The sequence below is a fragment of the Rhizobium sp. BK529 genome (assembly GCF_014194105.1).
Classification (GTDB): domain Bacteria; phylum Pseudomonadota; class Alphaproteobacteria; order Rhizobiales; family Rhizobiaceae; genus Rhizobium.
In genome coordinates, this window is the sequence record NZ_JACIAU010000001.1 from 2,346,725 (window position 1) to 2,457,972 (window position 111,248).

Annotated in this window: 113 protein-coding genes and 1 pseudogene (2 of these 114 running past the window's edge); 57 read left to right on the plus strand and 57 right to left on the minus strand. The window is 60.7% G+C overall.

The genetic code is table 11. The features are described 5' to 3' along the window. A protein-coding gene (locus tag FHX08_RS11925; RefSeq protein ID WP_132652102.1) for a polysaccharide deacetylase family protein crosses the window boundary here: on the minus strand, positions 1-90 show its start. 690 nt of this gene lie to the left of the window's left edge; the window shows 90 of its 780 coding nt (coding positions 1-90); the start codon lies at positions 88-90; its stop codon lies off the left edge, out of view. 175 nt (positions 91-265) lie between these two features. Next, positions 266-658 (minus strand): DUF930 domain-containing protein, encoded by a 393-nt coding sequence (locus FHX08_RS11930; RefSeq protein WP_132652103.1) that lies wholly within the window; start codon positions 656-658, stop codon positions 266-268. Between the two features lie 231 nt (positions 659-889). Here FHX08_RS11930 and FHX08_RS11935 point away from each other — a divergent pair, with 231 nt between their 5' ends. Next, a complete protein-coding gene (locus FHX08_RS11935) occupies positions 890-2,998 on the plus strand; it encodes a S9 family peptidase (protein WP_184327204.1) in 2,109 nt (702 codons plus the stop codon). 51 nt (positions 2,999-3,049) lie between these two features. Further along, a complete protein-coding gene (locus FHX08_RS11940) occupies positions 3,050-3,571 on the plus strand; it encodes a DUF1697 domain-containing protein (RefSeq protein ID WP_132652105.1) in 522 nt (173 codons plus the stop codon). Here FHX08_RS11940 and FHX08_RS11945 read toward each other — a convergent pair. From FHX08_RS11945 to FHX08_RS11955, 3 genes and pseudogenes are all read right to left on the minus strand, one after another. Next, on the minus strand, positions 3,568-4,473 hold the full coding sequence (locus FHX08_RS11945; protein WP_132652106.1) for an SDR family oxidoreductase: 906 nt from the start codon (positions 4,471-4,473) through the stop codon (positions 3,568-3,570). The genes FHX08_RS11940 and FHX08_RS11945 overlap by 4 nt on opposite strands. 83 nt (positions 4,474-4,556) lie before the next feature. Then, positions 4,557-4,896, minus strand: a pseudogene (locus FHX08_RS31940) (TetR/AcrR family transcriptional regulator); the annotation flags it as partial. Between the two features lie 134 nt (positions 4,897-5,030). Next, positions 5,031-6,485 (minus strand): MDR family MFS transporter, encoded by a 1,455-nt coding sequence (locus FHX08_RS11955; RefSeq protein WP_132652107.1) that lies wholly within the window; start codon positions 6,483-6,485, stop codon positions 5,031-5,033. Positions 6,486-6,743: 258 nt separating this feature from the next. Here FHX08_RS11955 and FHX08_RS11960 point away from each other — a divergent pair, with 258 nt between their 5' ends. From FHX08_RS11960 to FHX08_RS11970, 3 genes are all read left to right on the plus strand, one after another. Then, positions 6,744-8,246 carry a protein adenylyltransferase SelO gene (locus FHX08_RS11960; protein WP_132652108.1) on the plus strand — a complete coding sequence of 501 codons (1,503 nt, stop codon included), beginning with the start codon at positions 6,744-6,746 and terminating at the stop codon, positions 8,244-8,246. A gap of 43 nt (positions 8,247-8,289) precedes the next feature. Next, positions 8,290-8,838, plus strand: coding sequence for a glutathione peroxidase (locus FHX08_RS11965; protein ID WP_132652109.1), 549 nt, complete (start codon positions 8,290-8,292; stop codon positions 8,836-8,838). Between the two features lie 120 nt (positions 8,839-8,958). Beyond that, positions 8,959-11,298: a glucose/quinate/shikimate family membrane-bound PQQ-dependent dehydrogenase gene (locus tag FHX08_RS11970; protein ID WP_132652110.1), complete on the plus strand. Its 2,340-nt coding sequence runs from the start codon at positions 8,959-8,961 to the stop codon at positions 11,296-11,298. Positions 11,299-11,349: 51 nt separating this feature from the next. On the opposite strand, the gene FHX08_RS11975 is transcribed toward FHX08_RS11970, so the two are convergent. After that, positions 11,350-12,033 (minus strand): type 1 glutamine amidotransferase domain-containing protein, encoded by a 684-nt coding sequence (locus tag FHX08_RS11975; protein ID WP_132652111.1) that lies wholly within the window; start codon positions 12,031-12,033, stop codon positions 11,350-11,352. Between the two features lie 127 nt (positions 12,034-12,160). Here FHX08_RS11975 and FHX08_RS11980 point away from each other — a divergent pair, with 127 nt between their 5' ends. Both FHX08_RS11980 and FHX08_RS11985 read left to right on the plus strand, forming a co-directional pair. Next, positions 12,161-13,045: a LysR family transcriptional regulator gene (locus FHX08_RS11980; RefSeq protein ID WP_245508237.1), complete on the plus strand. Its 885-nt coding sequence runs from the start codon at positions 12,161-12,163 to the stop codon at positions 13,043-13,045. Between the two features lie 102 nt (positions 13,046-13,147). After that, positions 13,148-13,657: a hypothetical protein gene (locus FHX08_RS11985; RefSeq protein WP_132652113.1), complete on the plus strand. Its 510-nt coding sequence runs from the start codon at positions 13,148-13,150 to the stop codon at positions 13,655-13,657. Between the two features lie 58 nt (positions 13,658-13,715). Here FHX08_RS11985 and bla read toward each other — a convergent pair whose 3' ends face one another. From bla to dmeR, 3 genes are all read right to left on the minus strand, one after another. Next, positions 13,716-14,600 carry a class A beta-lactamase gene (gene bla, locus FHX08_RS11990; protein WP_132652114.1) on the minus strand — a complete coding sequence of 295 codons (885 nt, stop codon included), beginning with the start codon at positions 14,598-14,600 and terminating at the stop codon, positions 13,716-13,718. 70 nt (positions 14,601-14,670) lie between these two features. Further along, on the minus strand, positions 14,671-15,648 hold the full coding sequence (dmeF, locus tag FHX08_RS11995) for a CDF family Co(II)/Ni(II) efflux transporter DmeF (protein WP_132652115.1): 978 nt from the start codon (positions 15,646-15,648) through the stop codon (positions 14,671-14,673). Between the two features lie 23 nt (positions 15,649-15,671). Then, positions 15,672-15,944 carry a Ni(II)/Co(II)-sensing transcriptional repressor DmeR gene (gene dmeR / locus FHX08_RS12000; RefSeq protein ID WP_132652116.1) on the minus strand — a complete coding sequence of 91 codons (273 nt, stop codon included), beginning with the start codon at positions 15,942-15,944 and terminating at the stop codon, positions 15,672-15,674. Between the two features lie 85 nt (positions 15,945-16,029). Between dmeR and FHX08_RS12005 the strand changes: the two genes are divergently transcribed. The 3 genes from FHX08_RS12005 to FHX08_RS12015 all read left to right on the plus strand — a co-directional run bounded on the left by FHX08_RS12005 (position 16,030) and on the right by FHX08_RS12015 (position 17,452). After that, entirely contained in the window at positions 16,030-16,236 is a 207-nt protein-coding gene (locus FHX08_RS12005) for a hypothetical protein (protein WP_132652117.1), read from the plus strand. 102 nt (positions 16,237-16,338) lie between these two features. Next, a complete protein-coding gene (locus tag FHX08_RS12010; RefSeq protein ID WP_132652118.1) occupies positions 16,339-16,833 on the plus strand; it encodes a GNAT family N-acetyltransferase in 495 nt (164 codons plus the stop codon). Between the two features lie 40 nt (positions 16,834-16,873). Continuing rightward, entirely contained in the window at positions 16,874-17,452 is a 579-nt protein-coding gene (locus FHX08_RS12015) for a type 1 glutamine amidotransferase family protein (RefSeq protein ID WP_184327205.1), read from the plus strand. Here the strand turns inward: FHX08_RS12015 and FHX08_RS12020 are convergent. The 4 genes from FHX08_RS12020 to FHX08_RS12035 all read right to left on the minus strand — a co-directional run bounded on the left by FHX08_RS12020 (position 17,434) and on the right by FHX08_RS12035 (position 20,044). Continuing rightward, positions 17,434-17,739 (minus strand): hypothetical protein, encoded by a 306-nt coding sequence (locus FHX08_RS12020; RefSeq protein ID WP_184327206.1) that lies wholly within the window; start codon positions 17,737-17,739, stop codon positions 17,434-17,436. The two genes, FHX08_RS12015 and FHX08_RS12020, sit on opposite strands and share 19 nt — an antisense overlap. A 34-nt stretch (positions 17,740-17,773) precedes the next feature. Beyond that, positions 17,774-18,688 (minus strand): cytochrome c, encoded by a 915-nt coding sequence (locus FHX08_RS12025; RefSeq protein WP_132652120.1) that lies wholly within the window; start codon positions 18,686-18,688, stop codon positions 17,774-17,776. Between the two features lie 140 nt (positions 18,689-18,828). Beyond that, on the minus strand, positions 18,829-19,272 hold the full coding sequence (locus FHX08_RS12030) for a c-type cytochrome (protein WP_132652121.1): 444 nt from the start codon (positions 19,270-19,272) through the stop codon (positions 18,829-18,831). A 136-nt stretch (positions 19,273-19,408) separates the two neighbouring features. Then, positions 19,409-20,044, minus strand: a complete 636-nt coding sequence (locus FHX08_RS12035) for a LysE family translocator (RefSeq protein ID WP_132652122.1) — start codon at positions 20,042-20,044, stop codon at positions 19,409-19,411. A 128-nt stretch (positions 20,045-20,172) separates the two neighbouring features. Between FHX08_RS12035 and FHX08_RS12040 the strand changes: the two genes are divergently transcribed. Then, positions 20,173-20,874 (plus strand): YafY family protein, encoded by a 702-nt coding sequence (locus FHX08_RS12040; RefSeq protein ID WP_132652123.1) that lies wholly within the window; start codon positions 20,173-20,175, stop codon positions 20,872-20,874. Between the two features lie 75 nt (positions 20,875-20,949). Here FHX08_RS12040 and FHX08_RS12045 read toward each other — a convergent pair whose 3' ends face one another. After that, a complete protein-coding gene (locus FHX08_RS12045; protein ID WP_132652124.1) occupies positions 20,950-21,720 on the minus strand; it encodes an SDR family NAD(P)-dependent oxidoreductase in 771 nt (256 codons plus the stop codon). A gap of 169 nt (positions 21,721-21,889) precedes the next feature. Here FHX08_RS12045 and FHX08_RS12050 point away from each other — a divergent pair, with 169 nt between their 5' ends. Continuing rightward, on the plus strand, positions 21,890-22,804 hold the full coding sequence (locus tag FHX08_RS12050) for an AraC family transcriptional regulator (RefSeq protein ID WP_132652125.1): 915 nt from the start codon (positions 21,890-21,892) through the stop codon (positions 22,802-22,804). On the opposite strand, the gene FHX08_RS12055 is transcribed toward FHX08_RS12050, so the two are convergent. The 5 genes from FHX08_RS12055 to FHX08_RS12075 form a co-directional block, all read right to left on the minus strand. Further along, complete coding sequence (locus FHX08_RS12055) at positions 22,801-23,646, minus strand: metallophosphoesterase (protein WP_132652126.1); 846 nt, start codon at positions 23,644-23,646, stop codon at positions 22,801-22,803. The genes FHX08_RS12050 and FHX08_RS12055 overlap by 4 nt on opposite strands. A 64-nt stretch (positions 23,647-23,710) precedes the next feature. After that, positions 23,711-23,932: a hypothetical protein gene (locus tag FHX08_RS12060; protein ID WP_132652127.1), complete on the minus strand. Its 222-nt coding sequence runs from the start codon at positions 23,930-23,932 to the stop codon at positions 23,711-23,713. A gap of 38 nt (positions 23,933-23,970) precedes the next feature. After that, positions 23,971-24,381, minus strand: coding sequence for an SRPBCC domain-containing protein (locus FHX08_RS12065; RefSeq protein ID WP_132652128.1), 411 nt, complete (start codon positions 24,379-24,381; stop codon positions 23,971-23,973). After that, entirely contained in the window at positions 24,378-24,701 is a 324-nt protein-coding gene (locus tag FHX08_RS12070) for a helix-turn-helix transcriptional regulator (protein ID WP_132652129.1), read from the minus strand. The genes FHX08_RS12065 and FHX08_RS12070 overlap by 4 nt, the downstream gene beginning before the upstream one ends. Before the next feature lie 150 nt (positions 24,702-24,851). After that, positions 24,852-25,454 carry a superoxide dismutase gene (locus FHX08_RS12075; RefSeq protein ID WP_132652130.1) on the minus strand — a complete coding sequence of 201 codons (603 nt, stop codon included), beginning with the start codon at positions 25,452-25,454 and terminating at the stop codon, positions 24,852-24,854. Positions 25,455-25,524: 70 nt separating this feature from the next. On the opposite strand from FHX08_RS12075, the gene FHX08_RS12080 reads away from it, so the two are divergent. The 4 genes from FHX08_RS12080 (at position 25,525) to FHX08_RS12095 (ending at position 29,080) form a co-directional block, all read left to right on the plus strand. After that, positions 25,525-25,671: a hypothetical protein gene (locus tag FHX08_RS12080; protein ID WP_165911856.1), complete on the plus strand. Its 147-nt coding sequence runs from the start codon at positions 25,525-25,527 to the stop codon at positions 25,669-25,671. Positions 25,672-25,959: 288 nt separating this feature from the next. Further along, positions 25,960-27,501 (plus strand): hypothetical protein, encoded by a 1,542-nt coding sequence (locus FHX08_RS12085; protein WP_312862133.1) that lies wholly within the window; start codon positions 25,960-25,962, stop codon positions 27,499-27,501. 134 nt (positions 27,502-27,635) lie between these two features. Further along, positions 27,636-28,286, plus strand: coding sequence for a class I SAM-dependent methyltransferase (locus tag FHX08_RS12090; RefSeq protein WP_132652132.1), 651 nt, complete (start codon positions 27,636-27,638; stop codon positions 28,284-28,286). A 62-nt stretch (positions 28,287-28,348) separates the two neighbouring features. After that, positions 28,349-29,080, plus strand: coding sequence for a sulfite exporter TauE/SafE family protein (locus FHX08_RS12095; RefSeq protein WP_132652133.1), 732 nt, complete (start codon positions 28,349-28,351; stop codon positions 29,078-29,080). Between the two features lie 95 nt (positions 29,081-29,175). Here the strand turns inward: FHX08_RS12095 and FHX08_RS12100 are convergent, their stop codons facing one another. Then, entirely contained in the window at positions 29,176-29,523 is a 348-nt protein-coding gene (locus FHX08_RS12100; protein WP_132652134.1) for a nuclear transport factor 2 family protein, read from the minus strand. 185 nt (positions 29,524-29,708) lie between these two features. Here FHX08_RS12100 and FHX08_RS12105 point away from each other — a divergent pair, with 185 nt between their 5' ends. Then, the gene (locus tag FHX08_RS12105; protein WP_132652135.1) at positions 29,709-30,938 is read left to right on the plus strand and encodes a multidrug efflux MFS transporter; all 1,230 of its coding nucleotides are present in this window, start codon (positions 29,709-29,711) and stop codon (positions 30,936-30,938) included. Between the two features lie 3 nt (positions 30,939-30,941). Here the strand turns inward: FHX08_RS12105 and FHX08_RS12110 are convergent, their stop codons facing one another. Then, a complete protein-coding gene (locus FHX08_RS12110; protein WP_132652136.1) occupies positions 30,942-31,550 on the minus strand; it encodes a TetR/AcrR family transcriptional regulator in 609 nt (202 codons plus the stop codon). A 111-nt stretch (positions 31,551-31,661) separates the two neighbouring features. On the opposite strand from FHX08_RS12110, the gene FHX08_RS12115 reads away from it, so the two are divergent. Both FHX08_RS12115 and FHX08_RS12120 read left to right on the plus strand, forming a co-directional pair. Continuing rightward, entirely contained in the window at positions 31,662-32,345 is a 684-nt protein-coding gene (locus FHX08_RS12115; protein ID WP_132652137.1) for a glutathione binding-like protein, read from the plus strand. Positions 32,346-32,482: 137 nt separating this feature from the next. After that, a complete protein-coding gene (locus FHX08_RS12120) occupies positions 32,483-33,454 on the plus strand; it encodes an NADP-dependent oxidoreductase (protein ID WP_245508238.1) in 972 nt (323 codons plus the stop codon). Between the two features lie 50 nt (positions 33,455-33,504). Here the strand turns inward: FHX08_RS12120 and FHX08_RS12125 are convergent, their stop codons facing one another. Then, a complete protein-coding gene (locus tag FHX08_RS12125; RefSeq protein ID WP_132652138.1) occupies positions 33,505-34,407 on the minus strand; it encodes a LysR family transcriptional regulator in 903 nt (300 codons plus the stop codon). A 137-nt stretch (positions 34,408-34,544) separates the two neighbouring features. Between FHX08_RS12125 and FHX08_RS12130 the strand changes: the two genes are divergently transcribed. The 3 genes from FHX08_RS12130 (at position 34,545) to FHX08_RS12140 (ending at position 38,686) form a co-directional block, all read left to right on the plus strand. After that, positions 34,545-35,759 carry an HlyD family secretion protein gene (locus FHX08_RS12130; protein ID WP_132652139.1) on the plus strand — a complete coding sequence of 405 codons (1,215 nt, stop codon included), beginning with the start codon at positions 34,545-34,547 and terminating at the stop codon, positions 35,757-35,759. 77 nt (positions 35,760-35,836) lie between these two features. Then, on the plus strand, positions 35,837-37,459 hold the full coding sequence (locus FHX08_RS12135) for an MDR family MFS transporter (protein WP_132652140.1): 1,623 nt from the start codon (positions 35,837-35,839) through the stop codon (positions 37,457-37,459). Positions 37,460-37,489: 30 nt separating this feature from the next. After that, a complete protein-coding gene (locus tag FHX08_RS12140) occupies positions 37,490-38,686 on the plus strand; it encodes an adenylate/guanylate cyclase domain-containing protein (protein WP_132652141.1) in 1,197 nt (398 codons plus the stop codon). A 120-nt stretch (positions 38,687-38,806) separates the two neighbouring features. Here the strand turns inward: FHX08_RS12140 and FHX08_RS12145 are convergent, their stop codons facing one another. Further along, positions 38,807-39,694, minus strand: a complete 888-nt coding sequence (locus FHX08_RS12145; protein ID WP_132652142.1) for a branched-chain amino acid aminotransferase — start codon at positions 39,692-39,694, stop codon at positions 38,807-38,809. A gap of 252 nt (positions 39,695-39,946) precedes the next feature. Here FHX08_RS12145 and FHX08_RS12150 point away from each other — a divergent pair, with 252 nt between their 5' ends. Both FHX08_RS12150 and FHX08_RS12155 read left to right on the plus strand, forming a co-directional pair. Continuing rightward, a complete protein-coding gene (locus FHX08_RS12150) occupies positions 39,947-40,987 on the plus strand; it encodes a zinc-dependent alcohol dehydrogenase family protein (RefSeq protein WP_132652143.1) in 1,041 nt (346 codons plus the stop codon). 106 nt (positions 40,988-41,093) lie between these two features. Further along, entirely contained in the window at positions 41,094-42,017 is a 924-nt protein-coding gene (locus tag FHX08_RS12155; protein ID WP_184327207.1) for an adenylate/guanylate cyclase domain-containing protein, read from the plus strand. A gap of 3 nt (positions 42,018-42,020) precedes the next feature. On the opposite strand, the gene tetR is transcribed toward FHX08_RS12155, so the two are convergent. After that, positions 42,021-42,656 (minus strand): tetracycline resistance transcriptional repressor TetR, encoded by a 636-nt coding sequence (tetR, locus tag FHX08_RS12160; protein WP_245508239.1) that lies wholly within the window; start codon positions 42,654-42,656, stop codon positions 42,021-42,023. A 53-nt stretch (positions 42,657-42,709) separates the two neighbouring features. Here tetR and tet point away from each other — a divergent pair, with 53 nt between their 5' ends. Further along, positions 42,710-43,888, plus strand: a complete 1,179-nt coding sequence (gene tet / locus FHX08_RS12165) for a Tet(A)/Tet(B)/Tet(C) family tetracycline efflux MFS transporter (RefSeq protein WP_184327208.1) — start codon at positions 42,710-42,712, stop codon at positions 43,886-43,888. Positions 43,889-43,940: 52 nt separating this feature from the next. Here the strand turns inward: tet and FHX08_RS12170 are convergent, their stop codons facing one another. Further along, positions 43,941-44,759 carry a sugar phosphate isomerase/epimerase gene (locus FHX08_RS12170; RefSeq protein WP_132652146.1) on the minus strand — a complete coding sequence of 273 codons (819 nt, stop codon included), beginning with the start codon at positions 44,757-44,759 and terminating at the stop codon, positions 43,941-43,943. Between the two features lie 272 nt (positions 44,760-45,031). Here FHX08_RS12170 and FHX08_RS12175 point away from each other — a divergent pair, with 272 nt between their 5' ends. The 5 genes from FHX08_RS12175 to zwf all read left to right on the plus strand — a co-directional run bounded on the left by FHX08_RS12175 (position 45,032) and on the right by zwf (position 51,995). Then, complete coding sequence (locus FHX08_RS12175) at positions 45,032-45,496, plus strand: cupin domain-containing protein (RefSeq protein ID WP_132652147.1); 465 nt, start codon at positions 45,032-45,034, stop codon at positions 45,494-45,496. A gap of 646 nt (positions 45,497-46,142) precedes the next feature. Continuing rightward, positions 46,143-48,491, plus strand: a complete 2,349-nt coding sequence (locus tag FHX08_RS12180) for a PBP1A family penicillin-binding protein (RefSeq protein ID WP_132652149.1) — start codon at positions 46,143-46,145, stop codon at positions 48,489-48,491. Between the two features lie 97 nt (positions 48,492-48,588). Further along, positions 48,589-49,359, plus strand: a complete 771-nt coding sequence (gene tam, locus FHX08_RS12185; protein ID WP_132653198.1) for a trans-aconitate 2-methyltransferase — start codon at positions 48,589-48,591, stop codon at positions 49,357-49,359. Between the two features lie 213 nt (positions 49,360-49,572). Further along, a complete protein-coding gene (locus tag FHX08_RS12190) occupies positions 49,573-50,298 on the plus strand; it encodes a hypothetical protein (protein ID WP_132652150.1) in 726 nt (241 codons plus the stop codon). Positions 50,299-50,486: 188 nt separating this feature from the next. Then, the gene (gene zwf, locus FHX08_RS12195) at positions 50,487-51,995 is read left to right on the plus strand and encodes a glucose-6-phosphate dehydrogenase (RefSeq protein WP_132652151.1); all 1,509 of its coding nucleotides are present in this window, start codon (positions 50,487-50,489) and stop codon (positions 51,993-51,995) included. Between the two features lie 33 nt (positions 51,996-52,028). Here the strand turns inward: zwf and FHX08_RS12200 are convergent, their stop codons facing one another. Together FHX08_RS12200 and FHX08_RS12205 are read right to left on the minus strand one after the other, a co-directional pair. Further along, positions 52,029-52,319 carry a hypothetical protein gene (locus tag FHX08_RS12200; protein WP_132652152.1) on the minus strand — a complete coding sequence of 97 codons (291 nt, stop codon included), beginning with the start codon at positions 52,317-52,319 and terminating at the stop codon, positions 52,029-52,031. A 307-nt stretch (positions 52,320-52,626) separates the two neighbouring features. Further along, entirely contained in the window at positions 52,627-53,022 is a 396-nt protein-coding gene (locus tag FHX08_RS12205) for a hypothetical protein (protein ID WP_132652153.1), read from the minus strand. A gap of 221 nt (positions 53,023-53,243) precedes the next feature. Between FHX08_RS12205 and FHX08_RS12210 the strand changes: the two genes are divergently transcribed. After that, positions 53,244-54,791: a helicase HerA-like C-terminal domain-containing protein gene (locus FHX08_RS12210; protein WP_132652154.1), complete on the plus strand. Its 1,548-nt coding sequence runs from the start codon at positions 53,244-53,246 to the stop codon at positions 54,789-54,791. A gap of 100 nt (positions 54,792-54,891) precedes the next feature. On the opposite strand, the gene FHX08_RS12215 is transcribed toward FHX08_RS12210, so the two are convergent. Both FHX08_RS12215 and FHX08_RS12220 read right to left on the minus strand, forming a co-directional pair. After that, the gene (locus tag FHX08_RS12215; RefSeq protein WP_132652155.1) at positions 54,892-55,194 is read right to left on the minus strand and encodes an alkylphosphonate utilization protein; all 303 of its coding nucleotides are present in this window, start codon (positions 55,192-55,194) and stop codon (positions 54,892-54,894) included. 123 nt (positions 55,195-55,317) lie between these two features. Beyond that, a complete protein-coding gene (locus FHX08_RS12220; RefSeq protein ID WP_132652156.1) occupies positions 55,318-55,821 on the minus strand; it encodes a GNAT family N-acetyltransferase in 504 nt (167 codons plus the stop codon). A 409-nt stretch (positions 55,822-56,230) separates the two neighbouring features. Between FHX08_RS12220 and FHX08_RS12225 the strand changes: the two genes are divergently transcribed. Next, positions 56,231-57,754 carry an ABC-F family ATP-binding cassette domain-containing protein gene (locus FHX08_RS12225; RefSeq protein WP_132652157.1) on the plus strand — a complete coding sequence of 508 codons (1,524 nt, stop codon included), beginning with the start codon at positions 56,231-56,233 and terminating at the stop codon, positions 57,752-57,754. A gap of 205 nt (positions 57,755-57,959) precedes the next feature. Here the strand turns inward: FHX08_RS12225 and FHX08_RS12230 are convergent, their stop codons facing one another. From FHX08_RS12230 to FHX08_RS12240, 3 genes are all read right to left on the minus strand, one after another. Further along, entirely contained in the window at positions 57,960-58,736 is a 777-nt protein-coding gene (locus FHX08_RS12230; RefSeq protein ID WP_132652158.1) for a VOC family protein, read from the minus strand. A gap of 115 nt (positions 58,737-58,851) precedes the next feature. Continuing rightward, entirely contained in the window at positions 58,852-59,316 is a 465-nt protein-coding gene (locus FHX08_RS12235; RefSeq protein WP_132652159.1) for a DUF1579 domain-containing protein, read from the minus strand. Between the two features lie 89 nt (positions 59,317-59,405). Further along, positions 59,406-60,146 (minus strand): DUF899 domain-containing protein, encoded by a 741-nt coding sequence (locus FHX08_RS12240; RefSeq protein ID WP_132652160.1) that lies wholly within the window; start codon positions 60,144-60,146, stop codon positions 59,406-59,408. A gap of 89 nt (positions 60,147-60,235) precedes the next feature. On the opposite strand from FHX08_RS12240, the gene FHX08_RS12245 reads away from it, so the two are divergent. From FHX08_RS12245 to FHX08_RS12255, 3 genes are all read left to right on the plus strand, one after another. Next, positions 60,236-60,682 (plus strand): MarR family winged helix-turn-helix transcriptional regulator, encoded by a 447-nt coding sequence (locus tag FHX08_RS12245; RefSeq protein WP_132652161.1) that lies wholly within the window; start codon positions 60,236-60,238, stop codon positions 60,680-60,682. 112 nt (positions 60,683-60,794) lie between these two features. Further along, positions 60,795-61,202 carry a MerR family transcriptional regulator gene (locus FHX08_RS12250; protein ID WP_132652162.1) on the plus strand — a complete coding sequence of 136 codons (408 nt, stop codon included), beginning with the start codon at positions 60,795-60,797 and terminating at the stop codon, positions 61,200-61,202. Further along, complete coding sequence (locus tag FHX08_RS12255) at positions 61,171-62,166, plus strand: aldo/keto reductase (RefSeq protein ID WP_165911871.1); 996 nt, start codon at positions 61,171-61,173, stop codon at positions 62,164-62,166. Before FHX08_RS12250 ends, FHX08_RS12255 begins: the two co-directional genes overlap by 32 nt. A 65-nt stretch (positions 62,167-62,231) precedes the next feature. Here the strand turns inward: FHX08_RS12255 and FHX08_RS12260 are convergent, their stop codons facing one another. Next, positions 62,232-63,776, minus strand: a complete 1,545-nt coding sequence (locus FHX08_RS12260) for an acid phosphatase (RefSeq protein ID WP_184327209.1) — start codon at positions 63,774-63,776, stop codon at positions 62,232-62,234. Positions 63,777-63,985: 209 nt separating this feature from the next. On the opposite strand from FHX08_RS12260, the gene FHX08_RS12265 reads away from it, so the two are divergent. Then, positions 63,986-65,284: a cytochrome-c peroxidase gene (locus FHX08_RS12265; RefSeq protein ID WP_132652165.1), complete on the plus strand. Its 1,299-nt coding sequence runs from the start codon at positions 63,986-63,988 to the stop codon at positions 65,282-65,284. A gap of 59 nt (positions 65,285-65,343) precedes the next feature. Here FHX08_RS12265 and FHX08_RS12270 read toward each other — a convergent pair whose 3' ends face one another. Then, the gene (locus FHX08_RS12270) at positions 65,344-65,766 is read right to left on the minus strand and encodes an organic hydroperoxide resistance protein (RefSeq protein WP_132652167.1); all 423 of its coding nucleotides are present in this window, start codon (positions 65,764-65,766) and stop codon (positions 65,344-65,346) included. A 137-nt stretch (positions 65,767-65,903) separates the two neighbouring features. Between FHX08_RS12270 and FHX08_RS12275 the strand changes: the two genes are divergently transcribed. Continuing rightward, a complete protein-coding gene (locus tag FHX08_RS12275) occupies positions 65,904-66,371 on the plus strand; it encodes a MarR family winged helix-turn-helix transcriptional regulator (RefSeq protein ID WP_132652168.1) in 468 nt (155 codons plus the stop codon). A gap of 66 nt (positions 66,372-66,437) precedes the next feature. Here FHX08_RS12275 and FHX08_RS12280 read toward each other — a convergent pair whose 3' ends face one another. Then, positions 66,438-67,838: an MFS transporter gene (locus FHX08_RS12280; protein ID WP_132652170.1), complete on the minus strand. Its 1,401-nt coding sequence runs from the start codon at positions 67,836-67,838 to the stop codon at positions 66,438-66,440. Between the two features lie 120 nt (positions 67,839-67,958). Between FHX08_RS12280 and FHX08_RS12285 the strand changes: the two genes are divergently transcribed. After that, a complete protein-coding gene (locus tag FHX08_RS12285; protein WP_132652172.1) occupies positions 67,959-68,921 on the plus strand; it encodes a LysR family transcriptional regulator in 963 nt (320 codons plus the stop codon). A gap of 233 nt (positions 68,922-69,154) precedes the next feature. Here the strand turns inward: FHX08_RS12285 and FHX08_RS12290 are convergent, their stop codons facing one another. The 5 genes from FHX08_RS12290 to FHX08_RS12310 form a co-directional block, all read right to left on the minus strand. Next, positions 69,155-69,880: a L,D-transpeptidase gene (locus tag FHX08_RS12290; RefSeq protein WP_132653199.1), complete on the minus strand. Its 726-nt coding sequence runs from the start codon at positions 69,878-69,880 to the stop codon at positions 69,155-69,157. 277 nt (positions 69,881-70,157) lie between these two features. Next, the gene (locus FHX08_RS12295; protein WP_132652174.1) at positions 70,158-70,970 is read right to left on the minus strand and encodes a L,D-transpeptidase; all 813 of its coding nucleotides are present in this window, start codon (positions 70,968-70,970) and stop codon (positions 70,158-70,160) included. Between the two features lie 142 nt (positions 70,971-71,112). Then, positions 71,113-72,036 (minus strand): S9 family peptidase, encoded by a 924-nt coding sequence (locus tag FHX08_RS12300; RefSeq protein WP_132652175.1) that lies wholly within the window; start codon positions 72,034-72,036, stop codon positions 71,113-71,115. A 114-nt stretch (positions 72,037-72,150) separates the two neighbouring features. Continuing rightward, complete coding sequence (locus tag FHX08_RS12305) at positions 72,151-73,776, minus strand: cisplatin damage response ATP-dependent DNA ligase (RefSeq protein WP_132652177.1); 1,626 nt, start codon at positions 73,774-73,776, stop codon at positions 72,151-72,153. A 379-nt stretch (positions 73,777-74,155) separates the two neighbouring features. Beyond that, positions 74,156-75,166 carry a ligase-associated DNA damage response exonuclease gene (locus FHX08_RS12310; RefSeq protein ID WP_132652179.1) on the minus strand — a complete coding sequence of 337 codons (1,011 nt, stop codon included), beginning with the start codon at positions 75,164-75,166 and terminating at the stop codon, positions 74,156-74,158. 151 nt (positions 75,167-75,317) lie between these two features. On the opposite strand from FHX08_RS12310, the gene FHX08_RS12315 reads away from it, so the two are divergent. After that, on the plus strand, positions 75,318-75,914 hold the full coding sequence (locus tag FHX08_RS12315; RefSeq protein WP_132652181.1) for a DUF922 domain-containing Zn-dependent protease: 597 nt from the start codon (positions 75,318-75,320) through the stop codon (positions 75,912-75,914). Positions 75,915-75,919: 5 nt separating this feature from the next. On the opposite strand, the gene FHX08_RS12320 is transcribed toward FHX08_RS12315, so the two are convergent. Further along, the gene (locus FHX08_RS12320; RefSeq protein ID WP_132652183.1) at positions 75,920-76,486 is read right to left on the minus strand and encodes a dienelactone hydrolase family protein; all 567 of its coding nucleotides are present in this window, start codon (positions 76,484-76,486) and stop codon (positions 75,920-75,922) included. Positions 76,487-76,625: 139 nt separating this feature from the next. Between FHX08_RS12320 and FHX08_RS12325 the strand changes: the two genes are divergently transcribed. Beyond that, complete coding sequence (locus tag FHX08_RS12325; protein WP_132653200.1) at positions 76,626-77,597, plus strand: glycerophosphodiester phosphodiesterase family protein; 972 nt, start codon at positions 76,626-76,628, stop codon at positions 77,595-77,597. Here FHX08_RS12325 and FHX08_RS12330 read toward each other — a convergent pair whose 3' ends face one another. After that, complete coding sequence (locus tag FHX08_RS12330) at positions 77,598-79,895, minus strand: putative bifunctional diguanylate cyclase/phosphodiesterase (RefSeq protein ID WP_132652184.1); 2,298 nt, start codon at positions 79,893-79,895, stop codon at positions 77,598-77,600. 221 nt (positions 79,896-80,116) lie between these two features. Here FHX08_RS12330 and FHX08_RS12335 point away from each other — a divergent pair, with 221 nt between their 5' ends. Both FHX08_RS12335 and FHX08_RS12340 read left to right on the plus strand, forming a co-directional pair. Continuing rightward, on the plus strand, positions 80,117-81,499 hold the full coding sequence (locus FHX08_RS12335) for a TIGR03808 family TAT-translocated repetitive protein (protein ID WP_132652186.1): 1,383 nt from the start codon (positions 80,117-80,119) through the stop codon (positions 81,497-81,499). Positions 81,500-81,594: 95 nt separating this feature from the next. Further along, positions 81,595-82,260 (plus strand): glutathione S-transferase family protein, encoded by a 666-nt coding sequence (locus FHX08_RS12340; protein WP_132652188.1) that lies wholly within the window; start codon positions 81,595-81,597, stop codon positions 82,258-82,260. A 5-nt stretch (positions 82,261-82,265) separates the two neighbouring features. Here FHX08_RS12340 and FHX08_RS12345 read toward each other — a convergent pair whose 3' ends face one another. Beyond that, on the minus strand, positions 82,266-83,162 hold the full coding sequence (locus FHX08_RS12345) for a LysR substrate-binding domain-containing protein (RefSeq protein WP_132652189.1): 897 nt from the start codon (positions 83,160-83,162) through the stop codon (positions 82,266-82,268). Positions 83,163-83,329: 167 nt separating this feature from the next. On the opposite strand from FHX08_RS12345, the gene FHX08_RS12350 reads away from it, so the two are divergent. After that, positions 83,330-83,533 (plus strand): hypothetical protein, encoded by a 204-nt coding sequence (locus FHX08_RS12350; protein ID WP_132652191.1) that lies wholly within the window; start codon positions 83,330-83,332, stop codon positions 83,531-83,533. Positions 83,534-83,609: 76 nt separating this feature from the next. On the opposite strand, the gene FHX08_RS12355 is transcribed toward FHX08_RS12350, so the two are convergent. Both FHX08_RS12355 and FHX08_RS12360 read right to left on the minus strand, forming a co-directional pair. Further along, positions 83,610-84,230, minus strand: a complete 621-nt coding sequence (locus FHX08_RS12355; protein WP_184327210.1) for a DUF4142 domain-containing protein — start codon at positions 84,228-84,230, stop codon at positions 83,610-83,612. 9 nt (positions 84,231-84,239) lie between these two features. Then, positions 84,240-85,628 (minus strand): cytochrome B6, encoded by a 1,389-nt coding sequence (locus tag FHX08_RS12360; RefSeq protein WP_132653201.1) that lies wholly within the window; start codon positions 85,626-85,628, stop codon positions 84,240-84,242. A 244-nt stretch (positions 85,629-85,872) separates the two neighbouring features. Here FHX08_RS12360 and FHX08_RS12365 point away from each other — a divergent pair, with 244 nt between their 5' ends. After that, complete coding sequence (locus FHX08_RS12365) at positions 85,873-86,226, plus strand: MmcQ/YjbR family DNA-binding protein (RefSeq protein ID WP_132652194.1); 354 nt, start codon at positions 85,873-85,875, stop codon at positions 86,224-86,226. Here FHX08_RS12365 and FHX08_RS12370 read toward each other — a convergent pair. Further along, a complete protein-coding gene (locus FHX08_RS12370; protein WP_132652196.1) occupies positions 86,223-86,843 on the minus strand; it encodes a glutathione S-transferase family protein in 621 nt (206 codons plus the stop codon). The genes FHX08_RS12365 and FHX08_RS12370 overlap by 4 nt on opposite strands. 89 nt (positions 86,844-86,932) lie before the next feature. Beyond that, entirely contained in the window at positions 86,933-87,289 is a 357-nt protein-coding gene (locus tag FHX08_RS12375; protein WP_132652197.1) for a DUF4406 domain-containing protein, read from the minus strand. A 124-nt stretch (positions 87,290-87,413) separates the two neighbouring features. Between FHX08_RS12375 and FHX08_RS12380 the strand changes: the two genes are divergently transcribed. Further along, a complete protein-coding gene (locus FHX08_RS12380; protein ID WP_132652199.1) occupies positions 87,414-88,169 on the plus strand; it encodes a DeoR/GlpR family DNA-binding transcription regulator in 756 nt (251 codons plus the stop codon). Between the two features lie 75 nt (positions 88,170-88,244). On the opposite strand, the gene FHX08_RS12385 is transcribed toward FHX08_RS12380, so the two are convergent. Beyond that, on the minus strand, positions 88,245-89,249 hold the full coding sequence (locus tag FHX08_RS12385; protein WP_132652200.1) for an asparaginase: 1,005 nt from the start codon (positions 89,247-89,249) through the stop codon (positions 88,245-88,247). 197 nt (positions 89,250-89,446) lie between these two features. Here FHX08_RS12385 and FHX08_RS12390 point away from each other — a divergent pair, with 197 nt between their 5' ends. Next, positions 89,447-90,658 (plus strand): MFS transporter, encoded by a 1,212-nt coding sequence (locus tag FHX08_RS12390; RefSeq protein WP_132652202.1) that lies wholly within the window; start codon positions 89,447-89,449, stop codon positions 90,656-90,658. Positions 90,659-90,709: 51 nt separating this feature from the next. Here FHX08_RS12390 and FHX08_RS12395 read toward each other — a convergent pair whose 3' ends face one another. Beyond that, on the minus strand, positions 90,710-91,333 hold the full coding sequence (locus FHX08_RS12395) for a helix-turn-helix transcriptional regulator (RefSeq protein WP_132652204.1): 624 nt from the start codon (positions 91,331-91,333) through the stop codon (positions 90,710-90,712). Between the two features lie 101 nt (positions 91,334-91,434). Here FHX08_RS12395 and FHX08_RS12400 point away from each other — a divergent pair, with 101 nt between their 5' ends. Then, the gene (locus tag FHX08_RS12400) at positions 91,435-92,859 is read left to right on the plus strand and encodes an MFS transporter (protein WP_132652206.1); all 1,425 of its coding nucleotides are present in this window, start codon (positions 91,435-91,437) and stop codon (positions 92,857-92,859) included. On the opposite strand, the gene FHX08_RS12405 is transcribed toward FHX08_RS12400, so the two are convergent. From FHX08_RS12405 to FHX08_RS12420, 4 genes are all read right to left on the minus strand, one after another. Then, on the minus strand, positions 92,840-93,838 hold the full coding sequence (locus tag FHX08_RS12405; RefSeq protein ID WP_184327211.1) for an NAD(P)H-quinone oxidoreductase: 999 nt from the start codon (positions 93,836-93,838) through the stop codon (positions 92,840-92,842). The genes FHX08_RS12400 and FHX08_RS12405 overlap by 20 nt on opposite strands. A gap of 78 nt (positions 93,839-93,916) precedes the next feature. Beyond that, positions 93,917-95,722, minus strand: coding sequence for a GGDEF domain-containing protein (locus FHX08_RS12410; RefSeq protein ID WP_210288195.1), 1,806 nt, complete (start codon positions 95,720-95,722; stop codon positions 93,917-93,919). A gap of 152 nt (positions 95,723-95,874) precedes the next feature. Beyond that, complete coding sequence (locus FHX08_RS12415) at positions 95,875-96,117, minus strand: type II toxin-antitoxin system ParD family antitoxin (RefSeq protein WP_132652210.1); 243 nt, start codon at positions 96,115-96,117, stop codon at positions 95,875-95,877. Positions 96,118-96,318: 201 nt separating this feature from the next. Further along, positions 96,319-96,870, minus strand: a complete 552-nt coding sequence (locus tag FHX08_RS12420) for an HdeD family acid-resistance protein (RefSeq protein WP_132652212.1) — start codon at positions 96,868-96,870, stop codon at positions 96,319-96,321. A 138-nt stretch (positions 96,871-97,008) separates the two neighbouring features. Here FHX08_RS12420 and betI point away from each other — a divergent pair, with 138 nt between their 5' ends. The 5 genes from betI (at position 97,009) to FHX08_RS12445 (ending at position 102,469) form a co-directional block, all read left to right on the plus strand. After that, positions 97,009-97,596, plus strand: a complete 588-nt coding sequence (gene betI, locus FHX08_RS12425) for a transcriptional regulator BetI (protein WP_132652213.1) — start codon at positions 97,009-97,011, stop codon at positions 97,594-97,596. 32 nt (positions 97,597-97,628) lie between these two features. Further along, positions 97,629-99,092: a betaine-aldehyde dehydrogenase gene (gene betB / locus FHX08_RS12430; RefSeq protein ID WP_132652215.1), complete on the plus strand. Its 1,464-nt coding sequence runs from the start codon at positions 97,629-97,631 to the stop codon at positions 99,090-99,092. Positions 99,093-99,143: 51 nt separating this feature from the next. Beyond that, complete coding sequence (gene betA / locus FHX08_RS12435) at positions 99,144-100,796, plus strand: choline dehydrogenase (protein WP_132652217.1); 1,653 nt, start codon at positions 99,144-99,146, stop codon at positions 100,794-100,796. Positions 100,797-100,915: 119 nt separating this feature from the next. After that, positions 100,916-101,794 carry a sigma-70 family RNA polymerase sigma factor gene (locus FHX08_RS12440; protein ID WP_132652219.1) on the plus strand — a complete coding sequence of 293 codons (879 nt, stop codon included), beginning with the start codon at positions 100,916-100,918 and terminating at the stop codon, positions 101,792-101,794. Between the two features lie 93 nt (positions 101,795-101,887). Continuing rightward, positions 101,888-102,469 (plus strand): flavodoxin family protein, encoded by a 582-nt coding sequence (locus FHX08_RS12445; RefSeq protein WP_132652220.1) that lies wholly within the window; start codon positions 101,888-101,890, stop codon positions 102,467-102,469. Between the two features lie 18 nt (positions 102,470-102,487). Here the strand turns inward: FHX08_RS12445 and FHX08_RS12450 are convergent, their stop codons facing one another. The 3 genes from FHX08_RS12450 to FHX08_RS12460 all read right to left on the minus strand — a co-directional run bounded on the left by FHX08_RS12450 (position 102,488) and on the right by FHX08_RS12460 (position 103,900). Further along, entirely contained in the window at positions 102,488-102,955 is a 468-nt protein-coding gene (locus FHX08_RS12450) for a DUF6644 family protein (RefSeq protein WP_132652222.1), read from the minus strand. A 9-nt stretch (positions 102,956-102,964) separates the two neighbouring features. Beyond that, a complete protein-coding gene (locus FHX08_RS12455) occupies positions 102,965-103,351 on the minus strand; it encodes a DUF6152 family protein (RefSeq protein WP_132652223.1) in 387 nt (128 codons plus the stop codon). Positions 103,352-103,453: 102 nt separating this feature from the next. Then, positions 103,454-103,900: an RrF2 family transcriptional regulator gene (locus FHX08_RS12460; protein ID WP_132652225.1), complete on the minus strand. Its 447-nt coding sequence runs from the start codon at positions 103,898-103,900 to the stop codon at positions 103,454-103,456. A 419-nt stretch (positions 103,901-104,319) separates the two neighbouring features. On the opposite strand from FHX08_RS12460, the gene FHX08_RS12465 reads away from it, so the two are divergent. The 4 genes from FHX08_RS12465 (at position 104,320) to FHX08_RS12480 (ending at position 109,517) form a co-directional block, all read left to right on the plus strand. Continuing rightward, a complete protein-coding gene (locus tag FHX08_RS12465; RefSeq protein ID WP_132652227.1) occupies positions 104,320-105,063 on the plus strand; it encodes a phosphoadenylyl-sulfate reductase in 744 nt (247 codons plus the stop codon). Positions 105,064-105,080: 17 nt separating this feature from the next. Further along, a complete protein-coding gene (gene cysD, locus FHX08_RS12470; protein WP_132652228.1) occupies positions 105,081-106,034 on the plus strand; it encodes a sulfate adenylyltransferase subunit CysD in 954 nt (317 codons plus the stop codon). Between the two features lies 1 nt (position 106,035). Next, positions 106,036-107,520, plus strand: coding sequence for a sulfate adenylyltransferase subunit CysN (gene cysN / locus FHX08_RS12475; RefSeq protein WP_132652230.1), 1,485 nt, complete (start codon positions 106,036-106,038; stop codon positions 107,518-107,520). 494 nt (positions 107,521-108,014) lie between these two features. Continuing rightward, entirely contained in the window at positions 108,015-109,517 is a 1,503-nt protein-coding gene (locus tag FHX08_RS12480; protein ID WP_132652232.1) for a DegQ family serine endoprotease, read from the plus strand. 50 nt (positions 109,518-109,567) lie between these two features. On the opposite strand, the gene FHX08_RS12485 is transcribed toward FHX08_RS12480, so the two are convergent. Then, a complete protein-coding gene (locus FHX08_RS12485; protein ID WP_132652234.1) occupies positions 109,568-110,974 on the minus strand; it encodes a PLP-dependent aminotransferase family protein in 1,407 nt (468 codons plus the stop codon). 101 nt (positions 110,975-111,075) lie between these two features. Between FHX08_RS12485 and FHX08_RS12490 the strand changes: the two genes are divergently transcribed. Then, a protein-coding gene (locus FHX08_RS12490) for a GNAT family N-acetyltransferase (protein WP_132652235.1) crosses the window boundary here: on the plus strand, positions 111,076-111,248 show its 5' end (the start). It continues 493 nt past the right edge of the window; only the first 173 of its 666 coding nucleotides appear in the window; it begins with the start codon at positions 111,076-111,078; its stop codon lies beyond the right edge, outside the window.

Below are 111,248 nucleotides of genomic sequence, written 5' to 3' on the forward strand. Positions count from 1 at the left end.
GGAATGGGCGGGCACAGCGGGCGGAACTTCCGTAGCAGATGCCGGCGATGTGGCAAGCAGCAGCGCAGAGCCAAGAAGAAGACGGTTCATGAAGAATCAGATTCGTTTGATATTTTAGGTAATGTTAAAGCAAAGAAATAAAGCGGGCCATGTGGCCTGATGCCGCCGGGCGAAAGGCAGATCGCGTCTCAATCTGCCCGCATTCGTGTGCCTGCATTGCTGTGACTGCCAAAGAAATACGAAAGACCTAGAGCACGCCGAAGTCTCAATCGTAGAGGTAATATTTCGTCCATTTATCCTTCGGTACCTTGTCACCGATCTTGTACTTCAGGTCGCGCACATTGATGTGTTGCGGACCGGTGATGCAGGTATAGGAAAGATGGTACCAGTCGCCCTGGCTGCGGAAGACGGCGCCTGGAGCTTCGAGGCGGTCGTCGCTCGGGATCGGGTCCTTGAAGGTGTAAGCGATCACCTTGTCAGGCCGGAAGCCGGTGCCGTCCTTGTTGATCCGGCTCATGGCTTCCGTATCGCAGCTCTGTTCGAGGCGGGTGGCGGGATCAAGCTTTTCCAGTTGCTTCTTGATGGCAGGGTCCACAGCGTAGGAGGACGTGGCGGCAAGGCCCATGATAGACATAAACAGGACCAGACGTTTCGGCATTACGGAGAAACCTTTACTGTTATGCATTCTTCATATTGCCGCCGACAGCTTGCCGGGGCCCGATGCGAGTGTAATTTTCGCGCAGTGCTAGCGGACATTCTTAAACAATGTGGTGACATCAAGGCAACGCGCAGGCCATTTTGTCCCAAGACGGTTCATCCGCTGGTGCTTGATCATAGCCCGTAGCACCTCTATCTCTTGCCCACCGATACCGCCTTTACGGAGCTTTCCTTGACCGCCTTCAAGAACCTGCCCGCCCCGCCCGCCGCCGAAAAGAGACCCGTCTCCGACACGCGTCACGGGATCACGCGCACCGACGACTATGCTTGGCTGCGGGCCGACAACTGGCAGGCCATGTTCAAGGATCCATCGATCCTCGACCCCGCGATCCGCGCCCATCTGGAAGCCGAAAACGGCTACATGAATGCGGCGATGGAGGACACCAAGCCGCTGCAGAAGACCCTGTTTGCCGAGATGCGCGGGCGCATCAAGGAAGACGACAGTTCCGTGCCGACGAAGGACGGCGCTTACGCCTATGGCACGTCTTACGTGACCGGTGGCGAGCAGCCGCGCTATTTCCGCATCCCGCGCGACGGCGACATGAAGGACGAGACGATCCGCACCATCCTGCTCGACGGCGACAAGGAAGCCGCCGGCAAGGCCTATTTCCGCCTCGCCGGCCTCGACCATTGCACCGACCACAGCCGCGGCATCTGGGGCTATGACGACAAGGGTTCGGAATTTTTCACACTGCGTGTGCGCGATCTTGCGACCGGCGAGGATCTGCCCGATCTCATCGAGAATACCGGCGGCGGCGGGGTCTGGGCTCCCGACGGCAAGAGCTTTTTCTATTCAGCGCTCGACGAGAACCATCGTCCGTCGAAAATTTTCCACCATGTCATCGGCACGCTGCAGAGCGAAGACCGGCTGGTCTACGAGGAAGAGGATGCCGGCTTCTTCATGGGCGTCGGCGGTTCGCTGCTCGACGATTTCATTTATATCGACATCCATGACCACGAGACCAGCGAATACCGGCTGCTGTCGACCAAGGATCTGATGGCAGAGCCGAAGCTGGTCGCCGTACGCGAGGAAGGCATCGAATATTCGCTGACGGAGGGCGGCGATGTCTTCTACATCCTCACCAATGACGGCGGCGCCAAGGATTTCAAGATCATGGAAGCGCCGGTTGACAGACCGGGCAAGGAAAACTGGCGTGAAGTCGTGCCGCACAAGCCGGGCACGCTCATCATCAGCCACATGGCCTATGCCCGCCATCTGCTGTGGCTGGAGCGCAAGGACGGCCTGCCGCAGATCATGATCCGCGACCGGCGCACCGGCGAGGAACATGCGATCGCTTTTGACGAGGAGGCCTATTCACTCGGCCTCTCGGGTGCGGCGGAATATGATACCGACGTCATCCGCTTCTCCTATTCGTCGATGACGACGCCTTCGCAGCTCTACGACTACAACATGGTCACCCGCGAGCGCACGCTCCTGAAGACGCAGGAAGTGCCTTCCGGCCATAATCCCGACGACTATGTCACACGCCGCGTCTTCGCACCCGCCTGGGATGGCGAGAAGGTGCCGGTCACCCTGCTCTATCGCAAGGACACGCCACTCGACGGTTCCGCCCCCTGCCTGCTTTATGGCTATGGCGCCTATGGCATCACCATTCCGGCTGGCTTCAATACCAACTGCCTGTCGCTCGCCGATCGCGGCTTCGTCTATGCCATCGCTCATATCCGCGGCGGCAAGGATAAGGGCTTTGCCTGGTACGAAGACGGCAAGATGGACAAGAAGACCAACACCTTCAAGGACTTCATCGCTGCTGCTGACTATCTGAATCAGGAGAAGTTCACGTCTTACGCTGGTATCATCGCCGAGGGCGGATCGGCCGGCGGCATGCTGATGGGCGCCGTTGCCAACATGGCGCCGGAGAAATTCGCCGGCATCATCGCCGCCGTTCCCTTCGTCGATGTGCTGAATACGATGCTCGACGATACGCTGCCGCTCACTCCTCCGGAATGGCCGGAATGGGGCAATCCGATCGAGAGCCGCGAAGAATACGAGCAGATCGCCGCCTATTCGCCCTATGACAATGTCGGCGCGAAATCCTATCCGCCGATCCTGGCCCTCGGCGGCCTGACGGACCCGCGCGTCACCTATTGGGAGCCGGCCAAGTGGGTCGCGAAGCTGCGTGAGAAGACGACGGGCAGCGCCCCGATCCTGCTCAAGACCAATATGGACGCTGGCCATGGCGGCGCTTCCGGACGCTTCCAGCGGCTGGAAGAGATTGCGTTCGAATATGCGTTTGCAATCAAGGTAGCTGGCAAGATGTAACGGTCGGATGTGGCGTGCCCTGCGCACGCCACGCAATCAAGGGAGGCAGAAATGTCCGTCTATATCGCGCTGCTACGAGCAGTGAATGTCGGCGGCACCGGCTCCCTGCCGATGACCGAACTGAAGACAATCTGCGAAGAGCTCAGCTTTGCCGATGTGAAGACCTACATCCAGAGCGGCAATGTGCTGTTCCGCTCGGATGAGGCCGAAAAAGCAGTCGAGGAGAAGCTCGACGAGGCCCTCGGGAAAAAGCTGGGAAAACGGCCCGGCGTTATGGTGCGCAGTCGTAGAGAACTCGATGCCATCATCGCCGATGCGCCTTTCCCCGAAGCCAAGCCGAATTTCCTGCTCGTCTATTTCCTGCCGCAAGCGGCACCCAAAGATGCTTTGGAAAAGATGGTGGCGCCCGATCGCGAGGAAGCAAAGCTCGCTGGCCGCGAAATCTATGTGCATTATCCCAACGGTTCCGGCCGATCGAAGCTGAAGCTGCCGGCGCTAAAAACCGGCACCTCCCGCAACCTCAACACCGTGCGCAAGCTGGCCGACATGGCAGCTCAGATGGAAGGCCGCTAGGGCTGTCCGCTGCCGCCTGCCGCACCATAGATCTGACCGTTTGCATAGCTCGCGTCGGCAGCGGCAAGCTGCACGTAGATTGAGGCGAGCTCGGCCGGCTGACCGGGCCGTCCGAGTGGCGTATTGCCGCCGAACTTGACCAGCTTTTCCTGCGTCTGACCGCCACTGACCTGCAGCGGTGTCCAGATTGGGCCGGGCGCGACGCCGTTCACGCGGATACCTTTCGGCCCCAGCTGCTTGGCCATGGATTTGGTGAAATTCATCATCGCCGCCTTGGTCATGGCGTAGTCGACCAAATTGGGTGAAGGGTCGTAGGCCTGTTCCGACGTCGTCTGGATGATCGCCGATCCCTCGCGCAAGTGAGGCAACGCCGCCTTCGTCAACCAGAACATTGCATAGATATTGGTTTTCATCGTTGCATCGAAATCCTCGCTGGAGATATCGGCAAGCGACTGACGCTGCTGCTGTCGTCCGGCATTATTGACGAGAATATCGAGTCCGCCGAGCTGGCGCACAGTTTCGGCGACGATCTTGCGGCAGTATTCTTCATCCCTGAGATCGCCGGGAAGTCCGACTCCAATACGCCCTTCTTTTTTGATCAGCTCGATCACCTCGCGGGCATCGGGCTCCTCATCCGGAAGATAGCTGATCGCGACATCGGCCCCTTCGCGGGCATAGGCGATTGCTGCGGCGCGACCCATGCCGGAATCGCCGCCGGTGATCAGTGCCTTGCGGCCCTTGAGGCGGCCGCTGCCCCGATAACTCGTCTCGCCATGGTCCGGCTTCGGCTCCATGTCGCGGGCAAGCCCCGGAAAGGGCTGGGTCTGCGACGGAAAGGGCGGCTTTGGAAATTTGCCACGGGGATCATGGAAGGTCTTATCGTCGCTGATTGGGCTGGCCATTGCCTGCTCTCCCTTCGGTTTGCGCTGCGGGGCATAACCGCGCAGGCACCTATCGGTTCCCTGCGGGGAGAAAACGAGCGCACCTACAGCCGATCGCTGTCGCCGGCTGTTCCATAGAGCTGCTCGCGCCTCACGGCAACGAGGGGAGGTTCGGTCGCGGGCAGGAACAATATCTTCACGAAGGTGCGCAGCATGAGTACCTGTTCGGCAAGCGTATTTGCCGCCTTCCAGCACCGAGGAAACCAGATCGGCAAGCTGGTCGACATCGACGGGTTCGCGCGGCGTGTAAACCTCCATGACCTCGCGGAACATGCGGCCAAAGCGGCGGCGCCAGGCAAGCACGGCGTTTCGATTGGTTTCCTGTATTTCCCGGTCGAAGAGGCGTTCGTAATAACAGACAGTGGCCACTGGCGTTGCAGGATATCGATCTTGACGCCATCGAGGGCATCGACAGCCGCAGGGCCAACGGGCCTCAGGCGGACCAGCGCGAGAGGCATCACCTGTCGCGACGCAAGCGATTGCGAGAGCTTGTCGGCCTCTGAAGAGAGGAAGGCGCCTCAGCTTCTGGCTGCGGCGCCTTTCGCCTGTTTGCTCCTGTAACCGCTGATCTCCTCGCCGGCGGTCGGCGAGAAGCGCAGGTTCCAGAACGTGGCACAGATCGAGATCAGCGTGACGACGATGAAGGCCGCGGAGAAATCGCCTAGCTCAGGCGTTTCGACACCGCTGAAGGCCATGGAACCGTGCAGCGCCAGCGCACCAATGCAGATGCCGAGCGAAAGCATGAGCTGCTGGAAAGTCGTGTAGAAGCTCGTCGCCGAACTCATGCGATCCTGACCGATCTCGTCATAGGCGATGGTATTATAAGCGGTGAACTGGAACGACATGAAGAAGGCGCTCAGCACCAGCGCGATGAAGATCAGCGGCATCGGCCAGTCCGGCCGGAAGGCGGCGCAGAGACCGTAGCCGATCGTGCCGAGAATGCCGTTGATGATCAGGCTTCGACGAAAACCGACGCGGCGGAAGACGGCCTTTGCCAGCGGCTTCATGAACAGCGCGCCGAGCGCGGTTGAAATGACGATCTGGCCGGCTGCGGCAGCCGAAAGCCCGAAGCCGATCTGGAAGAGCAGCGGCAGCAGGAAAGGCTGCGCGCCCTGGGTGATGCGGGTCAGCGAACCGGCAATGACAGACGTGCCGAAGCTTGGCACCTTCATCAGCGAGAAATCCATTATCGGCGCCGGATGCTTGCGGGCATGGCGCAGATAGGCGATGCCGAAAAGCAGGCCAGTGGCGATAAGGAGGATCGATAACGACGCCTCCCCTTCATGGCTCGACAATTCGAAACCGAAGAGCAGCGAGCCGAGCGAGATGCCCGAGAGAATGAAGCCGATCGTATCGAAGGGACCAGCGGCCTTGCCCTTCACCTCGTCGATATAGATTGACACGAAGATCATGCCGATGATGCCGATCGGCACGTTGATGTAGAAGATCCAGCGCCAGTCGAGATAGGTGACGATGAAGCCGCCGAGCGGCGGGCCGACGATCGGGCCGATCAGCGCCGGCACAAGGAGCCAGGACATGGCGCTCACCATATCTTTGCGGTCGACGCTGCGCATCAACACGAGCCGGCCGACGGGCATCATCATGGCGCCACCGATACCTTGCAGCAGGCGGGCGAGAACCAGGAACGGCAGGGTCGGAGCGAGAGCACAGAGGATGGAGCCGATAACGAAGACAGCGATTGCCGAGCGGAAGACGGTGCGGGAACCGAAACTGTCGGCCATGCGGCCGCTGGCCGGAATGAAGATCGCCAGACTGAGCAGGTAAGAGGTCAGTGCGATCGACATCGCCGGGGCACCGACACCGAAATCGCGCGCCATTGTCGGCAGCGCGGTCGCCAGCACGGTTGCATCGACGTTTTCCATGAGCATGGCACTCGCGACAATCATCGCGATCACCCGGAAATTGGGTGCTGCGCGCCGGACCATCGGCGCATGATAAATCTGATCCGACATCGTCAGGGATCACTCGCAGTGGCACGGCGGAGCACACGGGGCGACAGGGCCGCGGGGGATGACATGGCAATGATGCCAAGGGGAGATGATTGGCTATACGCCTGCAATCATGGCAGCGCTATGTCTTTTATGGCAAATCTGCTTTGACGAGAGGTAAAGACAGATCACCATTCCTTGCACTTCTTTGCCCTTCGTGAAGGAACGATTTGAGATCAGAATCGGCTTGCGTGGCCCCACCCCCAGCCCTACCTATTAGCCATGACCTCCGCGCTCCAAAAAAACCGGCCGGATACGGCCTTCGGCTTCGACAACAGCTATGCCCGGCTGCCGCAGCGTTTCTTTGCCATGCAGGCGCCGACGCAGGTGGCGGAGCCGCGGCTCATCAAGCTCAATGAGCCGCTGGCCAGAGAATTGGGGCTTGATGTCGACATCCTGAAACGCGATGGCCCGGCGATCTTTTCCGGCAATCTTGTCCCCGAGGGGGCCGAACCGCTGGCGATGGCCTATGCCGGCCACCAGTTCGGGCAGTTCGTGCCGCTGCTCGGCGACGGGCGGGCGATCCTGCTTGGGGAGGTCATCGACCGTAAAGGAGAGCGCCGCGACATCCAGCTCAAGGGCGCGGGGCAGACGCCTTTTTCGCGCCGCGGTGACGGGCGGGCAGCGCTCGGTCCGGTCCTGCGGGAATATATCATCAGCGAGGCGATGTTTGCGCTCGGCATTCCGGCGACACGGGCGCTTGCTGCCGTTCTGACAGGCGAAGGCGTCAGGCGCGAGGATATCCTGCCCGGCGCGGTCTTCACGCGCGTGGCGGCAAGCCATATCCGTGTCGGCACCTTCCAGTATCTCGGCGCGACCGGAGACGAGGACGGCATCAAAACGCTCGCCGATCATGTCATCGAACGCCATTATCCCGAGCTCAAGGCCGCGGAAAATCCCTATCTCTCCCTCTATGAGGCGGCCTGCGACCGGCAGGCGTCGCTGATTGCCCGCTGGCTGCAGGTCGGCTTCATCCACGGGGTGATGAACACCGACAATATGACAATCTCAGGCGAGACGATCGATTTCGGTCCCTGCGCGTTCATGGATGCCTACGATCCGATGACGGTCTTCTCGTCGATCGACCAGCGCGGGCGCTATGCCTATGCCAACCAGCCGGGCATCGGGCAATGGAACCTTGCGCGGCTTGGCGAAGCGTTGTTGCCGCTGATCGACGCCGACAGTGACAAGGCGATCGAGCATGCCAACGCCATCATCAAGGCCTATGGCGAACGCTTTCACGCCTATTGGCTGCAGGGCATGCGCGGCAAGATCGGCCTTGTTTCCGCCGAGGACGGCGATCTGGAGCTGATCCAGGCGCTGCTGGCCTTGATGCAGGCACAGGGCGCGGATTTCACGCTGACCTTCCGGCGGCTTTCCACGCTTGCCGATGATCGGGAGGCGGAAAGTGTTTTCGCCTCGAACTTCCGCGAACCGGCGGCTACCGCCGAGTGGCTCGGCCAATGGCGCGAGCGGATCTCGCGTGATCCGCAGACATCCACGGAGCGAGCTGCGGCGATGAAGCGGGTCAATCCGGCCTTCATTCCGCGCAATCATCGTGTCGAGCAGGCGATCGAAGCGGGGGTTGAGGACGGCGATTTCTCGCTGTTCGAAGCGCTGCTGACCGTTCTTTCGAACCCTTATGAGGAGCAGCCGGCGTTCGCGGCCTATATGGACCCGCCAAAGCCCGAAGAGCGGGTGCTCCAGACTTTCTGCGGGACCTGATTTCAACCAATTCCCTATCAAACCGGCCATACTACTGGAGATAATGATGACCGACCTCCTCGATATTCCCGTCAAGACCGTTCAGGGGCGCGAGACGACGCTCGGTGAATATCGTGGCCAGGTGCTGCTCATTGTCAACGTCGCCTCCAAATGCGGGCTGACAGTGCAATATGAAGGGCTCGAAAAGCTTTATGCCGACAAGCGCGAACGCGGCTTCGTCGTCGCCGGTTTCCCGGCCAACGACTTCAAGGGCCAGGAGCCGGGCACGGATGCAGAAATCCTGGATTTCTGCACCAGCACCTTCGGCGTCGATTTCCCGATGTTCTCGAAGATCTCGGTCAAGGGGCCGGACAAGCACCCGCTCTACAAGACCTTGACGAGTTCGGGCGTGGAAACGACCGGCGAAGGGCCGATGCGCGAGCGGCTGAAGGGCGCCGGCTTTGCCGGCGACGACAGCGAAATACTCTGGAATTTTGAGAAATTCCTCGTCGGGCGTAACGGCAAGATCGTTGCCCGTTTCGCCCCCGACGTGACGGCGGATGACAACCGCCTGCTCTCGGCGATCGACCGCGAGCTTGCAAAAACGAACTAGTGCGGCAGTTCAACCGCCGCCAAATGTGGCGGTTGAAAGGCAGGCCTCCCGCTCTATCTGCCTGATCGGCGTATGTTTTTAGCCACCCTCCGATCCGGCTAACCAGCGGGAGACTGCCTTATGGCAATCGTCATTACTTCCATTCTCTTCATCATCTTCGGCCTGGCGCTAGGCACTGGCGGGCTTTGGCTCGTCACACTCGGCGGCAGCGTTTTCTATCTCTTTGCGGGACTGATGTTCCTGTTGACGGCAGGCCTGCTGCTCATGCGCAAGGCGGCAGCGCTCTGGGTCTATGCAGCGCTCGTGGTCGTGGCGCTTGCCTGGGCGATCTGGGAGGTGAGGTTCGACTGGTGGCAACTCGGCCCGCGCGGCGGCGTCATCATCCTCTTCGGGCTCTGGCTGCTGACACCATGGATCCGTCGGCCGCTCGGTTTCCGCAGCCCGACAGGCGCGTATTACGGCGCCAACCCCTGGCCTCTCGCCATTCCGGTCATCGCCGCCATCATCGTCGCCGTCTATTCGATGACGACGGATCCGCACGACCTCGCCGGCGATCTGCCGACGCAGGCAGCCACTGCAACGCCTGTCTTCGGCGGCAATGTGCCTGACGGCGAATGGCACCAATATGGCCGCACGCCCTACGGTCAGCGTTATTCGCCGCTCGATCAGATCACTGTGCAGAATGTTTCCAGCCTGAAAGAGGCCTGGCGTTATCAGACTGGCGACGTGAAGCGCCCTGACGACGTCAGCGAAACGACGTATCAGGTGACGCCGCTGAAAGTGGGCAACACACTTTATCTCTGCACGCCGCACAATTGGGCGATCGCGCTCGATGCCAAGACAGGGCAGCAGAAATGGAAATATGACGCCAATTCCGGCATGAACCCGGACCGGCAGCACCAGACCTGCCGCGGCGTCACCTATTACAGCGATGCGGCGACCGCTGCCGGCCAACCCTGCAAGGAGCGCGTCTATCTGCCGACCTCGGATGCGCGGCTGATCGCGCTCGATGCCACCAACGGGCAGGTCTGCACCAGCTTTGCCAATCAGGGCGTGCTGCAGTTGCAGACCGGCATGCAGTATAATCCAGCCGGTTATTATTACTCAACCTCGCCGCCGGTCGCTGTCGCCGGAAAGCTCATCATCGGCGGCGCGGTAAACGACAACTATTCCACGCAGGAACAATCGGGCGTCATCCGCGCCTACGACATCAACAGCGGTGCGTTGCTGTGGAACTGGGATTCCGGCAATCCGGACCAGACAACGCCGCTGCCGGAGGGCCAGCATTACACGACGAATTCGCCAAACAGCTGGTCGGTCTTCAGCGTCGATGAACAGCTCGGCATGGTCTATATCCCGCTCGGCAACCAGGTGCCCGACCAGCTCGGCATGAACCGCAGCGAGAATGTCGAGAAATTCTCCTCCTCGGTCGTGGCGCTCGACATCAATACCGGACAGCTGCGCTGGGTGCAGCAGTTCGTCCATCACGATCTCTGGGACATGGACGTGCCGGCACAGCCGGTGTTGCTCGACCTGACGAAGCAGGACGGAACGTCGGTGCCGGCACTGGTGGCATCCACCAAGCAGGGCGATATCTACGTGCTCGACCGGCGCACGGGCCAGCCGATCATTCCTTTCAAAGAAATCCCGGCGCCAGGCGGAGCGATCCCCGAGGATCATACCGCGCCGACGCAGCCGATCTCCGATCTCACCTTCTCGCCGGAACCGCTGCAGGAAAAGGACATGTGGGGTATCTCGCTGTTCGATCAGCTCGCCTGCCGCATCGAGTTCCACCGCTACAAATATGAAGGCCGCTATACGCCGCCTTCGCTGCAGGGAACGATCGTCTATCCCGGCAATTTCGGCACCTTCAACTGGGGCTCGGTTGCGGTCGATCCTGAGCGGCAGGTGATGTTCGGCATGCCGACCTACCTCGCCTTCACCTCCCGCCTGGTGCCGGCAGCTGACATTCCGCCGCGCGGGCAGGATCAGAAGGGCAGCGAACAGGGTCTCAATCGCAATGACGGCGCGCCCTACGGCGTGTTCATGGGGCCTTTCCTCGGGCCTCTGAAGATCCCCTGCCAGGCGCCGCCATGGGGCTATGTGGCAGGCGTCGATCTGCGCACCGGCCGCATCGCCTATATGCACAAGAACGGCACGGTGCATGACATGACGCCGCTGCCCCTGCCCTTCAAGGTCGGCGTGCCCGGTATCGGCGGGCCAATGATGACCAAGGGCGGCGTCGCCTTCCTGGGTGCCGCCGTCGACAATTATCTGCGCGCCTACGACGTGACGAACGGCCGCCAACTCTGGGAAGCCCGGCTTCCGGCCGGCGGCCAGGCGACACCGATGACCTATATGACCGATGATAACAAGCAATATGTCGTCATTGTTGCCGGCGGGCACGGTTCGGTCGGCACCAAGCCGGGCGACTATGTAATCGCCTATACGCTGCCGTAACATGGCTTACGACCGGACCGGATCTGCTGCCGGCCGGTCGTCCTGTCGTTGTCAGGCGGCGAGCAGGTCGCGGATTGCTTCGCCGACGCCGGTGGCAGATTGCGGGTTCTGGCCGGTGATTAGCCTGCCGTCGGCCACGACCTTGGCATTCCAGTCAGGCGCCGGATGGTGCCTGGCGCCACGCTCAATAAGCGTGCTTGCGAGCAGGAAGGGAACCGTCTTGTCGAGGCCGACAGCCCGCTCTTCCGAATCCGTGAAAGCGCTGACGTTGCGGCCGGAAACGAGATAGCTGCCGTCGCTGAGCTTGACATTTACCAGTGCCGCCGGGCCATGGCAGACCGCCGCGACGATGCCACCCGTCTCGAAGATTTTCCGGGTGACGCTTTGGACGGCCGGACTTGCCGGCAAATCCCACATGGCGCCGTGACCGCCGGCGAAGAAGATCGCCGAATAGCCGGCGGGATCGACATCGGCGAGTTTCGCCGTGGTCCGGATCGTCTGGCGGAATTTCTCGTCGTTCCAGTAGCGGGCGTTCGCCGCATCTTCGAGGTCGAGCCCGTCGACCGGCGGCTCACCGCCTTCGATCGAGGCAAATTCGACCTTGATACCCGCCGCCTCGAGGACGGCCAGCGGGTGCGTCACTTCGCCGAGATAGAAGCCGGTCGGCTGGCCGCTGTCGCCTTTTACGCCGTGACTGGTCAGTACGAAGAGTACGGGCTTTGCTGTAGATGTCATCGCTTTCTCCTGTTGTCCGATCGACCGTCGAAGGTTGATTTTCATTCGATGACGAGGATTTATTAGCTCCTCTTGAGATGATAAAGTTGCCTCGGCGGAAATCATCTGTTCTTCAAAGGCCATGATCATGCGACGTTTCGATCATCTCGGCGATGTGGAGGCTTTCACGACGGTTGTGGAAAAGGGCTCGATGAGCGCAGGAGCAATCGCCTTATCCACCACACCTTCGGTGCTGAGCCGGGCGATCACCCGGCTGGAGACGCGGCTTGGCACACAGCTCATGCGGCGCACGACACGGCGCCTGAGCCTCACGGACGCCGGTCGCGCCTATCTGGAGCAGACGCGGGCCGCCTTTTCGCTGATCGAGGACGCCGAGCGCGCGATACAGGGGCAGGACGGGGAGATCAGCGGCCGTGTGCGTCTCAGCGTCTCCACCACTTACGGCCACTTCCGTCTTCCGGAAAAACTAAAGCGTTTTAGCACCGTCCATCCGGACGTGCATGTCGAGGTCAGTATCACCAACCGGAATGTCGATCTTGTCGCGGAAGGCTACGATCTGGCGATCCGTCTCGGGCCACTGCCGGACAGCGGGCTCGTCGCCCGCAAGCTCCAAGATGCGCCGCTTCGGCTCGTCGCCTCTCCTGAATATGTCAGGCTTGCCGGTATGCCGCTGACGATTGCGGATCTGGCACAGCACGAATGCCTGCCCTTCATCATGCCGAGCACTGGCCGGCCGGCGCCCTGGCTCTTTCGCGTCGATGGGGTGGAGGCTGACTGGACGCCGGGCGGGACAATCGAGATTCATGATGACGTGCTGGGCGTCGTCTCGCTTGCCGAGGCCGGCATGGGCATCTGCCAGAGCTATGATTTCATCGTTCGCGAGAGAATCAGCCGCGGCAGCCTGATCGAAATACTTGCCGAGGCGGGCGGGCGTTCGCGCCCCTTCTCGCTGGTTTATGCCCCGCATCGCCGTCTCTCCGCCGCGACGAGGACATTGATCGATTTCCTGTGAACCGGAGAGAATCTAAGGATTTTCTCACGTTCAGGTAGAGCCGCAAGCCTCGGACAGGTTCGCGGGAGGATGATGCTGCCGGTTTTTCAGGGGGACTTTTTCATGGAAATCGGTAGCAGTCTTTCAATTTATTCCGGCCTCGGTTCGCTTTTCGAGCAGGGCAAATCCAGGAACAAGCAGGCCGACGAATTCGGAGGCAGCACGCGCAGTCAATCCGGCGCCGGCCTGCAGCCGAGCACGACCCCGCCTTCCATCGCCAATACGATGTGGGCGGTTCAGGCCGGTAACGAGACCTATATCAACCAGCCGTCCGAAGACGAAATGGCGACCAAGGCGGCGCATAGCAGCCTGGTCGACGAATTTTCCGACTGGAGCAACATGGACCCGGCAGAGTTCATCCGTGCCCGGTACCTTGAGGCACATGGCCTGACCGAAGACGACCTGAAGGCCATGCCGGCCGATCAGCGCGAGGCGATCGAGAAGGAAATTGCCGAGCAGATCAAGCGTGAGCTTGCCGGTATCGAAGGCGGGGGAGACGGAGCCGAACAACCCTCGACGAGCGGACAATCCAGCGCAACCCAACCCGCAGACGAAACACCCGCCGAGAGCTAGGCATTTTTTCACACAATTCCGGGCGCAAAAACGCTGCACACCTCTTGCTGGAACTGCTCTACACCATCTCGGTGATCATCTTGCCGATCTCGGCAAAGACGGGGTTGAATTCATCCATTTTCACGGTCGTTTCGGCCATATAGACGGTGGCGACGATCGGGCCACGGTTGGGCGGCCAGATGATGGCGATATCGCCGGCCGAACCGTTGTCGCCCGTGCCGGTCTTGTCGCCGATCTTCCAGTCGGATGGCAAGCCTGCGCGCAGGCGCCCGCCGCCAGTCGTATTTGCCACCATCCAGTCGACTAGCTGATTGGCCGAATCTTCCGCCAGGACGGAGCCGAGGGCGATATTGCCGAGCGAGTCGAGCATAGCATCCGGCGTCGTGGTGTCGCGCGGATCGCCTTTTGCCGCCTCGTTCAGTGCCGTTTCCATGCGGTCGAGCCTCGTGGTGCCGTCGCCGATGGAGCGGAGCCAGTCGGTGAGCGCTGCCGGACCGCCAAAACTTTCCAGCATCAGGTTGCCGGCCGTGTTGTCGCTGAGCGTAATGCCGGCTTTGCAGATCTCGGCCATGGTCATGCCCTCGCCGCCGGCGTGCTTTTCCGTCTCTGGTGAATAGGTGACGAGTTTTTCCTTGCCGTAGGTGACGCGCCGGTCGAGCTTTTCATCACCCCTGTCGACGCGGGCGAGCACGAGGCCGGCAGCCAGAACTTTGAAGGTGCTGCACATGGCGAACGGCTCGCTGCCGCGATAGCCGAAGGAGACATTTGTGTCGCTGTCGAGGACGGAGACCCCGAGGCGCCCGCCAATGCGCGCTTCCAGTGCTGCAAGCCGCTTGTCAATATCATCATTCTGCTGCTCTGCACGCACACGAGCGGCAAAACCCAGCGCAGGCAACAGCAAGGCGGAGCCCATGAAGCTGCGGCGGGTAAGGCTGTGATTCATGAAGACCTCCGAGGAATCAGGATCGCAGGCGTAAGGCCCGATTGCGGCGGCATCTCGGCTTTTGACGGAATCAGGCGGCGCGCGTGACCTCCACCGTCACATGCGACAACTCGTCCAGGCTCGCCAGCCGCTGCTTATAGAATGCCGTGTCGCGCGGTTGCGGCGTCAGCACAGCGACGATTGCCGCGTGGTGGCCGGGGCCGACCTGCCAGACATGCAGATCGGTGATCTGGTCGCCATCGCCTTCGATCGCGCCGCGAATCTCGTCCGGCAGCGTCTCCCCTTCGGAGAGTACATCGAGTAGCACGGCGCCCGACGATTTCAGCAGTCCCCATGACCATTGCGCAATGATGAGCGCGCCGACGATGCCCATCAGCGGATCGAGCCACAGCCAGCCATAAAGGCTGCCGAAGGTGAGCGCGGCAATGGCGAGCACCGATGTCAGTGCGTCCGCGATGACGTGCATATAGGCGGAGCGGATATTGTTATCGGCGTGACCGCTGTGGCCATGGTCATGGCCGTGGTGATGATCGTGACGGTGAGCATGTCCGTGTCCGTGTCCGTGAGCATGTCCATGGCCGTGATGATCGTGGCCACCGCCGCTCAGCAACCAGGCGCTCACGAGGTTGACCACAAGGCCGATGACGGCGACGGCAATCGCCTGACTGAAGCTGATCGGCACGGGCGACGTGATGCGCAGGAAGCTTTCCCAACCCATCAGCAGGGCAATCATCGCCAGAATGATGGCGCTTGCGAAGCCAGCGAGATCGCCGAGCTTGCCGGTGCCGAACGTGAAGCGCGGGTTGCGCGCCTGTTTGCGGGCGAAGAGATAGGCGAGCGCGGAAATCAGCAGTGCGCTGGCATGGGTGGACATGTGCCAGCCGTCAGCCACCAGCGCCATCGAGCCGTATATCGTGCCGGCGGCGATTTCGACCACCATCATGACTGCGGTCAGCGCGATCACCAGCCAGATGCGGCGCTCGTTCCGGGCATGATCCTGCCCCAGGAAGACATGTTCATGTCCGTGGGTATTCGTTCCGGCATTCATCGCCATCTCCTGATCGATCCGCCTCAGCGGATATAGGTTCGCAATATTTCCGATATTTCCTCGACCGCTTCCGCCCTCGCCTTCTCGTCGGCGGCATGCAGCACATGTTCGTGCAGGTGATCGTCCAGCACCTCGCCGGTCAGCCCCGTCAGCGCGCCGCGCACGGAGGCGAGAAGCTGCAGGATTTCGCCGCAGGGGCGCTCGGCTTCCAGCGCGCGCTCGACGGCCTCGAGCTGGCCTCGGAGGCGGCTGACGCGGGCGATGAGCTTCTTCTTCTGGTGGGTCGTATGGGACATGATCGCCTCTAATTAGGATAGGGGGGTATACTATTTCTTGTCGAAAGGTGAAAGCGACAAGGCGACGCATCTCACGGATTTCGTCATGTCCGATCTCAAACACGCTCTCGAGGGAAACGCCTCGAACGCGGCCATGGCAACAAAAGCAAGCGGAAATGCGCTGACGAACGCTCCGCTGTCCGAACTAACGCCACCTGATCGGCCATTGACAAATGAGCGGTTTCGGAGGATTGATCTTGGCATGATCGAGAACGCGCACCATAACCGCTCGTATTTTTGGCTGTACCTGTAAGGGGCGGCCAAGACAGATCATAATGTCAACAAGCCGCCGTCAGGCGGCTTTGTTGTATCGGCAGCGTCCTGACGGCATAATTTCGAAAAGGACGCGAAAACCGTGCTTGAATTAGAAGACAGCGAAATATCGCTCATGCGCCCGCCGGTGGTGACGATCCGCGCCGCCAAACCCCGCGACATCGCCGAACTCCATGAAATGATCGGCCTGCTTGCCGCTCACCACGGCGACATCTCGGCCTCGACGCCGGAGCAGCTCGAACGCGATCTTTTCGGCCCGACGCCCTGGATCTCGGCTATCGTCGCAGAAGGCAGCGAGGGTCTGATCGGCTACGCCATCCTCGTCCCGCTCTACCGGGCGCAGGAAGGCAAGCGCGGCATGGATCTGCATCACCTTTTCGTGCGTGATGGCCATCGCGGCCATGGCACGGGTCAGCTTCTGGTCGACCGCGCCCGCGAAACCGCACGTATGGCAGGCTGCGATTACCTTTCCGTCAGCGCTGCCACCGGCAATGTCAAAGCGCACCGCTTCTACGAACAAATGGACTTCACCCCTCGCCCGGTCACCGGCATGCGCTATATGCAGGCTCTGTCGTGAGCGGCACCAGCCGCTCGGCCATCTTGCAAGGGAGGAAAACATGACCCGACTGGCGGTGGTTCTGACCGACGGCTTCGCGGACTGGGAAGTGGGGCAGCTTGCTGCCTCCGCCCGCACCCATTTCGGCTTCGACGTGGTGACGGCAAGTCCCGGCGGCGCAGAGGTGCGCTCCATGGGCGGGCTGCGGGTGGCCGCCGATACTGTCGCCGAAAACCTGCATGGTGACGCTTTCGATGCACTTGTTATCTGCGGCGGGACGATCTGGGATACCGAAAAGGCACCCGACCTTTCGCTCGTCATCAACGATTTTATCGGGCGCGGCAAGCTCACGGCGGCGATCTGCGGCGGGACATTGGCGTTGGCGCGCGCCGGTGTGCTGAACGACATTCCGCACACCAGCAATGCGCCTGATTTTGTCGCCAGTGCCGAGGGTTATCGCGGCCAGGCGCACTACCGCGACGGACCACAGGCTGTGCGTTCAGGCATGATCGTGACCGCACCCGGCTCGGCACCAATCACCTTTACGGCGGAAATCTTCCGTGCCCTCGGCTTCGGCAGCGAAGAGTTAGATACCTATGTGCAGATTTTCGGCGCGGAGCATCAGCCGAAGGCGGCGTGAGCCGCGCTAAGCAACTCTATCACTTCGGCCGTCGTGCCTTGGCGGTCGCCTCGTGCGCCCGGCCGGGTCGCCCATTGGTGAAGTGCCGACTTGACGAAGAGGAAGGCAGCGGCCCGAGCCTGCGCAAGATCGCCGGGATTATCGAGAGGGCTCGCCATCTTTGCCTCCATGGCAGCAAGCGTATCTGTGAACCAGCGCGCGAGCACCGCGTTGCGCGCGCCAAGGCGATCCCTCATGCGGGCGATGGCGGCGTCAGTTTCCTCGAGCGACGGATGGTTCATGGCCATCAATCTAGCCTGTGGCGCTTGCCCGAGGCAGGCGCTACTTGCTCGGCACCGCCTTCAAATAGGCGGAGATCGCTTCGATATCGGACTGCGGCAGACGGGCGATATTCTGCTGCACGTCGACCATCTGCCCGCCGGCGGAGTCGAAATCGGGGGTGAAGCCGGTCTGCAGGTAGTTGGTGATATCGGCCTCGCTCCAGGAGCCGATGCTTTTCGAGCCCGGCGTGATATCGGGTATGCGACCCTTGCCTTCCGGGTTAGGGGCGCCGGCGAGCCACTGGTCGCGGACGAAGCCGCCGAGGGAATCGCGTGGGGTATGGCATTCGCCGCAATGGCCGAGGCCTTCGACCAGATACTGGCCGCGCTTCAACCTGTCATCGGCGTTGGCGAGTACGACGCGCGGCTGGTCATTGAAATAAAGGAGCTTCCAGGCGCCGAGCGCCAGGCGGATGTTAAAGGGGAACGGCAATTCGTGCGGCGGGACGACATTGCTGCTCTTCGGCAGCGTCTTTAGATAGGCAAAGAGATCGTTGACATCCTTGTCACTCATGCGCGCATAGGAGCCGTAAGGGAAGGATGGGTAAAGATGCTGGCCGTCGGGACCGACGCCGCGCTTCATAGCGTTGCCGAACTGGGCGAGCGTCCAGCGGCCGATGCCCGCCTGTTCATCCGGGGAAATGTTGGGGACGTGGAACGTGCCGAAGGGGCTCTTCAGTGCGAGACCACCGGCAAGGGTCAGCTTCGTATCGCCTTGCGCGCCAGGGGCGGCATGACAGCTGACGCAGCCGCCGGCCCAGAACACTTTTTCGCCGTTTGCTACGTCGGGCGCACCGAGATTGGCCCAATGGCTTTCCGGCAGCGGGTCCGGCGCGGTGACGAAATAAAAAACCGCGCCGCCAATCACGACGACGCCGATGAGACAGAGCACAAAGCGGACGAACCTGCGGACCATGCGCCGCCTCTCCTTCTATCGATATCAAGGGCATTCCGGGATTCGCTCGCCGGGTCCCGCTGCCGGCGAGAATAAAGCGATCCGCACCGGCGGCAAGGGCCGGTGCGGATGACGGGGTCGTCTGGGAATGGCTCTATCGCTTAGTCCTTCTTGATACGATAGAGCTGATGACAGCCACCGCAATTGCCGCCAACGGTGTTAAGCGCCGCGCCAACGCCGGCAGCATCAGCCGGCAGCTGGGCGAGCACGGTCTCGGCGTCGGTAGACAGCTTCATGGCGCGTGCCTTGAAGTCATCCATGTTTTCCCAGATCTTCGGGCTTGCTTCGCTGTCGCCCGTCTCGGTGCCCGGCTTGAACTGCTCCGGGAAAGCCTTTGCGGTTTGAGCGATCGTCGTCAGTGCTGCCTTGACGGCATCCGCATCATAGGGCTTCGTGCCCTTGGCGATGGCCGAAAGCGCACCTGCTGCGCCACCGATCTGCTTCATCATTCCAACGCGTGCGTCATGCGTGCCGTCGGCCGCCATGGCCGAACCGATGGCAATGCCGGCAAGCGCAACAGCCGTCGCTATTGTTTTCCAATTCATTCTTCTCTCTCCATTGTTCCGCCGGCAAAACCGGCCGGGGCAAATCTGCACGGCGATCATGACAAAATCCACCTCGCCGCATAGTCACGTTTGGCCGGATCCTCATAAAAACAATGTGATAAGCATCGATGGAATATTATGCAGTCTTCCATCCTTGCCAGAGGCTGATCGCCGATATGACGACCAGCAGCAGGCCGGCGAGACGGCCGATGACAGCAGTCGTATTCGGGTTGGAAACCAGGAGATCACGGCTGCGACCGGCGGTCATGGCAAGCGTGCCATAAACGCCAAGCTGCGTGAGCACCGTCATGGCGCCCATGATCAGGCCCTGCAGCCAGATCGGCCCATATTCCGGCTTGATGAATTGCGGATAGACCGCCAGCACGAAAATATAGGCCTTGGGATTGACGAGGCAGGTGACTGCCCCCTGCCGGAACGCCTTCCAGGTGGAGCGCGCCGTGCCGGGGCCGACCGCCTCGACCTTGATCGAACTCCTCATCAGCGAGATGCCGATCCAGATCATGTAGGCAACGCCGGCAAAGAGCAGCAGGTTGAAAACACCCGGCAGCATGGCGACGAGGATGCCCACTCCCGCCGCACCATAGGCGGAATGCACCGCCCCGCCCAGCATGATGCCGCTGGTAGCGGCGAGCCCCCGTCTGGTGCCGCCGGTCAGCGCATTGGCGAGCACGAAGAGCATGTCCATGCCCGGCACGATGATGATGCCGAAGAGAAGGGTGAAGTAGAGCCAGAGGCTTTCGTGATAATTCATGTCAGTTGTCCGTCCCGTATTCCTAGGTGCTTTTCCAGGAAGCACATTAATTTCAAATCGATAGATGGGCTCTATACGGCAGGCCAACTGACAATGTATTGTCAGGAGCGTGGGAGAAAGGGTGGCAAATGCGCAAGGCCTCCAGGCTTTTCGAGATCATCCAGATATTGCGGCTGGCGAAGAAGCCGATGACGGCCGCCGTCATGGCCGAAAAGCTGGAAGTGACGGTGCGCTCGATTTATCGCGACATCGCCGCGCTGCAGGCAATGCGGGTGCCGATCGAGGGCGGGCGCGGCATCGGCTACATCATGCGGCCAGGCTTCGATCTGCCGCCACTGATGTTTTCGATCGAGGAAACCGAAGCGATCGTGCTGTCGCTGGCGCTGCTGGAACGCACCGGCGACGACGAACTGAAGCTCGCCGCCCGACGCGTCAATCAGAAGCTTGCCGGCGCCGTGCCGCCGCCGCTCCGTCAGGCTATGGAGAACAAGGCGCTGTTTGCGTGGGGCACTATCGCTCCTGCACCTCCGGGAATGGATCTTGCCATGGTGCGCCGGGCAATCCGCGACGAGCGCAAGCTTAGCCTCAATTATCGCGACGAAATGGGACGTGCGACCGAGCGGATGATCCGCCCGATCGCGCTGATCTATTATTCCCAGACCGCTAATATCGTCGCCTGGTGCGAACTCAGGCAGGCCATCCGCAACTTCCGCAGCGACCGGGTCGAGGCCTGTGCGGAGGCCGACGCCTTCTTCAAGGGCGAAGGCGACGCGCTGCGGACGTTTTGGACGCAAAGCTGGACGGAAGGGCCTGTCGCAGCGAATGCCTGAACCGCTGCCCCGGAAACGAGGCAAGAGAGACCCGGACGCAACCGGTACGTTCTTGATCGCTTTCAAGGAAGCAAATCAGAGCGCCATGCCGCCGGAGACCTCGATGCGCTGGGCGTTGACCCACCGATTGGCTTCCGTCAGCAACGAGGCGATCATCGGGCCGATATCGTCGGGCACGCCGGCGCGGCCAAGCGCCGTCATGGCGGCGACCCGGCGGTTGATCTCCGGATTATCGCGGACCATACCGCCACTGAAATCCGTTTCGATGGCACCGGGTGCAACGGTGTTGACGGCAATGCCGCGGGCGCCAAGCTCATTGGCCATATAGCGCGTCAGCACCTCGACAGCGCCCTTTAGCGAACCGTAGGCCGAGGAGCCCGGTACGGCAACGCGTGCAAGACCACTGGAAAGATTGACGATGCGGCCGCCATCGGCAATCACCGGCAGAAGCTTCTGCGTCAGGAAGAAGACGCCCTTGAAATGGATGTTATAGAGCTTGTCCATTTCCGCCTCAGTCGTCTCGGTGATCGAGGCGTGGTAGGCGGTGCCGGCATTGTTGACAAGGAAGTCGAAACGGTCACGGCCCCAGCTCTTCAGCACCGAGCGGACGCTGCCGACGAAGGCGTCGAAGGCTTCGACATTGCCGGTATCGAGCTGCAGGGCAGCGGCCTTGCAGCCGAGCGCCTCGACTTCAGTCACGACCTTGTCTGCCTCGGCACGGTTGGAATTATAGGTGAAGATCACGTCGACGCCATCACGGGCGAGGCTGACGACGGTGTTTCGGCCGAGGCCGCGGCTGCCACCTGTGACGATTGCGATTTTGGAAAGTGCGTTCTGATCGGTCATCTCGGTACTCCTTGTTCAGATGGCTGGAATCTAGGACCTGACAGCCCTTTCCTTGAATGCCGAAAGCCTCGAATTTCTTGCCTATTCCTCCAACCGGCTTGTCCGCTTGCCGGCAGGCAGTAAGATGACGGGGCATAAGCACCGCACGGTCTGCCACCGGAGAATGATGATGTCCGACGCAATCAAGAACGCTATTACCGAATACATGGAGAGCCATGGTGGCGGCGACGGTCTCTACACGACGGCACTGCCCGGTCTTTACCTGATGCGTGCTTCGACGCTCACCATGCCGAAGCCGGCGATCTATCGCCCGGCGCTCTGCATCATCGTCGACGGTGCCAAGCAGATCATGTTCGGCGAGCGGCTTTTCACCTATACGGCGATGCAGGCGCTGGTGATCAGCGTCGAGATGCCGGCCTTCGGACAGGTCATCCAGGCGAGCCCGGAGCGGCCGATGATCGCGCTGACCCTGGAGCTCGATGTCACCATCCTGCGGGACGTTCTCGAAGAGATGGAAAGCCCGCCCAAGCCATCCGGCGAAGGCGGTCAGGGTGTTTTCGTCCAGCAGTTCGGACCGGAATTGCAGGACTGCACCCTGCGGCTGATGCGAATGCTGGCGACGCCGAAATCTATCCCGATCCTGCGACAGGCGATCTTGCGGGAAATCAGCTTCTGGCTGCTCACAGGCGAGAACGGCGGCGAAGTCTGCAAGCTGGCGCTGCCTGGAAGCCAGACGCGGCGCGTGGCCGATGCGATCCATCTCTTACGCGACAACTTCACTGCGCCTGTCCGTGTGGAACAGCTGGCGGCGGCAGCAAAGATGAGCCCCTCTTCCTTCCACCAGCATTTCAAGATGCTGACCTCGATGAGCCCGCTGCAATATCAGAAACAGCTCCGGCTTCTGGAGGCGCGGCGGCTGATGGTGGCTGACGGCATCAATGCCGCCAATGCGGCCTATCAGGTGGGTTATGAAAGTGCTTCGCAGTTCAGCCGCGAATATACGCGCATGTTCGGCACGCCGCCAAAGAAGGATGCGCTGGAGCACCGGGCACAGCCGGCAACAGCGGACACAGAACTGATTTAGTAATTCAGTCGGCGGCTGTCCTCGCGGCCGAAACCGCGGATTTCCAGCCGGTCGGCATAGACATCGACGATGGCGAAGGTGTTCTCGTTCTCGGTATCGACAACACCCTTGAAATTGACGAAGTGGCAGCCGGCGACCTGGCCGTAATTGCCGACATGGTTATGGCCGTTGAGATAGGCAACGACATTGTCCTGCGAGGACAGGAGCTCGACGATACGCTCGCGATCCCACATGTCATGTTCACAGGGCGGGTGGACGGGGAAGTGATTCATGACGATCACCTTCTCGCCCTCGACCTTCGCTTGTTCGATTTCGCCTGCGAGCCAGGCAAATTGCTCGTCGCTGAGCGATGCATTCCATTCATGCGCGTTCTCGGCGCCGGCGGCCAGCAGAGCCGCCAGTCGCTCGCTGCCGAGCACGCGGAAGGGATGGCCTTCCGGCGATGAGAAGATGCTGACTTCATTGCCGTTGAGCACGATGAAGCGGAAACCGTGACGCTGGAAACTGTAATAGGACGCCGGCATGCCGACACGCTCTGCAACCTTTTCCAGATATTGAGGGGCGACGCCGAAATCATGATTTCCGAGCAGAAAGTGCGCCTCGTGACGCAGCTTTTCATAGACGGGCAGGATATCGTCGAAGCTTCTGAAATCGCGGTCGATGATATCGCCGAGCGTCATGACGAAGCTCAGGTCCTCGCCATTGAAGGTCTCGATCGCGGCAGCAACCTTGGCGAGGCTGTTGGCGTAATAGCGCCCCATCTCGACTTGCGGTTCTATGGCGGCATATTGCGGATCGGCGATGATGCCGAAGCGGAAATAGGGAAGATCAGCTGATGACATGCGGCGTGATGTAGTGGCCGCGGATGACAGCGATGTGACGGTGCTGCCAACCGCGGCGCAACCCTCACCTCGTGGCGGGCGCTTCGCTCTGACGGTCGCTGAAATAAGGCAATGCGAACATGTAGAGGCCGCTGAACAACATCAGGAAAAGAGGCGGCAGCGGCGAATAGACCACCCAGGCCGGCGGCGTGCCGAAAGCCATGGTGGCGAAATTGGCAATGACCGTCAGCGTGAAGATTATGGACAGCCAGCGGTGAAGCTGGCGGATAAACTTGTTCCAATTCATTGGCATTTCCTCCTCAAGCAGGCTTCTGCGTCTGTATTTCAGTCTTGACGCACCAGAACCTGCTGCAGATTGTCGAAGAAGCGCTGCCAGCCGAACTTTGCGCCCTGGTAGGCCTGTTCCTGATCCGGACGGAAACCTGCCTGCTCCATGCGCAGATGCGTGCCCGAACCGGCAGGGGTCAGCGTCCAGGTGACGGTGCTTTCGAGGCCATAGGCATCCCAGGTGTAAGTGAGGGTCCTGTTCGGCTCGATTTCCAGTACTCGGCAATCGACGGAACCCCATTCGGCAGTGAACTTGAAGCTGTGATCGCGCACAGGCTTGAAGTCACTCTTCATTAGCCATTCCTGGATGAGATGCGGCTGCGTCAGCGCACGCCAGATCTTCTCCGGCGGGAAAGCAATCTCCCGCTCGATGATGACGGAGCGGACTTCAGTTGCGGTGTCGTTCATTGGTCCATCCTTTTGAGCAAATCTTCCAGAGCGTCGAACCGGCCTTCCCAGAAGCCGGCCATCTCCGTCGTCCAGTCCGCCAGAGGAGCAAGCGCCTTGATCTCGGCGCTGTAATGCGTCTGGCGGCCTTCATGACGGTCGCGCACCAGGCCGGCGGTCTTCAGCACCGCCAGATGCTTCGAGACGACCGGTTGGGAAACGCCGGCCCCGACCGTCAGAACGCCGACCGTCTTCTCGCCTTCACGGCATAGACGTTCGAAGATGGCGCGTCGGGTCGGATCGGCAAGCGCCCGGAAAAGTGCGTCCTGAACATTCGACATCAGAATTCATACCTGGTTGGCTATGGATTTACTTATAGCCATATGGGTATGAATGAGTCAAGCGGCCTTCGCAGCATTTGTTTCGGCAGAAACGAAAACACCCGACGCTTGGCGGCACCGGGTGCTGAAAAACCAAAACTTTCGAAGTGCTTACTTCGTAGCCGCTTCGTAGCGCTCCAGGACGTAATCCCAGTTGATCAGGCTGTCGATGAAGGCTTCGAGATACTTCGGACGAGCGTTGCGGTAGTCGATGTAGTAGGAATGTTCCCAGACGTCGACGCCGAGGATCGGGGTCGCGCCGTGAACCAGCGGGTTTTCGCCGTTCGGGGTCTTGGAGATTTCGAGCTTGCCGTTCTTGACGGAAACCCAGGCCCAGCCGGAGCCGAATTGCGTTGCGCCGGCATTGGCGAAATCGGCCTTGAACTTGTCGTAGCCGCCGAGGTCGGAGTTGAAGGCAGCTTCGAGCTTGCCCGGCAGCTTGTTGCCGCCGCCGCCCTTCTTCATCCACTTCCAGAAATGGACGTGGTTGTAGTGCTGAGCGGCATTGTTGAAGAGGCCGGCATTGGTGCCGAAGGACTTCTTGACGACGTCTTCCAGGGAGAGATCGGCCAGGCCGGCTTCCGCTGCAAGCTTGTTGCCGTTGTCGACGTAAGCCTTGTGGTGCTTGTCGTGATGAAACTCCAGCGTCTCCTTCGACATGAAGGGAGCAAGCGCTTCGTAGTCATAGGGAAGTTCGGGCAATTCGAAAGCCATATCAGATCTCCTCTTGGCAATAGATTGCGTCATCGGCAGGTGAGGCGGAACATAGGAGGGGAAGCACGGAGTGGCAACCGGCGAATTATCAAAAAACAACGACTTCGAGGAAAAATTGCCTCCTGCGGCAGGCTCTCTTCAAAAGCACAAATCACAGTCTGTGCCACGCCTTCCTGGAGATGAAACCGATATGACGGCAAAAAGGGAAATGGCATGAAAAGGAATGGAGTCCCTCCCCTCGCCAAGCATTATTTTTCTCAAGCCATGTGCCGAAAACGAGCTCCGCTCGCGTCTCGCCCAACGCGTTCAGGGTACGCCTCCGGGATTTCAATAAAAACCTGTTAATTTCCCTTAGGCGCTTTTGACAGGCCGCGAGGAGCACGTCTTAGATGCAACCCAGAGCTACCGGAGAATGTTAGTCTGACATTCTCCGGTATTTTCTTAGTTAGCATTGCTTAAATCATTTCAGGGACTTCTGACATCAACTTCGGGGCGTGTGATGGTCATGAGCTTTTTTCGTCGTAATGAAGAACCGATGAAGCCGGGTGCAAGAGTATCCGGCCATCGTCCGATGTCGTCCGTGACCGAGCAAACCGCTCTCGCTGATAAGCCGCCGGTGCAGTACAGCGTTTCAGAAATTGAGGATTTCCAGGCTTTCGGCACGGCAATCGAGGAAAACAAGCAGTCCTCCGAAGAGCTGCTCGTCAGCCTGACATCTCTGCAGGAGCGTGTCTCCTCGCTGCTCGGCGCACACAGCCAGTCGCTCAACGAAACGGGTGCTCTGCGGGCAGAATGCTCACGCCTGGCCTCGCTGCTCGATTATGAGAGCAATGCACGGCGCAAAGCCGATCAGGACAATCAGCGCCTTGCGATCGAAAACAAGGGACTGAAGGTCGATTGCAGCCAGCTTCGTGTCGAGGCCAGCACCTACCGCGAAGAGCTGATCAAGCTGCAGGGCGTGCATGAGCTGACACGCGAGGAATTCACCGTGGTCGAGGCGCGGCTGATCGATGCCGAGCGCGAGCTCAGCGACCGGGCGCTGCAGTTCGACGAGGTTTCCTCACACCTTCGCCGCACACAGCAGGACCATGATGTGCGCAGCCGGGAACTGGCGATCACGCGCGAAAAGCTGGATCTGGAAACCACGGCCCATCAGCTGCTCATCGAAAGCTCGCGCCGCGAAAACAGCATCCAGCTTCGCGAAATCGCGCGTCTCAATGAAGAGCGCAGCCACCTCAAGACCAATCTGTCCGAGCATGAGGCGCTGACGCGCAGCCTGCAGTCCTCCATCTCCAACCTGAAGCAGGATCTAGCTGCTTCGGAAGAGCGTTATCGCCGCCTGGAAACCGAATTCGAAACGCTGGAAACCTCCTCGACGCTCGAACTGGCCAACCTGCGCACCAAGCATGAGGCAATCGGCTCGAAGTCCGAGCTCGTCGAGAAGCTGCTGTCGACCGCCAACAGCCGCAACAAGATGACGGACGAGGAGTTGCAGTCGACCCGCGCGGAACTGAAGCGCACGAAGAGCGAACTTGCCACGGCGCTGACGCGCCTGGAACGGATGACGGATGAGCTCAACCGGGTTCGCCTCAATGGCGCGGAAAGCGAAGCTGCCCGCCGCGAGCTCGCTGCCCACAGCAATGATCTCGTGATGAAGCTGCGCGAGGCTGAAAGCCAGCGCAACAAGCGCGACCGTGAGATCGAAGCCTTCAAGAACGATCTCGATACGCGCCTCGATACCGACCGCTACGAAATCAGCCAGCTGCGCACGAGCCTGGAAATCGCCAAGTCGGAAATCCGCCAGCTGCGTGCCGAGCGCGCAATCCTCAGCGGTCAGCTGGAAGTGGCGCGCGGCGATCGTCCTGCCGTCGCCGATGTCCCGCCTCTCGCGGAGCCCGAGAAGGAAGAGGTGCGCATGCCGGCCGCCAACTTCGCGCCGATGATTGATATCTCCAGCAAATCGTTGCGCGGCAACGGCATGATCGCCGACTCCGTCAACGACGAACTCGCGGTCGTCGAAGCGACGCTGCGCACGCCGGCAGAGTGATCAAGGCTTGGTTCGGCGGGGAGGAAACTCTCCGTCGACGGCAAAAGCAGCAAGTCTGACACGTCCTTTACCAGTCAGTCGGAACTCGGGCCTGCCTTTCGGAGTTTGGAGGCAGGGGATGAAGGAGGCGCCGCATGCGACATGTCCAAAATCGGGCTGACGATCAGCAGAAAATCTATCAGCGCTGGGCGCCGGTCTACGACCAGGTCTATCGAAGCATCCTGCGCGACGGACACCGCACGCTTGCGCGGCTTGCTGCTGACGCCGGCACGGATATTCTGGAAATCGGCGTCGGCACCGGCCTGGTGCTCTCTTACTATCCGCGTCGCAGCCGCGTGACGGGCATCGACATTTCCGAGCACATGATTGCCAAGGCGCGGGAAAAAGTTGCCAGGCACAAGCTTTTCCATGTGCGGCAACTGCAGGTCATGGACGCACATGCGCTCGCCTTCGAGGACCGGTCCTTCGATGCAGTCTGCCTACCCTTCGTCATCACTCTCATTCCCGAACCCGAGCGGGCGCTTGACGAATGTGCCCGCGTGCTGCGGCCAGGCGGCGAGATTATCCTTGCCAGCAAGCTCGGCGATGGCGCCGGTCTGCAGGGTGCCATCGAGGAGGCTGTCGCGCCGCTGGTGCGGCGAGTTGGCTGGAGTTCTTCTTTCCGAATCAGGCGGATCACGGACTGGGCAAAAGGGAACGGCTTCGATGAGGTTCAAATATTGCCGGTTTTCCCGAATGGCTTTTTCAAAGTCATGCGCCTCAAACGGCGTGCATCAGATGCTTGAGGCGGAAGTTTTTCCATACTGAACGTATCTGCAAATCAGGCCTTTGCTCGTTAGGGACCTTTATGACCTGGGATTTCCTCCTCTTCGTCGTCGTCGGTTTCTGCGCGCAGATCGTCGACGGCGCCCTCGGAATGGCCTTCGGCGTGCTGTCCACGACCAGCCTGCTGACGCTTGGCGTGCCGGCTGCCAATGCCAGCGCCATGACGCATGTGACGGAGCTGTTCACCACGGCAGCATCGGGCATTTCCCATGCCTGGCATCGCAATGTCGACTGGAAGCTCGTAGCACGGCTGGCGCCTGCCGGCATGATCGGTGGGGCCGTCGGCGCCTTTTTGCTGGCCAACGTCGACGGCAAGCTGATCGAGCCCTTCGTCTCCGCCTATCTGATCGTTATCGGCCTCCTAATTTTCTGGAAGGCTTTCCACCCGACGCCCAGGCGCGAAGTCAGCGACTGGATGGTGCCGCCCGTCGGGCTTTGCGGCGGCGTGCTGGATGCGATCGGCGGCGGCGGGTGGGGACCGATCGTCACCAGTTCGCTCGTCGGCCGCGGTCACGATCCGAAGCGGGTGATCGGCTCGACCAACTTCACCGAGTTCGCGGTGACGCTGATCATATCCATCACCTTCGTTCTGACGCTCGGCTGGTCCGAACTCGGCTCGGCAGTCGGGCTGATTATCGGTGGCGTGATCGCCGCGCCCTTCGGCGCGATCCTCGTCAAGCGGCTGCCGGTGAAACCTCTGATGATCGCGGTTTCCATCGTCATCATTGCGACTTCGGCGATGCGGCTCTTCTGACGTGCGCGATCTCTTAGTTTCGCCTGCCACGCTTCAAATTTAGGCGTGACGCATGTCGTTACCGCAAAACCGCTACACAATTTGCGCGACATGCTTCAGGCCGTATTGCGGCCGAAATAGACATCGACGGATGCTATCTTGTCGCCGGCGAAGCGAAAACTTTCCATGTTGCGGAACGCCTTGCCATCGGTCGTTTCGGCGCGGTAACGCACGACGCCCTGGTCCCCCTCAACCGACAGGAACTCGATATCGAAGGCTTTCAGCAGCGGCTCATTCGGCCAGCAGCGCTCGAAGTAGGTGGCCCGGTTTATGTGATCGTCCCGTGGGCTCGAAAAGGTAAAGTCCTCCGTCAGCATGGCGCCGACGATATCCTTGCGTTGATCGATATAGGCTGCGTAGAGATCGCGCAGCATCTGGGCGCGGTGTTCATTCCTGTTGCTCATGTCTGCCTCTCCTTACCGATTGCATATTGCAATCAGCTAGAGGCGAAATGGTGCTTTTCAAGCCGCTTTCCTTTTTACGGCAGGTCTGATTGGGGCGAATCCGTCCTTGGCAGCCCGCAGCGCGATGCATAAAGTGAGGATCGCCTCATCTTGGCCAAGGCCAAACTGTACGAAGAAGATCCGCAATGACCGACACGCAATGGGACGCCGCAAAGGTGGTACCCGGCTCCGCCTACTGGAAACGCAATCTCGTCATCTCGCTCACGGGCTCGTTCACGACCATCGTGGCGATGACCCTGCTGCTTCCCTTCCTTCCGCTCTATGTGGAAGAACTCGGCGTGAGCGATCATGCGGCGATCGTGCAATGGTCGGGCATCGCCTATGGTGCGACCTTCTTTGCCGCCGCTTGCGTGGCGCCACTCTGGGGCCGGCTCGGCGATATCTACGGGCGCAAGCTGATGCTGGTGCGCGCAAGCCTCGGCATGACCATCGCTATCTCGCTGATGGGCATGGCCGGCAGCGTCTGGCAGCTCGTGGCGCTGCGCCTCTTCGTTGGCCTCGCGGGTGGTTATGCTTCCGGCTCGATGGTGCTGGTCGCGACACAGACGCCGAAGGACCGATCGGCCTGGGCGCTCGGCGTGCTCTCATCCGGCATCATGGCCGGCAATCTGGTCGGCCCGCTGATCGGTGGGGCGCTGCCGCCCATCATTGGCATCCGCGGTACGTTTTTGGCTGCAGGCGGCATAATCTTCCTCGCCTTCCTCGCGACGACCTTTCTGATCAAGGAGGAGAAATCGGCGGCGCGCAAACAGGCGGCGAAGGCATCCGGCGGCTGGAAATCCATTCCCGACAAGGGGCCCGTGGTTGCGATGCTCGCGACCGGGCTGCTCCTGATGCTCGCCAATATGTCGATCGAACCGATCATCACCGTCTATGTGGCGCAGCTTGTGCCCGATCAGCGGCAGGTCACGATGGTGGCCGGCATCGTCATGTCGGCCGCGGCGCTCGGCAGCATTCTCTCGGCCTCGCGGCTTGGGAGGCTGGCGGACCGGATCGGCCACTGGCCCGTCATTGCCGGGGCGCTGGCCGTCGCCGGGCTGCTGCTCATCCCACAGGCTTTCGTGACCTCTTCCTGGCAGCTCATCGCCTTGCGTTTCCTGATGGGGGTCGCGCTTGGCGGGCTGCTGCCCTGCATCGCCGCCGTGATCCGGCACAATGTGCCCGATAGTGCGGCGGGCAGCATCCTCGGCCTCTCCACTTCCTCGCAATTCGTAGGCCAGGTCGTCGGGCCTGTTCTCGGCGGCTTCGTCGGCGGCCATATCGGTATGCGGGCGGTCTTTCTCGGCACCTGCGTCCTGCTGGTTGCAGGCGCGGCCTTTGCGTGGCTGGTCCGGCCGAAAGAAGAGGAAGCCTGAGCGTCAGGTTTTGCCGCAGATCATGTCAATGCCGGATTTAGCCAAGGCCTCCAGCGTCTCGCGGCTATCGCCGGCCCGGGCGCGCACGGCGAGCGAATGCATGACGGCCGAGGCAAGTCTTGCAAGCATGTGGACATCGCTGCCCCCGGGCAGTTCGCCGCGTTCGACGGCGAGCGCCATGCGCTGCTCGATCGCGCCGTCAAAATCCTCGAGACTGCGGCTCAGCAGGTCACGAACACGCTCGTGCTGGATCGCCTCGGCAGTCGCCGTGCTGATGAGGAAGCAGCCGCGAGCGGACGTCTCGCCGTGAAGATAAATCTCCAGGGCGCTTTTATAGACCTTCGCGAGATTGTCGCGCAGCGGCAGTGACGGGTCGAGTGCATCGGCCAGCACATCCATGCTTTCGGCCCGATAGGCCTCCATGACATCGAGATAGAGAGCCTCCTTGTCGCCGAAGGCACCGTAGAGGCTTGGGCGGTTGAGCTGGGTGGCAGCGCTCAGCGTATCCAGCGATGTGCCGGCAAAACCGCGGTCCCAGAACACCTCCCTCGCCTTTTCCAACGTTTGCCTGGCATCGAAGGCTCTTGGGCGACCACGCTTCTTCTCGCTCATTTTGTACCGTTTCGCATAAAATAATTGACCAAAAGAATTTTATGCGAAATAGTACAAAAGTCCAACGGATTGATGCGGCCGCTCTCGAACCGCCGCAGGAGGAGAAAACCCATGAAGCTCTATATGCATGCAGCCGCCTGTTCGCTGTCGCCGCACATCATCTGCCGCGAGCTCGATATCGACATCAAGCTCATCACGGTCGATCGAAAGACGCACATAACCAGCGAGGGTGACGACTATTTTGCGATCAACGGCAATGGCTATGTGCCGGCGCTGGTGCTGGATGATGGCAAGGTGCTGACGGAGGGACCGGCGATTGCGCAATTTCTCGCCGACAGCTCGCCTGATGGGCGCCGGATGCTACCGGAATTCGGCAGCTTCGCCCGCAATCAGGTGCAGTCGCTGCTGAACTTCATCACGTCGGAACTGCACAAACCGATGGTGATACTCTTCGATGCCAACTACACCACCGTGCATGACGCCATGCGCGCGGTCGTCCACAAGCGTCTCGACTGGATCAACGGCAGGCTTGCCGGCCCCTATCTCACCGGCGAGGATTTTACGATCGCGGATGCCTATCTCTTCGTTTGCCTCAACTGGTCGCCGTGGGTCAAAATCGATCTCGATCAGTTTCCGGCGCTTCCTGCTTTCATGAAGCGTGTCGCGTCGCGGCCGGCAGTACTGACGGCACTGAGCGAGGAAGGGCTGATGGCCTTCAATGCCGGCGGGAATTTCTTTGCGCCGATCGCCTATATCCAGTCCGCCGGTTATATCGGCTCGCCGGTCCGGCCGTGATAGAGTGCCGGTCCGGCAGGTCGCGCGGCCGGACCGGATTATCCTTTGATGCTTGATAATCCTTCCGCGACAGCGCGGGTTATCGGAAGCCTTCGATGGCGGCATCTTTTCTCCATCGAGACCGAAAGGAGCGAAAGATGACCACAACAGCCGACAAAGCCCCGAAGACGGACAAAACCATGAAAGCTTACCGGGTTCATGCATTCGGACCGCCGGAAGCCATTATTGCCGAAGACATCGAGATTCCCGCACCCGGCAAGGGTGAAGTTCTCATCAGGGTGCATGCGGCCGGCGTCGGACCTTGGGATGGCTGGATCCGTTTGGGCAACAGCGCCCTGCCCCAGCCCCTGCCGTTGACGCTCGGCTCGGACCTCTCCGGGACGGTGGAAGCGATTGGTGACGGCGTGACGCAGGTGGCGCGCGGCGATGCCGTTTATGGCGTCACCAATCCGCGCTTCATCGGCGCCTATGCCGAATATGCGATCGCCGCTGCCGGAATGATAGCCCGCAAGCCGGCGAGCATCGACCATGTCGAGGCCGCCTCGATACCTGTCATTGCGGTAACGGCGCGGCAGGCGCTGTTCGACCACGCCAGGCTCACCGCCGGACAAACGGTGCTGATTCACGGTGCGGCCGGCAATGTCGGCGCCTATGCGGTACAATTCGCCCGCAAAGCCGGGGTGAAGGTGATCGCCACGGCAAGCGGCAGCGACATCGAGACCGTCAGACGGCTCGGGGCCGATATCGTCGTGGACTTCCGCAGCCAGCGCTTCGAGGACTTTGCCCATGAAGTCGATGCCGTGATCGATCTTGCCGGCGGCGAAACGCAGACGCGCTCCTTTGCGGTCCTGAATCGCGGCGGCCGGCTCATTTCCGCCGTCTCGCAGCCGGATCAGGAGCTTGCGAAGACATATGGCGTCGAGGCCCTCTTCTTCCTCGTCAACGTCACAACGAAGGAGTTGAATGAAATTGCCGCGATGGTCGATGCCGCCGAACTCGAAACCAATGTCGGCGATGTGCTGCCGCTCGATGCGGCGATCGCCGCGCATGAGATGCTGGAAGGGATGCGCCCGCACGCCAAGGGCAAGATCGTGCTGAAGGTTATTTGAGGACGGTTTGAGGCAAGGTCCAGCCGGCTAACAGTCTTGCCGGACGTTTCTCATGCCATCCATTTGCGATGCTCGGCGAAACGCTCCACGAGCATGTCGAGGAACAGACGCACCTTGGTCGGCAGATGGCTGCGGTTGGGATAGACCGCATTGATGTGGATCTCGACGCCGCGATAATCGGGCATCATACTGACGAGACGGCCCGCGGCGAGGTCTTCGAAGATGACAAAGCTTGGCGCCAGAAAAATCCCTTGCCCGCTCAGCACCAGGTAGCGCAATGTTTCGGCGCTGTTGGAAATGAGGCTGCCGCCCACTTTGACGCTTTCCTGCTTGCCTTCCTTGTCCTGGAAACGCCATTCGTCGCCGAAGGGATAATAGGCATATTGCAGGCAATTGTGCTCGGCGACCTCCGCCGGCGTCGTCGGCATGGCATGGGTCTTCAAATAATCCGGCGAGCAGACGAGAAAATGCCGCCAGGGCGTCAGCTTGCGCGCAACGAGGCTCGAATCCGGAGACGGTGTCGAGCGGATCACCAGATCATAGCCATCCTCGATCATATCCACCGCGCGCTCGCCGATATTGAAATCGATCTGGACAGCCGGATAGAGCGTCATGAACTCGTTGATGACGGGGAGCAGGAAGCGGACGATCGCGCTGCTCGTATAGAATCTCAGCGTGCCGCGCGGCGTCGAACTCAATGCGCCGGCCGTGCGGTCCGCCTCTTCCAGATCGGCCAGGATCTGCGATGAACGTTCGTAATAATATTTGCCGGTTTCAGTGAGGCTGACCTTCCTGGTGGTGCGGTTCAGGAGCCGCACGCCAAGGCGATCCTCTAATGATTGCACATGGTTACCCACCATGGTGACGGACATGTTCAGGCGTCGCGCGGCAGCCGAAAAGCCGCCGCATTCCACTACCCGGCCGAAGACTGTGAGGCTGGTCAGCCGATCCATGTTGTTCCTCGATTATCCAATGAGAGTTGATGATCCTTCCGGAAAACAGGAGATTATCAGAAACTACTGCCGGGTCCATCTTCCAGCCATCGAACAAGGCCTCTCACGAACGGGGCCGAGACTGATGGAGAAGGACAATGGTTGAACTCCCCCGCAACGACATTTTCAAGAATACGCCACAGGGCGGGATCGCCCCGACGGCCGAAGCCGGGGCACCGACTGCAGAAGCGATGGCTGCAGCTGCCGCGGCCGTAGAAGCCCCTAGGAAAACCGGCCGCAAGATCGTCAAGCGTGCCGTTCTTGCCGCAGCCTTGCTTGCCGGCGCCGCCTTTGCCGGCGACTTCGGCTATCACTACTGGACGGTCGGCCGCTTCATCGAATCCACCGACGATGCCTATGTGAAGGCCGATTATACGACCGTCGCTCCGAAGGTCGCCGGCTATATCAAGGAAGTGCTCGTCAACGATAACGATACCGTCAAGGCCGGGCAGGTTCTCGCCCGTATCGACGACCGTGATTTCCAGGCAGCGCTCTCGCAGGCCAAGGCCGACGTGAAGGCGGCCGAGGCCGCCGTTACCAATCTCGACGCGCAGATTTCGCTGCAACAGTCGATCATCGCACAGGCACATGCAACGCTCGATGCCTCACAGGCTTCGCTTGCCTTCGCCCAATCCGATGCCCAGCGCGCCAGCCGCCTGATCACCAACGGCGCCGGCACGCAGTCTCGCGCCGAACAGAGCCAGTCGCAGAAGGATCAGGCTGCGGCTGCCGTCGAGCGCGATCAGGCCGCCGTCGTTGCCGCCGAGAACAAGGTGCCGGTGCTGCAGACACAGCGCGAACAGGCACTTGCCCAGCGCGACCGCGCCGTTGCCGCCGCCCGCCAGGCCGAGCTCAACCTCTCCTATACGGAGATCGTCGCTGCTGTTGATGGCACGGTCGGCGCCCGCTCGATCCGCGTCGGCCAGTATGTCACCTCGGGCACACAGCTGATGGCGGTTGTGCCGCTGCATGCGGTCTATGTCGTCGCCAACTTCAAGGAAACCCAGCTCACCTTCGTGCGTCCCGGCCAGCTGGTCGAGATCAAGGTCGACAGCTTCCCGGACATTGCCATCAAGGGTCATGTGGACAGTGTTTCGCCGGCAAGCGGCCTCGAATTCTCGCTGCTGCCGCCCGACAACGCCACAGGCAATTTCACCAAGATCGTCCAGCGCATTCCGGTCAAGATCGTCATCGACGACGAGCGCCTTGCCGGTCTGCTGCGCTCGGGCATGTCGGTCGTGCCCGACATCGATACCAAGGCCGCCCAGACCTCCGCGGCCGCGGCGGAAGGATTATCCACCGCTGCTGGATGATCCTTCCGTTCCTTTCTCAATTATCACCCACACAGCGTCATGAGAGAGTTTTCCGCAGAGCCGGAAGGAGATTAGTCATGGCTACGCTTCAGATCGCCGCAAACAGCAATTCCGTCGCGCGCCCTGTCGCTGCGACCGCCCCCGCTACCAGACCTGCCATGAGCCCGCTTCGCATGTGGTGTGCCGTCGTCGGCTCCACGCTCGGCGCCTTCATGGCGATCCTGAACATTCAGATCGTCAATGCCTCGCTTGCCGACATCCAGGGCGCCATCGGCGCCGGCACAGATGATGGCGGCTGGATCTCGACCTCCTATCTGATCGCCGAGATCGTCGTCATTCCGCTCAGCGCATGGCTTGCGCGCATCTTCTCGGTCCGCAACTATCTGCTGGTGAACGCGATCCTCTTTCTGGTCTTCTCGGTCGCCTGCGCCTTCGCAGTCAACCTGCAGCAGATGATCATCCTGCGCGCCATCCAGGGCTTTACCGGCGGCGTGCTGATCCCGATGGCCTTCACGATCATCATCACGCTCTTGCCCAAGCCCAAGCAGCCGGTAGGCCTGGCGCTCTTTGCCCTTTCGGCCACGTTTGCCCCGGCGATCGGCCCAACCATCGGCGGCTATTTCACCGAAAACTGGGGCTGGGAATATATTTTCTATATCAACCTTGTGCCTGGTGCGCTGATGGTTGGCATGCTCTGGGCCTCGCTCGACCGGGCGCCGATGAACCTCGGCCTGCTTTCCAAGGGCGACTGGCCCGGCATCATTACCATGGCGATAGGTCTCGCCGCGCTGCAGACCGTTCTGGAGGAAGGCAATAAGGAAGACTGGTTCGGCTCGGAATTCATCGTCCGCCTCTCGATCATTGCCGCCGTGTCGCTGACGCTCTTCCTCATCATCGAGCTGAAGGTCGCCCATCCACTCTTGAACCTGCGGCTGTTTGCCCGCCGCAATTTCGGCTTCGGCATCCTTGCAAACTTCCTGCTGGGCATCGCGCTTTACGGCTCGGTTTTCGTGCTGCCGATCTACCTGACCCGTATCCAGGGCTACAATTCCGAACAAATCGGCTTTGTGCTTGCCTGGACCGGCATCCCGCAGCTTTTGCTGATCCCTTTGGTGCCGCGTCTGATGAAGCGCTTCGACATCCGGCTGCTGATCATCGTCGGCTTTGCGCTCTTTGCCGCTTCGAACTTCATGAACGTGCATATGACAGGCGACTATGCGAGCGATCAGCTCTTCTGGCCGAACGTCGTGCGTGCTGTCGGTCAGGCGCTTGTCTTCACGCCGCTGTCGGCGATCGCTACCGCAGGCATCGAGCCGGAAAATGCCGGTTCGGCATCCGCGCTCTTCAATATGATGCGCAATCTCGGCGGCGCAGTCGGCATCGCCTCGCTGCAGACCTTCCTGTCGAAGCGCGAGCAGTTCCACTCGAACATCCTGACCAACTCGGTCTCCGTCTTCGAGGAAGCCACCCGCGACCGTGTCGCAAGGATGACCGCTTACTTCATGAACCACGGCGTCAGCGATCAGGCGCTTGCCACCCACAAGGCGATCGTTGCGATCGCGCTGAAGCTGCGCAAGCAGGCTAACATTATGGCCTTCAGCGACACGTTCTTCCTGCTCGGCGTCGCGCTCGTCGTCGCCCTGCTCGCCACCCTGCTTCTCAAGAAGCCCGCCCAGATTTCCGGCGGCGGCGCTCACTGAGGTCAGCGCGTCCAAAGGAGGAGAACACCCATGTCCAACTTGCTCGACATCGATTATCCCGTTGAAACCAGGGCTCCCGCGCGCAGCCGCAACACCACCGCTGTGTTCGACCTCATCGAATGGCTGACCGGTGACGAATGCCATGCACTCGATGAGGTCGGCCTCGTCTCCGGTCTTGGGCGCCGCCTGCGCGCGCTCGGCGTCCCGGTCGACCGGCTGACGCTGCATCTGATGACGCTGCATCCGGAATTTATCGGCCGCACCATTGCCTGGGCGCCGGGGGAACCCGTGGAGATCCACGACCGCGAGCACGGCACGCGTCTCGCCATCGCCAACACGCCGCTGCACAGGGTATTCGAAACACGCGAGATGCTGATCGTGGGGCCGGGTCAGAGCCCTTATGGTCGCTGGCAGCATCTCGATATCTTCGCCGGTCGTGAGCTTGTGCAGTTGATGATCGCTCCACTCTGCAATGCCGACGGTCCGGTCAGCGCGGCGGTCTTCGGCACCAAACGGCCGGGGGGCTTTACCGCCTCGGACATGCAGATGCTCGAACGCATCCTGCCGGCGCTGCGCAATACGAGCGAATTGCGCATCCTGCGCCAGGTCGAGCTCAGCCTGCTCGACACCTATATCGGGCCGATGACGGCAAGCCGCATCCTTGCCGGCCGCATTCGCCAGGGAGAGATCGAATCCATGCAGGCAGCCCTGCTGCTCTGTGACCTCAGAGGTTTCACCGAACTTTCCAACCGCCTGTCCGGCGAGACCGTGCTCGGACTGCTGAACGCCTATTTCGACCGGGTCATCCCGGCAATCACCCGCGAAGGCGGCGAAGTGCTGAAATTCATGGGAGACGCAGTGCTCGCCTTCTTCCCCGGCTATGATGCCGCCAGCACCTGCAATTCCGCACTTTCAGCGGCGCGGGCAATCCTCGAAGCGCTCGACGGCTTCAATTACGACGGCATCGGCGCCAGAGCCGGCATCGCCCTGCATCATGGCGAGGTCAGCTACGGCAATATCGGCTCCGGGCGACGGCTGGATTTCACGCTGATCGGCGGAGACGTCAATCTGGTCAGCCGTATTCAGGGTGCGTGCAGCGAACTTGGGGAAGCGTTGCTGATGTCCGAGGCGTTTTTTGAGGAGACGAAGCCCACAGATGCAATATCCTTGGGAAGCCATCGGTTGAAGGGCTTCCCGGATGGGGTGGGGTTGTATGGGGTGCGGTAGGGCCGGTGGTGCCGATATTCGCCGCTAGTGGCATCACGGCCCTTCGCATGGCTTCGGGCGTTCGGTCTTGCATCGATTCACTGGATCGACTGCCGGCGCGTTGCGGCGCCAGGACCTCACCTACTCATCGCTCGCCGAGCGGCCGTGGGCCCAGTCCATATAGAGTTCCAGCGCCTTGCGGGTGACTGGGCCTTCCTGGAAATTGCGGCCGTCGAGCCTGTTGACGCCGACCACCTTGGAATAGTTGCCGCTCGTGAAAACCTCGTCGGCGCTCATGAAATCTTCGACCGAGAGTGTCACCTCGCGCACGTCGAAGCCGGCCTTGCGCAAGAGGCCGATGACGCGCAGCCGCGTAATGCCGGCGAGGAAGGTGCGGTTGGCGATCGGTGTAAGGACCACGCCGTCCTTGACCATGAAGACGTTCGAGGAGGCGGTTTCGGCCACGTTGCCGTTCATGTCGCGCATCAGGGCGTTGTCGAAGCCGCGGCTTTTCGCTTCGGCAATCGCGCGGCCGCTATTCGGATAGAGCGAGCCGGCCTTGGCATCGGTCATCGCCGTTTCCGGCGTCGGGCGACGGTAAGGGGAAACCGTGAGCGAGGAGCCGGCGTGGCCGCCCATGGCCGCCTCGAACAGGCAGAGCGCAAAACGGGTGGATTCGCCATCGACGGTCACGACGCTGCCTGCCGAACCATGCTCGCCCCAATACATCGGCTTGATGTAGATCGGCGTCTTGCCGTCGAATTTCTTGACACCTTCCCAGGCAAGCGCTTCGATCTCTTCAGCCGTCTTGACTGGTTTCAGGCCCATGGCGACGGCAGAGCGGTTGATGCGCTGGCAATGCAGGTCGAGATCCGGCGCGATGCCATCGAACCAGCGGGCGCCGTCAAAAACGGTGGAACCGAGCCACATGGCATGGGAGGTCGGTCCGATCAGCGGCGGGTTGCCGGCAATCCACTCTCCGTCGACATAGGTCCAGGTGGTCGTGCGGGGTGATGTGTCGACGGGCATTTTGGGCTCTCCTTCTGAAGTCGGCAAAGCAAAATCCTCCGTGACCGGACCGGTCAAGCGCAAATTGGCGGCTGAAACATCGAAGCAAGAAAATGCCGGTGACTGCCTTGCGATTGAAATATTGATGCGCGTTCGGTGGTGCTAAAACGATGAGTGCATAAAGGAAAATGATGGAAGGCCGACTGGATGAATGCCACCGCCGCATGTCATCATGGCGATCAGAAAACGCGTGCCGGGCCAGGAGATGAACAGATGAAAGCCATGTATTACGAAGCCTTCGAACAGGCGCCCGAGATCCGCACCGTGCCGGACCCGACGCCCTCGGAAGATGGCGTGGTCATCAAGATCGGCGCAACAGGGCTCTGCCGCAGCGACTGGCATGGCTGGATGGGGCACGACCCGGATATCCGCCTGCCGCATGTGCCGGGGCACGAGCTTGCCGGCAAGATCGTGGCGACCGGCAAGGGCGTGGTGCGCTTCAAGGCCGGCGACCGCGTGACCGTGCCGTTCGTCTCCGGCTGCGGCCATTGCGCCGAATGCCATTCCGGCAACCAGCAGGTCTGCCTCAACCAGTTCCAGCCGGGCTTTACCCATTGGGGCTCATTTGCCGAATATGTCGCCATCGATTATGCCGACACCAATCTCGTGCATCTGCCCGAGACTGTGGACGATGCCACGGCGGCAAGCCTCGGTTGCCGCTTCGCCACCTCCTTCCGCGCGGTTGCCGATCAGGCGCGCACCGGCCCGGGTGAATGGATCGCCGTGCATGGCTGCGGCGGTGTGGGGCTTTCGGCGATCATGATCGCGACCGCGCTTGGGGCAAATGCGATTGCCGTCGACATTTCCGAGGAAAAACTTGCCTTCGCGCGCGAATGCGGGGCGGTGGCGACGATCAATGCTTCCGCCGTCACCGACGTCGCGGAAGCCGTGCGAGAGATCACCAAAGGCGGTGCGCATGTGTCGATCGATGCGCTTGGCCATCCCGTCACCTGCTTCAACTCGATCAAGAACCTGCGCCGGCGCGGCCGCCATGTGCAGGTCGGATTGATGCTCGGCGAGCACTCGACGCCGCAAATCCCGATGGCACAGGTGATCGGCCATGAGCTCGAAATCTACGGGAGCCACGGCATGCAGGCTTGGCGCTATGATGCGATGCTTTCCATGCTTTCTGCCGGCAAGATCGCGCCGCAGAAACTGATCGGGCGGCGTATCAGCCTTGAAGAGGCCGTTCCGGCACTGATGGCGCTCGACAAGGCCGAGGGTACGGGTATCAGCGTGATAACGCAGTTCTAGGACGGTGGGACGGCAATTCGCGCGGTGCGGACTACCCGATCGACGGTCGCGATCCCACCTATAGAGTGGTAAAGTCACCGGTCCGCCGGCGGCGATGGGGGATTTCATGAGCGAGACACAGCGCAAGCTGACGACGATCTTTGCAGCCGACGTGCAGGACTATACGCGGTTGATGGGCGAGGACGAGGAAGGCACGCTCGCGATGCTGAAGCACTATCGCGATGCCATGTCGCGGCTCATCACTTCGCATGGCGGACGGGTGGTCAATACCTGGGGCGACGGGCTGCTGGCCGATTTTCCGAGTGTGGTCGAGGCCGTGCGGGCGGCGATCGACGTGCAGAACGAGCTTGCCGGCAAGAATGCGGCACGGCCGACCGACGGGCGCATGCTCTTCCGCATCGGCATCAATCTCGGCGACGTCATTGTCGAAGGCGACGATATCTATGGCGACGGCGTCAATATCGCCGCGCGGCTGCAAGCCTCGGCGCCGGCCGGCGGGATCGTGATCTCGAATACCGTCTACGATCAGGTGCGCAACAAAGTGGCTGTCGGATTCGACTTTCTGGGCCCCCTGGAGATGAAGAATGTCGCCGACGCCGTGCCGAGCTATGCCGTTCGCATCGGCGATATCGGAACGGAGCCGCAGAGGCCGGCAGCCGCCGCTCCCGATCGGCCCGTCGAGATGGTGACGCCACGACCGGCGCCGGCCCCGCCTGCGCCTCCGCGGGGTCGGCTGCGCAAGATCGGCGGCATCCTGGCCGTCATCGGCGCTGTGCTCATTGTCATCAATATTGCCACCTGGGAGGGTGAATTTTGGGCAGTATGGCCGCTGCTCGCCTTCGCCTTCGTGGCCGCCATGAGATGGGTGCGATCACAGAACCAGTTCGACCAACGTATTGCAGCACTTGCCGTGATCGGGGTCGGCATCGTCGCCATCAATATGCTGACATGGCACGGAGTCTTCTGGGCGATATGGCCGCTGCTCGGGCTCTCCGTTGCCGCCGGCGTGCGCTGGGCAATGCGTGACTGAGGCTCAGGAGCGTCGTGCCAATCGAAGCGCGGCGCCATCGATCATCATCTGCAACCCGGCTTCGAAAAAGGCTTCGTGGCCGCTGTTGCGATAATGCGTGATCGCCCTGTTGGTCAGCGTGAAATCGGCCGCCGCGGCATCGAGCTTTTCCCGTTCCGGCGGCGGTTCGGCCTGCTCCTCGATAACGCAGCCGACGGTGTAGCGACTGACCGCGACGAGCAGTTCCATGGCGAATTCCGCTCCCATGCCTGCTTTGACGAGTATCGCGATATGGGTTTCAATATTGGCGAGATCCTGCGGATTGGCCTCGGTACCTACATGCACCCGCCCGCCATCGCGATAGTTCAGAAGCGCGCGGCGGAAATTGCGGGCATTGTCCAGCATGAAGTCACGCCAATCATCCACCGAAGCAGGCCAATTATGCGTGTGGCCGCGGGCCATGATCTCTTCGGCCATGGCTTCCACGAGCGCCCGCTTGCTCTTGAAGTGCCAGTAGAGCGCTGGCTGGCGCACATTCAGGCGCTCGGCAAGCATGCGGGTCGAGAGGGCATCGATACCCACTTCGTTCAAGAGCTTCAGCGCTTCGTCGACGATCTGCGCCCTGTCCACTTTCATCGGCTTCGACTTCCCGGTTGCCATTCCAATTTATCAGCGATAAGGAACTTATCAGTGATAAATTTTCAGTTGATCCCATGAAAATAGCGCTTGTCGTCGTCTATGCCACCGTGATCCTCGATGCTGCCGGCATCGGGCTGACCCTGCCGATCTTTCCACGGCTGCTGCAGGACGTCGGCCATACTGACGATCTGGGGTGGCGGTTCGGTGCATTCCTGGCACTTTATGCGCTGATGCAATTCATCTTCTCGCCGGTGCTCGGTTCGCTTTCAGACAGGTTCGGCCGCAAGCCGGTGCTGATGGTGTCACTTGCCGGTGCTGCCATCGACTATGTATTTATGGCGGCTGCCCCGTCGCTCTGGCTGCTCTTTATCGGCCGAGCGATTGCCGGCCTCACGGGTGCCAGCAACGCCGTAGCCGCAGCCTGCGTGACCGATATCACCGAGGATGCCGAGCGCACCCGCCGCTTCGGCCAGCTCAGCGCCTGCTTCGGCATCGGTTTCATTGCCGGTCCAGCGATCGGCGGAGTTCTAGGTGAATTCTCCGTGAGGTTGCCCTTCGTCATCGCTGCCGCACTCAATGCAGCTAATCTGGTGATGGCGCTCTTCCTGCTGCCGGAGACGCGCATGACCGGTTCGGAAGCCGAGAAACAGGAATTTTCACCGCTTGCACATTTCCGCTGGCTCATGGGCTATCGGCTACTGCTGCCGCTCGCGGGCGCCTATTTCATCCTTGCACTTGTCGGCGAAGTCGGCGGTACGATCTGGGTTCTTTATGGACAGGACAAGTTTTCCTGGTCGCCCATGATGGTTGGCTTCTCGCTTGCCGCTTTCGGCTTCTTCCATGCGGTCGTGCAGGCTTTCATTGCCGGGCCAATCAGCGAAAGATGGGGGGAGCACCGGACACTTCTGATCGGCATCGTCGCCGACAGCGCGGCCTATATCATCATCGCGCTGGTGACGCAGGGCTGGATGGCATTCCTGTTGATGCCGCTCTTCTGCCTCGGCGGGGTTGGCGCTCCTGCCCTGCAATCGCTGGTGACGGCGCGTGTCGATAGCGATCATCAGGGACGGGCACAGGGGCTGCTTGCGAGCATGACCAGCCTTGCCTCGATCATCGGACCGCTGGCGATCAGCACTGTCTACTTCGCCTCGCGCGATGCCTTCCCAGGACTTGTCTGGGTGCTTGGCGCTGCTTTCTACGTACTCTGCCTGCCAGTCGCCTTCACGCGCCGGCCGAAGGATACAACGGCCTGAACATCGGCGGCGGCGAGATGGTCTCGCCGCCTGTTCCGATTACTTGACGCTGTTATTGGGCGACGCCGATCGAAGCCAGGTATTCAGCCGAAGCAATGATCTTCGATTTGTCCTTGATCTCGATGATCAGGCGCGGATTGCTTTCGACCTTGGCAAGGGCTGCAAAAATCGCGCGCCAGTTCACGGTACCTTCGCCCAGCGCCCAGTGGCGGTCGGCATAACCGTCGGCATCCTGCAGGTGCACGTGGCCGAGGCGGTTGCCAGCGGCATGGACGTAATAATCAACCGGTGGCGCACCGGTCGAGCCGTGGGCGTAGTGCGCATGGCCGGTATCGATGGAGACCGCAACGGCCGGCGAATTGAAGCTTTCGGCAAGCGCCACGCGGATATGCGGATCCTTGTCCTCGATGTTTTCGATGACGAGGGTGCAGCCGATTTCTTCGGCGCGCTTCACGGCTTCCCGCATCGTCTGATGGCAATAGTCGGTGATGCTTTCGCGCTCGCCTGGATTGTTGTCGAGGTTGTTATAGCCCCAGGTCGTGTAGGGGCTGTGGATGACCATGTGCGTGCCGCCGATTGCGGCGCAGACATCGAGGCCCTGCAGCATGCGGCGGGAGACGACGGAGCGGATATCCGGATCCTGCGAGGCGATGATGAAGCCCCAGAACGGGCCATGGATGCCGACGCGGCCCTTGAAGCCGTCGAGCAGCTTCCTGGCGCGATCGGCGCGCGGCGTCCAGTCGCCGTTCAGAACGTCGGCATTGATGAAGCTCTGCAATTCGAGATCGCGGGACTTTTCGAAGAGCCAGTCACGATGGTTTTCGAGTTCGTCGATCGTCATGGCTGCGCCGACGACGGGAAGAGAAGACATGGGGTTGCTCCGCTGATGGTATGCCGGATTGGCGGGGAAGGATCGGCGCGTTCTATGCGCCTCTTCTGTGTCGGCGATATTACAGAAATAGTGGATGCAAACCTGCCGCACTTGCAGAACGGAGGACCCATACCGATATGCTGGCGGTGGGTTTCAGGGGCTGAAAGCGTGCAAAAGCCGCGTATTTGTCGCCCTCCCCCGGTTTTGCGGCGGTTGCCAAAGCGACCGCGAAAGTCTATCGGACCGCCCCGCAAGAACAAGAAAGAGACATCATGTCCAACTCATTTGTGAATACAGATGCCCGGAAGGAGGTAAAAAGCTTCTTCGTGCTGGGCGACAAGGTCGAGCGACGGGCTCGCCTGACAGGCAACTGGCTCAACGTCTTCGATGTGACCGTCGAGCCCGGCGGCAGGACGCCGCGGCACGCGCATGCGAGCCCAGAAGTCTTCCGGATCATCGAGGGTACTCTGACGGTCTGGCGGCTGACCGACACCGGGCCGGAAGAGATCCAGGCGAGCGCAGGCGACATCGTCAGCATCGCCCCCTTCATGGTGCACGGCTATTCCAACAACGGAACCGTGCCTGCGGTCTTCTCGGCCATCGTTGATCGCGACATGGCCGAATTCATCGAGACCGAAGGCGTTACCGAACGACCGCAGGGCAGTCCATCACCGGAGACGGTGGCGCGCATGCGGGCAGCGGCAAACGCGCATGGGATCACGATCCTGGCGGCTTGACGAGATCGATCCTTGCGACCGATCTGCTCTTCCGAAAACTGCCACATAAGCTCGCGTTGATGCACGGGCCAACGTTTACGGGGGATGGCGTCGCTCTGAATTCCCTACTACGACAACCGCGTTTGGCTCTAGTCGCAGATGGTCCTGTAGCGTACCACGCGGTGGTGATGCCTGTATCCGTAGTATCTCTGTGTCCAGCAGCGGTCGCCATGGCGATACCTCGGGCGGCCATAGTAGTCATCGTAGCCGTAGCGTGGCGGGTAGCGATAGTACCGTGGTTCTGGGCGATCGTAATAGCGAGGGCCGGTCCCATACTCGAAGTAGATCTGAGAGAATGCGGGCGACGCTGTTAACGCCGTCGCTAAAGCCAATGCTGCGATAATGAACTTCTTCATGTCCTCTTCCGATTCCGATTTACGCGCACTCCATGCAAGGCAATCTTCCCACGCCTTGAATCTTAATATGTCATCGGCACCGTCTCTGGACACTGGACCTAGGTCCCGCTCGAACAAGGACTTAGGTCCGATGACATAGGGTGGGGGATCCTCGGCGAAGGCGCTAGATAGGCCGTTTTGCGATGGAACATTTGGCATTGCCGCGGTATAAGCGCGCGCTATTTTCGGGAAGAGCCTTTTAGCGGTAACCGATGCCAAGTCCTCCCAAATCCTCAACGCAAAGTGCCGGTAGCTCAAGCACGGGTATCAATCACCCGGCAGATTCGAAGCTTCCGACCGACGATGTTGGGGCGCAGGCGCCCGCCGCGGACTCATTGGCTGAGACCAGCTCATCCCCCCAGGCCGCCTACCCAAAACAGCCTCACAAGTCCTTCGGCCAAAGCAGACAGGCAGCGCACGATTTATTGTGTGCCCTAGCCCATGATTTGCGAGTGGGCTTAACCTTGGCCAAGGCCAAAACAGTCGCAGCCGCTTCCCATTTGAGGACGGAGTTCAGAAAAGCAAACCGGTCGGAAACCACAACGACGATCGGCCATCTTGGCAAGTGGTTCGCGACTGCTCTGGCTAAAACCGGGCGCGGTATCGGTGATCTGTATGCCATGCCCTTCAAAAATCGCCGACGCGGCTCGCTTCATGCGGGACGGTGGAAAGTCGCCCTGGGATCGGCCTTTCTTGTCTTTCTGCTCCTGACGGGAAGTGTCCTGGTGTGGGCACTGAAGGACGTTCCCTGGGGCGAGATCCGGGATGGGAGCTTGAAGCCTGTCGTAGTGCTGGAGACCGCTGACGGTGCACCGTTGGTAAGACAGGGGCCGTATCAAGGCCCCTATGCGCAATACAACCAGTTTCCGCCGCAACTGATCGACGCCGTCCTCTCGATCGAGGATCGGCGGTTCATGCATCACTTTGGCATCGACATCAGAGGGATCGGAAGAGCGCTCCTGCGGAATTTCGAAGCTGGCTCGGTGGTAGAGGGCGGCAGCACGATCACCCAGCAGCTTATCAAACTGCAATATCTCGACAGCGATCGGACAATAAAACGAAAGATACAGGAGGTCGTCATCGCCCTCTGGCTGGAGTGGAAACTCGGCAAGCAAGAAATCCTGACGCGCTATCTCAACAGCGCTTATCTCGGTGCTGGTGCGACCGGCATGCCTGCCGCCGCGCGGATCTACTTCAACAAGGATATCAGCGCCCTCGACCTGCCGGAATCGGCGATGCTGGCGGGATTGCTGCGGGCGCCGAGCCAGTGGAATCCGATCGATAATTTCGAAGGCGCCCGGCAACGCACCGCCGTTGTTCTTGACGCGATGGTGGCCAATGGCAAGATCAGCGGACCGGAGGCGGAGGAAGCCAAGGCGAGTTTTGCCAAGCTGCATCCGACGACGCCGACACCGCGCTCCGGAAGCTGGTTTGCTGACTGGATTTCGCCGCAGGCGGGCGAGATCGCCGGCTCCTCGCCAGGATCGACCACGGTTCGCACGACCCTTGTGCCGCATCTGCAACAGATCGCTGAGAACGTCGTAAAGAGAGCCTTGGACAGGGAAGGAAAGGCCGCGGGAGCATCTCAAGCCGCGTTGGTTGCGATGACACCCGACGGCGCGGTCGTTGCCATGGTCGGTGGCCGCGACTACAAGGCAAGCCAGTTTAACCGCGCCGTCACGGCGATGCGGCAGCCCGGCTCCACCTTCAAGCTGTTCGTCTACTACGCGGCGCTGAAGGCTGGGCTTACCTTGTCCGATTGGGTTCTCGACGCGCCGATCAATATCGACGGCTGGTCGCCGGAAAATTCCGGCGACCGCTATCACGGCTGGGTAACACTGGCCGAGGCTTTCGCCCGATCACTCAATGCCGCGACAGTCAGGCTTGCCGATCAGATCGGGCTCGACAATGTGATTGCCGCCGCCCGAGAACTCGGCATCGATGCGCCGCTTGCCAATACACCGTCTCTGGCGCTCGGCACATCCGAAGTAAACCTGCTTGACCTGACCAGCGCCTACGCGTCTGTCCATCTCGGCAAGGCACCTGTCAGGCCCCGGGGCATCATCGACTTTCAGGCCGCGGGGCAGCCGAAAGCGTTTCGGGTCGGTTTACAAGCTGGGCCGAATGTCGACCTTTCGCCCTACCAGTCCGATCTCCTCGGGCTCTTGCAGTTGGTGGTCGAGCGGGGCACTGGACGGGGCGCCGACCCAGGGACGTTCGCAGCCGGCAAGACGGGCACCAGCCAAAACAATCGCGACGCCTGGTTCATCGGCTTCACGAAACCGCTTGTCGCCGGCGTCTGGGTGGGCAATGACGATGACGCGCCGATGAACGGCGTCACAGGCGGCGCCTTGCCGGCCCGTATCTGGCGGGACTTCATGCAAGAGGCAATGGCCGAGCCTGCACCGAATGAGGCAAGCTCGACAGGAGCAATGATCGACGGTCGAGGTGCACCGCAATCCTGCAACATCGCCGCCTGCTCCCGCAGCTATCGTTCCTTCCGGCCGTCGGACTGTACTTACCAACCCTACTCTGGCGAGCGGCTGCTTTGCGAAAAGTGATCTTCGCCTCTACACAAAGCCCTGCCGGATAGCCGCAGCATAGACGAGGTTCGCATCCGCCACGTCGAGGACGTGGCCTGATATCAGGAGAAAAATGATGGCATGGTCAGCCAGCCAATATGTGAAATTCGAGGATGAACGCACCCGCCCGGCGCGCGACCTGCTGGCGCAGGTGCCGCTGACGGAACTCCGCCATGCGGTCGATCTCGGCTGTGGGCCGGGCAATTCGACCGAGCTGATCATCGACCGTTATGGCGCGGCCAATGTGTCCGGCCTCGACAGCGACCTCAACATGCTGGAGGCCGCCCGCAAGCGCCTGCCGGGCACGGCCTTCGTGGAGGCCGATCTTTCCACCTGGCAGCCTTCCGAACCGGCAGACCTGCTCTTTGCCAATGCCGTGTTCCAGTGGCTTCCCGACCATCTCGACATTTTCGACCGGCTGATGGACGGGCTGGCGCCGGGTGGCGTGCTCGCCGTGCAGATGCCCGACAATCTCGGCGAGCCGAGCCATCTGATGATGGAGGAAACGGCACATGCCGGGCCATGGAAGGCCGCGTTTGAAAAGAAGAGCGTACGGCGCAACATGCTGCCACCGCCATCGACCTATTACAGCCGGCTGATCGCCAAATCCTCCCGCGTCGATATCTGGCACACGATCTACAATCACCCGATGGACAATGCGGCGGCGATCGTCGAATGGGTCAAGGGAACGGGGCTGCGCCCCTATCTCGACCATGCCGGCGAAGGGCATCGTGAGGCTTTTCTTGCTGACTATCTGGAACGAATCGACCGTGTCTATCCGAAGGCGTCCGACGGCAAAGTTCTGCTCAAGTTTCCGCGGCTCTTCATGGTAGCTGTGAAGGCCTGATCGGAAACCCCTGAATTCCCTGACGCCGGCAGCGATCCGCTGCCGGCGAAACTTTGTCGGCTCTCCGCAAGCCACACGCAAAGTTTGAAGTGTAGCGGTTCGCCCTGGGGTTTCTCAATCCAGACGTGCTTTTGTGACGCTGCCAGCGTCGATCGCTATCCATTCAACGCCTTTGCGCCACCACGTGCGGGGCCTGACAAAGAGATTTTCAAAATGGTTTCTTCTGTATCTAACATACGACTGGAGAGGGCGCAGATCGCGCTGCAGGTGATCAAGGGCAATTCCTCGGAAAGCAGCTCCAGCAGCTCGACCGGCCACGATTATTCCAGCCTTCCCTCGCAGTCGCGCTCGGCGCTGTCGGTGATGCTCGACAAGATTAATTCCGGCAAGACCGGATCGACGGATGCCTCCGGCAACACCGTCGCCAGCACCGACATCACCACCGCCTCATTCATGGCGCTGCTGCGCCAGAACATGACGGCCGCGGCTGATGCCAAGGGTGAAAACAGCCAGGAAGCTGCCATGCTTGCCGCCTTCAAGAAGGGCCAGTTGGCGGTTACCGATCCGATCCAGGGCGTTTCGATCAAGGCATGGGATGTGACCGATCCCAAGGAAGCCGATGTCGAGCAGAAGAAGGGCACAGCGATCAAGACGGACGACTGGAACGATTTCCTGCGCGACCATTTGCAGCGCGATTCCCACGGGCGCCTCGTCAGAAGCGAAAACGGCAGCTTCATCGAGAAGGGCACCGGCAACGAGGTCTATTTCGGCCAGGTCGGAACGCAAAATTATTATATCACCTGGCCTGTGAAGACCGAGACGAAGCCGGCCACGGATGGCGGCAAGTCGGACAGTACCAAATCCGGCACGGCGGACACATCCGGCACCCAGAAGCCAGCCACCAACAGCACCGCCGACACGTCAGTCAAGAGCAGCTAAGCTGCTCTTCTCAAACAGATTTTGCCAGTGACATCTCCGGGGCTCCGAGCCCCGGAACTGCTTTCGGGGTGCGGCACTGCACCGCGATCGCCCTGTCAAATGCTTGTTCTCATTGGTAGGCAGGTTCTCTTGCGGTAAAGCGGAAGCGCTTTATATTCGGCCGGACAATCCAGCAGGAGATGACACGCATGGACGCTCACCCTACCCCGCCCGTCACTCTCGTCATCTTCGGCGCCACCGGCGACCTGACACGGCGACTGCTGGTTCCGGCCATCATCAATCTCACGCGCAGCCACCTCGTCGGCAGCGATCTGAATATCCTCGGCGTCGGCATCGAGCCCGGTGACGACGAATTCCTGCGCAAGCGGCTAGATGACTTCCTCAGCCATATCAGCGGCGAGGAAGAAACAATGAAAGACGAAGCCTGGGGGAGCCTGCGGCCACGCATCTCCTATCTGCAGGGTGACTTCACCAAGGACGATATCTTCCTCGAAATCGGCAAGCGCCTCGGCACGACCTGCAATGCAGCCTTCTATCTTGCCGTGCCGCCGAGCTTCTTCGGTCCGATCGTCGAGAAACTTGCCGATCTCGGGCTGATGGATGAAAGCGACGGCTGCTTCCGCCGCGTGGCGATCGAAAAACCCTTCGGCACCGATCTAGCTTCGGCCAAAGCGCTGAATGCGCGCATTCTTGCCCGTGTGGCGGAAAGCCAAGTCTACCGGCTGGACCATTTCCTCGGCAAGGAAACGGTGCAGAACCTGATGACGGCGCGTTTCGCCAACATGATGATCGAGTCGCTGTGGAACAGCCGCTATATCGATCACGTGCAGATCACAGCCTCCGAAATCGTCGATGTCGGTACGCGCGGCAAGTTCTACGATGCGACCGGCGCACTGCGTGACATGATCCCCAACCATCTCTTCCAGCTTCTGGCGATGATTGCCATGGAACCACCGAACAGTTTTGACGCCGAGGCGATCCGCAACGAGAAGAGCAAGGTTCTGAAGGCGCTGCGCATCTATACGCCTGAGGAAGCCAGGGCCAATGGCGTGCGCGGGGCTTATACCGCCGGTCCGCTCAACGGCATCGACCTGCCCGCCTATCGCGATACGAAGGATGTTTCGCCCGACAGCAAGACCGAAACCTATGTGGCACTGAAGCTCTATGCCGATACCTGGCGCTGGGCCGGCGTTCCCTTCTATCTGCGCACCGGCAAGGCGATGACGGCGCGCGATACGGAAATCGTCATCACCTTCCAGCCTGTGCCCTTCGCGCAGTTCCGCGAAACGGGGGCCAACCGTCGCCTGCCGCCGAACAAGCTCGTCATTCAGGTGCAGCCCGATGAGGGGATGAGTATGGAAATTTCGATCAAATCGCCAGGTCAATCCGTCGATACCGTGCCGGTAGCGCTGGATTTCCGCTATGCCGACAAGTTCGATATCAGCAAGACGACCGGTTACGAATCACTGCTCTACGACCTCTTCATCGGCGATCAGACACTCTTCCAGCGCGCAGACGGCATCGAGGCCGGCTGGGCAGCGGTGCAGCCCTTCCTTGACGAGTGGGCAAAGGATGACCGCATTCCGGATCCTTATGTTCCGGGCAGCATGGGGCCTGCCTGCGCCGACGAACTGATCCAGCGCGATGGCCGCAAGTGGCATGAACTGGGAGTTCTCCGGCGCAAGAGCGGCAAATAGCCGTTCCTGCTCGCCGGCCCGACGATCGTCCCGTCAACGGCAGGCAGCGGGCAGCGTACCGTTACGCACCGCCGCGCGATAGGCGCGCGTGCCGTGCTTTGGGCACGGCGTCCGTTCGGGCGGAACGACGACGGTGACATTTTCGTTTCCGACTGTATCGAACGGAATGGAGATACCGCCGCCGCTTGCATTGGCATCCGGCACGGTGCCTGGCGGCATGCCACCGAAGCGGCCGGAATAGTCCATATCACCGAGGGCCTGGGAGAAGGCCGGAGCGGCGAAACCGAGGAGAATGATCGAGGCTGCTGCAATCAAGTTACGCATGACCATATTCCTTTTATCTGGCCGATATGAAACGAGATTTCGAAGCGCATCGTTCCAGCCGATCCGGCCGTCGGTGAAAAAATCCGGCACTGGTTAATCTAGGAAAGGTAGCCGCGGATTTCCATCCGGCGACTGGTGTTGCCGGATGGATTCATCAACTCTCAAAATGCGATCGATTCGTTGACGAAGAAGGTGCGCTGCTCGCCCATGAACCTGCCGCCATTATTATCTTTCGAGCGGGTAAATAATCGCTCGGCGAATAGCTTCTTCGCGCCGAAGCAATTGTTGCGCTTTCAAAGATCGGCTTTCAGACGAACTGGCTGAGGCCGGGAACGGAAGCAACGACCTGATCGACCACTTCTTCGCCGGCATGTTCCTTGGCGATGGCGATGGTTTCCTTGGCAAGGGAGGTGATCTCGCTCATGCCAAGGCCTTCGCTCATCAGTTGCTGGCCGAGACCCATGATGCCGCCGGCGCCGAGCGCACTCATGAGGCCGCCGAGCAGGCCGCCACCACCGCCGGCCCCTTCGCCGTTGAACTGGGCAACGAGTTCGGTGGCACCGGGGATCTTTTCGATCATCTCGGCGACAGGGCCGTCGGCCGCCTCGCGCTGCAGGAAGCCGAGCATCATGCCGAGCGCCTTTTCGGCCAGCTCAGGCGAAATGCCCACACGATTGGCAATTTCAGTCACAATCTCATTCATCGTCTGCCTCCTGTTTTTACGTTAACGTCAACGTAATCGAATTGACACGACTACTCAAGCTGCCCGTTCCGACGTTTCCATTGCCGCTTTGCCTTTTGACGCAAACAGTTGTCCGCATCCTGTCGCCTGCTTATAACAGACAAACGATAATTGCATGAATGTGCGGAAAGAGGCGCATATTCGGAACTGAGCGGCGGCATCGACCGAGGAGATATTCTTTCATGCTCGAGGACGGCAAGATTTTCATCGGCGCAAGCCGCAATCCTGATGACAGCATCAACAAGGGCGAATATCTCGACCTCAGGTTCGGCAACCGCCACGGGCTCGTGACCGGCGCCACCGGTACCGGCAAGACGGTGACGCTGCAGGTGCTGGCGGAAGGCTTTGCGAAAGCCGGCGTGCCGGTTTTCGCCGCCGACATCAAGGGTGACCTCTCGGGCATCGCCGCCAAGGGCGAGCCGAAGGATTTTCTCACCAAGCGCGCCCAGCAGATCGGCTTTGACGATTACGAGTTCGAGCAGTTCCCGGTCATCTTCTGGGATCTGTTCGGCGAAAAGGGTCATCGGGTGCGCACGACTGTCGCCGAGATGGGACCGCTGCTGCTTGCCCGCCTGATGGATGCTTCCGAGCCGCAGGAAGGCGTCATCAACATCGCCTTCAAGATCGCCGACAAAGCCGGCCTGCCGCTGCTCGACCTCAAGGATTTCACCGCGCTGCTCAACTATATGGGCGAGAACGCGTCGGAACTTTCCAGCCAGTTCGGCCTCATCTCCAAGGCCTCGGTCGGCTCGATCCAGCGCGCGCTGCTGGTGTTGGAACAGCAGGGGGCCGAACATTTCTTCGGCGAACCGGCGCTGAAGATTTCCGACATCATGCGCACCGCAAACAACGGCTATGGGCAGATCTCCGTTCTTGCCGCCGACAAGCTGATGATGAACCCGCGCCTCTATGCCACCTTCCTGCTGTGGCTGCTCTCCGAACTCTTCGAGGAACTGCCGGAGGTGGGCGATCCCGAGAAGCCGAAGCTCGTCTTCTTCTTCGACGAAGCCCATCTGCTCTTCAACGATGCGCCAAAGGTGCTGATCGAGCGTGTGGAGCAGGTCGTGCGGCTGATCCGTTCAAAGGGTGTGGGCGTCTATTTCGTCACGCAGAACCCGCTCGACGTGCCGGAAACTGTGCTCGCCCAACTCGGCAACCGCCTGCAGCACGCGCTGCGCGCCTATTCGCCGCGCGAGCAGAAGGCGGTGAAGACGGCAGCCGACACCTTCCGCCCCAACCCGGCCTTCGATTGCGCCACCGTCATCACCAATCTCGGCACCGGCGAGGCACTCGTCTCGACGCTGGAAGCCAAAGGTGCGCCGTCGATCGTCGAGCGCACGCTGATCCGCCCGCCATCCGCCCGCGTCGGGCCTGTGACGGATGCCGAGCGTCAGCTGGTCATGGACCACAGCCCCGTGCTCGGCGTCTATGACGAGGACGTGGACCGCGAATCCGCCTTCGAGATGCTCGCTGCCCGTGCCCGGAAGGCGGCCGATTCCGACGCTGCCAAGCGGGCGCAGGAACAGGCACCGCAGGAGGGCAACACCACGTCAGGCTGGACCCTGCCCGGATTTGGCGGCAACGATGACGACAAGGCTCAGCCGCGCGGCCGCTCCGGCTATCAGCGCGAAACGGTCATGGAAGCGGCGATGAAGAGTGTCGCACGCACAGTGGCGACACAGGTCGGCCGGGCACTGGTGCGCGGAATCCTGGGTAGCCTGAAGCGGTAGGAAAGCATGGCGCGATCTCTCGGATCCGCCGCCGCTTTAAGTCAGTCGGGCGCGGCCGGCATCGCAGAACGGCTGCGCACTCTTGTGCAACCAGCTTTGATCAGCGCTTGCGGACAAATTCTGTGCGCAGGACCAGCCCCTTGATCGTGTCGTGGCGGCAGTCGATCTCTTCCGGATTGTCTGTCAGACGGATCGAGCGGATGACCGTACCCTGCTTCAGGGTCTGATTGGCGCCCTTTACCTTCAGGTCCTTGATGAGCGTAACGGAATCGCCGTCCTTCAACACGTTTCCGGAGGCGTCGCGAACCTCGGACACGGCCTGCGCAGCTGCGGCCATCTCTGAAGCCGGACGCCATTCGCCCGTCGCCTCGTCATAAACATACTCGTCGTCACCGCCTGCCATGATACTCGTCCCCGATCAGGAATTGCCTCAGTCTGTCGACGGCCGCTTATACGATCACACATTGCTGTGCAACCGCGGCGGCAATTGGCGGGCGTGACGCGTCAGGTCGTAATGCAGGCGGGTTTAGAGCGGCCGCGACATGAAGACTTCGGTATGGCTGATTTCGGCCGGAACCTCGTGAAAAGGCGAACAGTGAACGAAGCCGAAGGCTTCGTAGAGGGAGACTGCACTCTTCAAATAGGCGGCGGTATTGACGAGCATGGTGGTGCGTTTGCTCTCTTTCGCCTCATCGAGCACCCTCTGCATCAGCAGATTGCCGACGCCGCGGCCACGAAAAGCGGGATCAACGTAGAATTTATGGATCTCCATGGCATCCGCCTCGAACGGCGCGAGCGCGATGCAGCCAGCCGGCGCGCCCTGCCATCTGGCAAGAAACATCATGGCATCATCGGATCCGTATTTCCGGGCGAGGCTTTCATGCGTTTCGCCGTGGAAAAGCGTCATGACGATCTCGGCGGGGATACCACGGTCGCGGCCGAGCTCCACATCCAATGCGCCGAGCGCATCGCAGAAGCCGGCGATGATGATGAAATCCTCTGTACTGCCTGCCCTGGATACGGAAATCATCCCTCGTCCCCCGATCCGGATGATGATGGTCGTTCATAGCATTTGCGCGCGTCCGGCGCCATGATGATCCCTCGTCCTCAAGCCCTCGTCCGCCATCCCTTGTCTGCAGCCCCAAGCAATGGTATTTCCTCTCCTGCAACCGAGAAAGAAAGGAGGGCTGCGCGTGAATATATACTTCCGGCATCATCGCCAGCGTGGCCCAGTCAACGCCCTGCAGATGCGTTTGCAGGGCTGACCAGAGACCGTTTCTCGCAAATCTCTTCCTGGTCCGCCCTTTGTGGCATTGCTGCGCCTGAATTCGACGTCTCAGCCGCATGCATCTCTCAATCCGCAAGGCATGGCGCGCATTTCCGTCGATGGCTGAAAGCCCCGGATCCGCGTCTTCGCCTGACAAGGCCAGGATCAGATCATGACCCTCATCAATATCCGCAATCTCGGCATCGTGCTGTCCGCGCCGCTGTTTTCGAAGCTCAATCTCGTCGTCAATGCCGGCGACCGGATCGGTCTCGTGGCGGCCAACGGGCGCGGCAAATCCACCCTCCTCAGGCTCATGACGGGTGCGCTGGAGGCGACCGAAGGCGACATCACCAGGGCGCGCGGGCTGACGATCGGCCATGTGGAACAAAACGTGCCATCAGCGCTTTTCGATGCCACCTTCCGCAACGCCATCCTGCACGCCCTTCCGCCTGACCAGGCCGACAGCGAAAGCTGGCGCGCCGATGTCGTGCTGGAATCGCTCGACGTGCCGGAGGAGCTGCGCGAGCGGCCGCTCCGGCAGCTCAGCGGCGGATGGCAGCGGCTGGCGTTGATCGGCCGCACCTGGGTGAACGAGCCTGATGTGCTGCTGCTCGACGAACCAACCAACCATCTCGATCTCGAAAAGATCGCGCAGCTCGAAAACTGGCTGAACATGCTGCCTCGCGATACGCCCGTCATCATTTCCAGCCACGACCGCGCCTTCCTCGATGCAACGACCAACCGGACGCTCTTCCTGCGGCCGGAGCAATCGCCCGTCTTTTCCCTGCCTTACAGCCGGGCGCGCGCCGCCCTCGACGAGGCGGATGCCTCCGACGCGCGGCGCTATGAGAAGGAGATGAAGACGGTCGAGCAGCTTCGAAAACAGGCGGCAAAGCTCAACAATATCGGCATCAATTCCGGCAGCGACCTGCTGGTGGTCAAAACGAAGCAGCTGAAGCAGCGCGCCGAGAAGCTTGAAGAGGCTGCCAGGCCCGCTCATCTTGAGCGTTCGGCCGGCGCGATCCGGCTCTCCAATCGCGGCACGCATGCCAAGGTTCTGGTGACCCTCGAAGATGCCGAAGTCACGACGCCTGACGGCACCCTGCTCTTCCGTACGGGAAAGCAGTTCATCTGCCAGGGTGACCGCATCGTGCTGCTCGGCCTCAACGGCGCCGGCAAGTCGCGGCTGGTCTCCATGCTCAGGGCAGCAATCGCCGAGCCTGAAACGGCAAAAGCCGGCATAAAGGCAACGCCGTCGCTGGTACTCGGCTACGGCGACCAGCTCCTTGCCGATCTCAGCGACGCCGACACGCCGCTGCAGACGATCATCCGCCGCTTCGATGTCGGCGATCAGCGGGCGCGCGCGCTGCTTGCCGGCGCCGGCATGACGATCGATATGCAGGGCAGGCCGGTAAAACTGCTTTCAGGCGGTCAGAAGGCGCGGCTCGGCATGCTGGTACTCAGGCTGACTCAACCAAATTTCTACCTGCTCGACGAGCCCACCAACCATCTCGACATCGACGGGCAGGAGGCGCTGGAAAGCGAGCTGATGGCGCAGGAGGCAAGCTGCCTGCTCGTCTCGCATGACCGCAGTTTCGTGCGCGCGGTCGGCAACCGCTTCTGGCTGATCGAACGGAAGAAGCTGGTGGAAGTGGAGAACCCTGAAGGATTTTTTGCAAGCGTAGGGGCTGGGTAACGGGGCTTGGGGACTGCTTTTCGTCTTCCGGCGTGCCGTGCGGCCCCCTCATCCGACCCTTCGGGCCACGTTCTCCCCGCTGGGGAGAAGGCAAGAATGCGCGGGCTCGGCAACGTCCCTTCTCCCCGGCGGGGAGAAGGTGCCGGCAGGCGGATGAGGGGGCCGCACGGCACCTCTTACCCGTGTCACTGCTGCATTCGTCGAGCTACCGCTTGCCCGCAGACAGGCAGAAATACGCCCCCTGCGGATCCATTCCCTGGCAGACCCAGCCGCCGGGAACTTCCATGGGACCGTTGACGACTTTGCCGCCGCCGGCATTGACGCGCTCGATCGCCGCATCGAGCGCCGGCACGGTGAAATAGTAGGACCAGAAGGCCATCTTGACTTCCGGCGGGCGGGTCATCATGCCGCCTGTCTGTTTTCCGTGCACGGCAAAGATGTGGTAGACGCCCATAGGCCCCATGTCGAAATCCTGATCCTTCGTCCAGCCGAAGCGCTTGGAATAAAAGTCGAAGGCCTTGGCGCCATCATTGGCGTAGAGTTCACGCCAGCCGACATGACCGGGCGTGTCGAAAGGAAGCTCCGGCGGCGGATTTTCCATCGGCAGCGGGGTCATGATGCAGAGCACAGCTCCATCAGGATCGGCCACGACCGCAAAGCGGCCGATGCCCGGAATATCCGCCGGCTGGCGGCGAACGGTACCGCCATTCGCCGCAAAGTCGCGCGCCGACTGGTCGACATCGTCGACGGCGACATAACCGGTCCAGTTCGGCGGAATGCCCTGGCCTTCCAGTTCCGCCGGAAATGGCATCATACCGGCGACCCTGACGCCGTTCGCTTCAAAGATCGTGTATTCAGGCTGGTCTGCTGCCGGCATCTTGCTCGCCGTCCAGCCGACGACCGAACCATAAAATTTCGCCGCCGCATCTGGGTCCGGCGTCATCAGTTCGCACCATATGAACTTCCCATGCGTATTGGACATCGTGTCCTCCTCGGTCCACGCTTGAGTTCTGTCTCTCTGCTTTTTTTACGCAATTCCGGTCCCCAAAATTGCTCTCGCACCTTTGCTGGAATTGCTCTTGATGTGCCCGGCGATTTCAGCCCTTGCGGGTGTATCTGGCTTCCATGAACTGTTTCCAGGTTCCATCCGGCTCCCTCGTGCTCGATGTGAAGGTTCTCACATCGTTGTCTAGGAAGGTGATTTGCTCGCGATAGTCAGCAAGGCCGCTATCATCGAAAGCTGGCCCCCTTGTATAAAGCGACAGGACATTGCCTGACGGCTCAACCTCGCCTTCATAAGTCCACATGTAATCCATCATGGAGCCGATCCAGCTGCCGACATACTTGCCCTTGCTTGGGTCGTAGCCGAGGGTGAGCATGGTGGTCGCTTGCTTGCCATCCGCCATCTCGCCGCTGCCTTCAGCAATGAACCAGATGCCTTGTAGAGAACGCACCTCCTCTTCCCAGGGCTTCTGGCCGGTCATGTCGGACGATGTCACAGTCCATCGGCCGACCATTTTCTCCAGGAAGGCATGCTCCTTCAGCACTTCCGCAGTCTTCATCGTCCTTCTCCTCGGGATGATGGGTGGCTGGCTAGATGCTTCATGCAATTCCGAACGCAAGACCGCGCAGCGCTTTTGCTGGGCCTGCGCTAGTGGCAGGATGAGGCCCGGGGGGCATCCTCATATTCATCGTGGCGCTTCACGAAATCCATGGTCGAATCTTCGTTGCGACCCTTGGGGGCATGATCCAGGATCATCAGCGTACCGAGGATTTCTTCCGCGCCTCGGGCATAGCTCGAATAGGTATGGAACACTTCGCCCTTGTCATTTTTATAAAAGGCGGAAAGTCCCGGCAGTTCGTCATTGGCGTCAGAGGGCGCTATCGGAGAGAAATTGTAAAAGACCTTGTCTTTGGCAAGGTCCTCAGGCGTGAAAGATACGTGATAATCGAAATTGAAATCGCTGCCGAAGGACGAAACCCAGGGGAATTTCCAGCCCATGCGCTTCTTGTAAGCTTCGATCTTGGCAAGCGGGGCGCGGGCGACCGCAACGAGGGTAACGTCGTGATGGTTGAGGTGGGGTAGCGTGCCGTCCAGATGATCGGCGAGGAACGAGCAGCCCGGGCAGCCGGCCTCCCATTCGGGACCGAACATGAAGTGATAGACCATCAGCTGGCTGCGGCCGTCGAACAGGTCGGCGAGCGATTTCGGCCCCTGCGGCGTGTCGAACGTGTAGTCCTTATCCACTTTCACCCATGGCAAAGCCATACGCTCGGCATTCAGCTTGTCTCTCAGATGGGTCGCCTCTTTTTCCTTCAGCAGCAAAGCTCGGCGGGCTTCGAGCCATTCCTCGCGGGAGACGACGGGATTTTGAGCTACCTTGTTCAGCATGATCTGCGCCCTCCTCCGGCGCGCCGGTATTTTCCGGCAGATAGGCTCCTCTTCTTGACTAAATATATTGATATCAATAGAAATAGATCATGTCAAACGTGATCACGATTCCTTTTTCCACGACGCTTCTGGTGCGGGATACATGCCTGTGCCTGCACGTACAGCGAGCCGCTCGTGCACTCGCAAGGCTGTTCGACGATGCGCTGCGGCCGGTCGGCCTCACCAACGGACAGTTCTCCCTGCTGATGTCCCTGAACCGGCCAGAGCCGCCGCCGATGGGACCCGTCGCAAGCCTGCTCGCCATGGACCAGACGACGCTGACGGCGGCACTGAAACCCCTGCAGCGAAAGGGGTACGTCGATATCATACCCAACCCGAGAGACCGGCGCGGCCGCCTGCTCCGCCTGACGGAGGACGGGCGGGCCGTGCTGCAAAAGGCGCTGCCGATATGGGAAAACACACATGCGGCGCTGGAAGCGAAATTGCCTGAGGGCAACGGGGACGAGCTGCGGCGGGACCTGCAGTACCTGGCCTGATCTTGCAAGGCTGGGATTTGACAACTGCAAAATAAGCCACAAAAAAGCCTCTTGACTTAGAGTGCGCTCGAAGCCGTAGCTTCCTTTGCGTCGTGACGAGAACAGGTGTCTCATGAAGATCAGTGACCTCGCGAAACGGTGCGGTTTGTCGGCTCATACGCTGCGTTATTACGAGCGTATCGGCCTGCTCCCCTATGCCGACCGCGATCGATCCGGACAACGTGACTACGACGCTTCAATCCTTTCCTGGATCGAGTTTCTTGGTCGTCTGAAGACGACCGGCATGCCGATCCGAGACATGCTGCTTTACGCAAAGCTTGCCGATAGCGGGAAAGTCACTTTCAGCGAGCGTCGCAAGTTGCTCGAAGTGCATCGTGAGCGTGTCCGGGCCAATCTGGCCGATCTCGAAGCCTGCCTTCGCGTCCTCGACGGCAAAATCGCCTCCTATGCGGAGGCGGAAGAAAGGATGAGAGATGACAAACGGAACATTGCAGACACGCCGGCTCGGGCAAGGGCTTGAGGTCGGATCGATCGGCCTCGGCTGCATGGGCATGAACTGGGCCTATGGGGCAACGGAAGCAGACAAGGGCGAGGCAATCGCCACGATCCATCAAGCGCTCGAGCGCGGCGTGACCCTGCTCGATACCGCCGATGCCTATGGCCCACACACCAACGAAGAACTCGTGGGTGGGGCGATCAGAGGTCGGCGCGAGCAGGTGGTGCTGGCAACCAAGTTCGGCCTCGTACGCGGAATAAAAGCAATACCTGGCGTCAGCGCCCAGACAGTCAATGGGCGGCCCGAATATGCCAAAGCCTCCTGCGATGGGTCGTTGCGGCGCCTCGGCGTCGACCACATCGATCTCTATTACCTGCACCGCGTCGACCCCAATACGCCGATCGAGGACACGGTCGGGGCGATGAAGGAACTCGTCGAAGCCGGCAAGGTCAGGCATATCGGATTGTCGGAGGCCAGCCCGGAAACGATCCGCCGGGCGCATGCCGTGCATCCCGTCACCGCCGTTCAGAGCGAATATTCGCTGTGGTCCCGCGAGCCTGAAGACGGGGTGCTGGAGACGCTGCGTGAACTCGGGATCGGGCTTGTCGCCTATTCGCCGCTCGGGCGCGGCTTCCTGTCCGGCGCCATCAAATCCGTCGACGATCTTGCACCCGATGACTATCGGCGGACCTCACCGCGGTTCATGGGCGACAATTTCCAGCGGAACCTCGAGCTCGTCGCCGTCGTCGAGGAGATTGCGCGCCGCAAGGGCGTAACGCCGGCGCAGCTGGCGCTTGCCTGGGTGATGGCGCAGGGCGACGATATCGTGCCGATACCCGGCACCCGCCGCCGCACCCGGCTGGACGAGAATCTTGGAGCGGCCGCCGTTGATCTGACACCTGGGGATCTCGAGGAAATCGCAAGCGTCCTGCCCCGCGCTGTCGGAGATCGCTACGGCGAAATCGGCATGCGCGAGCTCAACGGATAGACATCCGAAAAGCACGAAGTCTTCTCCCCACCTCTCGGGGAGAAGACACAGCGTTGTCGTGACGATCAGCGCGTCAGGTCGAGGGCTGCCGTCAGGTTGCCCATCGGCGGCTCGTTGTTCAGCGCAAGCGCCTTGTCGCGCGCGAGCAGGCCCGGCAGCACCGGCAGGTCGTAGCGGGCCGTGATCAGCCGCAGGATCGAGGTCGTGTCATATTGCGTGTGATCGACCATGCCGCCCTTGGCGTAAGGCGAGATGATGAAGGCCGGAATGCGGTTGCCCGGCCCCCAGCGGTCGGCCTTCGGCGGCGCGACGTGATCCCAGAAGCCGCCGTTTTCGTCATAAGTGACAATCACGAGCATGTGGCCCCATTGCGGGCTGTTTTCGAGATGCGAAACGAGATCGGCGAGGTGCTGGTCACCGCTCGATAAATCGGCATAACCGCCATGTTCGTTGAGATTGCCCTGCGGCTTATAGAAGGAAACGGCCGGGAGTTTGCCGTCGTCGATATCCTTGATGAAGGCTTCGCCGCCGAGACCGCCGTCCTTCAGGTGCTCTGCGCGGGCTGCCGTGCCCGGCGCGAAGTTGGCGAAATAGTTGAAGGGCTGATGGTGGAACTGGAAGTTCGGCACCGGCGTAGCGTTCTTGCCGTCAAGCGCTGCCTGCCACGCACCGCTATACCATGCCCATGTGACTCCCTTCAGCGACAGGAGGTCGCCGATGGTAATCTCGTGCTGCGGCGGCAGGGTGTTCGGCTGCGACGGGTCGGCATAGGCCGCATCGCCATCCTTGGCCGGGGCGTTGACGCTCGGCTGGTAAGGTGGCTGCATGGTGTTGACGGCATAGAAATCCGGCGTGAGGTTGCCGTCGGAGACGAATTTCGGAGCGCCTTCGAGAGCCGACTTCGGTCCGTTTTCGGCCGGAATCAGCGAAACGCCGTCGGCATCGACCTTGGCGATCGTCGGCTTGGCCGGACTCTTGTCGGCATCAGCATAATAAGGAGCGCAGGCGCAGACCAATGCGAAATGGTTGAGGAAGGAGCCCCCGAAGGCGCCCTGGAAGAAGTTGTCGGCGAGGACGTATTTCTTGGCGACCTGCCACATGGGCAAGATCGAGCCGTCATAATGGCCCATGACGAGGCTGCCGGAATCGGCCCAAGCGACGAACTTGTCGTTCTTGCCGCCATCGATCTGCATCTGCTCCTGGTAGAAGCGGTGCCAGAGGTCGCGGGTGATGACGTTTGGCGCCTGCGCGAAGCCCTTGGGATCGTCGATCGAGAAGGTGGCATTGGGAAGATGAGCGGACTGTGCCTCTGTGATGGCGGGCGTCACGCCCTTGGCGGTCAGGCCACCCCAGGCGGGCGGCAGTTCGGCGAGTGGCGTGCCGTCGCGATCGAGCTGGCGGGCCTGGCTTTCGCTGACGTTGGAAAGACCATTGGCGCCCGGGAAGCTGCCATAGAGGTTATCGAAACTGCGGTTTTCGGCGTAGATGACGACGATATTCTGGATCTTGTCCATACCGGCGGGTGCGGCATGGGCAGCCGTGGCGAACGCCAGCGGCAGCATGGCCGAACCGGCCAGCGAAAGATTACGGAGGAGCTTCAGTCTGGTCATGCGGGAAACCTCATGGCTAAGGGGGCGTGGCTAGAGGAGCATACGGCGGAAATGCAATGGCCGAGCGCAAGCGCGACGCTATTCCCGCCGTCTATCAATTTGTGACATATGGCAGCTTGCCGCAACGGTTCGGAGGTGCGCGTCATCAATCTGTTGCAGTCAGGTTCGATTATGACAATGGACAATGTTAACCCATTGGAATCCCTGACATGACGGCAAAGAATATCTGGCTCCTGCGATCCGGTCTGGCGCTCGGTTTGGCTGCGTCAGCAATCGGTTTCAGCCTCTTGCCCCTGCGGCAAAGCAGCGCGGCTACTACCGGGGGCACACACCCCGGTCCCATGTCGCGAGCGGAAGCCTATGCCCGCGCCCAATCCCTTACGGAACTCGGCCGCAAGATGTTCTTCGATGCCTCGCTATCAGCCTCCGGCAAGCAGGCCTGCGCCTCATGTCACGATCCTCATCACGGTTTCACCCCGGCGACTGCAACGCCGGTCGAAATGGGCGGACCAGATATGGACCAGCCTGGCCTGCGCGCCGTGCCGACGCTGCGCTATCTGCAGGCGACCCCTTCGTTCACCGAGCATTTCTACGATTCCGAGGATGAAGGCGACGAGAGCGTCGACAACGGGCCGACTGGCGGTTTGACCTGGGATGGGCGCGTGGACCATGGCTCCGACCAGGCGAAGATCCCGCTGCTTTCACCTTTCGAAATGGGCAACAAGAACGAAGCCCAAGTCGTCGCAGCGCTCAGCAAGACAGCCTATGCCAATGATTTCAGGGCAATTTTCGGTCAGGATATCTTTGGCAATGTCGGGGATGCCTTCCAGGGTGCGGTTGAGGCACTCAGTACTTTCGAGCAGAGCGGCGCGGACTTCTATCCCTATTCCAGCCGCTATGACGCCTTTCTTGCCGGCAAGGGCACGTTGACGGCACAGGAACTTCATGGGCGCGACCTCTTCGAAGATCCGGCGAAGGGCAACTGTTCGAGCTGCCATCTGAGCGAGCCCGCCAACGACGGCGAGCCACCGCAATTTTCCGACTTCGGCTTCCTCGGGCTCGCGGTGCCGCGCAACATGGCAATCCCGGCCAACGCCGATTCCGATTATCACGATCTCGGCCTTTGCGGCCCGCAGCGGACAGACTTCAAGGACCGGCCGGAATATTGCGGCCTGTTCCGAACGCCGACGCTGCGCAATGTGGCGCTGAAGAAGAGCTTCTTCCACAATGGCTATTTCCACTCGCTGCGCGATGTCGTTTCCTTCTACGCCACACGCGACAGCGATCCGGGCCGCTGGTACCCTAGGAATGCCGACGGCACGATCCGCAAATATGATGATGTTCCGCAAGCCTATTGGGCCAATCTCAACCAGGACCCGCCTTTCGGACGTAAGCCCAGCGACCCGCCGGCGCTGACGGAATCGGAGATCGACGACATCGTCGCCTTCTTGGGCACGCTGACGGATGCGGACCAGCTGCCCGGATCGGAACAGCAAGCGGCACATTAGAGGCAAACGAAAAAGGCCGAAGCGGAGCCTCGGCCTCTCTCGCCAATGCTGCAAAGTGATCAGGCGACCGTGACCGGAACTTCGGTCGAGGTGCGCATGGCGTGGCTGTAAGGGCAAACGATGTGGGCTGCGGCTGCAAGCTTTTCGGCGGTTTCGCGGTCGACGCCCGGGATGTTGACGGTCAGCGCAACTTCGATGCCGAAGCCGCTGCCATCTTCACGCGGGCCGATGCCGACGGTTGCAGAAACCGTGGTTTCCTCGGGAATCTTGACCTTTTCCTTGCCGGCCACAAATTTCAGAGCACCGAGGAAGCAGGCCGAATAGCCGGCCGCGAAGAGCTGTTCGGGATTGGTGCCGGTTGCGCCGTCGCCGCCGAGCTCTTTCGGCACAGTCAGCGTGACGTCGAGAACGCCGTTTTCAGAGACGGCGCGGCCTGCGCGGCCACCAGTGGCGGAAGCTTTGGTCGTATAGAGAATAGGCATGACAATCTCCTTTGGTTGGCCCCGTTCGTTCGGGCTGGACTTTTAATATCGCGCAATTAAATTGTACGCAAGTGAATTTTGCAAATTGCATTCGGAATTTGAAAAGAGGACAATGAAGACCTCTAGGGAAGGCAGATATGAGAACGAGAACGGCGAAAGTGATGGAAATACCGGAAGAGGAAAAGCGGCTGGAGAAGCAGCTCTGTTTCGCAGTCTATGCGACGGCGCATGCCTTCACCCGGGCTTACAAGCCAATACTCGACAGGGTAGGCCTCACTTATCCGCAATATATCGTCATGCTGGTGCTCTGGGAAAAAGCCGAGCTGCCGGTCAAGACGATCGGCGAGCAGCTCGATCTCGATTCAGGCACGCTCTCCCCTCTCCTCAAGCGGCTGGAGCAGAGTGGCCTCATCAAGCGCGCCCGCGATTCCCGCGACGAGCGGCAGGTTATCGTGTCGTTGACGCCGAAAGGTCAGGCGATGAAGGGCGAGGTCAATACGATCATGTCTTCGATCGGCGAAGCAATCGGCTGCACGCTGGAAGAAATGGGCGCCATGCGCGACATGCTGACCCGGCTGCGGGCAAATCTCAATGCCAGCGTATAGAAGGCCACAGGTTCGATTAGAAACCCAAAGAGGATGCCCGCGCCAGGCCGACGCGGGCAATTTGCGTTATTCCGCAGCCTGATAGGCCTCGGACCGAAGCGTTGCGGTCTTCGGGCCAACGGCGGCCAAAAGAGTGATCAGAACGGCCAGCAAGGCCACGAAAACGATGCCGCCAACATAGGGATCCCAGCCGAAATGCGGGGCTGCGGCGAAGATTGCGGACGCAGCCGCCAGCACGATGCCGCCGCCGATCTGGAAAGCAGCAAAGAGCAGGCCGGAGGCAAGACCGGACTTGTCTTCTTCGACATCGGAGAGCGCGGCAACCTGAATTGACGGATAGGTCATCGCATAACCGAGACCGAGCGGGATCTGGTTGAGAGCAACCAGAATGGTCGGATCAATACGGCCGACCAACGCCACCCAGATGATATAGCTTGCCGCCTGCAGACCGACGCCGACGGCCATCAGCGCCGTAGTGCCGCGGTTCTGGGCCAATGCGGCAAAGCGCGGCGCGAGGAACATCACCGCCACGCCACCGAAGGCGAAGCAGAAGCCGGTGGCGAAGGGCGACCAGCCGACGACATCCTGATAGTAAAGCGTCGCGATGAACTGGAAGCCGACATAGGCGCCCTGGAACAGCGCGGCGATGAGATTGGCATGGCTGAGCTTTGCCCTGCGGAAGATGTGCAGGGGCACCATGGGATCGGCATGGCGCGATTCCACGATCAGGAAGAGCGCAACCAACACTACGGACGCGACGAGCGAACCCCAGGTGAAGAAATCGTTCCAGCCGGCCGCCGCGGCATTGGTAATGCCGAAGACGAAGAGCAGCAGGCCGGGCGTGATCGTCAGCGCGCCCGCCCAGTCGAAATGCTTGCGCCCCTCGCCGCGGCGTTCATCCGCGGGCAGAACGAAAGGGGCGATGGCGAGCGTGAGGATCGCGACCGGAGCGCCCATGACGAGCGTCGCGCGCCAACTGAAGACGGTGGCCGCACCACCAAGCACCATGCCGAGCACGAAGCCGGTGGCACCTGTCGACGCGAAGACGCCGAGTGCCTTTGCCCGCTTCTCGCCTTCTCCGAAGACGGAGAGCAGCAAAGCGAGCGCGGCTGGCGCCGTGAAAGCTGCGGCGATGCCCTTGACCAGGCGGGCAGCGATCAGCGTCGGGCCGCTGTCGACGAAGCCGCCCGCAATGCTGGCGGCCGCGAAGATACCAAGCGACCAGAGGAAAACGCGGCGGTGGCCGAAGAGGTCGGCGACACGGCCGCCGAGCAGCAGGAAGCCGCCATAACCCAGAACATAGGCGCTGACGGCCCATTGAAGCGAGGTTGCCGGCATACCAAGTTCGGTCTGGATGGCAGGCAGGGCGACACCGATGGTGGAAACATCCATGGCGTCAAGGAAGTTCGCAGCGCAAAGCAGCAGCAACGCCAGGCCGGCTCCGCGTGGAGATGGGGAATTGGTCATCGATCTCAGTTCCTTTTTGGCTGCCGCCTTTGGGAGGCTTGTTGGCGGCAGGGAACGAGAAAATGTACAGCTTCAAACCCCATTGCAAATTGATAGTAACCATGTCAGGTATTACTCATAATGATGAATGATGCTGTCCTTCGTAAAATCGACCTGAATCTCCTGCTCGCTTTCTCGGTGCTGATGCAGGAGCGCAATGTCAGCCGCGCGGCCGAAAGGCTGCTGCTCGGCCAGCCCGGGCTATCGGCTGCGCTGAAGCGGCTGCGCGAGGCGCTGGACGACGAACTCTTCGTTCGCGTCGGCCGCGGCCTGCAGCCGACGGCGCGGGCGCTCGCCATCGCACCGGCGATCGAGGATGCGCTGTCAGGTATCGAACGGGCCATCCGTCCGCCCCTGAGTTTCGATCCGTCGACCTGGCAGGGCGAATTCCGTGTCGGCATGTGCGACAATCTGGAGACGGCCTTCTTCGGCCCCTTGATCGCACGGCTGCGCCAGCTTGCGCCGGGTGCGCGGCTGGTCGGCGTTGCCGCCGACAAGCGCGACGCGGCGCAGATGCTCGATGATGGCGCGTTCGAATTCAGCATCTCCGTTCATGGAGAGCCCGCGTCCTGGCATATCCGTAAGCCGCTTTTCGAGCAGTGTTCGATTGCCATTTACGATCCGCAGCAATTGAAGCTGAAGCCGCCGCTCAGCATAGAGGATTTCACTGCCGCACCGCACATTGCCATTTCCTTCGTCGGCAGCGTGACGACGGCGGTCGACGCCGCGCTCAACAAGCTGGGGCTGAGCCGCAATGTAGTGGCGACAGTTCCGCGCTATTCGGCCTTGCCGCCGGCGCTGAGAGCCATGCCGTCGATCGCCATCGTGCCGGAATCACTTGGCCGCTGCATGGCGAAGCTCCATGATCTCGAGGTGTCGATGCCGCCGATCGATCTGCCGGCTGACCCGGTGTCGATGCTGTACCGGCGAGTGGATAGGGCGGATGAGCGGGCGTCGTGGTTCCGACGGTTGTTTGTGGAAGTGGCGGATGAGGCGCTGCTCGCTTCGGGGTGCAAGGCGGGGATTTGCGCTGAGGCGGCTTGATTTGATCTCGAAGCCAAACAAAAAAGCCGCGCGTTTGACGAGCGGCTTTTTTGTTTTTGGGTTGGCACCCTTCGGCCCTGCGCTTGCGCTTCGGGCGTTCGTCTCTGCAATCGATTCACGGGATCGATTGCTCGGGCTTCGCCCGACCGCTCCGGCCCTGCGCTTACGCTTCGGGCGTTCGTCGTTACAATCGATTCACTGGATCGATTGTTGCCGCTGCGCGGCATCACTCCTCACTGCCAAACAACAATGGGTGTCTTGTTCGGAACGCGGTCGTAGAGGTCGATAATGTCCTGGTTGAGCAGGCGCACGCAGCCGGACGAGACGGCCTTGCCGATGGAGCGCCATTCCGGATTCCCATGCAGACGGTAGAGCGTGTCTTCGCCATTCGAGAAGATGTAGAGCGCGCGTGCACCGAGCGGGTTCAGGAGACCGGGCTCCATGCCGCCACGATCGATCGAATATTTCGCAAGTTCCGGCTGACGGGCGACCATCTCATTCGGCGGCTTCCAGCGTGGCCATTTCTGCTTCCACTGGATGACGCCGCTGCCCGACCATGCGAAACCTTCGCGGCCGATGCCGACGCCGTAGCGCATCGCCATGCCGCCGGGCTCGACGAGATAGAGGAAGCGCGAGGGCGTATCGACGACGATGGTGCCTGGCGGCTGGCCCGTCGGGTCTACGACCTGCTGGCGATAGTAGCGCGGATCGATCTGCTGGTAGGGAACGGCGGGGATGAGGAAGCCGCCATCTTCAATCGGGCCGTACATGACGGCAAGTTCTGCTTCGCTGGGCACGCTCGTCGTCTGGAACGGGCGGAAGGGCGAACGGTAGCTGATCGTCATGCCGCCATTTTCGACCGTATTCGAAGTGGAGGCACAGCCTGCCAGCGCAGAAGCCGCTGTCAGAGCCGAAAAGGAAAGAAAGCGACGACGGGAGAGAGGGTTATCGAGGCTCATGACGCGGGACTGATTTCCTTCGTGATGCGGGGTTCGCCATAAACGCAGCTTGCCCCTGATTCGTCCAATGCCGATATCGACTACAGCGGCGCGCGTCTTCAGACGCGCAAAAGGACGCTGCAGCACTTTAAACTGCTGCATAATTTTATCCTTAAAGCGATTCCGGTCTAAGGAATTATGCAGCAGTAAAAATCTATCGGCTTATGCTGAATAAACCATAGCATCACGCAGACGTGTCCCGCTGCGGGCAGACGATCTCGCCAGTCCTGTTGCAGCTCTACATCACAACGATCTCGGACTTGGCCGGCACGCGGTCATAGAGGTCGACCACATCCTGATTGAGCATGCGGACGCAGCCGGAGGAGACGGCCTTGCCGACAGACTGCCAATCGGGCGTGCCATGGATGCGATAGAGCGTGTCCTGGCCGTTCTTGAAAATATACAGGGCGCGGGCGCCGAGCGGATTTGCGAGGCCCGGATTCATGCCGCCGTTTGCCGCAGAGAAGGGACGGACTTCCGGCTGGCGCGACACCATTTCGACCGGCGGCGTCCAGCGCGGCCACTTCTGCTTCCACTGAATGACGCCACGGCCCTTCCAGGAATAGCCTTCGCGGCCGAGCCCGACGCCATAGCGCATCGCCTTGCCATTGCCTTCGACGAAATAGAGGAAGCGATCCTTGGTATCGACGACGATCGTGCCGGGGCGCTCGTTGGTCTGGTAATCGACCTCCTGACGCAAATATTCCGGCTGGATGCGGCTGGTGGGGATGGCCGGCAGTGTAAAATCGCCGTCCCTGACCTGACCGTACCGGTCCATATCGAGGTGCAGCGGATTGCTGACCGGCAGACCGTAGGTCTGATGGAACTGCGTCTTGTAGAGTTCGCGCGTCTGCGGCACCGGCTGATCGGGTATCGGCTTGACGCGGCGCGGATCGACACCCGGCGGCTCGTAGAAGACCGGCGAGATTTCCTGCACGAAGCGCGCCGGGGAATCGGCTGCGACATCGGGAACGAGGATGTTGCAGCCGCTGAGCGTCATTGCGGCAGCCGCAAGCCCGGCAAACGGCAAAGCCTGGCGCAGAAAATTCATGAAACCACCCTCATCAGCAATCGTCGAACAGCATTACCTGTCTACAGAATGGCATTCGCGGCTGGCGCGAGGCTGGTGCAGAGGCCAAAATACCCCCGATAGCAGCGGATGCAGGCGCTTCCAGACCTGCATCCCGCGACAGTCAGGCCGCAATGCTGCGGAAGAAATGCATGCTCTGTTCGATCTCGTCCGGCAGCGCCGACGTGTGGTTGCCGTCGACCGTATCGGCTTCGATATGCGTACCGGCCGCACGGGCGCGCGAAACGAGCAGATCGGCCCGGTCGTTCAAATGCGCTTCTTCCGTGCCGTGCAACACGCGGACGGGGCATTTGAAACTGTGCGCGTAGCAGAGAGCCGTGCGCACCTCGAACTCATGCTCGTTGGAATCGTCGAAGCGAATATCTTCGGGGTAGCGGCTGAAAAAGCGAAAGGCATCCGCGTTACCCGATATCGGCACGGCCGCCCGGAACTGACGCGTGCTCATGGCCGTCAACATGGTCAGCGTGCCGCCGATACTATGGCCGGCGATGAACAGCCGCTCGGGGTCGATACCCGGCAGGTGGCGCAGGCGCTCGGTCGCGGCCAGAACGTCGTCCACCTCGTCATAGAAGCCGGAAAAATTGCCCATCTGACCATTTTCGCCACGCACAGACGGCATCATCACGACATAACCGGCATCCACGTAGGGCTTCATGAGCTGCCAATGGCCTTTGCCCATGGCATTGCCGCCGTGGAGGAAGAGTATGCCGGGCTTAGGTCTGCGTTCGCGCTTGTATTTCGAAACCCAGGCGGTCAATTCCAGCTCGCCGCCATATCCGGACCGGTAGAAGATCCTGTCGGCATCAGCAGGGGCCGTCAGCGGCTCGTATTTGTCCGGGGCAGGCCCCTTCTGAAGCAGCTTGGTGCGGAAGTGATGACGAACACCGGCATAATCGTGCTTGGCGAGCCTTGGGACGTCGGGAACATCGAAGGCGTTCGCGAGGCGCGGCAACAATAGCGAGCCGGCAATGCCTGCAAGCAGGCCGCGGCGCTGGCGGAAAAAGGCGTTTCGTTCTTGCGAGCTCATATGCGGCACCCATCATTTCCCCGGCGGGAAAAATCTGCACTGCAAGCGCGTTGTCGCCAATACACATGCTGTTGAAAAGGAGGGGCTGCGTCATTGTTGCGCAGGCAGATGTCATCATTCTGCCTTGGCATCGATCATAGCAATGAGCGTGCGCAGCCGATCGGCCTCATAGGAGGGTTTGTCTGGGCGCAATCTCGCGATGCGAGGAAAGCGCATGGCAACGCCTGACTTGTGGCGAGTCGAACGATTGATTCCCTCGAAGGCGACTTCCACCACGAAGCCGAAATCCTTATCGGCCCGCACTGCTCTCACGGGGCCGAAGCGTTCCGTCGTATTGTTGCGCACGAACTTGTCCAGCACTTCGAGCTCGGCATCGGTGAAGCCGAAATAGGCCTTACCGACGGGAACGAGCTGTTCGCCGTCCTCCCCTTCCGCCCAGACGCCGAAGGTAAAATCCGAATAGTAGCTGGAGCGCTTGCCGTGGCCGCGCTGGGCATACATCAGCACGGCGTCGACATTGTAAGGGTTGCGCTTCCACTTAAACCACGGGCCCTTCATGCGGCCGGCCTGATAGATACTGTCGCGCCGTTTGATCATCACGCCCTCGATGACAGGATCGGGCGGGGCGGCGCGCAGATCATCCAACGCCTTCCAGGTCGAGAAGGGCACCAGCGGCGAGAGATCGAAGCGATCGTGGGGGGCGCGCTCGATAATTTCGGAGAGACGGTCGCGGCGCTCGATATAGCTCTCGCCGCGTACATCCTGCTCGCCGTCGAAAAGCATGTCATAGGCGCGGATGAAAGCCGGATATTCGTCCAGCATTTTTGCCGTCACGGTCTTGCGGTTCAGACGCTGCTGCAGATCGGAAAAGGTGCGGGTCGGATTGTTGGAGCGCGCCGTGCCGCCGACCAGAAGTTCGCCATCGATGACACCGGAAAAGGTGATCGATTCCAGTATATCCGGAAAAGCACCGGAGATATCGTCACCGGAACGGGAATAGATCCTGCGCGTCTCGCCGGAGCGTGACAGCTGAACGCGAATACCGTCCCATTTCCATTCGGCGGCGTAATCGGCAGGATCGAGCGCTTCAAGATCACCCTCCTCCACCGGATTTGCGAGCATGACGGAATGGAAGATGGCGGGCGTAGCAAGCACCGGTTTTTCTTCGCCACCTTCCAACCATTTGAAGAGCGATTCATAGGGCGGCTGCAGGCCATGCCAAAGGGTCTCGATCTCGGTGACATCCTTGCCGCCGAGATCGGCGAGTGCCTGCTTGGCGAGCCGCGCCGAAACGCCGATGCGCAGCGCCCCGGTCGCGAGCTTGATGAAAGCGAAACGGCCGGAGGAATCGAGGCGATCGAGCAGGTCGCGCACGAAGCTGCGTACCTCCGTGCGACCGAGCGAATTCATTTTGACGACCACGTCGCCGAGGCGTGGCTGGGCGAGCGCGGAGCGGTCGATATCGCGCTCGTTGTCCCAGACCAGCGAGATGGTTTCGGCGAGGTCGCCGACATAATCATAGGAATAGCGGAAGAGCACCTCGTCCATGCGTTCCAGCACCAGATCGCGCAACATGGCGGGCTTGACGTCGCGTACTTCGAGCGTGCCTGCAATGGCGGCAAGGCCGTATCCCCGGTCAGGGTCCGGCGTATCGCGGAAATAGTCTGTCAGCAGCTTCAGCTTGCCGTTGCGGCTGGGGGTCAGGACCAGACGGTCGAGCAGGTCGGCGAAGGCTTTCATGGCGAGCCTCCTGCCCTTCTCCCCGCTGGGGAGAAGATAGCCCGAAGGGTCGGATGAAGGTGCCTCCGGCGCCGGACGTGAATTGCTACTGCAACAGCTAGCTCTTGCTTTGTAGCCCCCTCATCCGGCTGCCGCCACCTTCTCCCCGCTGGGGAGAAGGGATGTTTGGTCGGCCCTCCAAACTTTTCGCTCGATGGAAAAGTCCCCTCCCCAACCCCTCCCCACAAGGGGGAGGGGCTACGATGCCGCTCCCTTCTGCCCCTAAACCTCGTTGCTGCTCGCGGGATGGCTGGAAGTGAAATGCGGAGGGCACGGCACGAAAGCCCCTCCCCCTTGTGGGGAGGGGTTGGGGAGGGGTTTTCAGCCACAAACGCCATCCTCAATCCCCCTCATCCTCATAGCCGACAAGATGCAGCGGCTTGGCCTTAATGCCCTGCAGTTCGCACCAGCGCACCAGCGCCTCCTCGCGGCCATGGGTGACCCAGACTTCCTGCGGAGCAAGCTCAGTGATGGTCTCGGTCAGTTCCGGCCAGTCGCAATGGTCAGAGATGACGAGCGGCAGTTCGACGCCGAGCTGTTTGGCGCGCTGGCGCACCATCATCCAGCCGGAAGCGAAGGACGGCAACGGATCGTTGAAACGGCGCGCCCAGCGATCGGCGAAAGCCGAGGATGGGCCGACAACCACAGCGCCCTTGAAGATGGACTTGTCGCGGCTTTCGATGGTAGCGGGCAGGAGTTCGCCGAGATCGACGCCCTCGCTCACATAATAGTCGCAGAGCCTTTCCATCGCACCATGGATATAGATCGGCTCGCCATAACCGGCATCACGCAGCAGGCGAATGACGCGTTGCGCCTTGCCGAGCGCATAGGCGCCAACGAGATGCGTCCGCTCGGGAAACTGCCGCAACGAGGCGAGCAGCTTGCCAGTCTCGTCGATCGGGTCGGGATGGTGGAATACCGGCAGGCCGAAGGTCGCCTCCGTGATGAAGACATCGCAGGGTACCGGCACATAGGCCTCGCAGGTCGGGTCCTGACGGCGCTTGTAGTCACCTGACACGACAATGCGCGTGCCATCCTTCTCTATGGCGATCTGGGCGGAGCCGAGCACATGGCCGGCGGGGTGAAAGCTCACGTTCACGCCGTTGACTACCAACTCCTCTCCGAAAGTGACCGGCTGCTCGCTGACGCAGAAGCCATCACCGTAACGTATGCGCATGATGTCGAGCGTCTGGCGGGTGGCGAGCACGTTCACGTGGCCCGCACGGGCATGGTCGGAATGGCCATGGGTGATCAAGGCCCGCTCCACCGGTCGCACCGGATCGACATAGAAGCCGCCTTCCGGGCAATAGAGCCCTTCGGGGGTGGGATAGAGCAGGGCGTCAGGTCTCATGGCAGCAAAGATAGTGGGAATTGCGTTTTGCGCCAGAGGGATACTCGGTGGCAAATTTGCGGGCGAAGCCGTGCCACGCGGCCCGTCCATTGCATCCTTCTGCAACGCCGATTAGCTTCGCCCGCGCTGCAGCAAAGCAAATGAGAGACGCATGCGGACTGTTTTCGGATACGGACTACTGGCATTCGGGCTGATGCTGCCCGCCGCGGCCTCGGCAACCGACTGGCAGCCGAGTGAAGAAGTGAAGGCTTACGCGATCTCCGGCCGCACCGGCATGGAGCTCTATCGATCGATCGGCGAACGCGGGCCGCAGGTCGGTCTGGGTCGCGTCATCGCGCATACGACCTTCAAGCTGACCTGGACACGCAAATACGAGCAGCAAGGCAGCGCCTGCACACTGACATCAGCAAAGCCGAAGCTCATTATCATCTACACGCTGCCGCAAGCCCCGAACAATCTGCCGGCAGCCACCAAGACAAGCTGGGAGAGCTTCATTGCAGGCGTGCGCACGCATGAGCGCTGGCATGGCGAGACGATCATCGAAATGGTCAAGGAGATCGAGACCCTGAGTAACGGCTTCTCCGTGCCTGATGATCCCGGCTGCAAGAAGATCAGGCCTGCACTGACGGTACGGCTCGGAGAGCTCTCCAACAGGCAGCGCCAGCGCGGCCGGGATTTCGACCGCGTGGAAATGAGCGAGGGCGGCAATATCCAGCAGCTGATCCTGAAGCTGGTGAACGGCCCCTGACGGGCTCAGAGCGCGGCGAGGAAGGCGTCGACGCGGCTCCAGGTGGCCTCGGAAGCCTTGGCCTCGTAATCGGGCAGCGACGGATCGGTATAGAGATGGCCAACGCCGGGATAGAGGAACATCTCGAGGCCGATGTTGGCTCTTGCGGCATGCGCACGCCACGGAGTCACCTCGTCCGCCGGCGTGAACTCGTCGGGCTCTGCCAGATGGACCTGAAGGGGAATGCCCTCGCGCGCATTGGTCGGAATTTCTGCGATACCATGCAGCAAGAGAATGCCGGCCGCTTGCGGTCGGCCTGGCCAGAGGCTTGCGGCTACGCCTGCGCCCATGGAGAAGCCGCCGAGGACGGCCGATGCCGGCAAGTCGGCGACCGCCATTTCGGCGCGTCTGCAAAGTTCGGCCCAGCCAATCTCTTTCTTGAGGGCAAAGCCTTCTTCGAGGGTGCGCCCTACCCTGCCGCCGTAGAGATCGGGCGTTACGACATGATGGCCGGCCGCGCGCAGGCGCGCCGCGGTATCCCGTTCAAGGGACCGCAATCCGTAGACCGAGTGGAAAAGTGCAATCGCTGCCATCGCTAGCTCCCTGCTTTGCGGGACCAACATACGGTTTCTACAACGTGAAGGCGAGCTTTAACCCATAAAAGCCCCAAATGAGCCAAAAAACCACCGGAATCGCTCTCTAGCCATTGTCGAGGCACGGCCGGAGGGGATGATGGGACGGAAGCTCAAATATGCGGGCGCGGCAATTCTCGCATTTGCCGCCGCCGTTTATCTCAACAATACCAGTTTTTTAGCCAAACATCGCGAGGGCAAGCCACTGCTTCTGGCCCATCGCGGCATTGCCCAGCGCTTCGACGAGACGGACCTCAAGAACGACACCTGCACGGCCGCGCGCATGCTGCCGCCAAAGCACGACTATCTGGAGAATACGATCCGCTCCATGCAGGCGGGTTTCGATGCGGGTGCCGACATGGTGGAGGTCGATGTGCACCCCACGACGGACGGGCAGTTCGCCGTCTTCCATGACTGGACGCTCGATTGCCGGACCGATGGGCATGGCGTGACACGGGAGCATTCCATGGCCGAGATGAAGATGCTCGATATCGGCTATGGCTATACCGCCGATGACGGCAAGACATTTCCTTTTCGCGGCAAGGGTATCGGCCTGATGCCGACCCTTGAGGAGGTGCTTTCCGCCTTTCCAGATAAACATCTGCTCATCAATGTGAAGAGCCGCGACCCTTCCGAGGGCGAAAAGCTCGCCGCCGTGCTGAATGGCCTGCCGGCGGAACGGCGCGTCAAGATCATCGTCTATGGCGGCGACGAGCCGATCGACAGAATCAGGCAGCTGGCGCCCGATATCCGCACGGCTTCGCGTGCCAGCCTGATGGGCTGCCTCGCCGGCTATATCGGTTATGGCTGGATAGGTCTTCTGCCGGACGACTGCCGAAATGTGATGATGCTGGTACCGATCAATTACGCGCCCTGGCTGTGGGGCTGGCCTGACAGGTTCCTTAACCGCATGCGGGATGCGAATAGCCAGGTCTTCGTCATCGGTCCCTATCATGGCGGCGGGTTTTCGACCGGTATTGACGATGCCGAACGTTTCGAACAACTGCCGAACAATTATTCCGGCGGCATATGGACAAACGAGATCGAGACGATCGCCGATCTGGTGAACTGATCAGATACCACGCGCCAAAAGCATGACGACGATTTCTTCCGGCGCTACGGGCCTGGAGAAGCGATAGCCCTGCACCTCTTCGCATCTGGCCTGACGCAGGAATTCCAGCTGCGCATCGGTTTCCACGCCTTCGGCGAGGACCGAGAGTTTCAGCGTCTGCGCGAGCGAAATGACGGCCGATGCAATGGCGACGGCGGTCTTATCGGCAGGCAGCGCCTCGACCAGCGAGCGGTCCATCTTCAATCGATCGAATGGGAAGGTCTTCAATGCCGCAAGCGAGGAATAGCCGGAGCCGAAATCGTCGATGGACAGGCGCACGCCGAGGGCACGCAATGACAGCATGATGGAGAGCGCACGGGCAGCATCCTGCATGATGACGCTTTCAGTCACTTCCAGCTCTAACCAGCGCGCATCCAGCCGGTGACGGTCGATTGCTTCGGCGACGTGCGATGCGAAATCCGGATCTGCGAACTGTTTGGGCGAAACGTTGACGGCAATTGTCAGCGGCGTCAGCCCCATGTCCTGCCAGGCGCGGGCCTGGCGACAGGCTTCGTTCAATACCCAGAGGCCGAGCGGCACGATGAGACCGGTCTCTTCCGCAAGCGGAATGAAATTGGCGGGCGGCATCACACCCTTCACCGGATGGTTCCAGCGGACCAGAGCTTCGAGGCCGGTGATGCGGCCGCTCGCGACATCGATCTGTGGCTGGTAGAGCAGGAAGAGCTGGTTGGCGACGATCGCCTGGCGCAGTTCCTCCTCTTCGCTGAGCGGCAGGTCGACGGCATTGCTGACGACGCCGTCGTGGTATTGCAGCGTATTCCGGCCGAGCTGCTTGGCGCGGTACATGGCACGGTCGGCATTGGTGAGCAATTCGTCCGGTGTGGCGCCGTCCCATGGGAAGGCGGCAATGCCGATACTGGAGGTAACGACGATCTCGCCGGCCTCGGAACGGATCGGTCGGGCAATCGTCTTCTGCAATTCCCGAAGGCGTCGCATGATGCCGGCATCGTGGCTGGACTGGTGAACAAGCACGACGAGGAATTCGTCACCGCCGAGCCGCACGACCATATCGGAGGCGCGCACGCAATTTGCCATGCGGGCGGCCGTCTCCTTGAGCACGTCGTCGCCGGCGGCGTGGCCGCTTGTGTCGTTGATTTCCTTGAAATTGTCGAGATCAATATAGGCGACCGTGACCTTGCGGTTGTTACGGCGGGCCTGATCGAGGATCTTCGCCATGCGCTCCTTCAGGAAGGCGCGGTTCGGCAAGCCGGTCAGGTCGTCGTGATGGGCCATGAAATGAATGCGATCATCGACGCGTTTACGCTCGACGGCGATGCCGGCAATGTGAGTGGCGAGTGCCACCAGCTTCATCTCCTGCTCTGTCGGGCGTCGCGGCTCTTTCGAATAGAGCGCGAACGTGCCGAGCACATTTTTTTGCGAGGTACAGATCGGCGTCGACCAGCAGGAGCGGAAGCCGAACTGGCTTACCATCGTCCGGAAATCCTCCCAAAGCGGATCGGTCATGACGTCCTCGACGGTGACCGTTTCGCCGCGCCAGGCTGCCGTGCCGCAGGAGCCGACCTTCGGACCAATCGCGACGCCATCGATCATCCGGCTGTAGGCGCCGGGCAGATTGGGCGCCGCGCCGTGGTAGAGCCGTGTGCCCTCGCTGTCGAGCAGCAACACGGAGCCGGAAATGCCGGTCATCTGGCGCTCGATCATCAACACGAGAGCCTCGAGAATCATCGGCAGCGGTTCGTTGCGGGCGATCATTTCCAGAAGGTTCGCCTGGCCGCGATAGAGCTCTTCCTGTCGCTTGCGCTCGGTTATGTCACGGGACACGCCGATGAGGCCGACCACCTCGCCGCGATCGTTGCGCAGCGGTATCTTGGAGGTCAGGCGACACATCGTGCCGCCATCCGGCAGCAGCACGAGTTCTTCCATGTCGATGCGGGGCTCACCGCTCGACATGATCTCCTGCTCGATATCGAAATATCGGCGGGCCGTCTCGAAATCGAACAGATCGAAGTCACGTTTACCCGCGATCTCGGCAGCGTTCTCCAGTCCGTGGCTGCGCGCCGTCACCGCATTGGCGAAAACGAAGCGGCCGTCTCGATCTTTGACGTAGAGAAAGTCGGGAAGCTCGTGGACGATCGCCTTAAGACGGAGATTCTCTATACCTTCGGAAAGGTGGTGGGCCGTCGCCGCCATCAGGGCTTCGGTGGCCGCCACGATACGCTGTGTCTCAGCACTGAAAGTATCACCAGATTCCCAACGTCCGGCGCCCAATCCATTCATGACGCTGCTCTCCGGCAATCGCAGGCTCTATCCACAAGTCGTAATTGAAACCGCTTTCCAAGATAGCGGCCATTTCCTTCGGGTTGCTTAAATGGGAAGGTGAACAAGACGACAATATTCGAAAAGTTGCGTTCGTTATTCGACCGACGATCATTTTTTCGTTGCGCACATGTGCCGAAAAGAAACACGTCCTCTGGCATAAATCCTGCATGAGATCAGACATGAAGAGGGATTTCAGCAAATTTACCCGTCGAGATATACTTGGTCTGGCCGCGGCCTCCACCGCGGCCGTGATGGCGCCGCGCGCTTTTGCTGCTCCGCTCACCGTGGAGCAGCCCGACCTGCGCGGCTCGATCGATGCGGTACAGTATCGGGCAAATCCTCAAAGCGGCGACAGGAAGAACCGCAATCTGCAGCAGATGATCGAAAAAGCGGCGCGCGACAACGTGCCGGTCTTCCTGCCGCCCGGCACCTACCGCATCTCCAACCTGACGCTGCCGGACAATACGCGCATCACTGGCGTGCCCGGTGCAACGCGGATCATTTATACCGGCGAAGGCCACCTTTTTGCGGCTGAAAACGCCGGCCGTATCGAGCTTTCCAATCTCGTCATCGACGGATCGAACCGATGGCTAGCCGACTATGCCGGCGGCCTCATCCAGTTCACCGGCGTCGGTGAGGTGCTCATCGATAACTGTGTGATTGGCGGCAGCCGCAAACATGCGCTGCAACTCGAACGCTGCGGCGGGCGGATCGAACGCAACACGATTTCCGGCGCCGGACAATCGGCCATCTATGCGGTGGAATCGGCGGGGCTTTCGATATCGGACAATACGGTTTCCGACTGCGGCAATGGCGGCATTCTCGTGCATCGCTGGAAGAAGGCCGACGACGGCACGATCATTTCCGGCAATCGTGTTTCCAATATCCGCGCCAATGATGGAGGTACCGGCGAAAACGGCAACGGCATCAACGTCTTCCGCGCCGATGGGGTGACGGTGACGAACAACCAGATTTCCGACTGCGCCTTTACCGCAGTCCGCGCCAATTCCGGCTCCAACATCCTGATCGGCAACAACCAATGCCGGCGCTCGGGCGAAACGGCAATCTATGTGGAGTTCGAATTTGTCGGCGCCGTCGTGTCAGGCAACATGATCGACGGCGCGGCAAACGGAATCTCCATTGCTAATTTCGACCAGGGCGGCCGACTGGCGAGCGTGACGGGAAATGTCATCCGCAACCTGACGCTGAAAGGGCCTTACAAGCATGAGGTCGGCTTCGGCATCGGCATTGCGGCGGAGGCCGATACGCTCGTATCGGGCAATGTCATCGAGGACGCGCCGCGCTGGGGGCTGCAGATCGGCTGGGGTCCCTATCTGCGTAATGTGGTCGTCAATGGCAATGTGGTGCGCAAATCACCCGTCGGCTGCGCGGTCTCCGTTGCCGAAGGTGCGGGTTCGGCCGTCATCACCGACAACATCTTCCAGGAGATGGGCAAAGGCGCGGTCATGGGCTTCGAGTGGGACAAGCAGGTTTCCGACGAGCTTGCCAGCAGCAGCTCACGCTACGGACAGCTGACCGTCGAGCGAAACCGGATTTCCTGAGCGCTATCAAAAGCTTTCATCGACATATCATCCGCAGGTGCTTTCCTCACGGCTGCGCCGGCCTTAGGGTCTGCGCAGAGGAAAGGGACATTGCCATGCTGACAATCTACGGAGTTTACCGCTCGCGTTCCGCACGCGTTTACTGGATGGTCGAGGAACTGGGGATCGAATTCCAGTCCGTGCCGGTGCTGCAGGCCAAACGGCTTGCCAATCCGCTATCGCCGAATGCGCCGATCAACACGCTCTCGCCGGATTTTCTAGCCATCAATCCTATGGCGATGATCCCTGCCATCAAGGATGGCGATCTCGTGATGAACGAGTCGCTGGCGATCAATCTCTATCTGGCGCGCAAATATGGCGGCGATCTCGGTGGAAAAACCGTCGAAGAAGACGGTTTGATGACGATGTGGACGATCTGGGCCGTTTCCGAGCTCGATTCAAACACCGGCAAAATCGTCTCGACCTATGACGATGGCAAGGAAAACACCGAAGCGGGACGCGCCGTGATCGATGTCGCGACCCGCACCATGAAACGGCCGCTTTCGGTTCTCGAAAAGCATCTCGACGGCAAGGACTGGATCGTCGGCGGACGTTTCACGGTCGCCGACCTTAACATCGCGGAAGTGCTCCGCTACGCCCAGAGCGAAGCGGCGCTGTTTGCGGCGCATCCGAATATCGATGCCTGGATCAAGCGTTGTCAGTCGCGTCCAGCCTATCTGGAAATGCAGCGCAAGCGCTCGCTGGAGCCGATCGAGGTCTGACGGCTCTAGCCGAAGATTGCAGCGGTTTCGGCCATTTCCTCGCGGATCCAGGTCTTGAAGTCGCGCACCTTCTTCGGTTCCCGACTGCCTTCAGCGGTCACGAAATAATAGCCGTCGCCGGTATTGGCGCGGATGCCGAAGGGCGCAACGAGCCTGCCCTCCTGCAGAGAAAAGCCGGCAAGCGTCTGCCAGGCGAGCATGACGCCCTGCCCAGCGATCGCCGCATCGAGGCAAAGCGAGGCATCGTTGAACACGTGCCGCACGGTGGGTGGCTGGCCTGAGAGGCCGGCTGCCTGGATCCAGACATCCCATGTGAACATGGCATGGGCATCGATGACGGCCGGCAGCTTGAGAATATCTGCCGGCTCCTTCAGTTTCGCAGCCATTTCGGGAGAGCAGACGGGAAATACCTCCTGTTCCAGGAGATGCTCGACTTTGACACCTGGCCACTGGCCCTTGCCGACGCGGATTGCGACATCGATATCGGAGGCGGCCAGATTGACGAGCTTGGTGGTCGCATCGAGACGCAGGTTGATTTCCGGATGGCGCTCCATGAAACGGTCCAGCCGGCAGACCAGCCAGCGGGCGGCGAGAACAGGCGCCACCGAAATGGTCAGGATGCATTCATCCTTGCGCTGCGCCATGGCAACGGCTTCCGAAAGGTGGAGGAAACCTTCGTTCAGAGCGGCAAGAACAGGCGCGCCCGCCTCCGTCACAAGCATGCCCTTCGGCGTGCGCTCGAAGAGCAACCGACCGAGTTGGGCTTCAGCCTTGATGACTTGCTGGCTGACGGCGCCGACGGAAACGCCAAGCTCATCCGCAGCCGCCTGAAGCGAGCCCAGCCGGCCGACCGCTTCCAGAGCGCGAAGGCCATTGAGATGCACGGAGTTGAGATTTCGCATATAGCTTTCCTATATCGTGGAACCGGTAATCTCAATTGAAAACCAATCGGTCTCCGCCGATATATTGATATCACAACAAGGCCACCCGCAGCCCAAGAAACCGCGAAAGTGGCCGACGCAGCTGAATCCCTGCGCTATAAGCCCTGATATCAGAAAGCGAGAGCAAGATGTCATTGCTGAAGTTTTTCTTGAGCCAAGCAACCCCCGGCAAGGTCGCTCAACGCAAATATGCCGAGGATGAAGATCTCTTCGATCATCCCGATATCGCCACGATGTCGCAGCGGGAGCTCGCGGACCTGCCGTTGCCGATACCTGCGCCAAGACGCTCGCCGCAAACGCAAACAGGCTCAGGATCTATCGGTTTGAATTGAGCTGTAGTTTTAAGGGCTGACGGCGTAAGGCCGGCATGTCCGCTCCGAGGTAATGCCGTCATACCCTTCACACAGCTTATGGCCCATCCTTCGTTGCCATCTCTTCTGGCGGAAGTCTGATTGCCGCACCCGTCAGGACATTGTTGAGTTCCTGTGCCATCCGCAGGTGTTCCAGTACCTTCGGAAGAAGAGCGGCGGCCAGTCGCTGCATGTCGGCATCCTCGCGCATGGAGATCTCCCATGAAAGCAGTTGCGCGGTTTTTTGATGGTCGACAATCTGGGATTTGACGTAGGCGGCGTCAAAGTCGTCTCCATTCAGCCTCTGAAGCCGGTCGCGCACGATTGAATGCTCCGCGTCGAGCTGGTCGGGGATAGGGATTTTGGCGGCGTCAGCTAAATCCTTCAGCTTCGCGTTGGCATCAGAATGATCCCGGACCATCATCTCGGCAAAGCGCCGCACGGCGTCTGCCTTCGCTTTTTCACCGCCCAGCTTTCCAAGTTCGACTTCTGCGAGGCCGCCCGCGGCCGCCAACTGTGCAAAGAGCCTGTCCTGGTTGTTGGTCTGATGTGGCGCAGGAACCCCTGGCCTCGACATACGGGTGTCGACGCCCATGCCGGCCGGATTGCCCATCTGTGCCGCCGCGGCGAGCGGAAGGACGCAGAGTGCGACGGATAGAATTGTGGTGCGGATTTTCATGGCCGTCTCCTATAGCGTCAGCATGTAAGCGACGAGGTCCTTCTTCTCCTGCTCTTCCAGCTTGGTGCTTAGAACGAGATTGAAGAACTCGACGGTGTCGGCGAGCGTCATCAGACGGCCGTCGTGCAGGTATGGCGGCGAGTCTTTGATGCCGCGCAGTGTGAAGGTCTTGATAGGGCCATCCGGGAGTGTGACGAAGTCGTTGAAGACCTGGCCGACCTTATAGAAACGCTCGAGCTTCAGATCGTGCATGTTGTTGTCCATGAACTCCGTCTGCGGCACGTGACATTCGGCACAGCGCCCCTTGCCCATAAAGATCTTTTCGCCTGCCAGCTCCTGCGGCGTGGCGAGTGAAGGATCAAGCCGATTGAACGGGTCGAGCTTGGGCGCTGGGGGGAAGTCGATAATATTTTGCATCTGCGCCATCATCGCGACCTGGTTCGTCCGATCCGGCAGGTTCGGGCCTTTGCGGGTGGCGCTGACGTGGTCGCCGTTAAAGTAGGCCGTCCGCTGTTCAAATTCACTGAAGTCTTCAACGGATCGCAAAGAGCGTTTTGATCCGTGGATCTGCTGGTTGAACAAGCCCCTGATGCTGGTGGTATCGAGACGGAAGCGATCCGCCTGCGGCCTTACATCCGGCGTCAGATGAAAGGCAGCGTTGGTGTGAAAATTCGAATGACAGTCAAGACAGGCGACACCGGTGCTCTGATCGGCCACCTTCCGGTCTTCGGTCTGGTTGAACTCCTCCTGGGGAAACGGCGTCAGTAGAAGGCGAAGCCCTTCCATCTGCACGGGCGTGACGATCCCGTTCATGATCTCGTAGAAATTCTTGATGGTGAGGAGCTGCCCTCGTGACACGTCACCGAGCTCCGGATGGGTCGTCAGGAAGATCGGCGGGGGGAACTCCGGCGTGAGATTGTCGGGTAGATCGAAATCGACGTCGAAGCGACGAAGATCTCGCATTTCCTGCGCGTGGATCTCGTCTATCTGTCGGTTTGGAAACACTTGGCCGCCAGTCGCCTGCTTGACGTGAGGCAGGGGCAGGAAGCCCTCAGGCAGAAGGTTTTTGTCTCTGATCTCGAGCGGCTTCATCGTCGCGAGATCTGCCCAGCTCGTGCCAGGGGCGAGTTTCACGCGGACGCCGTCCTGAACCGGCTTCATTCCGCCAGACATCATCACGCCTGCCATCGGCCTGTCGGAAAGGTCGTAGCGCCTTTCGAGAAGGTCGCGCTGGCGCTTCATGACCTCGGGCTTCTGCGCTTCGTCGATTTGACGAGCCTGCGAGAACGGCATCGTCGGCAACGGCCGATATGTCGTGTCGGGAGGCAGCGGATCGGAAAACGCTCCGACCGCAAAAATACAGACCCCTGCAGACAGAGATCCAGCAATGAGCGTCATCAAGATTCGTGAGTCGGACATGATTTCCCCCTGCGTCGAGCGCACGTCCAACTCTGAAGAATTCAAAATGTTCCCGTTAAGGTGTCATTGATCCAGTGCTGCAGGTTGAATCGAGCGACCAGAAATGAATTGCTTTGAAATTGTCTGCTCAAGCAGCCAGTTGGCGAGACAAAAGTCAGTCTGAAGCTGGAGAGTGCAGCTGAAGACGTGATAGATTTTTGGGGGAGACAATCGGGCGGACACCATGACCGAAAGCGTGGAAGGCATTCTGGCGCGACTGAAGCGGCTGGCGAAGGAGGCAGACCTGCCTGGCATCGAAGAAGGCACGTCCTACGGCAACCTTGCGCTGAAGGTCGGCGGCAAAAGTTTCGTCGCGGTCAAGAACGACGAAATGGTGGTGATCTCAATCCCGATCGATCACAAGGAACACCTGCTTACGATCGCGCCCGACATTTACTTTCAGACGAACCATTATGTCGGCTGGCCGCACCTGCCGGTTCGCATTGCCGCCATCGGCGACGATGAACTCAAGCAGCGGCTGATCGACGCCTGGACGTACCGGGCGCCGAAGAAGCTGATTTCCGCCTATCGGAGTTAAGCTTTTTCACGTGCCAGCGCGCGCTGAACCGCCGGACGCTCCAGCATGCGGGCATAATGTGCGTTCACCTTAGGGAAACGCGCGGGATCGACGCCATCGGATGGCAGCCAGCCGGTCATGACGAAAAGATAGGGATCGGCAACCGTATAGGCCTCGCCCATCACCCATGGCCCCTCAAACATCGTCGATTCGATCAGTTCGAAGCTTTCGGTCATGGTCTGCGGCACCTTGGCCTTCATGGATTCGAGCGCGGCCGCATCATCAGCCCAGCGGGAGCCGCGCGGACGATGCGCATGGTTCACATGCACTGTCGATGTGATGTACCCATTGAAAGCCTGCAAGCGGGCAAATTCAAAGGGATCGTCGAGCGGGGCGAGCTTTGCGGCTGGCGCTATCTGGGCAATGTAGGCGAGGATTGCCGGCGTCTCGGTCAGCACGCCGCGATCGGTGACGAGCGCCGGAACGCGGCCTTTCGGATTGATCTTCAGATAGGCTTCCGAGCGCTGCTCGTTCTCCCGCGTATTGACCTTTTTCGTGTCGAAGGAAAGGCCTGATTCCTCCAGCGTGATCAAGCTGGCTAGCGCGCAGGTCCCGGGTGAGAAATAGAGTGTGAGCATGGTGAGACTCCCCTTTCGGGGAGCCTTATAGCGCGAGCTGCATGGCCAACGGAAGACAAGGTCTCGTCATTCGCGTGGCCTTACACCCTTCACGCGCAACCCGGCACATCTTTCAGCCGATACCAGACCGGGATGCCGCGTTCTTTGGCGATGCGTACGTCATTATCGGCGCCCTTGGAGTCGCCCGGCAGGCGCAGCACGCCTTCGCAAAGCTGCAGCAGGCGACCGGCGACCGGATGGAAGATTTCCTCGTAGAGATCGTCACCGACCGACTTGCCGCCGGCAGAATGCCAGACCGGCAAGGCCACCCATTCGCCAATCATCGGTACATGACCTGCCTTGAAGAGCGCGTGCGACGGCTCCTCGAGACGTTTGAGATTGGCAGCCATCTTCACCGGGTCGTCGCCCGTTCCGGACCGATACGGCCCGGCAATCAAGATCAACATGATCGTCTCCATCAACTCCCGGCCTCATGCACGGGATTTCGTGAAAATGCACGATATTTCTTGAGTGTCGAGTCATTTCGTGCATATTCACGATATTTCGTAAATTTTCATGCAGAGATCCATCATGCTCACCAGCCAACGCAAAGCCGTCATCCTCGACATCCTGCGCCGTGACGGGCAGGTCATCGCCAAGCGGGTGGCTGAAGATTTCGAGCTGTCGGAGGATACGATCCGTCGCGATCTCCGGGAGATGGCGGCGGAAGGCCTGCTGAGGCGCGTCCATGGCGGCGCCCTGCCCCTTGTCCCCGACCTGCCTGATTTCACGGCCCGCCGCGATATCGCTTCCGATGTCAAGGCGCGGCTCGGCGCAAAAGCAGCCCAGATGGTGAAGGCCGGACAGATGGTATTTCTCGACGGCGGCACGACGACGGCGGAGGTGGCCCGACACCTACCGCGCAACATCCCTTTCACCATCGCCACCCACAGCCCGACGATCGCCGCGGAGCTGGAACATCACCCGACTGCCGAGGTGATCCTCTGCGGCGGCAAGCTTTACAAGCATTCCATGGTGGCAACGGGTGCCGTCGCGATGGCAGCGATTTCTGCGCTGCGGCCGGATATCTTCTTCCTCGGCGTGACGGCCGTCCATCCCATGCACGGATTTTCGACCGGGGATTTCGAGGAGGCGGCGATCAAGCGGCATATAGCCGGCCGTTCAGCAGAGACGCATGTGCTTTTGACGGCAGAGAAATTCGGCCTCGTTTCACCCTGTCCAGTGCTTGCGATAAGCGAGGTGGCAGGATTGATCGTGCCCGCGGAAATGCCTAGGGAAAGACTTCAGCCCTATGCCGAACTCAATGTCACAATTGCCGCAGCTTGACCGCTTCCGGCGCATGAGAGGAAAAGCCTTATTTTATAACTTGCATCCATAACGATGCACCGATCGAGGCAGCGATCAGGCGAAAGCCTCGGTCACCCTGATGTCGCCGACATGGATGCCGTTCCAGTTGCGCATCGATTTATTCGCCATAGCGGTCAGTGCGGTATGTTCCTCGCCGCCCGTCTCGAAGAAGCGGGCAAGCGTGGCAGCAACCATGGCTTCGGCCGCACGGGTGGTGCCGTCATCGCATTTCAATGCGATCCCAACGCCCTTTTCCGGAATGACAGCACAAAAAACGCCTTCCGCGCCGGTCTTGCAGAAGATGCGGCCGGGGGCGATCTGCATCAATGTCGTGCAGGCGCGGCCGGTGCCAGCCACATAGAAGGGTTCCGCCATACAGGCTTCGATCAGCCGGCGGGAGGCTTTCGCCCGCTCCGGACCGAGGCCGTTGCCGGTCGCCATCTTCGCAAACCCATGCGCGAGCGCTTTCAGCGGCACGGCATACGTCGGAATGGAGCAACCGTCTGTGCCGCAGACGTCGTGTCCAAGCGGAGCGCCCGTCAGGTTCTCCATGACATCGCGGATCTGCTGTTGCAGAGGGTGGTCGTAGCCGATGTAGCCCTTGCTATCGATACCCTGATGGCGGCAGGCGCAGATGAAGCCGGCATGCTTGCCGGAGCAATTGTTGTGAAGCGCTGTCGGCTTCTCCAGCGTGCGCGCCTGATGGATCAGCGTCTTCTGGTCCGAAGACCAGTGCGCGCCGCATTCCAGCGCTCCCACATCGTGGCCGGCCCTCGATAGCATGGAGGCGGCAAGCGCCACATGCTCGTATTCGCCGCTGTGGGACGAACAGGCAAGCGCCAGTTCCTTGTTGCCGAAGCCATAAGTATCGGCCGCGCCGCTTTCGACCAGCGGCAGCCCCTGCATCGCCTTGCAGGCCGAGCGCGGGAAGACGCCCGCATCGATATCACCGAGCGAAAAGGCGACACGGCCATCGCCATCCACAACCGCAACCGATCCGCGATGACGGCTTTCGATGAGCAAGCCGCGGGTGACTTCAACGAGGACGGGATTGGGCATGAGCAAGAATCCGGACTGTGGGCAGGAAGATCGAAGGCATAACCCCTCGCTCTTCGAAAGCCAATGGAATTTGCGATGGATGTCAGCTGATCACAGCATCTAAACAAGCATCACACGAAGTGACGGCAGGTGCGGCAAACTATCGTTTTCCGTGTGGGCGCGATGCAGCTAAAGGTGGGTTATCAGGACTCATTCTCATGCCATCTTCATTTTCTTCCATCATCCGCGATAGCCGTATTCGTATTCCAACCGTCACACTGGTGGCGCTCGCCTTCACCTATGCCTCGACAGTCCCCTACCAGTCGATCATCGGCATCAGCGAACTCGGCATGAGCGACGGTGCCTATTCGGCGCTGGTGTTCTTTGCCGCCGTCGTCAATGTCGCGGTCAGTCTGACGCTCGGCATATGGTCGGACAGGCTTAGGGAAAGGCGGCCTCTGGTGCTTGCGCTTTCGGTTGCCGGCATTTTCGGCTTTGGATCGATCGCCCTTATCCATAGTCCCGCCATCTTCATCTTTTCGGTGCTTTTCCTCGTGCCGATGAGCAATTCCACCTATTCGTTGCTCTTTGCCAGCGTGCGGGCGCGCACCAACCAGTTGGCCCGCAGTGAAGCGGTCGCCATTACCTCGACGGTGCGCGCACTTTATTCCGGCTCCTGGGCCGTGGCCCCTGGCCTGGTCGGGCTTGCGCTGGTGACATCGCCATCAATGACGCCGGCTTACGGAGTCGCGGCGGTGGCGAGCCTTATCTGCTTCTGCCTCTATTTCTTCTTCGCACCCGGCAACGGCCCGGTACGCGAGACGATCCCCGCCCAAGTGGGCTTTTTCGCCTCTTTAAAACGTGTCTTTGCGCCCGATGTTTTCATCCGCGTCTTCGTGATGTCGTTGCTGCTCGGCCTGCAGCGGCTGAACGGCATGGTTTCGCCGCTCATCATCGTGCATTCGATCGGCGGCAGTGTCGTCGATGTCGGCTTCCTGTCGGGCCTGACGGCCTTCCTCGAAATGCCCTTCATGATGATGTGGGGGCTCGTGCAGCGGCGCTTCCATACCGTACATGTGCTGGCTTTCGGCACTGTTCTCTACTGCCTCTATCTGGTGCTGCTCGGTTTCGCCACCGCACCCTGGCAGCTCTATGCGCTGCTCGGGCTCAATGCCTGCGGGGCGGCCGCGATCCTCAGCCTGCCAATCACCTACCTGCAAGATCTCATCGCCGACCGGCCTGGCCTCGGCAGTTCTTTGATCTCGCTCAATACCTTCATCGGCATCGGTGTCGCGGCAGGTTTATTCGCCCTGGGAACGGGATTCACGGATTATTCCGGCACGGCCTTTGTCGGCGCTGCCGTCGGCATCGTCACGATCGTGGTCCTGCTTTATCTGGAAACCAGCAGTCGGGTGCGTCAACCGGCCTAGATCTTCATTTTTCAATTCTGAAAACCGGACGCCGCTTTTCCGCGCGCTGCCCTATCTTGGCGTAATCCGATAGGCGCAACGCCGCGCCCCAAGCAGGATGTGTTCGCTGCGCTCGACATTGGCGACGAGCACTCCGCGAAAAGTTTCAAGCTCCGAACGACAGAAGCCGGCGCAGGCCGTCGCCGCCGCACAGATCGGGCAATGGTTCTCAACCAGCATCCACGAGCCGTCCTCTTCCTGCCAGCTATCCGCCATGTAGCCCTCACGGCTTCTGATGTCCGCCAATCTCCTGACACGGGCGGCGAGATCCGGCATGCCGGCAAGTTCATCGCGATAGCGCTTCAGCGTTTCATTTTCGCGGGCAGAGATCACGGTATCGAGCGCGGCGGGGCCGAGCTGCTCGACAACAGTCGTCAGCAGGGCCGCCGTCAGCTCCGCATGACCGTCCGGGAAATGGCTGTTTCCCTCGGCCGTCAGACGCCAGAGCTGGCTCGGTCGTCCCCTGCCCTTGGCGGCAACCGCGATGGCTTCGACCAGCCCCCCCTCCGCCATTTTGGCAAGTTGCTGCCGGGCGGCCTCGCCTGATATGCCGAGTGCATCGCCAACCGCAGCAGCGAGCTGCGGTCCCTCGGTTTTCAGAAGGATCAGGATGCGGTTGACGGGAGACTGGCGCATATTTTCCAAGCTATCCCTTGTTTTAATCCGAAGCCCGTGTAATTTTCCAATTCATAACTTGGAAAATAATCGTGGGTCAGGAAAAACGCAAGGATACCATTATGTCCGAGGCCGCATTGGAGCCACCCGGCTCGTCAACATCCGTGTTTCAGCTGTTTTCTCCCGCACTACTGCCGGCGACTCTGATGCTTGGCGGCGGCATGACGATCGCTGCCGTCGAAAGTTACATTACGGCGACGATTGCGCCGAGCATCGTGCGCGACGTCGGCGGGCTGGCGTTGTTTTCGCTGGTCACGACGCTCTACGTTGCCGCCACCATACTGGGTTCGATCTTCATGGCGATGCGGCCGAGAAGTATTGCGCTACGCAGCGTCTATGTCTTGGCGGCCGTGGTCTTTGGCGTCGGCAGCCTGCTTTGCGCGGCTGCACCGTCGATGCCAGTCGTGCTGATCGGACGAACGGTGCAAGGGTTCGGCACCGGCGCACTTGCCGCCCTCTGTTACGCCTTCATCCGCTTTGTCTATCCCGAACCGCTCTGGCCGAAGGCTTCGACCCTCTATGCGGCTATCTGGGGTGTTTCGACCGTGATAGGCCCGACGCTCGGCGGCTTCTTCGCGCATGACAGCGCCTGGCGTTATGCCTTTGCCGTGCTCGTTCCGCTCGGCGTGCTGATGGCACTGCTGGCGCCGCGGCTTTTGCCTCAGGCTGAGGACGACCGCGAACAGACGAAGATGCCTGTCGTGCAGATCTGCCTGCTGCTGGCGGCAGTGCTGCTCGTCAGCACGGCGGGCACTGTCGAGGCGATGACGGCGAAAATCGGATTGCTCGCCATCTCGGTCGTCGCCGTCGGCGCGACGCTCGTCATGGAACGCAAGGGAGATAACCGGCTGCTGCCATCTGGCGCGGTGACGCTCGGTCAGCCGATCTCGCGAGTGTATCTGACGATGCTCGGCCTGAACTTCGTGCTCGTGAGCGATATTTTCATTCCTTATTTCCTGCAGGTCCTGCATGGGGTGACACCGCTGATCTCAGGCTATCTGGTGGCACTTGTCGCGCTCGGATGGACGGTGGCGGCCTTCTTCAGCGCTTCCTTTTCCGGCCGGAAAGCCAATGCAGCCATTGTCGCGGGCTGTGTGACAGAGGCCGTTGCGACAGCTGTTCTCGCCATCTTCCTTGCCCGCGAGAACCCGGAGGCGAATCTTGCCATCCTCGTGCCGGCGGCGATCGCCATGTTCATGATGGGCTTTGGCGTCGGCCTTGGCTGGGCTCATCTCGTCGCCAAGGTTCTGAAGCTGGTTGCCGACAACGAGCAGGACAAGGCATCAGCAGCCATCCCTACCATAAGTTCGCTCGGAAGTGCTTTTGGCGCCGCCTTTGCCGGTGTCATCGCCAATGGCACCGGCCTGGTGGAACCGGGCGGCATAACCGGCGCGCTGTCGGCGGCGAGCTGGCTCTATCTGATCATGGCCTTGCCCGGACTGATTGCGACAGGCGCAGCGCTGTCCCTCAGGCGAACTTCAGCATAATCTTGCCGATGTGGTTGCTGCTTTCCATCAGGCGGTGGGCGGCGGCCACATCCTCGAAGGCGAAGGTTTCGTAGATGACGGGGGCGACCGTTCCGGCCTCCAGAAGCGGCCAGACCTCGGAGAGAAGATCGTCACGGATCGCCCGCTTCTCCTCCGCGGTGCGCGGCCGCATGGTGGAACCTGTCACGGTCAGGCGCTTGACCATGATCGGCGCTAGGTTGACCTTCTCGGCAACCGCGCCCTGCAGGAATGCGATGATCGAGACGCAGCCATCCTTCGCCAGCGAGGCGATGTTCTTTTCGAAATAAGCTGCGCCGATCATGTCGAGAATGATATCGACACCCTGGCCGGTCTCTTCCTTGATGACCGCAGCGAAATCTTCTTCTCGGTAATTGATGGCGCGCTTGGCGCCGAGCTTCTCACAGGCCTCGCATTTCTCCTTCGAGCCGGCGGTCGCATAGACCTCGGCGCCGAAAGCTCGGGCAAGCTGGATGGCAGTCGTGCCGATGCCGCTAGAGCCGCCGTGGATCAGCACTTTCTCGCCTTCCGTCAGGCCTGCCATCTGAAAGAGATTCGCCCAGACGGTGAAGAAGGTTTCGGGAAGAGCCGCCGCCCTCACCGCATCGTAACCGCTTGGAAATGGCAGCGCCTGGCCGGCCGGCAGGAGGCAATATTCGGCATAGGCACCGCCATTGGCGAGGCCGCAGACCTTGTCGCCGATCGAATAGCCGATCACGCCGGGGCCGATCGCGACGACTTCACCGGCGAGCTCGAGGCCGAGAATGGGGCTCGCATCCTTCGGCGGCGGATAGCTACCCTGACGCTGGGAAATGTCGGGACGGTTGACGCCGACAGCTTCGGTGCGAACGAGAATCTGGCCTTCACCAAGAACCGGCAGCGGCCCGTTGGCAACGACCATGGCCTCCGGTCCGCCGAAAGATGGCAGATCGACAAAACGCATATGCGACGGCAACGACATGACCCGGCTCTCCCTATTCCGAAGCTTTGGAGATAAATCAGGGTCCGGGGCTTGGGAAGGCCGGAAGTAACAGAGGCGTCAATTCGCCTCGCCTAACGCATGAAAAACGAGACCTTCCTCGTTTTCCTTCGCGGCAGACTTCACGTGCGCTATCTCGGCGCTGACGCGATTGATATCGTCGATAACGAGACCCTCGGGCAGTTCGAGAACGCCTATCGAACAGCGCATAAGCGGGAAAAAGGCCTCAGCGCCCGAACGATCGTGACCGCGGATACGGCCGGCAGCGCGGTCCTCGTCCGTATAGAGATCGACCACGTCATCATGGAAATCGCTGATGAGGCGATCGAGGATTTCCGTCAGTTCCTCCTTCGTCCAGCCGACGACACCGACAAAGAAATCGTCGCCGCCGACATGGCCGAGGAAGTGGCGCTCGGCGAAGAAGTAGCGGCGCATCAGCGCGGCGAAGAGCGAGATCGCATGGTCGCCGAGATGGAAGCCGTAAGCATCGTTGAAGGGCTTGAAGTTGTCGAAGTCGCAATAGCAGAAATGACGCACTTCATCGCCATCGCGGCCGGAGTGGCGCATGAAATCTCTGATAGCACGATTGCCCGGCAGACCAGTCAGCGGGTTCTGATCCTGCGCCGTCTTCAACTGCTTCTCGTTGATGACCTTGATGAGCGAAGCAGCGGAAACAACACCGGCATAACGCATGTTGTCGGTTAGGATCAGGCAGTTGCTGCCTTCCATATTGGCGAAGATCGCCATGAGCTGATCGGCATCGCTGTCAAGGCCGACGATCGGCGCCCGCTCGACGAAATGCGAAATGGTGCGTTCGTAGACCTTGTTCTTCAGAAGGTCGCGGCCGAAAGGCTGATAGATATATTCCTTGAGGTGGTGCTCGTGGATAATGCCGCGCGGCTCACCGTTGGCGTTCAGAACCGGGAAATAGGCCTGGCGCGGGTTGCGGCGGAAGAGCTCGAAGACCGTATCGATGCCGTCGCTTTCATAGACGGTCGGCAGCATTTCGATCTGCTTGCGGATCAGGATTTCGTCGAGCGACTGATTGTTGCCCTTGTTCTTGCCGAGTTCCTGCAGATGCGGGAAAGACGGTACAAGTTCCGAAAGGTGCGTCGACGGGCGGGAGATGAACCAGCCCTGCACGAGATCGACGCCATAATCGCGGCAGACGATGAATTCGGCTTCGGTCTCGATACCCTCGGCAATGACACGAGTGCCGAGAACGTGAGCCATATTGACGATGCTCTTCAGCAGGTGGCGCTTACGCGGGCTGCGATCGATGGCGGCGACGAAGTGACGGTCGATCTTCAGGTAGTCGACGGAGTAATCGCAGAGCAGCTTCATCTCGCCGTGACCGACGCCGAAATCGTCGATCGCCAGCTTGAAGCCGGCCTTGCGCAGACGCAGGACGAGTTCGGCAAACTCTGGCACGCTGGTGTTGTCGAAGCGTTCGGAGAATTCGAAGCAGACTGAGGACGGCGGGATATTCGCGGTCTTCAGCTGCAGCAGCAGGTTCTCGACAAGGCGATTGCCATACGGGATGAGACGGACGTCGAGATTGAGGAACAGCGTCGCAGTCGCGAAATTCGAGAGCGTGGCGAATTTGGCGAGCGCGCGGTTGGCGACCATCTGCTCGAGCTGCAGAAGCTGCCCGTGCTCATAGGCTTCGTCTAGGATTTCGACCGGCGTTTCGAAACCGATGCGATCCTGCCCGCGCATGAGAGATTCATAACCGAAAACCGTGCCGGTCCCGGCTTCTACGATCGGCTGAAATGCATTTTCGATGACCAGTTTGGCAAGGGTGACGATCTGATCGCTGGCATAACGACGCACGACACCCGGTTCGACGCTGGCAGCCAAAGACATGCCAATCTCCACTGTGACCTTTTCTTTTTCGGCCGGACAATGGAGTAGAAGGGTCAACGAACCCTTTCGTCAGTGTGAAACTTTTGTGAAAGGCGCAAGCCGTCATACGCGCTTGGCGATCATTAGATTTTCATTTGCAATCAAAGACTTACTCAGGCGGAGCGGCGGTGTTCCGCTTCATGATCGGCGAACATATCGGCCACGCATCTGCTGCCGCGCGGAGCACTTTCCTCGACTAAAAGGTCGTGGCGGCATTCGCCCGATTTCCGGGCGGCATCCCAAAGGCGCAGTGCCTCGCGCACGACCTCGCTGCTCGATGCATATCCGCCTTGATCGACAGCATCGCGGATGCCTGCTGCCTGGAGCGGTGAGATGGAAACGGTGACCATCGGCATGGAATTCTCCTCCCATTCTATTTCGGCAGAGACTGCCTACGGGGGTCGATTTTCGGCTTTCTTGGACGACGTGCGCCCCTGCCGAAGTGCCTCAGCACAGGAGGCAGCCCTTCTTCGGGGCCGGCCTTCGATGGCGGAATTTTAGTACCCCGTCACTCTCTTGTCAAAGAAACGACCAACCGGCCGCCGCGCTCCACGGTCTCAAGACCGGATACCCAGGCCGAAGGCAAGCATTGTCCAGCCCTGAACGATGAGGTCGATCGCCAGGAAAAGGCCGAGGATCCACAGGCTGTTGACCGGCCAACCGAGCGCAATCACGAAGCCTGCGAGAGTGGTGATGACGCCGCTTGTGACGATCCAGCCCCAGCCCTTGAGCGGCCGCGTGCGCATACCGACGAAGAGACGGAAAATGCCAGCCACGAGCAGGGCGATCGCCAAAAGCAGCGTCAGCAGGGCCGAGGTGAGGATGGGGTTGATGAAGGCGCAGATGCCGGCAAGCACATAGAGCACGCCGCTCAACGCCCAGAAGAGCACATGATCCCAGCTGCGTACCTGGAAGGCGTGGATGAGATAGATGACACCGCCTGCCAGCATCAGCATGCCGACGTAAAAGACCGAAGCGACGGTCGCGACCAGCAGATTGCCGAGAGCAATGAGGCCACAGATCAGAAGCAGCAGGCCGAGACCGACGAACCACAGCCATTTCGACCGCAGCGACGAGGATGTGGGCATTTCGTTAAATATGCTAGCCATCGGCGCACCTCCTGATGTTGGAGATATGCTGCAACAATTTTGCATGGAAAGAGGTGATTCAAGTCAACCGGACGAAAGATTTTTATTGATTGATCAGTCAATCAAAAATACGCTTCCGATGTTCTCGGAGGACAGAATATGCCGAAGGTCGGGATGGAACCGGTGCGTCGCAAGGCGCTTGTGGATGCGGCACTACGTGTAATCGGCGATCACGGTTCGCTGACCGTTACCATGTCCGACATCGCCCGACAGGCCGGAGTGTCGCCTGCTCTCGCGCATCATTATTTCGGCAGCAAGGAACAGCTGCTGATCGAAACCATCCGCTTCCTTCTAAGACAATTGCGCAACGACGCGGTGACGGCGCTGAAGCTGGCGGCAACGCCGCGCGAACGGATTTCCGCTATCATCCGTGTCAGCTTCCATGCCGATCAATTCGCGCCGCAGACGATTGCCGCATGGCTCGCCTTTTATGCCGAAGCGCAGCGATCCGAAGAGACGCGCCGCTTTCTCCTCATCTATGCACGACGCCTGCGCTCCAACCTGCTTGCGTCCCTCAAGGCGCTCTGCCCTTCCGATGCCGCAGAACGCATCGCCGAGGGCGCAGCCGCGATGATCGACGGGCTCTATATCCGCCAAAGTCTGAAATCGGCGCCGATCGGCATTATGGCCTCGATTGCGCTGACTGAGGACTATGTAGCGACACAGCTTGCCCGCATCGGGGCATGAACCACCATGACATCAAGCCAGGGACCAGCGACATGAAAGCCCAGCCGAAAGCATCGCACTTCATCGACGGGGAATATGTCGAGGATGAAGGCGGCACCGTCATCGAAAGCATTTATCCGGCAACCGGCGAAGTGATCGCCCGGCTCCATGCCGCAACGCCCGCCATCATTGAGAAGGCGATTGCCGCAGCCAAGCGCGCGCAGCCGGAATGGGCAGCGATGAGCCCGATGGCGCGCGGGCGCATCCTGAAGCGCGCGGCCGAGATCATGCGCGAGCGCAACCGCGAGCTTTCGGAGCTGGAAACGCTCGACACCGGCAAGCCGATCCAGGAAACGATCGTGGCCGACCCGACCTCGGGCGCCGACGCCTTCGAATTCTTCGGCGGTGTCGCCCCGGCCGGACTGAACGGCTCGCATATTCCGCTCGGCCAGGATTTTGCCTATACGAAGCGCGTACCGCTCGGTGTCTGCGTCGGCATCGGCGCCTGGAACTACCCGCAGCAGATCGCCTGCTGGAAGGGCGCGCCGGCGCTGGTCGCCGGCAATGCCATGGTCTTCAAGCCCTCGGAAACCACGCCGCTCGGCGCGTTGAAGATTGCCGAGATCCTGCATGAGGCCGGCCTGCCGAAGGGGCTTTACAATGTCATCCAGGGTGACCGGGACACCGGGCCACTGCTTGTCAACCATCCTGACGTCGCCAAGGTGTCGCTGACAGGCTCGGTTCCAACCGGCCGCAAGGTGGCTGCCGCAGCAGCAGGACAGCTGAAGCATGTGACGATGGAACTCGGCGGCAAGTCGCCGCTGATCGTCTTCAACGATGCCGATCTCGACAGTGCTGTCGGCGGCGCCATGCTCGGCAATTTCTATTCGACCGGCCAGGTCTGCTCCAATGGCACGCGTGTCTTCGTGCAGAAGACGATCAAGAGCGAATTCCTGAAGCGACTGAAGGCGCGCACCGAGGCCATCGTTATCGGCGATCCGATGGACGAAGCAAGCCAGCTCGGGCCGATGGTCTCCTGGGTGCAGCGCGAGAAGGTGCTCGCCTATATCGAGAAGGGCAAGGCCGAAGGCGCAACGCTGGTAACAGGCGGCGGCATCCCAAACCACGTGACGGGAGAAGGCTATTACGTGCAACCGACCGTCTTTGCCGACGTGACCGACAACATGACGATTGCCCGGGAGGAGATCTTCGGACCGGTCATGTGCGTGCTCGATTTCGATGACGAAGCCGAAGTCGTCAAACGCGCCAATACGACGGAATTCGGCCTTTCGGGCGGCGTCTTCACCGCCGATCTCACTCGCGCGCATCGCGTCGTCGACCAGCTCGACGCCGGCACGCTCTGGATCAATACATACAACCTTTGCCCGGTAGAGATCCCGTTCGGCGGTTCCAAGCAATCCGGTTTCGGGCGGGAGAATTCGCTGGCAGCGCTCGAACACTATAGCGAGCTGAAGACGGTCTATGTCGGCATGGGACCGGTTGTGGCGCCTTACTGACCTCATCAAAACCAACGCATCCGTTGCACACGACAATCCAAAGGGAACAGCATGCAACAGGCAGATTTCGTCATCGTCGGCTCCGGCTCGGCAGGCTCGGCGTTGGCCTACCGGCTTTCGGAAGACGGCAAGAACACAGTCATCGTCATCGAGGCAGGCGGCTCCGATTTCGGGCCATTCATTCAGATGCCGGCGGCGCTCGCCTGGCCGATGAGCATGAAGCGCTACAACTGGGGTTATCTTTCCGAGCCGGAACCGAACCTCAACAACCGGCGCATCACTGCACCCCGCGGCAAAGTTATCGGCGGCTCCTCCTCCATCAACGGCATGGTCTACGTGCGCGGCCATGCCGAAGACTTTAACCGATGGGAAGAGCTTGGCGCGCGTGGCTGGGCCTATGCTGATGTGCTGCCCTATTTCAAGCGCATGGAGAATTCCAAGGGCGGCGAGGAAGGGTGGCGCGGAACGGACGGGCCGCTGCATGTGCAGCGTGGCGTGGTAAAGAACCCACTCTTCCGTGCCTTCATAGAGGCCGGGAAGGAGGCGGGTTTCGAGACGACAGAGGATTATAACGGCTCGAAGCAGGAAGGCTTCGGTCTAATGGAACAGACCATCCATCATGGCCGGCGTTGGTCGGCGGCAAATGCCTATCTGAAGCCGGCGTTGAAGCGTCCCAACGTTGAACTCATCCGTGGTTTTGCCCGCAGGATCGTCATCGAGAACGGGCGCGCGACGGGCGTTGAAATCGAGCGCGGTGGTACAACGGAGATCGTCAAAGCCAACCGCGAGGTGATCGTCTCGGCCTCCGCCTTCAACTCGCCGAAGCTTTTGATGCTATCAGGCATCGGCCGCGGTCAGCATCTGCAGGATATGGGCATCGCGGTGATGGTCGACCGGCCCGGCGTCGGCGCCAATCTTCAGGACCATATGGAGTTCTATTTCCAACAGGTTTCGACAAAGCCGGTATCGCTTTATTCCTGGCTGCCCTGGTTCTGGCAGGGTGTCGCCGGCGCTCAGTGGCTGCTCTCCAAGGGTGGGCTTGGCGCCTCCAACCAGTTCGAAGCCTGCGCCTTTTTGCGTTCCGCCCCGGGGCTCAAGCAGCCGGATATTCAATATCACTTCCTGCCGGTGGCCATCAGCTATGACGGCAAGGCGGCAGCCAATACACACGGCTTTCAGGTGCATGTCGGCTACAATCTTTCGAAATCGCGTGGAAACGTGACGCTGCGCTCGGCCGATCCGAAGGCCGACCCGGTACTGCGCTTCAACTATATGAACCATGCCGAAGACTGGGAGAAGTTCCGTCATTGCGTGCGTCTGACCCGCGAGATCTTCGGCCAGAGGGCCTTCGACCATTATCGCGGCCCGGAAATCCAGCCGGGCGAGAAGGTCCAGACAGACGATCAGATCGACGCCTTCCTGCGCGAGCATCTGGAGAGCGCCTATCACCCCTGCGGCACCTGCCGGATGGGCGCCAAGGACGATCCGATGGCTGTCGTCGATCCCGATACGCGCGTGATCGGCGTCGATGGCCTGCGTGTGGCCGACAGCTCCATCTTCCCGCACGTCACCTACGGCAACCTCAACGGCCCGTCGATCATGACGGGCGAGAAGGCCGCAGATCATATTCTCGGCAAGCAGCTGTTGGCGCGCTCCAATCAGGAACCCTGGAGCAATCCGCGGGCTGCAGTGAGCGACCGGTAGGGCCGCACAAAAAACTGGACAGCGTGTCACAAATGGCCACCTCATCTCGTCCAGCCTTCTCGAACAGACAAGGTGAAGGAGATGGCAATGGCGAAGCTGAACAAGAGCGAGGCTGAGCGATGACGGCGGCAGAGGGAGCGGATGCCATTGCCGCCTTCAATCCACTGCGCCCGCGGCTGACGCGGGTTGCCTATCGCATGCTGGGCTCGGTGGCAGAGGCTGAAGATATCGTCCAGGAGGCATTTCTGCGCTGGCTCGACGCCGATCGCGATGCGGTTCGCGAACCCGCTGCCTTTCTGCACCGGATCGTGACACGACTTTGCCTCGACCAGCTGAAATCGGCCAGGCGTCGGCGCGAGACCTATATAGGTCCATGGTTGCCGGAGCCGCTTGTCGTTATGCCGGAAGAGGGCATCGACGACGTCACCCTGCCGCTGATGATGGCGCTGGAACGGCTCTCGCCGCTCGAACGGGCAGTTTTCGTGCTGCACGACGTGTTCGGCATCGGCTTCGAAGAGATTGCCGCTACGATCGGGCGCAAGCCGGCAACCTGCCGCCAGCTTGCCAGCCGGGCGCGGGCCAATGTGCGAAGCGCACGGCCGCGTCATGCCCTACCGCCCGAGCACGGGATGCAGATCGCGTCGGCCTTTTTTGCGGCATCGCGAAGCGGCGATATCGAGGCGTTGCGGGCGCTGCTTACGGAAGATGCAGCCGTCTACACGGACGGTGGCGGCAAGGCAGTAGCCCCACGACGGCCGGTTATCGGCAGCGACAAGGTGACGAAACTCTTTGCGGCCCTGGCGCCGATCTTCCGCGCACACATGTCCCGGCTGCTGCACTACGGCCTCGTCAACGGACTACCTGGATTTGTCAGTATCGAGGAAGATCGCTGGCTGCAGACCACGGCCCTTCAGATCGACGGTGGCAGGATCACGGCGATCTATGTGACCCGCAATCCCGAGAAGCTCGCGCACCTGAAGCAGAACGCCCTGCATTAGGCCGCATCACCCACTTCACAGCCTTTCCTTTCAGCATCCGCAGCCACTGGCGGGGGCAGGCATCTGTTTTTCTCAAATCACAGGAGATTACCCATGACAAACATCGCCATCGTCTATCACAGCGGTTACGGCCATACGGCGCGGCAGGCGCAGGCGGTGAAAGCCGGTATCGAGCGGGTCGCCGCCACGAGGGGGGTGCTACTGACAACAGAAGAAGCGCAGGACCGCTGGGATGATCTGGCGGCGGCGGAGGCGATTATCTTCGGTGCACCAACCTATGTCGCCGGGCCTTCCGCCGCTTTCAAGGCGTTTCAGGAGGCAAGCTCGCACGCGGTCATGGCGCGGGGTTATCGCTGGAGGAACAAGATCGCCGCAGGCTTCACCAATTCGGGCGCCCAAGCGGGCGACAAGCTCGCCACACTGATGCAGATCGCTCTCTTTGCCGCCCAGCACGGCATGCACTGGATCAATCTCGACCTGCCTCCGGCAAACAATTCCTCCCTTGGCTCGAAGGAGGACCTGAACCGGCTGGGTTTCTGGCTTGGTGCTGCGGCGCAATCGAATGTCGATGAAGGTCCGGAAAGCGCACCGCCCGAAGCGGACCTGGCAACTGCCCGCCATCTCGGCCAGCGGGTCGCCGAGGCGACACTGCAATTCATGCGTGGGCGCAACTGAGTGCTCAGAGCAATCGCGTCAGAGAAAACCGATCCACCGTCCGGCGACCAGAGCGACCCAGATCATCGCTGAAAGGGCTGCCGAGACCCGCACGATGGGACGGATGATGCCGATCGCGATTGCGGTTCGCCACCCCTCGCCTATGTGAAGCATGAACACGTTCAGGAGACCAAGGGCGATCAGGCCGAGTTTGGCAAGGAAGGCGGGATTTCCGGCATATTCGGCCGGGCGCACACTGAAGAGGCAGAAGCCGGTGACAAGGGCCAAGGCAAGGCCGCTGCCGGCCGAGCGGGACAGGAATGGCGCAACGATCTCCACGGGCAGCTTGCGGAAGAAGCCGGCAAGTCTGAGATCGAGGGGCAGAATGGCGCCGATCAGAAGGCCGATCGCCAGGATGTGGGCCGCATTGACGAACATGTAGAGCACCGCGGAGCGCCGGAGCTCGACCGCCAACGTGGTGGCCGACAGCCATTCGAGAAACTCCATAACGGGGCGTCAGTTCATCTGGATGCGTTCCGGATAAATGTCGTAACGCTTTTCACCGATGGTGATGCGTACGGCCTTCAGCCGCTTCTCGTTGCGATCCTGCGAACGGTTTCCGAGTGCCACGACCTGATCGCCGGGTTTTGCGACACCCTCCACGAAGCCGGAGCGCTCTGTCTGACGCGGATTGCCGAGTTCGACGCGCCAGAGACCGTCGTCGACGGTTACAACGTCGAGCGTCGGATGCGGCCCGCCCATGGATATCTGCTGTATGGCGCCACGAAGCTCGATCTGATCGGCTTCCGCCCATGACCAGCCATGATGCGCCGCCGCACCCGTTGCGAATGCAGCCGAGAGCATGGCAGCCGCCAGCACTCGCTTTCCCGAAAGTATAGACATGATGTTCTCCCTACCCGCATGCACGGGCAGGTGGAGCATCGATGATAGATAAAAAGAGCACTCACCGATTGTTGAAGATCGGTGAGTGGGAGGAGAAACGGATCAGGCGAGCAGACGTGTGACTTCGGCACCCTGCTTGGTGCCGACGGCATCGGCGATGGTCGTGGAAAAGAGCACCTTACGGGTGGCGTCTGCCACCTTGGCGAAGACATGACGGATTTCGCAATTCTGCTCGCCATCGCAATCATCGCACTTGCGGTAAGCGGTGATCGACAGGCACGGCAAAGGTGCAATGGGACCGTCGATAATACGCAGGATTTCGCCAAAGGTAATGTTGTGGGCCGGCTTCAGCAGCAGATAACCGCCCTGCTTGCCGCGACGGCTGACGACGATGCCGTGATGCTTCAGGTCGAGCAGGATCTGTTCCAGAAACTTCTTCGGAATCTTCTGCTGCACGGCGATGTCGGAAATCATGACGGGTTCATCGGCCTCGGCTTCCGCCAAAACCGTTAGCGCCCGCAGCGCATATTTTGCCTTTTGCGTAATCATCTCGGACCGTCGACACACACAGAGCGGTGTCGAATCCCGACATCGCTGCGAAAGCTAATCGCCTCTATTGCACAGCCAGCATGAACGGAATTTGAACGCGCCGGAAAAAGCCTTGAGAGACAAGTATTTTGGCCCTGTTTTTCACCCTCGGCCAATAGCTGATAACTTACTTCAAAAAACGGCAATTTTCATCATTATCGCCATCACTTCCGATTTCCAATTGACAGGCGGCGTGTAACACTACTATTTCTATAGACATTAAGTCGAGGCGACTTTTCGGCGCCGGCGGCTGCTTTTCTGCATTGCGGCAGGATGGGAGAGATATTTGCTCCGCTAAGCAGTCCTTTCGAAATCCCTTTTTCTGTCCGACCTGTCGTTGAGCTGCGATACTCCGGCCAACATCAAGGACAGGATTCCCCATGACTGTTATCAATCCGATCCAAGAAGCTGAGGCCTTGGCTGCAAAGCTGGAACGCCTTGACCTCGCAGGCCGGCTTTCGCTCGTTGCCGGCCTTGGCGGACGCGTCGTCTTCACCACCTCCCTCGGAATCGAAGACCAGGTCATCACTGCAGAAATCGGCACGCATCGCCTGCCGATCGACGTCGTGACGCTGCAGACGGGCCGGCTTTTCAAGGAAACGCTTGATCTGATCGGCGAGACCGAGAGCCAGTACGACATCCATATAACGCGCTATGAACCGGAGCAGGCCGATATCGACGCCTACGCAGCGAAGTACGGCATGAACGGTTTCTACGAGAGCGTCGAAGCCAGGCATGCCTGTTGTAGCGTGCGCAAGCTGAAGCCGCTTGCACGAGCACTTGAAGGCGCAACGATCTGGATCACCGGCCTGCGCCGCGGCCAGTCGGCCAACCGCGCCGAGACCCCTTTTGCGGAATATGACGCCGAGCGTCACCTCTTGAAGGTCAATCCGCTTGCTGATTGGGATATCGACGCAATCAAGGTCTTCGTCGCCGACAATGGCGTGCCGATAAATCCGTTGCATGCCCGCGGTTATCCCTCAATCGGTTGCGAGCCCTGCACCCGTGCCATCAAGCCCGGTGAGCCTGAGCGCGCAGGCCGCTGGTGGTGGGAGCAGGATGAGAAGCGCGAATGCGGTCTGCATGTCGCCGAAGAGACGGCTTCGATCGTCGCGCAGCAATAAGAAATCTGGAGTACGAAATGCCCGATACCCGTCAGGATACGGAATTGACCAATCCGCAGAGCGCCAAGCCGCCACTCGACCCCCATCTGAAGGCACTGGAAAACGAAGCAATTCATATCTTCCGCGAAGTTGCCGCCGAATTCGAGCGTCCGGTGATGCTCTATTCGATCGGCAAAGATTCCTCCGTGCTGCTGCATCTTGCCCGCAAGGCCTTCTATCCCGGCCGCGTACCTTTCCCGCTGCTGCACGTCAACACGGGCTGGAAGTTTGCAGAGATGATCACCTTCCGCGACGAGATCGTGAAGAAGTACGATCTCGACTTGATCGAGCACATCAATCCGCGCGGCAAAGCTGAAAATATCACGCCTTTCACCTATGGCTCGGCGCGCTATACCGACATCATGAAGACGGAAGCATTGCGCAACGCGCTGGACGCCGGCCAGTACGACGCGGCCTTCGGCGGCGCGCGGCGCGATGAGGAAGCCTCTCGCGCCAAGGAACGCATCTATTCGTTCCGCACGCCCGATCATCGCTGGGATCCGCGCAACCAGCGCCCGGAACTCTGGAACATCTATAACGGTCAGATCCGCAAAGGCGAGAGCGTTCGCGTCTTCCCGCTGTCGAACTGGACCGAGGTTGATATCTGGCGCTACATTCAGGCCGAGGAAATCCCGATCGTGCCGCTCTATTTCGCGGCCAAGCGCCCCTATGTTGAGCGTGACGGCATGATGATCGCTGCCTCCGATCCGCGTTTGGAACTGCTGCCCGGCGAAACCAAGCAGGAAGACTTCATCCGCTTCCGCACACTCGGCTGCTTCCCGCTGACGGGCGCAATCCGCTCGACCGCCACTACCCTGGAAGACATCATCGCGGAACTGGAGATCGCCACGGTTTCCGAGCGCCAGGGCCGCGCCATCGACCGTGATCAATCCGGTTCCATGGAAAAGAAGAAGCGTGAAGGATATTTCTGAGATGACTGCAGCAGTTCCCGCAAACGCCGTCGCCGTGCCCGCCGCCGAGCCTCTGAAGGCCGTGCGCGACTCGCGCCCGTTGCGCCTCATCACCTGCGGCAGCGTCGATGATGGCAAGTCCACCCTGATCGGCCGCCTGCTCTGGGATACCAAGGCAGTGAAGGAAGACCAGGCGGCGACGCTTCGCCGTGATTCCACCGGCAAGCAGAACGATCTCGGCCTCCCCGATTTCGCGCTGCTTCTCGATGGCCTGCAGGCCGAGCGCGAACAGGGCATCACCATCGATGTCGCCTATCGCTATTTCTCAACCGATAAACGCTCCTTCATCGTCGCCGACACGCCTGGCCACGAGCAATATACCCGCAACATGGCGACCGGCGCATCCACCGCCGATCTCGCCGTCCTGCTGGTGGATGCCCGCGCCGGCATCCTCGAACAGACGCGCCGTCATGCGACGATCGCCTCGCTGCTCGGCATCAAGCAGTTCGTGCTTGCCGTCAACAAGATCGATCTGACGAATTACGATCGCGCCGGCTTCGACAAGATCAGCCACGAATTCAAGGAGTTTGCCCTGTCGCTCGGCGTCAAGCAGATCACTGCGATTCCGATGTCGGCCCTGAAAGGCGAAAACGTCGTCTATTCCGGCCAGGCCGCCATGCCCTGGTATAATGGGCCGACGCTGGTCGAGACGCTGGAACATGCAACCGTCCGCTCGGGCCAGACGACCGGCTTCCGTCTTTCCGTTCAGCGCGTCTCGCGCCCCGGCGAAAGCTTCCGTGGCTATCAGGGCACGGTTGCCGGCGGTTCGGTAAAGCCGGGCGATAGCGTCATGATCCTGCCGTCGGGCATGGTCGCCAACGTCAGCAAGATCGTCACCTTCGACCTGGTGCGCAACGCGGCTGTTGCCGGTGACGCGATCACGCTCGTTCTCGACCGTCAGGTGGACGTGGCGCGCGGCGACATGATCGTGTCGATCGACTCGCAGCCGCAGACCGGCCTGTCCTTTGATGCGCAGGTCGTCGCTCTGCAGCCTGAAGGTATCGAAGCCGGCAAGCGTTACTGGCTGAAGAGCGGCTCGCGCCGCCAACGTGTTCAGGTCGAGCCTGTCAGCCAGCTCGAATTGAAGACCGGCGCCTGGAATGCCGCCCAGCGGCTTTACATGAATGCCATCGGAAAGGTGCGCCTCGTTTTCGACGAAGCCGCGATCTTCGATCCCTACGAGCAGAACCGTGCCACTGGCTCCTTCATCCTGATCGATCCGGAGACGAACAATACCATTGCGGGCGGCATGGTGACCGGCAAGCGCGCCGAGGTCAGTGGCCTGCATGGCAACGATGCCCGTGTCATTCTCTCGCTGCCGGCCGACCTTGCCGAGCAGATCATGGCAAGCGAGCTTTTCGCCACCCGCCGCCACGAAGCCGAGGTGCGTCGCATGACGGCGTCGGAAGCAGCCGACCTCTGGTCCAGCGCGGCAAGCGACATCTAGGGAAGGGGCCGGTCGGCCCCTTTTTTATTGCTTTGGCTTTGAGCGCCTCGAAGCCCACGCGATATTGAAAAGCAGGAATCGATCCCCTCGCCCAACTCGGCAATCGTCCCTGGTCGTTCGCTTACGTTTAAGCAGCGGCAAGCCAGCAGATCACAGCAAAAACCGAACATAGTTGACCATTCTGCGCCCCCCGCAGTGCGGCGACAGCCGGTGCCGGAGAGGTGCGGCGATGCTTGGCCAAGCAAGATTAAATTATAGTAATGTCTTACTATACCGTAATACAAACATGATCAATGTTTAATTTGTAAATCTCACAGAACAAGACATATAGGTATCAAGCGACAATTCTTGACTAGTGAAGTATTCGCCTCAATACACAGGCGAAATTGAAGTAACGATGTCAATAAATGCCGACGATACTCCCCGGCGCCGGGGCCCGCCTCATGGAACCAAGACGCCATCTCATGCCAACGCTCTCGCAAGGGACTTCCACCATGTCAGACATTCTTCGCAAGCATCGGGCCGCAGCACTTGTCGGAGCGGCCATCGTTCTCGGCGCGGCCTCCCTGCCTTTCGCCATCCCCTCTTCCTCGACGGCTCTTGCTGCACCGGCTGAGACCGGTGGCATTCTTGCCTCCAGCGGTTCATTTGCTTCCGTCGTCGATGCCGACAAGCCGGCCGTGGTGACCATCACCACCACGATGAAGGAGACCAATGCCAGCGCCGACAATTCGCCGATGGACGAGCAGTTCCGCCAGTTCTTCGAACAGCAGGGCATTCCTCTGCCGCACCAGGCACCGCAGCAGCACCAATCGCAGCATGCCATGGCGCTCGGCTCCGGCTTCGTCATCAGCCCTGACGGCGTAATCGTCACCAACAACCACGTCATCGACAATGCCAGCGATATCAAGGTCACGCTTGACGACGGCACGGAGCTGCCGGCCAAACTCCTTGGCGCCGACGCCAAGTCCGACCTTGCGGTTTTGAAAGTCCAGGCTCCGCATCAGCTTCCGACCATCGCCTGGGGCGATTCCGACAAGCTGAAGCTCGGCGACCAGATCCTTGCTATCGGCAATCCGTTCGGCATCGGTACGACGGTCACGGCCGGTATCGTCTCGGCCCGCGGCCGCGACCTGCATAGCGGCCCTTACGACGATTTCATCCAGATCGATGCGCCGATCAACCATGGCAATTCCGGCGGCCCGCTGGTCGATCGTGACGGTAATGTCGTCGGCATCAATACCGCAATCTACTCGCCGAACGGCGGCAGCGTCGGCGTCGGTTTCGCTATCCCCTCGGCTGAAGCCAGGGCAATCGTTGCGAAGCTGCAGAAGGACGGCTCGATCGATCACGGCTATCTGGGCGTACAGATCCAGCCGGTCACTCAGGATGTCGCCGATGCTGTGGGTCTCGCCAAGGCTGAAGGCGCGCTTGTTGCCGCCGTCACCGACGGAACGCCGGCAGCACAAGCCGGTATTAAGAGCGGCGATGTCGTGACCGCTGTTGGCAGCGAGAACGTCAAGACGCCGAAGGATCTGTCGCGCCTCGTCGCAGACCTGTCGCCGGGTGCTAAGGAAACGCTGGCCGTCTGGCGTGACGGCAAGACCATCGATGTCAAGGTCACCGTCGGTGGCAATGAAGATACCCAGAAGCAGGCCGCTGCCGAAAGCAACGACGATCAGGGCAAGGCTGCCGGCCAGCCGAGCATCGGCATCGGTCTTGCCGACCTGACGCCTGATGCACGCGAGCAGCTCAACCTGCCCCGCGACGTCGTCGGCGCAGTTGTTGCCAGCGTCAACCCGGACAAACCGGCCGCTACGGCCGGCATTCAGCCCGGCGACGTGATCATCTCGGTCAACGGCAAGCCCGTCCATAACGCCCGCGACGTCAAGACCGCCGTCGCAGACGCCGGCAAGGCTGGTCGCAAGTCGGTGCTGCTTTTGATCGAACGCGGCGATGCGAAGACCTTCGTGGCTGTGCCTTTCGCCGCCGCATGAGCACATCCACGTGAGCGCTGCGCCCGGACCAGTTCCGGGCGCACGTGTTTTTAGTCAAGCACAGCGCGGAGATCCGCGGCCAGCCTTTGAACGGCGGCCGGCTCGGCCTGCGAGATGCCAAACAGGATGCCGGGAGCGGACCTGCCGAGGAAAAAGTGCGACATCGGCATTAGCCCATAGCCCAATGCATACGCCTTCGCGACCACCATTCGATCATCCGTTGTCTCGTCACGAAACCATGTCGCAAGCTGCAGTCCGCCGTTACCGCCCGATACGGCGAGTCTTCCGCCAAACTGGCTCTCCAGCGTCTCGACCGTCCGGGCCATGCGCGCGGCATATTGCAGGTTCATTCGCCTCAAATAGGCGCGCAGCCTGCCCTCGTTGATGAAATCGGCAAGGGCCGCCTGGATATGGGCGGAAACGGCAACGCCCCTGCGATGCAATGCCTCCGAAGCCTCCGATATCAGCCAGCGCGGCACGACCGCATAGGCGACTCGCAGGCCGGGCGCCAGCACCTTGGAGAAGGTACCGACATAGGCGACGACCTCCGCCCTGTCGATGCCCTGCAAAGCGGCGATCGGCCGCGAGCCATACTGAAAATCGCTGTCGTAATCATCCTCCACGACGAGGCTTTGGCCAAGGCGCGCAGCCTCCAGCAGCGCCAGCCGGCGCGGCAGGCTGAGCGTGGCACCGGTCGGGTATTGATGGGACGGCGTCACATAGATCAGCGCCGGCGGCGGACCTTCGACCCTTGAAACATCGATGCCCTGATCATCGCAGGGAACCGGCACGACCTCGGCACCGGCATCACCGAGCAGCAAGCGAGCGGCGGGATAGCCTGGGTCTTCCATCCATGCGGTTGCGCGGCCGCTTCTTCTCAGCATTGACCTCGCCAGCATGTCGATTGCCGCACGCGTGGAGGGCACGATCATGACCTGCTCCGGCTCGGCGACCACGCCGCGCGTCACTGAGACATGCGCCAGAATGGCTTCGCGCAGTTCGCGGATACCGGTTGGATTCTCATAGCCGAGATGATGGATGCGCAGAGACCGGCTGCGGGCCGCAAGGCGGCGGCTCCAGACGGCATGAGGGAAATCCGATACGTCGGGCGCGCCGGGCCGAAAAAGGGCGCGGTAAGGTGGTTGTTCGGAGCTTTCTCCCGCTACCGGCCGGCGGTCGCCCTGCTGCGGTTCGGGCCGTATCCGTGCAAGGGCGGCAACCCGTGTCGCAGCACCGGCGGAAGCTTCGACATATCCTTCGGACTTCAGACGATCGTAAGCCTCCACGACAGTCGAGCGCGCGACACCCAGCGAAGTCGCAAAGGCGCGAGTCGATGACAGCTTATGCCCGGCCGGAAGCTGACCAAACAGGATGCGGTCACGCAGGCTTCGATAGATCTGGCCGACGAGATCACCGCCATTGCGATCGAGATCGAGCCATGCGGGCGTGAAGGTCATTCTTCTACTGGTCTGCTGAAAAGATCGAAACTGGACTTTTACTCCAGTCCATTAGCAAGGCAAGACCAACCCGAGTTCAATGCTCCCAAGGGAATATGGATATGACGACGGATCTTGCCGACTGGAAGGGTGTCGCCCGCCCCGACCGCGCTCCAATTGAAGGCCGCTACACGCGCCTCGAGCCGCTGGACGCAGCAAAACATGGCGCCGACCTACTCCGTTCGGCCCAGCAACCGGGTGCGGAAGACCGATTCCGCTATCTCTTCGAAAGCGC

Coding starts and splice junctions, on each gene's coding strand:
- FHX08_RS12275 (WP_132652168.1), top strand. CDS start 65,904: ATGAGAACGAGAACGGCGAAAGTGATGGAAATACCGGAAGAGGAAAAG.
- FHX08_RS12265 (WP_132652165.1), top strand. CDS start 63,986: ATGACGGCAAAGAATATCTGGCTCCTGCGATCCGGTCTGGCGCTCGGT.
- FHX08_RS12270 (WP_132652167.1), bottom strand. CDS start 65,766: ATGCCTATTCTCTATACGACCAAAGCTTCCGCCACTGGTGGCCGCGCA.
- FHX08_RS12050 (WP_132652125.1), top strand. CDS start 21,890: ATGTCCGACGCAATCAAGAACGCTATTACCGAATACATGGAGAGCCAT.
- FHX08_RS12155 (WP_184327207.1), top strand. CDS start 41,094: ATGAGCGAGACACAGCGCAAGCTGACGACGATCTTTGCAGCCGACGTG.
- FHX08_RS12220 (WP_132652156.1), bottom strand. CDS start 55,821: ATGATTTCCGTATCCAGGGCAGGCAGTACAGAGGATTTCATCATCATC.
- FHX08_RS12455 (WP_132652223.1), bottom strand. CDS start 103,351: ATGTCTATACTTTCGGGAAAGCGAGTGCTGGCGGCTGCCATGCTCTCG.
- FHX08_RS12400 (WP_132652206.1), top strand. CDS start 91,435: ATGTCCGAGGCCGCATTGGAGCCACCCGGCTCGTCAACATCCGTGTTT.
- FHX08_RS12370 (WP_132652196.1), bottom strand. CDS start 86,843: ATGCTCACACTCTATTTCTCACCCGGGACCTGCGCGCTAGCCAGCTTG.
- FHX08_RS12445 (WP_132652220.1), top strand. CDS start 101,888: ATGACAAACATCGCCATCGTCTATCACAGCGGTTACGGCCATACGGCG.
- FHX08_RS12225 (WP_132652157.1), top strand. CDS start 56,231: ATGACCCTCATCAATATCCGCAATCTCGGCATCGTGCTGTCCGCGCCG.
- FHX08_RS12060 (WP_132652127.1), bottom strand. CDS start 23,932: ATGAATTGGAACAAGTTTATCCGCCAGCTTCACCGCTGGCTGTCCATA.
- FHX08_RS12460 (WP_132652225.1), bottom strand. CDS start 103,900: ATGATTACGCAAAAGGCAAAATATGCGCTGCGGGCGCTAACGGTTTTG.
- tetR (WP_245508239.1), bottom strand. CDS start 42,656: ATGGCAACCGGGAAGTCGAAGCCGATGAAAGTGGACAGGGCGCAGATC.
- FHX08_RS12070 (WP_132652129.1), bottom strand. CDS start 24,701: ATGTCGAATGTTCAGGACGCACTTTTCCGGGCGCTTGCCGATCCGACC.
- FHX08_RS12130 (WP_132652139.1), top strand. CDS start 34,545: ATGGTTGAACTCCCCCGCAACGACATTTTCAAGAATACGCCACAGGGC.
- FHX08_RS12105 (WP_132652135.1), top strand. CDS start 29,709: ATGACCGACACGCAATGGGACGCCGCAAAGGTGGTACCCGGCTCCGCC.
- FHX08_RS11940 (WP_132652105.1), top strand. CDS start 3,050: ATGTCCGTCTATATCGCGCTGCTACGAGCAGTGAATGTCGGCGGCACC.
- FHX08_RS12260 (WP_184327209.1), bottom strand. CDS start 63,776: ATGACCAGACTGAAGCTCCTCCGTAATCTTTCGCTGGCCGGTTCGGCC.
- FHX08_RS12465 (WP_132652227.1), top strand. CDS start 104,320: ATGACTGTTATCAATCCGATCCAAGAAGCTGAGGCCTTGGCTGCAAAG.
- cysN (WP_132652230.1), top strand. CDS start 106,036: ATGACTGCAGCAGTTCCCGCAAACGCCGTCGCCGTGCCCGCCGCCGAG.
- FHX08_RS12085 (WP_312862133.1), top strand. CDS start 25,960: ATGAGCTTTTTTCGTCGTAATGAAGAACCGATGAAGCCGGGTGCAAGA.
- cysD (WP_132652228.1), top strand. CDS start 105,081: ATGCCCGATACCCGTCAGGATACGGAATTGACCAATCCGCAGAGCGCC.
- FHX08_RS12280 (WP_132652170.1), bottom strand. CDS start 67,838: ATGACCAATTCCCCATCTCCACGCGGAGCCGGCCTGGCGTTGCTGCTG.
- FHX08_RS12420 (WP_132652212.1), bottom strand. CDS start 96,870: ATGGCTAGCATATTTAACGAAATGCCCACATCCTCGTCGCTGCGGTCG.
- FHX08_RS12200 (WP_132652152.1), bottom strand. CDS start 52,319: ATGCGTAACTTGATTGCAGCAGCCTCGATCATTCTCCTCGGTTTCGCC.
- FHX08_RS12315 (WP_132652181.1), top strand. CDS start 75,318: ATGCGGACTGTTTTCGGATACGGACTACTGGCATTCGGGCTGATGCTG.
- FHX08_RS12305 (WP_132652177.1), bottom strand. CDS start 73,776: ATGAAAGCCTTCGCCGACCTGCTCGACCGTCTGGTCCTGACCCCCAGC.
- FHX08_RS12110 (WP_132652136.1), bottom strand. CDS start 31,550: ATGAGCGAGAAGAAGCGTGGTCGCCCAAGAGCCTTCGATGCCAGGCAA.
- dmeF (WP_132652115.1), bottom strand. CDS start 15,648: ATGAATGCCGGAACGAATACCCACGGACATGAACATGTCTTCCTGGGG.
- FHX08_RS12310 (WP_132652179.1), bottom strand. CDS start 75,166: ATGAGACCTGACGCCCTGCTCTATCCCACCCCCGAAGGGCTCTATTGC.
- FHX08_RS12030 (WP_132652121.1), bottom strand. CDS start 19,272: ATGAATTGGAAAACAATAGCGACGGCTGTTGCGCTTGCCGGCATTGCC.
- FHX08_RS11980 (WP_245508237.1), top strand. CDS start 12,161: ATGCGACGTTTCGATCATCTCGGCGATGTGGAGGCTTTCACGACGGTT.
- FHX08_RS11970 (WP_132652110.1), top strand. CDS start 8,959: ATGGCAATCGTCATTACTTCCATTCTCTTCATCATCTTCGGCCTGGCG.
- FHX08_RS12090 (WP_132652132.1), top strand. CDS start 27,636: ATGCGACATGTCCAAAATCGGGCTGACGATCAGCAGAAAATCTATCAG.
- FHX08_RS12230 (WP_132652158.1), bottom strand. CDS start 58,736: ATGTCCAATACGCATGGGAAGTTCATATGGTGCGAACTGATGACGCCG.
- FHX08_RS11930 (WP_132652103.1), bottom strand. CDS start 658: ATGCCGAAACGTCTGGTCCTGTTTATGTCTATCATGGGCCTTGCCGCC.
- FHX08_RS12040 (WP_132652123.1), top strand. CDS start 20,173: ATGCGCAAGGCCTCCAGGCTTTTCGAGATCATCCAGATATTGCGGCTG.
- bla (WP_132652114.1), bottom strand. CDS start 14,600: ATGAATCACAGCCTTACCCGCCGCAGCTTCATGGGCTCCGCCTTGCTG.
- zwf (WP_132652151.1), top strand. CDS start 50,487: ATGGACGCTCACCCTACCCCGCCCGTCACTCTCGTCATCTTCGGCGCC.
- tet (WP_184327208.1), top strand. CDS start 42,710: ATGAAAATAGCGCTTGTCGTCGTCTATGCCACCGTGATCCTCGATGCT.
- FHX08_RS12480 (WP_132652232.1), top strand. CDS start 108,015: ATGTCAGACATTCTTCGCAAGCATCGGGCCGCAGCACTTGTCGGAGCG.
- betI (WP_132652213.1), top strand. CDS start 97,009: ATGCCGAAGGTCGGGATGGAACCGGTGCGTCGCAAGGCGCTTGTGGAT.
- FHX08_RS12100 (WP_132652134.1), bottom strand. CDS start 29,523: ATGAGCAACAGGAATGAACACCGCGCCCAGATGCTGCGCGATCTCTAC.
- betA (WP_132652217.1), top strand. CDS start 99,144: ATGCAACAGGCAGATTTCGTCATCGTCGGCTCCGGCTCGGCAGGCTCG.
- FHX08_RS12325 (WP_132653200.1), top strand. CDS start 76,626: ATGGGACGGAAGCTCAAATATGCGGGCGCGGCAATTCTCGCATTTGCC.
- FHX08_RS12285 (WP_132652172.1), top strand. CDS start 67,959: ATGATGAATGATGCTGTCCTTCGTAAAATCGACCTGAATCTCCTGCTC.
- FHX08_RS12065 (WP_132652128.1), bottom strand. CDS start 24,381: ATGAACGACACCGCAACTGAAGTCCGCTCCGTCATCATCGAGCGGGAG.
- FHX08_RS12180 (WP_132652149.1), top strand. CDS start 46,143: ATGCCAAGTCCTCCCAAATCCTCAACGCAAAGTGCCGGTAGCTCAAGC.
- FHX08_RS12210 (WP_132652154.1), top strand. CDS start 53,244: ATGCTCGAGGACGGCAAGATTTTCATCGGCGCAAGCCGCAATCCTGAT.
- FHX08_RS11945 (WP_132652106.1), bottom strand. CDS start 4,473: ATGGCCAGCCCAATCAGCGACGATAAGACCTTCCATGATCCCCGTGGC.
- FHX08_RS11975 (WP_132652111.1), bottom strand. CDS start 12,033: ATGACATCTACAGCAAAGCCCGTACTCTTCGTACTGACCAGTCACGGC.
- betB (WP_132652215.1), top strand. CDS start 97,629: ATGAAAGCCCAGCCGAAAGCATCGCACTTCATCGACGGGGAATATGTC.
- FHX08_RS12350 (WP_132652191.1), top strand. CDS start 83,330: ATGTCATTGCTGAAGTTTTTCTTGAGCCAAGCAACCCCCGGCAAGGTC.
- FHX08_RS12135 (WP_132652140.1), top strand. CDS start 35,837: ATGGCTACGCTTCAGATCGCCGCAAACAGCAATTCCGTCGCGCGCCCT.
- FHX08_RS12330 (WP_132652184.1), bottom strand. CDS start 79,895: ATGAATGGATTGGGCGCCGGACGTTGGGAATCTGGTGATACTTTCAGT.
- FHX08_RS12335 (WP_132652186.1), top strand. CDS start 80,117: ATGAAGAGGGATTTCAGCAAATTTACCCGTCGAGATATACTTGGTCTG.
- FHX08_RS12005 (WP_132652117.1), top strand. CDS start 16,030: ATGTCCGATCTCAAACACGCTCTCGAGGGAAACGCCTCGAACGCGGCC.
- FHX08_RS12320 (WP_132652183.1), bottom strand. CDS start 76,486: ATGGCAGCGATTGCACTTTTCCACTCGGTCTACGGATTGCGGTCCCTT.
- FHX08_RS12385 (WP_132652200.1), bottom strand. CDS start 89,249: ATGCCCAATCCCGTCCTCGTTGAAGTCACCCGCGGCTTGCTCATCGAA.
- FHX08_RS11985 (WP_132652113.1), top strand. CDS start 13,148: ATGGAAATCGGTAGCAGTCTTTCAATTTATTCCGGCCTCGGTTCGCTT.
- FHX08_RS12235 (WP_132652159.1), bottom strand. CDS start 59,316: ATGAAGACTGCGGAAGTGCTGAAGGAGCATGCCTTCCTGGAGAAAATG.
- FHX08_RS12405 (WP_184327211.1), bottom strand. CDS start 93,838: ATGTCGTTGCCGTCGCATATGCGTTTTGTCGATCTGCCATCTTTCGGC.
- FHX08_RS12035 (WP_132652122.1), bottom strand. CDS start 20,044: ATGAATTATCACGAAAGCCTCTGGCTCTACTTCACCCTTCTCTTCGGC.
- FHX08_RS12440 (WP_132652219.1), top strand. CDS start 100,916: ATGACGGCGGCAGAGGGAGCGGATGCCATTGCCGCCTTCAATCCACTG.
- FHX08_RS12245 (WP_132652161.1), top strand. CDS start 60,236: ATGTCAAACGTGATCACGATTCCTTTTTCCACGACGCTTCTGGTGCGG.
- FHX08_RS12355 (WP_184327210.1), bottom strand. CDS start 84,230: ATGAAAATCCGCACCACAATTCTATCCGTCGCACTCTGCGTCCTTCCG.
- FHX08_RS12175 (WP_132652147.1), top strand. CDS start 45,032: ATGTCCAACTCATTTGTGAATACAGATGCCCGGAAGGAGGTAAAAAGC.
- FHX08_RS12120 (WP_245508238.1), top strand. CDS start 32,483: ATGACCACAACAGCCGACAAAGCCCCGAAGACGGACAAAACCATGAAA.
- FHX08_RS12015 (WP_184327205.1), top strand. CDS start 16,874: ATGACCCGACTGGCGGTGGTTCTGACCGACGGCTTCGCGGACTGGGAA.
- FHX08_RS12410 (WP_210288195.1), bottom strand. CDS start 95,722: ATGTCTTTGGCTGCCAGCGTCGAACCGGGTGTCGTGCGTCGTTATGCC.
- FHX08_RS12115 (WP_132652137.1), top strand. CDS start 31,662: ATGAAGCTCTATATGCATGCAGCCGCCTGTTCGCTGTCGCCGCACATC.
- FHX08_RS12020 (WP_184327206.1), bottom strand. CDS start 17,739: ATGGCCATGAACCATCCGTCGCTCGAGGAAACTGACGCCGCCATCGCC.
- FHX08_RS11960 (WP_132652108.1), top strand. CDS start 6,744: ATGACCTCCGCGCTCCAAAAAAACCGGCCGGATACGGCCTTCGGCTTC.
- FHX08_RS12380 (WP_132652199.1), top strand. CDS start 87,414: ATGCTCACCAGCCAACGCAAAGCCGTCATCCTCGACATCCTGCGCCGT.
- FHX08_RS12150 (WP_132652143.1), top strand. CDS start 39,947: ATGAAAGCCATGTATTACGAAGCCTTCGAACAGGCGCCCGAGATCCGC.
- FHX08_RS12295 (WP_132652174.1), bottom strand. CDS start 70,970: ATGAATTTTCTGCGCCAGGCTTTGCCGTTTGCCGGGCTTGCGGCTGCC.
- FHX08_RS12145 (WP_132652142.1), bottom strand. CDS start 39,694: ATGCCCGTCGACACATCACCCCGCACGACCACCTGGACCTATGTCGAC.
- FHX08_RS12045 (WP_132652124.1), bottom strand. CDS start 21,720: ATGACCGATCAGAACGCACTTTCCAAAATCGCAATCGTCACAGGTGGC.
- dmeR (WP_132652116.1), bottom strand. CDS start 15,944: ATGTCCCATACGACCCACCAGAAGAAGAAGCTCATCGCCCGCGTCAGC.
- FHX08_RS12205 (WP_132652153.1), bottom strand. CDS start 53,022: ATGAATGAGATTGTGACTGAAATTGCCAATCGTGTGGGCATTTCGCCT.
- FHX08_RS12300 (WP_132652175.1), bottom strand. CDS start 72,036: ATGAGCTCGCAAGAACGAAACGCCTTTTTCCGCCAGCGCCGCGGCCTG.
- FHX08_RS12415 (WP_132652210.1), bottom strand. CDS start 96,117: ATGCCGATGGTCACCGTTTCCATCTCACCGCTCCAGGCAGCAGGCATC.
- FHX08_RS12125 (WP_132652138.1), bottom strand. CDS start 34,407: ATGGATCGGCTGACCAGCCTCACAGTCTTCGGCCGGGTAGTGGAATGC.
- FHX08_RS12075 (WP_132652130.1), bottom strand. CDS start 25,454: ATGGCTTTCGAATTGCCCGAACTTCCCTATGACTACGAAGCGCTTGCT.
- FHX08_RS12215 (WP_132652155.1), bottom strand. CDS start 55,194: ATGGCAGGCGGTGACGACGAGTATGTTTATGACGAGGCGACGGGCGAA.
- FHX08_RS12190 (WP_132652150.1), top strand. CDS start 49,573: ATGGTTTCTTCTGTATCTAACATACGACTGGAGAGGGCGCAGATCGCG.
- FHX08_RS11965 (WP_132652109.1), top strand. CDS start 8,290: ATGATGACCGACCTCCTCGATATTCCCGTCAAGACCGTTCAGGGGCGC.
- FHX08_RS12055 (WP_132652126.1), bottom strand. CDS start 23,646: ATGTCATCAGCTGATCTTCCCTATTTCCGCTTCGGCATCATCGCCGAT.
- FHX08_RS12345 (WP_132652189.1), bottom strand. CDS start 83,162: ATGCGAAATCTCAACTCCGTGCATCTCAATGGCCTTCGCGCTCTGGAA.
- tam (WP_132653198.1), top strand. CDS start 48,589: ATGGCATGGTCAGCCAGCCAATATGTGAAATTCGAGGATGAACGCACC.
- FHX08_RS12450 (WP_132652222.1), bottom strand. CDS start 102,955: ATGGAGTTTCTCGAATGGCTGTCGGCCACCACGTTGGCGGTCGAGCTC.
- FHX08_RS12390 (WP_132652202.1), top strand. CDS start 89,447: ATGCCATCTTCATTTTCTTCCATCATCCGCGATAGCCGTATTCGTATT.
- FHX08_RS12140 (WP_132652141.1), top strand. CDS start 37,490: ATGTCCAACTTGCTCGACATCGATTATCCCGTTGAAACCAGGGCTCCC.
- FHX08_RS12240 (WP_132652160.1), bottom strand. CDS start 60,146: ATGCTGAACAAGGTAGCTCAAAATCCCGTCGTCTCCCGCGAGGAATGG.
- FHX08_RS12170 (WP_132652146.1), bottom strand. CDS start 44,759: ATGTCTTCTCTTCCCGTCGTCGGCGCAGCCATGACGATCGACGAACTC.
- FHX08_RS12340 (WP_132652188.1), top strand. CDS start 81,595: ATGCTGACAATCTACGGAGTTTACCGCTCGCGTTCCGCACGCGTTTAC.
- FHX08_RS12485 (WP_132652234.1), bottom strand. CDS start 110,974: ATGACCTTCACGCCCGCATGGCTCGATCTCGATCGCAATGGCGGTGAT.
- FHX08_RS12395 (WP_132652204.1), bottom strand. CDS start 91,333: ATGCGCCAGTCTCCCGTCAACCGCATCCTGATCCTTCTGAAAACCGAG.
- FHX08_RS12360 (WP_132653201.1), bottom strand. CDS start 85,628: ATGACGCTCATTGCTGGATCTCTGTCTGCAGGGGTCTGTATTTTTGCG.
- FHX08_RS12025 (WP_132652120.1), bottom strand. CDS start 18,688: ATGGTCCGCAGGTTCGTCCGCTTTGTGCTCTGTCTCATCGGCGTCGTC.
- FHX08_RS12375 (WP_132652197.1), bottom strand. CDS start 87,289: ATGTTGATCTTGATTGCCGGGCCGTATCGGTCCGGAACGGGCGACGAC.
- FHX08_RS12250 (WP_132652162.1), top strand. CDS start 60,795: ATGAAGATCAGTGACCTCGCGAAACGGTGCGGTTTGTCGGCTCATACG.
- FHX08_RS12290 (WP_132653199.1), bottom strand. CDS start 69,880: ATGAGCCTCGATAACCCTCTCTCCCGTCGTCGCTTTCTTTCCTTTTCG.
- FHX08_RS12365 (WP_132652194.1), top strand. CDS start 85,873: ATGACCGAAAGCGTGGAAGGCATTCTGGCGCGACTGAAGCGGCTGGCG.
- FHX08_RS11955 (WP_132652107.1), bottom strand. CDS start 6,485: ATGTCGGATCAGATTTATCATGCGCCGATGGTCCGGCGCGCAGCACCC.
- FHX08_RS12095 (WP_132652133.1), top strand. CDS start 28,349: ATGACCTGGGATTTCCTCCTCTTCGTCGTCGTCGGTTTCTGCGCGCAG.